The sequence below is a fragment of the Bradyrhizobium sp. NBAIM01 genome (assembly GCF_020194115.1).
GTDB classification, from domain to species: Bacteria; Pseudomonadota; Alphaproteobacteria; order Rhizobiales; family Xanthobacteraceae; genus Bradyrhizobium; species Bradyrhizobium yuanmingense.
In genome coordinates this window covers 112,210-224,654 of sequence record NZ_JADYVU010000003.1, presented here as the reverse complement: position 1 = coordinate 224,654, position 112,445 = coordinate 112,210, and the positions used below count along the sequence as shown (strand labels likewise).

Below are 112,445 nucleotides of genomic sequence, written 5' to 3'. Positions count from 1 at the left end.
GTTCATCATCGCGCCGGCGAGATCCGCCACCTCGTAAAGTCCCATCAGGTACTGGAACATGGTGGAGACGCCGATCAGCAGCAGCACCACCCCGGTCGTCTTCACCGCCTTGGCGGCGGCGCGCAGGAAGTTGCCCCAGGTCATGGTGCGATAGATGAAGAAAGTCAGCAGGATCGAGTAGGTGACGGCGATGGCCGCCGATTCGGTTGCCGTGAAGACGCCGGACAGGATGCCGGCCAGGATGATGCCGACGATCAGAAGCCCCGGCAGCGCCGCCGCCAGCGAGCGGACCACCTCAGCCCAGCCTGGGAACTTGCCGGCGGGATAACCGCGCCTCACCGCGACCGCGTAGGCGGCAACCAGCATGCAGACCATCAGCACCAGCGCCGGCAGGAGACCGGCGGCAATCAGCGCGCCGATCGAGACCTTGCCGCCGGCCGCCAGCGCATAGATGATCATGTTGTGGCTGGTCGGCATCAGGGCTCCGACCAGCGAGGCATGGGTGGTGACGTTGACGGCGTAGTCGGTGTCGTATCCCTCCTTCTTCATCATCGGGATCATCACCGCGCCCATCGCCGACACGTCGGCCACGGGTGAGCCGGAGACGCCGCCGAACAGCGTGCACGCGACCACGTTCGACATGCCGAGCCCGCCGCGGATGTGCCCGACGAGATTCTTGGCGAGTTGCACGATCTTGTCGGCCACGCCGCCATGCAGCATCAGCTCACCGCTGAAGACGAAGAACGGAATGGCGAGGAAGGAGAAGATGTTCATCCCCGACATCATCTGCTGGAAGATGACGGCGACCGGCAGGCCTTCGTAGAGGATGGTGCAGATGGCCGACAGGCCGATCGCGAAGGCGACCGGTACGCCGAGGATCAGAAAGCCGAAGAAGGTGGCGCCGAGGATGATCAGTTCCATGAGGGGACGACCTCTTCGCCGCGCAGGAGAGCAATGATGTGCTCGATGGAAAACGAAACGATCAGGACGCCGGAGGCGAACAGCGGCACGTAGCGGATCACCTCGGGCAGGCCGAGATTGGGGATCTTCACGGTGCCCACCGACGCGCCGAGGACCCAGCCATTATAGGCCATGGCGAGGCCGAACACGGCGACCAGAACGTGGATCACGATCTCGATCTTCTCCCGCGCGTGATCGGGGAGCATGACCAGCAGGCTGTCCATGCCGATATGCCCGGCATCACGTACGCCGACGGCGGCGCCGATCAGCGTGACGTAGAGGATCAGGACCAGCGCCAAGTTCTCCGTCCAGGTCGGGCTGGAGTTGAGCACGTAGCGTCCGAATACCTGGTAGAAGACGATGGCGACGATGACGAGCAGGCCCGTCACCGACAGGTACATGCCGAGGCGCGCAATGGGGGCATTGACCCGCGACAGCAAGCCGGTGGACGGGCGTGCTGCTACGGCCCCCTGTTCGTGACTTGCGACGTGTGGGTCTGTCATCCCGCGCCTCCTCACGGGATCCGGTGCCGCCTGGCGGCGACGCCGGACCCGGCTTCGAATTGTCCTACTTCGTGTCCTGGATGCGCTTGACGAGGCTCTGCAGCTTCTCGTTACCGGCGAACTTCTGGTAGACCGGCTTCATTGCATCGACGAACTCCGCCTTGTTGCCGATCGTGACCACCTGAACGCCAGCGGCCTCGACGGTCTTGCGGGCGGCCTGCTCGCGCGCGTCCCAGAGCTTGCGCATGACGGGCACCGATTCCTTGGCTGCCTTGCGGACCATCGCCTGGTCCTCCTTGCTCAGCGCGTCCCAGACCTTTTTCGAGATCACGAGAACTTCGGGCGCGAGGGAGTGCTCGGTGATGTTGTAGAACTTGGCGGCTTCGAAGTGCCGGGAGGATTCGTAGGACGGCCAGTTGTTCTCGGCAGCGTCGACGAGGCCGGTCTTGAGCGCGGTGTAGACCTCGCCATAGGGCATCGGCGTCGGGTTGGCCCCCAAGCTCTGGATCATGCCGACCCACAGGTCGGATTGCTGGACGCGGATCTTCAGGCCCTTCAGATCGGCCAGCGATTTGACCGGTCCCTTGACGGTATAGACCGAGCGCGCGCCGCTGTCGTAATAGGCAAGGCCGACCAGGCCCGCGGGCTCCATGGCTGCCAGGATCTCATCGCCGATCGGACCGTCGAGGACGGTGCGCATGTGCTGCGTGTCCCTGAAGATGAAGGGCAGACACAACGCGATAGTCTCGGGCACGAAATTGTTCAGCGGCGATGCATTAATCCGCATCATGTCGAGCGCGCCGATCTTGAGTTGCTCGATCGTGTCCTTCTCCGAGCCTAGGGCGCCGTTCGGAAACACCTTCACGCCAAGCTTGCCGCCGCTCGCCGCCGCGAGTTGCTGGCCCATGAACTTGACCGCCTCGACGGTCGGATAATCGGCGGGGTGAACGTCAGCCGAGCGGAAATCGCGTGCAGTGGCCAGGGGTGCTGAGACCGCCAGTGCAACGGCTGTGATGATACCGGTGAGCGTCTTCATGTGGGCTTCCTCCTGGGTTGATTGAGATCGATTATATCGTTGTCGGCCCGGCTGCAGGCCGCCTTGGGTCGCTCCGCTTCAGGTGTGAAGTCAAGCGCCAATGTCGTCCCTAGGGCGGGCGGCATTCTCTGTCCAAGCCAAATCCGGCATCGATCGATGCAAGACTTGCATCGATCGATTTCTGGCGCAATTCGCACTATGGTGGGTATGGCGGCCTGGCTCGACGTCGCTAGCCCGTGACTTGACGCCTCCAATCGAGGCCCCGCGCGGTCGCCAGCATCGACGGTTAGGCCGACGGCGTCACTCGCCGCCGAGGCCGCTCTCGGCGAGCTCGCGCAGCGCGTCCGTATCGAGCACGACGATGGCGCCGTGCTCGAGGCGGACCCAGTTGCGGCCGGCCCAGGCGCGCAATTGCTTGTTGATGCTCTCGCGCGTCATCCCGACCATCTCGCTGATCTCTTGCTGCGTGATGGCGAGCGTGCCGCTGCCGGAATCCAGCTTGCGCTCTTCGGTGAGACCGAGCAGTGCACTGGCAAGCCGGCCCGGTAGATTCTGCAGGATCACCTGCTCGACCTGCTGACTGGTCCAGCGCAGACGCGCGCACAGCAGCTCGATGAACTTCATCGCCAGCGCCGGCTGGCTCTTCACGAACGGCAGGAAGTCCCGGCGATCGATGACGTAGAGCTCGCAATTGGTATTGGCGGTCGCATCCGCCGACCTGGGCGCGCCGTCGAGCACGGCGATCTCGCCGAAGATTTCTCCGGGGCCGATCAGATTGAGAATGGCGTTCCGCCCATCAGGTGATGAGGAGGAAATCTTGACTGTCCCCGCGATCACCGCGAACAGACTGTTGCCGGGATCGCCCTTGGCGGCGATCGTCGCGCCACGCTTGACGGTGGTGTGCTTGGCGTAGCGGCAGAGTTGATCGAGCGCTTCCGGCTCCAGATCCGCGAAGATCGGGTGCTTGCGCAGGACCGATAGTTTGTTGCCCGCCGGTTGTCGGGGATCGCCGGTCTTGTCCTGAGGCACGCCGCGGGGCTCCTAAGACTACGAGGCACTGAGTTCCTGCGTAGTCAACGTTACCAGGCATTTCAACCGGAAAGCACGCGCGCGATTTGAGGCAAATGCCACGAAAAGGCCCGTAAAGAGGAAGTCAGCAGCCAAAAGCTGCGGCGATGCGTCCTCTTCGACGCAGAGTTGCGGATTACGCAAACCGCGATTGCGTCGAGACGCTGCCGAGGGCCAGCGCCCGCCCAGGCGAGCACCGGCCCTGGCGCGCCGGACTCGGACCTAAACCTGGACTTGGACTTGGACTTGGACCTGGACCTGCAGAAGGCTTCAGTGCCTGGAATCCGGATCAAGCCGGCCCGCCCTGGTTTGCCGGTCAGCCCAGGCCAGAACTGCGGCGAACACCACAAAGATCGCGACGACGACAACGGTCACGAGCAACGCGTCAGCAGGCATCATCCCCTCCCGGATTTGTGTCCGGCAGTATTTTGCGGAGCATGGCCGGCGTCATTGATCGGGATCAAATTCTGCCGAAGACGCCGTGGACGGGAGGTCAGGCTGCGGCCATGGCCTCGACACGGGCCGGATCGAGCAGGCTGATGCCGCCGTGAATGATCTCGATCACGCCGAGACGCTCAAGCTTGGTAAAGGTGCGGCTGACGGTTTCGATGGTCAGGCCGAGATAATCGGCGATGTCCTGACGGCTCATCGGAAGCGCGACCATGTCGGACGGACCGTTGAGCGCGACGAGCCGCTCGCGCCAGCCGAGCAGAAAGGTCGCGACCTTCTCGTCGGCCGAGCGGCGGCCGAGCAGAACCATGTGGTCGCGCGCCTGGCTCAACTCGCGAATGGCCAATTCGTTGATGCGCCTGAGCAATTGCGGCCGGTGTTCGATGAAACGGCCGAAAGGCCCTTTTGGGAATTGGCACACTTTCACCACGCCGATCGCATCGGCCGAAAAATTGTGCCGGCCGGACAGATTCATCCCGAGGAAGTCACCGGGCAAGGCAAAGCCGACGATCTGCCGCCGGCCGTCAGGCAGCAGCTTGTACAGCCGCATGACGCCTTCGAGGACGTTGTAGAACGAGGTCGTGATGTCCTCCTCGGAAAACACGGTCTCGCCCGAATCGAAATGGACGCGGCGGCCGAGATGCTCGAACTCCCGGAGTTCGGCTGCATCGAGCGACGAGCAGACCGCCGCTCCACGCACGGCACAATCGTCGCAATGATGTCCGTTCGGCTCACTCGTGACCACGGAAGGCTTCATCCATCGCTCCCCACGCCGGCCGCTCCCGACGTCAGGCCGAGTCCACCGCGCGGCTGCATTTTACTGCACCGTGCCGCAGCCGATTGACCCAGATCAAATTTGGCTGGCATCCCGCTCTTATTCTGCGTCCACGTTCGACGGGATGATTCCATGCTGCAAAGAGCACTGCGTCACGGCCTGATTGGGCTGCTTCTGATCACGCCTGCGCTCGCGGCCCCGGCCGCCGAACAACGCGGCAAGGCTTTCGCCCGAGCCAATTGCGCACGCTGTCACGCGATCGACCGCGCCTCCAAGAGCCAGCTGGAGATCGCGCCTCCGCTACGCACCCTGCATCGGCGCTATCCGATCAACAGCCTTGGCGAGGCGCTGGCCGAGGGGATCTCCACCGGACATGCCGACATGCCGGCCTTCGAACTCAGCCCGGACCAGATCCACGACCTGCTGTCCTACCTGAAGACGCTGGAATAGTCGCCCCTCACACCGCCTGCACGGTCCATCCGATCAGCTCCTTGGCGATGCGCGCGAAGGCGGCATCGAAGGCGGCGACTGAAGCGGCCGGTTCGACCTTGTCGAGCTTTTCGCTGGCCTCGATGAGGCGCGATGCGATCACCTTGCCATTCTTGTCGACGATCCGAGCCGACAGTCCGATCTCGGCCCGAGCCTCCCCATCCGTCGCGATCCGAAAGCGCCGGATGTCGAGCAGGAGCTGGTAGTCCGCCGGCCCGAGATCCGTCGTGCGCAGCGGGGCGTGGGCGATGTCGTAGTTCTCGAAACTGTCGATCAGGCGCGCCTGCACCAGTTTCGGAATGCTGTCAGCCCAGAGGAAGTCCGCAAAGCCCGGCCTGTCGCCGCTAGGCGCGAACAGCATGCGCTGGGTCTGCAGCATCGCCACCGCCGTCGGCTCGGGAATGGCCAGTGAGGCCGATAGCGTCTTGCCGGCCGGCCCGAGATTCTGCGGCGTGCGCAGGTCGTAGGTGACCTTCTGCGCGGGCGTGCCGCCGCCGGTCATCTTGTCGAGGCCTGCCAGGATGCCGTCGATCTTGCCGGTGTTGCGCGCGAGCCCGTCGGAGAAGGTCTTGAAATTGGCAATGGTGTCCTTCAGCGGGCCGGAATTGTCCTGAAGCACCGTGTCGACCCGCCGCAGCGCATCGCGCGCCGCCTGCGTCATGCTCTGGCCTGCGCCGGCCTCCGCGATCAAGGTCGGCAGCTCGCCCGACTTGGCGACGATCACGCCCCCCTCCAATGTCACCACGGGAACGCCGGTCAGGCCCTGGAATTCGAGGCCGACCTTGGTGTCGGCACGCACCGGCGTCGCGGTGGCAACCGAGATCGTCGCATTGACGAAGCGCGGGATATCAGGCGCGAGTCCGAGCTGGGTCACCTCTCCGACGCGAATGCCGTTGAACAGCACGCCGGCGCCGACCAGCAGGCCGGGCACCGGCCCCTGGAATTGCACGTGGTAGCTGGTGCGCGGCCCGATGCCGCCGGTGTTGTTCAGCCAATAGACGAAGCCGAACACCGCGACGATCGCGGCCAGCACGAAACTGCCGATCAGCACATAGGGAGCGCGGGTTTCCATCTCTCATCTCATCTCATGTTGCAGCATCTGCGAGCGCTTACCGTGGAAATAGGCGCGCACCCAGGGATGCTCGGATTGCAGCAATTCGCGCATCGGGCCGATCGCCACGATCTTGCCGTCGGCGAGCGCGGCGACGCGGTCGCAGACCGTGGTCAGGCTCGCAAGGTCATGGGTCACCATGAACACGGTGAGCTCCAGGGTCTCTTGCAGCGTCTTGATCAGCGCGTCGAACTCGCCAGCGGCGATGGGGTCGAGGCCCGAGGTCGGCTCGTCCAGGAAAAGGATCGGCGGATCGAGCGCGAGCGCGCGCGCCAGCGCCACGCGCTTGGTCATGCCGCCGGACAGCTCCGCCGGATATTTGTCGGCGTCCTCCGCACGCAGACCGACCATCTCGAGCTTGGCAATCGCGATCTCGTCCATCAGCTCCTGCGACAGGACGAGATTTTCGCGCAAGGGAAACTGGACGTTCTGGCGCACCGTCAGCGAGGAGAACAGCGCGCCCTGCTGGAACAGGATGCCCCAGGCCATCGCTGCGCCGCGGCCTTGGCCGCCGGCGGGTTGTCCCATGACCTCGATGGTCCCGCTCCGGCGCGGGATGAGGCCGATGATGGTCCGCATCAAGACCGATTTGCCGCCGCCGGAGGCACCCACCAGCCCGAGGATCTCGCCGCGGCGGACGTCGAGCGACAGATGGTCGAGCACGGTTTGACGGCCGAAGCCGACCACGAGGTCACGGACGCGGATGGCGAACTCGTCTTGTGGTCCGTCCATCGTCACATTCCGATCGAGGCAAAGAACACGGCGAACAGGCCGTCGAGCACGATCACCAGGAAGATCGATTTCACCACCGACGTCGTGGTCTGCCGCCCCAGCGACTCCGCGCTGCCCTTGACGCGCAATCCCTCGCTGCAGGCCACGATCCCGATCACCAGCGCCATGAACGGCGCCTTCAGGATGCCCACTTCGAAATGTGCCACGGAAATGGCCTCGTGCAGGCGCGCGATGTAGATCGCCGGCCCCATGTCGCCATAGAACTGCGCGACCAGCCCGCCGCCATAGAGCGCGGCGATCGATCCGATGAAGGTGAGGATGGGCAGCGCAACGACCAGGGCCGCGACGCGCGGCAGGATCAGGACGTCGACCGGATCGAGCCCCATGGTCGAGAGCGCGTCGATCTCCTCGCGCATCTTCATCGAGCCGAGCTCGGCCGTGTAGGCGCTCCCCGACCGTCCCGCGACCATGATGGCGACGATCAGCACGCCGAGCTCGCGCAGCACCAGGATGCCGACCATGTCGACCGTGTATGATTCCGCGCCGAATCTACGGAAGTGGAAGAAGCCCTGCTGCGCGATGATGGCGCCGATCAGGAAGGTGATCAGCGTGACGATGGGGATCGCCTGCCATCCGATGCGGTAGAGCTGATACACCAGAGAGGTCAGCCGCAGCGAACGCGGCCGGCGCAGCACGCCGATGACGGCCATGAACAACGCGCCGAGCATCTGGAGGAAGATCGTGATGTCCTCCCGCGCCCCGACCGTGGACTTGCCGAGATCACCCAGCCGCGCCAGAACCGGATTGGGCGCGGCCGCCGGAGCCGGCGTGCGGCGGTTGACCTGGCGCACCTCGTCCATCAGCCCGCTGAAATGATCGGCGACGCCGACGAATTCGGCTGGCCTGCCTGACGAGGCGGCCCTGCGCGACAGCTTCTCCAGGAGCCAGGCGCCGAGCGTATCGAGCGCGCTGATCCCCGACATGTCCAAGGATACGGCGCGCGAACGATCGACGTCGGCCCCGACCGAGCGGGACAAGGTCTCGAGCGTCACCACGTTCGCGGCGGTCCAGGGCCCCTCGGGGCGCAATTTCAGCACGTCGCCGGACGGCGTCGCGTGCAGCAGCGGTTCGTGGTTCACGCTTTCCACCTCATCGGGACAATCGGTCCCCATTCAGCCGGCATTTCTAGGCCAGCATGTGGCGGCCGGATTGACCTGTCTCAAGACCCCGAACGGGCTCCGCCTCTTGACGCAAATCAAGCGCGATCGCACAGGCTGGTCTTAGGCTCCTTTGAATTTAATGAGGACACCAAATCCATGTTCGACAGTGACAGGATGAGCGAGGAATTGCGCACGCTGAAGGTCGACGTCACGCACTTGTTGAGCACCGCCGGCGAGGAGATGTTCGAGAGCTCGAAAGCTCGCACTGATGCGCTCGCCGATCAGATCAGGGCCGCACCCGCCGAGCTCGGCGAGACCGTCGAACAGGAGGGGGAGACGCTCCAGGGCCTCGTTGCGGAGCGTCCGGTCACATCGCTCGCCTCTGCCTTCGCGCTGGGTGTGGTTGTTGGCTTCATGCTGAGGAGACACTAGGTGAATACCGAGAATGTCGTCAAACATCTGCGCGTGCTGTGGCGCACCGACAGGATCATCGCCGACATCAGGCTGCGCCATTTGCTGATCGGCCTCGGCCTGCGTGCCTTCGCGGCGCTGATCGCCGCGTTCGGGCTGCTGATGCTGGAGCTGTCGGCCTATTTCGCACTGGTGCAGATCTGGAGCGCAATTACCGCGGCTGCCATCCTCGGCGCCGTCAATTTCGTCATCGCGGCCGCTCTCTTCCTGATCGCCGGCCGCGCTCCGTCGGGGCGTGACATCGAACTCGCCAACGAAATTCACGACACCTCCATCGAAGCCCTCCAGCTCGAGGCCCGTGCGCTCCAGGCCCAGGTGTCGGGCGCGGTGCACCACCCGCTGAGCACGATCGTGCCGGTGCTGCTGCCGCTGATCGCGATCATCATCAAGACTCTGCGGACGACGGCCAGGTCGTCCAATGATGCCAGTTCGGCCGAGGCGCAATCGTAGCCGACACGCTCAGAGCTTGAGCCTGACGTCGCAGATCTCAGGCTCGGCCGGGTCCGGCTTGACCTCGAAGCCGAGCTGCCGGCACATGTCGAGCATCACGGTATTCTCCTGCAGCACGTCGCCCGATATGGTCTTCAATCCTTCCGACCGCGCGTAGTCGATGATCAGCTGCATGAGGGCCCAGCCGAGCCCCCTGCCCTTGAGGTCGGACCGCAGCAGGATCGCGTATTCGCCGGTCTCGTAGATCGAGTCGGAATGGAGCCGGACCACGCCGACCATTTCGCCGCTGGCCTCCTCGAATGCGATGAAGGCCATCGCGCGCGCATAGTCGAGCTGGGTCAGGCGTGCGATGAATTCGTGGGTGAACTCCTTCATCGGGGCGAAGAAGCGCAGGCGAAGGTCGTGCGCCGTGACGTGACGCAGGAATTCGTGGATGGTCGGCTCGTCCTCGGGGCGCATGGGCCGCACGAAGATGCGCCAGTCCTCCTTGAGCTTGAGGCGTCGCTCCCATTGCGACGGATAAGCGCGAACGGCGAAATTGGCCGGGCCGGAGCCGGCGAACTTCCGCTGTGGCGGTCCGACCGCGACGCGGGCGTCCACCGCGGTCACGCCGGTTTCGTCGGCCAGGAGCGGATTGATGTCGAATTCGCGGATCTCGGGAATGTCGGCCGCCATCTGCGCCAGCTTGACCAGCACCATGGCGACGGCGTCGTGCTTCACCGCCGGCACGTCCCGATAGGCCTTCAGCAGCCGCGACACGCGCGTGCGGTCGATCAGATCGCGGGCCAGTTGCAGGTCGAGCGGCGGCAGCGCCAGCGCCTTGTCGTTGATGATCTCCACCGCCGTGCCTCCGCGGCCGAAAACCACCACCGTGCCGAAGGTCGGATCGTCGGCAAGGCCGAGGATCAGCTCGCGCGCCTTTGCCTTGACGACCATGGCCTGGACGATGACGCCGCCGATGCGCGCCTCGGGCCGCAGCTTCCGCGCTCGCGCAAGAATGTCCGTCGCCGCCGCACGGACCGCCTCCGGCGACGTCAGATTGAGCACGACGCCGCCGACGTCGGATTTGTGGGTGATGTCGCGCGACATGATCTTCAGCACGACGGTGCCGCCTTGGGCGAAGATTTCCTTTGCATAGGTCACCGCCTGCTCGACATCTGCTGCCGCATAGGTCGGCACCATCGCGATATCGTAGGCTTCGAGCAGGTGCTTGATCTCGACGGGTTCGAGCCACTGGCGGCCGTCCGCGATCGCGGCTGTGACGATCTCTCTCGCCCCGCTGGCATCCGGAACGAACGTATCGGGCATCGCGGGAGGCACCTGGGTCAGCTCCTCCACCACTTCGCGGTGCCGGACCAGATGCATGAAGCCGCGCACGGCGTCGTCCTCGGTCGGATAGTTCGGCACGCCGGCGCTGGAGAGTGCCTGGATGATGTGCTGATCGGCGCCGACCCAGGCCGCCAGCACGGGCTTTGCCCATCGCCGGTGCTGCTCGCGATACTTAGCCACGAGCTCCGTCACGGTCTTGGCGATCTCGGCGGCCGATGCGATCGCGGTCTGCACATTGAGGACGAGGACTGCGTCGTTGTCGCGATCGGCCAGCAGTTCCTCCAGCGCCGCTGCGTAGCGCGCAGCATCGGCGTCGCCCACGATGTCGACGGGGTTTGCACCGGACCAAGTCGGCGGCAGCGCCGCATCGAGCTTCCTGTGCGCATCAGTCGAGATCGTCGCCGGAATACCGCCGAGCTCGACCAATCGATCGACGGCGAGGACGCCGATGCCACCACCGTTGGTCAGGATGGCGAGACGCTTTCCGGTCGGCGATTCGACGCGGCCGAGTGTCTCGGCACAGTCGAACAGCTCGCGCAGGTCGGACACCCGCAGCACGCCCGCGCGGCGGAACGCCGCGTCATAGACGGCGTCGGCACCGGCGAGCGCCCCGGTATGCGTGGCAGCGGCCTTCGCACCCTGCGCCATGCGGCCGGACTTCACCACGACGACGGGCTTCACCCGCGCGGCGGCGCGCGCCGCCGACATGAACTTGCGCGCGTCCTTGATCGCCTCGATGTAGAGCAGGATCGCGCGGGTCTTGTGATCCATCGCGAAATGGTCGAGCAAATCGGCAATGTCGACGTCGATCTGATCGCCGATCGAGACGATGCCGGAGAAGCCGACGCCGCGCTGCGCGGCCCAATCCACCATGCCGGCGGCAATGGCACCCGATTGCGAGATCAGCGCGAGGTTGCCGGCCCCCGGCATGTGCGCGGCGAAACTGGCATTCAGGCTGACGCCGGGCATCATGATGCCGAGGCAGTTCGGCCCAATCAGCCGCATGCCGTGTTTGCGGGCGGCAGCGCTGGTCGCCTCGTGCAGCGATCCCGGTCCCTGGCCGAGACCGGCCGAGACGATCAGCGCACCCGCAGATCCGCGACGGCCGGCCTGCTCGACGATGCCTGGAATCTCGCCCGCGGGCGCGGTGACGACGACGAGCTCGGGCACGAAGTCCAGCCTGTCCAGGCTCTTCACCGCGGCGAGGCCGCCGATCTCGGCGTGGCGCGGATTGACGAGGCCAAACCGCCCCTTGAATCCCGCTTTCCGAATGTTTTCCAGGACCGCGCGTCCAACGGACGCCGGACGCGCGCTCGCGCCGACGAGCGCAACCGAGCGCGGCGACAGCAGGTTGTTCAGACGATAAGTCGACATGAAAACAAATGCGCCGCGCCAGCGGCGGTTCCGATGATTGGACGATCCGGCTGGAAGAAGACGCCTAGTGCGAGATCATAACCCAGCATGGTGGCTGGCCAATGACGGTCTTTGTCACACCGCCCCACACGATCTCGTTCAGGCGAGAATGATGATAGGCGCCCATCACGATGGCATCGATGCCATGGGAATTCGCCCAGCTTCCCAATACTTTGCCGGTCGAGCGGCCGCCCCCCTTCGTGGTTTCGAACGAGGCAAAGACGCCGTGTTCCCGCAAATGGTCGACGAGTGCCGTTCCGGATCGGACGACCGCGTCCGTCTCGTCCTCCGCCACGGTCAGCACACGAACCGAACTGGCAGCCTGAAGAACAGGCAACGCATCGCCGACCGCACGCGCGGCCCGTGCAGAATGATCCCAGGCAATCACGACGTTCTCGAACTCGGGCCTGAGCTCGTCGGCGCGATGTTCGGGACAGAGCAGAAGCGGCCGGCCGGATTCGAACAACAACGCCTCCACGATGGTCTCCGTTCGACTGTCATGCGGTTTCACGGGAACCAGCGCGAGGTCGCTGAAGCGGGCGTGCTCGGCCAGGATCGCTCCGATCTGATCCGCAGGCACCTTGCCCGACCGGCCCTGGGCGCGGACGTTGGCGCAGCAAGCCGCATCGGTGAATGCATTCAGCAGCTGCTGCATGTCGCTCGCCTCGAGGCTGGCCTGCGCGAATTCGCGATCGTCAGGCAGCATCACCTTCGGTCGCTCGAAAACATCTTCCTCGACCGCGAGCGCGGTGATCCTGGCGCCGAGATCGGCGGCGACAGAAACGCATTTCTCGATCGCAACCAGGGCTGGCCCGCGCGGCTGGCCGACAAGGGGCAGAAACACATCCTTGATGGGCATCGGAATTCTCCTGAGCCACCATGATAGGCGGGCTGTCGTCGAGACCCTTGATCCGCGTCAAGACCGGGGGAAACTCCGTCCGATCAGCCCGGGAAACAGGCGTTGACTGACGTCAAGGACTGGCCACTCGGCCGTTCTATGGATACTTCAGTCGGAGCGGTTCGCCCCGGAGACAGACATGCGTGCGATGGTGTTGCCGACCCCACGAGCGCGGCTCCGGATGGAGGAGCGGCCCGACCCGATGCCGGGCGAGGGTCAGATCCGGGTGAAGATCAGCGCCTGCGGTGTATGCCGGACCGATCTTCATCTCGTCGATGCCGAGCTGCCCGGCATCCGCTATCCGATCGTGCCTGGCCACGAGATCGTCGGCCGGGTCGACCTCATCGGCGCGAATGTGACGACACATGCGCCTGGTGACCGGGTCGGCATTCCCTGGCTCGGCTTCACCTGCGGAAAATGCCGCTTCTGCCGCGAGGGTATGGAAAACCTCTGTGATGCACCGCTGTTCACCGGCTACACGTGCGACGGCGGCTACGCGACCCACACCATCGCCGACGCACGTTACGCTTTTCCGCTCGGCGAGGCCGGCAGCGACGTCGAGATTGCGCCTCTGCTCTGCGCGGGGCTGATCGGCTGGCGCTCGCTGGTCCTGGCCGGCCCCGCCGAGAGGCTCGGTCTCTATGGCTTCGGCGCGGCCGGCCACATCATTGCGCAAGTCGCGGCTTGGCAGGGACGCTCCGTCCATGCATTCACGCGGGCCGGCGATGCCGCTGCACAAGATCTTGCCCGCCGTCTCGGCGCTGTCTGGGCGGGGTCATCGGACCAGGTGCCCGACGAGCCGCTCGACGCCGCGATCATCTACGCGCCAGCCGGCGAGCTGGTCCCGGCGGCGTTGCGCGCCGTGCGCAAAGGCGGTCGCGTCGTCTGCGCCGGCATCCACATGACCGACATTCCAAGCTTTCCGTATGATTTGCTGTGGCAGGAACGGCAGCTGGTCTCGGTCGCCAATCTGACCCGGCAGGATGGCCTCGATTTTCTCAAGGTCGCGCCGCAAGCCGGCGTGCGCACCGAGACGACGGCGTTTCCGCTCGATCAGGCCAATGAGGTCCTGACCATGCTGCGGAATGGCCAGATCCTCGGCGCGGCCGTGCTGACGCCCTGATGGTGCTTGCCATGTCCGCTTCGATGAAGGATGACACGGCGGCTCAGGAGCGCATCTTTCGGATGCTGACCGACCATCCCGGCGTGATGCGCATCGACACGCATGCCGCCTCGGTGTTCCTGGACGCAAAGCGTGCGCTGAAGATCAAGCGCGCCGTCCGGTTTCCCTTCCTCGACTATTCGACGCTCGAAAAGCGCAAGGCGGCCTGCGAGGAGGAGATCCGGATCAACCGGCCCCTGGCGCCGCAGATCTACCATGGCGTTGTGGCGATCACGGAAGAGCCGGATGGATCGGTGAAGGTCGAGGGCGCCGGCCGGCCGATCGAGTATGCGGTCGACATGTCGCGCTTCGACGAAAGCAGGACGTTGGATCATCTGGCCGAGGCGGGACCGCTGGACGCGAAGCTTGCCTCGGCCGCCGCTGACGCAATCGCCGCTTCGCATGCGGCGGCGACGCGCGCCGACGGAAAGGCATGGGTCTCCTCCATTCCGGCCCTGATCGACGGCAACACGAATGGTCTGCGGGCCGGCGGCCATGTCGGCGCAGACGAAATCGAGCAACTCGGCAAGGCTTCGCATGCGGCCTATCTGCGTATTCGTCCCCTGCTCGCAGAGCGCAGCCGCCGGGGCTTCGTGCGCCGCTGCCATGGCGATCTGCATCTGGCAAACATCGTTATGATCGATGATCGACCCGTGCTGTTCGACGCGATCGAGTTTGATGCGCAGATGGCGACGGTCGACGTGCTCTACGATCTCGCATTCACGCTGATGGACCTGTTGCAGCACCACCAGCCGAGCGCGGCAAACATAGTGCTGAACCGCTATCTCGCCGCGACGCCGGCCGACAATCTCGATGCGCTCTCGACCCTGCCGCTGTTCATGTCCATCCGGGCGGCGATCCGCGCCCAGGTGGCGCTGGCGCGACTGAAACCGCCGTACTCCGACGATCCCGGCATCGTCGACCAGGCACGGCGTTATTTCGACCTCGCCGGGACGCTGATCCGTCCTCCTGCTCCGCGTCTGATTGCGGTCGGCGGACTGTCCGGCACCGGAAAGACCGCCTTGGCGCACGCGCTCGCGCCGGTCGTGGCACCGGCGCCGGGCGCCGTCGTGCTGCGCAGCGATCTCGTCCGCAAGCAGATGTTCGGGGTCGAAGACACCCACCGCTTGCCGCCTTCAGCCTATACGCCGGAGGTCACGGCCTGCGCCTATGACACGCTGGTGCAGCAGGCCCGGCGGGTGCTGGCGCAGGGCCATTCGGCGATCGTCGACGGCGTATTCGCGCGCGAGGACGAACGCGATGCGATCGCGGCGCTGGCGCGCGAATGCAACGTGACGTTGAACGGGCTGTTCCTGGTCGCAGACCTTGCAACCCGGCAAGCGCGCATCGGCAACCGCCGGGGAGACGCATCGGACGCCACGCCGGAGGTTGCCGCGCTGCAAGAGCACTATAATATCGGCCATGTCGGCTGGGCGACCATCGATGCATCCGGGACACAAGAGCAGACGCTTCAGAACTGCCGGAACGTCATCGCTGAGGGGCAAACAAGGCAATCAGACTGATGCGGGCAAGGAAGTCGCGACCCACCACGCGCTCGACGGCAAATACGCATGCCAAGCCGGCAACGCGGCGCAATGTCCTGCCCGCCCGCCTCAGCCCCGGCATGGCCTGCGACACGGCCTTCCGCATCATCGCCCGCCGACACCTCGGCGCGGTGATCGCTCAGCACGACGGCACCTGCCGCGGCGATCCGGATGCGCTGCACCAGATCCGGATCGCACTAACGCATCTGCGGACTGCCATCCGCTTCTTCTCGCCAATGGTCGACGATAACGTGCGACCGGAAGTCTGGGCCGAACTGAAATGGCTGAACAGTCAGCTCGGCATGGTGCGGGACCTCGACGTGGCCATCGAGCGGATCGTCGCAGAGAGTAGCGACGAGCTCGCGGTGGTCGCCGAGCTTCAGCGCTGGGACGAAAAACGCGCGGAGAGTCATCGGCTGCTGGCGCGTGCGCTGCAATCGGCGCGGTATCGCCGCCTGGTCGAGCAAACCTCGACGTGGATCGAAAGCGGCCCCTGGTCGACCCGCCGCAGCAAGGAAGCGATGCGGTTGCGCCGCTGCACCCTCGCCGACCATGCGACGGAGCGGCTGACCGAGTGGGAGACGACGCTGCTCAAGAAGGCCCGTAAGCTGAAGAAGCTCGATGTCGAGAAACGTCACAAGCTGCGGCTCCTCAACAAGCGGATGACCTACTCGGTCGAGTCGCTTGCGGATCTGTTCGCCGATGGGGTGGCGACGAAACAGAAGTCCATCCTCAAGCAATTGCGCAAGGCACAACGCTCGCTCGGTCAATTGAACGACGATGCGCGCGGACAGGCACTGGCGGCCTCGTTGAATGGCGCCGGAATCGATGCCAGCCGTCGCTTCCTCAACCGCAAACGCGAGAAGAAGTTGTTGCGGAAGGCGTCAACGGCCTATCGCAAATTGGACAAGGCCAAACCGTTCCGCTCCTCGGATCTCACGCCGAGATCGGAGCCGGAGGCTTAGGTGTGGACGTAGTCCCCCGGCGCATCCGGCAGGCCGAGGGCGTCGCCAAGTCCGATCTGCGGCGGATCGCAGGGCGCGCCGGAACGTGCCGCCAGCCAAGTGGTCCATTCCGGCCACCATGAGCCCTCGACGCGCGGGGCCAGCTTCAGCCATTCATCCGCACCGATATAGGGCGCATCGGCAGCCTTGGTCAGCACCTGATAAAAGTGGCCCTCCTCCTGCGGAGGCGCCACGACACCGGCATTGTGACCGCCGCTGGTCAACAGGAACGTTACGTCGGCATCGACCTGATAATGGATCTTGTAGACGGATCGCCAGGGCGCCACGTGATCGGCGAGCGTGCCGACCACGAACATCGGTGTGTGAATGTCGGACAGCGAGACGCTCCGGCATTCGACCCGATAGCGACCTTCCGCCAGATCGTCGTTCAGGAACAGCTTACGCAGATACTCCGAGTGCATGCGATAGGGTAGCCGCGTGGCGTCGGCATTCCAGGCCATCAGGTCGCTCGGTGGCGAGCCGTCGCCCATCAGATAATCACGCGAGAGCCGCGACCAGATCAGCTCGTTGGAGCGCAGGAGCTGGAACGCGCCTGCCATCTGTGTCGTGTCGAGATAACCGCGCTGCCACATCATGTCTTCGAGGAAGGCAACCTGGCTCTCGTTGATGAAGAGCGTCAGTTCGCCGGCCTCCGTGAAATCGGTTTGTGCGGCGAGAAGCGTGACGGTGCCGAGACGGCTATCGCCGTCCCGCGCCATGGCCGCCGCGGCAATCGACAGCAACGTCCCGCCAAGGCAATAGCCGAGCGCATGGATCTTCCGGCCCGGCACGATCTGCCCGATCATGTCCAGCGCGGCCATCACGCCCAGCTTGCGGTAGTCGTCGAAGGCAACATCCCGATCGTTCGCATCCGGATTGCGCCAGGAGATCGCGAAGACGGTGAAGCCCTGAGCGGTCAGGTATTTGACCAGGGAATTCTGCGGCGACAGATCGAGGATGTAGTACTTCATGATCCAGGCCGGCACGATCAGAATCGGCTCCGGCCGCACCTGCGCAGTCGTCGGATGGTACTGGATCAGCTCGATCAGGCTGTTGCGGTAGACGACCTTGCCGGGCGAAGCCGCCACCGTCTTGCCAACGACGAACTGATCCTCGCCGGCCAGCTTCGAGCCGGAGAGCAGGCGCATCAGGTCGCTGCACCAGTTCTGCCAGCCGAACACGAAGTTCTCCCCGCCGCTTTGGAACGCTTTTTCCAGCACCTGCGGATTGGTGGCGGCGAAGTTCGAGGGCGCCAGCATGTCGAGCATCTGGCGCATCGAGAACTCGACGATGCCCTCATTTGCGTGCGACACGCCGCGTATGCCGGTCGTGGCATCGTGCCACCAGCGCTCGGTGAGCAGAAACGCCTGCGCAGGCAGATTGAACGGCGCGGCTTCCCATTGCCGGTCCTTGAAGCGGCGATCCCGCGCCTGCGGCCGAATGACGGACCATGGTTCCTGCGATGTCGCGTGAGCGGCAGCTTCCAGGAAGCGGCCTGAGTCGCGGAAGATATTGCGGAAGAGCTCCATCTGGTGCTGAGGCGCCGCCGCAAGATGCGCGCCCCAGTCGAGCCAGGCGAGCGACAAGGCAACAGGCGAGATTCCGCCCGTGAACCGCGCCAGCATGGCATGAAACGCGCGATCGAGTGGATACGAATCCGTTGTTTGCGGGCAAGTGCAGTCAGCCGGCGTGCCTGCGACCCTTTCGGAAATCCCGGCAGCCGGCCTGATAGCGGGAGCTTGCAGCGGCGCTTCGGCCCGCGGGAAGATCTTCACGACGCTCATGGCTCATTGTTCCTGCGGGCTTCTGTTCTACGCCTGCGGCAGGATATGGCGACGCTTCCAGTGCGCGTTGAGCTGCATCAAATCGCGGCACGGATCAAAATCGGTCAATCAAGGCAAGCTTTCTCCGCTTGACCTGAGTCAAACCGCACCCCGATGGATTCACTAGGCTTTGTCCATTGAAATTGACATGCCAGCGGAGTTGTTCATGCGCGCCCACCAGATCATGACCCGGTCGGTCATCTCGGTTACCCCCGACACCAGCATCGTCGAGGCCGCCAATATCATGCTGAAGCGACATGTGAGCGGCCTCACGGTGGTCGACGCTACCGGCAAGCTGGTGGGCGTGGTGTCGGAAGGAGATTTCATCCGGCGCAGCGAGATCGGCACCGGGCGCAAGCGCGGGCGCTGGCTGCGGTTCATCCTCGGTCCGGGCAAATCCGCCAGCGACTTCGTTCACGAACACGGCCGCAAGGTCTCGGAAGTGATGACCGACCTGCCCGTAACCATCACCGAGGATACGGCGCTTGCGGAGATCGTCGATCTCATGGAGCGAAACAACGTCAAGCGGCTGCCGGTGGTGCGCGGCGACAAGGTCGTCGGAATCGTGTCCCGCGCCAACCTGTTACAGGCCGTGGCCGGGCTCGCCCGCGAAGTGCCGGATCCGACCGCGGACGACGACCACATTCGCAGCCGCATCATCGACACCATGGAGAAGAACGACTGGTGCCCGTTCGGGCTGAACGTCATCGTCCGCGACGGTATCGTTCATCTCAGCGGCGTCATCACCGAAGAGCGCGCTCGGCAAGCCGCGATCGTCGCCGCGGAAAACGTCGAGGGCGTGAAGAAGGTGCACGATCATCTCTGCTGGGTCGACACCATATCCGGCGTCTATCTCAACTCGCCCGAAGACGACGAGCTCGCCAAAGCGAGCTGATCGCCGCGGAGTTCAGCTCGGAATGACGGCGGTGGCTTCGATCTCGACGCGCGCCGCCTTCTCGACGAGGCGGACGACCTGTACCAGGGCCATCGCTGGATAGTGCGTTCCGAAGACGTCGCGGTAGATCCTGCCGAGCTCCTTCAGATTGGCCAGGTACTCGTCCATGTCGACGACGTACCAGGTCAGGCGCACGAGGTGCTCGGGCCGGGCACCGGCCTCGGCCAGGATCGCTGCGATGTTGTCCAGGGTCTGGCGCACCTGCGCGACGAAGCCGTCGGCGAGACGCTCCTCGGCGTCCCAGCCGATCACCCCGCCGGTGACGACGATGCGTCCTTCGGCAGCCATGCCGTTGGCATAGCCCTTCGGCAGCGGCCAGCCTGACGGCTGCAGGATCTGCGCCTTGGTGCGCGTTCCATCCTCGGCTGCGGTCGGCAGGACCGCGAGTTGCGGGCTTTTCGGCGTCGTCACAGACAATTCTCTATCCTTCTCTCATTCCGCGGCGACGCCTGAGGACGTCACTGCAGCCTGCGCCAACTGCCGCAGGGCAAAGCGCTTCAGCTTGCCGGTCTCGGTCTTCGGCAATTGCGCGACGAACTCGATGGCGCGCGGATATTTATACGGCGCGATCTCGCGTTTGACGTGCTCCTGCAACTCGGCCACGAGCTGAGCGTCAGGGGTCACGCCGGGCGCGGCAATGACATAGGCTTTGACGATCATGCCCCGCGCCTCGTCCGGCGCGCCGACCACACCGCATTCGGCGACCGCCGGATGCGTAAGCAGCGCCGCTTCGACGTCAGTTCCTGCGATGTTGTAGCCGGCCGACACGATCATGTCGTCGGAGCGCGACTGGTACCAGAAATAGCCGTCGCTATCCATCAAATAGGTGTCGCCGGTGATGTTCCAGCCGTTCTGGACGTATTTCCGCTGCCGCTCGTCGGCCAGATAGCGGCAGCCGGTCGGCCCGCGCACGGCGAGAAAGCCCATCGTTCCGGGCGGCACGTCGCGGCCCTCATCATCGACGATCTTGGCTTCATAGCCCGGCACGGGCTTGCCGGTGGCGCCGGGGCGGATCTCGTCCTCGGTCGCGCTGATGAAGATGTGCAGCATCTCGGTCGAGCCGATGCCGTCCATCAGCTTGATCCCAGTCGCCTTAAGCCAGGCATCGAATGTCGGCTTGGGAAGGGTCTCGCCCGCCGAGACGCATTTGCGGAGCGAAGAAATGTCGCGGCCTGCGAGCTTGCCAAGCATGGCGCGGTATGCGGTCGGCGCCGTGAAGCAGACCGTGGTCTTGTGCTGCTCGATCGCATTCAGAATGTCGTCCGGCGTCGTCTTCTCCAGCACAACGAAGGAGGCGCCGATATGCATCGGAAACAGCACGCCGCCGAAGCCGAAGGTGAAGGCGAGCGGCGCCGAGCCGATGAAGCGATCGTTTTGCACGGCGCGCAGAATGTTGCGCGCATAGCCGTCACAGACCGCGAGCATGTCGCGATGGAAATGCATGGTGCCCTTGGGATCGCCGGTCGTGCCCGAGGTGAAGGCGATCAGGCAGATGTCGTCGGCGGCGGTATCGACCGCCTCGAACTCCGGGCTGACATCGGCGATCAACGCTTCCAGCGAATCCGCCGCGCCATTGCCCCAATAGACGACCCGCTCGAGACCGGGCGCAGCAGCTTTCGCCTTCTCCATCTCCTCGGCGAGCTTTCCGTCGCACAGCGCCAGCGTGATCTCCGCCTTCTGGATCGGATAGGACAGCTCCTTGGCGCGCAGCAGCGGCATCGTCGCCACGCAGATTCCACCGGCCTTGATCACCGCGAGATAGGTCGCAACCATCATCGGATTGTTGGCCGAGCGCAGCAGCACACGCCCGCCGCTGACGAGACCGAGCTTGCCAACCAGCACATTGGCGATGCGGTTCACCAGCGCCTGCAGCTCGCGATAGGTGTAGCTGACGGCCGGGCTGATGACGCAAGGGGCATCGCCATGGCCCTGCTCGACCCAGCGATCGAGGAAATAGCTGACGCAGTTCAGTCGCGGCGGATAGTTCAGCTCCGGCCGCGTGAAGATGAATTCGGGCCAGAGCTCGCGCGGCGGCAGATGTTGCCGCGCGAACGTATCGACATGGGCCGTCGCGGCGCTGCCGTCAGACGAGCCCGTCCCTTGAATCTTGGCGGCGTTGGCCATCGCACGCTCCTTTCAGCATGGATTGCACCCGGCAGCACGATCTGGAAAACATTTTAGGCTTAAAACAATTCGGCGCAATAGGGGATTTTGGGCATCCCGTGCTTTTTCATGCGGCAAAGGGTGTCGGGCTGTCGCGCCCGCAGGCTACGGCCGGCGGCGGGCGGCCGATTTCTGCGCGGACGCCTTGGTCTTGGCGAGGAGGCGCATCAATTCGCGCACATCCTTCGGGGAGAGATCGGCGAACAGATCGGCGATCCAGGTCTCGTGCTCGGCGGCCATCCTGCGGAACTCGGCACGCCCGAGCTTGGTCAGCCGGATCACCTGGACGCGGCGATCGGTGTCTGAGGTCCGCCGGTCGAGATGGCCTGATTCCACCAGGCGCTCCACGAGCCCGGTCACATTGCCGTTCGAGACCATCATGCGCTTGGAGACATCTGACAGGGTCATGCCGTCAGGCGCCTTGTCGAGCTGTGCCATCAGGTCGAAACGCGGCAACGTGACGTCGAACCGCTGCCGCAGCCGGCCGCGCACCTCGCCCTCGATCAGCGTCGTGCACGTCAAGAGCCGCAGCCACAGCCGAAGCTCTTCGGCGTGGTCCTCCGGTGTTTCGACAACCTTGGTCTCGGAATCGAGCATGTCGATGCAGTCACTCACGGCCGGCCATGGCGCGGGCACGGAATCCCCAACGTTTTGAGCTTCAAATAAATCCGCGTCGGCCGCAAGTCCAAAGCTGCAACAATCGACCGCACGCCAGTTTCTTTAGGCTTCAAATAATTGGCGCGCAGCTTGCATGCATCGCTGCTCGCACGATGCGACGCCCCGCGCTCGGCTTGCCGGGACCGCCGTCATCGGCATAAGCTTTGGATTGGAGTACGTGGCTTGCAGCGCAAGCCAATCGTCACGAGGGACAGATCATGAAGACGAAAATAACCTTGGCCGCAGCTGCGATGCTACTCGGCACCGTGGTGACCCCTGCCCTCGCCCAGGAAAAAATCAAGCTGGGTGTGATCGTGACCCTATCGGGGCCCGCCGCAGCGCTGGGCCAGCAGGTTCGCGACGGCTTCGCGCTCGCCGTGAAGGATCTCGGCAGCAAGATGGGTGGCCGCGATGTCGAGGTCGTCGTCGTCGACGATGAGCTGAAGCCGGATGCTGCGGTGACCAAGGTGAAGGGCCTTCTGGAACGTGAGAAGGTCGACTTCGCGGTCGGGCCGATCTTCTCCAACATCCTGCAGGCCATCCACCGGCCCATCACGGAGTCGAAAACCTTCCTGATCAGCCCCAATGCCGGTCCCTCGACCTTCGCCGGCAAGGATTGCAACCCGTTCTTCTATGTGACCTCGTATCAGAACGATCAGGTGCACGAGATCCTCGGCAAGGTCGCGCAGGATCGCGGCTACAAGCGGATGTACCTGATGGTGCCGAACTATCAGGCGGGCAAGGATTCGGTGGCTGGCTTCAAGCTGGACTACAAGGGCGAGATCGTCGAAGAGTCCTACATGCCGTTGAACACGTTGGATTTCCAGCCGGAGCTCTCCAAGATTTCCTCGCAGAAGCCCGATGCACTGTTCACATTCATGCCGGGCGGCCTCGGCGTCAATCTCGTCAAGCAGTACCGGCAGGCCGGGCTCGCCGATACTATTCCGGTGCTCTCGGCCTTCACGGTCGATGAATCGACCCTGCCGGCACAGCAGGATGCGGCGGTGGGCATGTTCGGTGGCGCGAACTGGGCGCCCAATCTCGACAATCCCCAGAACAAGAAGTTCGTTGCCGCCTATGAGGCCGCCTACAACAGCGTTCCCGGCACCTACGCCTTCCAGGCCTATGATGCCGCGATGCTGATCGACAGCGCAGTCAAGGCCGTGAAGGGCAATCTCTCCAACAAGGAGGCCGTTGGCGCCGCGTTGAAGAAGGCCGACTTCACCTCGCTGCGCGGGGCCTTCAAGTTCAACAACAACAATTATCCGATCCAGGATTTCTACCTGACCAAGGTCGCCAAGCGTCCGGACGGCAAGTTCCAGACCGAGATCGTGCAGAAGGTCTTCGAAAATTACGGCGACCGCTATGCCAAGGACTGCAAGGCGTCGAACTGAGCATGATCCGGACCCGAAGGGCCGCACTAGCGCAAAGTGCGCAGCGGTTTTCCGATGAAGATCATGCTCTGACAATAGCCGCGCAGCGCGCTACGGGAGGACTGCAATGAAGAGCGAAATCACCGGCATCACGCGGGCCAATGAAGGAATCCAGGGCATTTCCTGGAACATCCTCGGCCAGACCTACGTGCCGAAGAGCTACGCGGAGAACAGCTTCTCCTGGCACGCGACGCTACCGCCGGGCACCTTCGTGCCGCCGCACATTCACCCCGACCAGGATGAGTATCTCTATATGCTGGAGGGCAAGCTCGATTTCATGCTGGGCAATTCGGAGGCGCAGGCCAGTGCAGGCGACCTGATCCGCCTCGGCATGGGCGTGCCGCACGGCATCTTCAACAAGTCGGAGCAGACCGCCAAGGTGCTGTTCTGGGTCTCGCCGAGCCGCAAGCTGTTCGACCTGTTCTGGGGCCTTCACAACATGAAGGAGCAGAAGCCGGAGGACGTCGTGGCGATGGCTGCCGAGTTCAACATCCACTTCCTGCCGCCGCCGCCCGGCGGCTAGCAGCCTGTCTTAAGCGCGCACCGCCGCGAGTCCCGGCACCGCGGCGAAGCCTGCCTTGGTGGCATAGCCACGCACGATGGCCTCGCGCTGGGAATAGCTCAGAACGTTGTCGACATTGTCGAAACCGTCGGGCGCGAGCTGCTCGACGGCGTCGATGACGCCCTCCGGCCCGCCGCGCCGGTTGGAGCGGACGATCTCGGCCGTCATCGGCAGACGCTTCTTCTCGTATTCGAGCAAGGCCTGACGCGGGTGTTCGGCGCGCACCAGCACATCCGCAAGACAGCGCGCGTCGAGAATAGCCTGCGAGGCGCCGTTCGACCCCACCGGATACATGGGATGCGCAGCGTCGCCGAGCAGCGTGACCCGACCCGATGACCAATAGGGCAAGGGATCGCGGTCGCAGGTCGGATATTCGTAGAATTCGGGCGTTGCCGAGATCAGGCTCTTCACGTCGATATAGGGCACCGAGAAGCGTGCCACGTGCGGCATCAGCTCCTCGCGGCGGCCCGGCCGCGACCAGTCTTCCTTCCGCGGCGGCGGCGCGTTGCCCTCGCCCACCTTCACCAGCACCGCCCAATTGGTCAGGCGGCTCGCCGGGCTCGATCCTTCCGCGATCGGATAGATCACCACCTTGGCATTGAGACCGCCGGCCACGATCATCGATTTTCCGGTGAGAAACAGCGGCCAGTCGCGCGCACCGCGCCACAGCATGAGGCCGTTCCAGCACGGCGGCCCTTCGTTCGGAAACAGCGTCTCGCGGACGCGAGAGTGAATGCCGTCGGCGCCGATCAGGATATCGCCGCGCGCGGTGTGGACATGGGTGCCGGCGCGATCGAAGAAGTAAGCAGTGACGCCGCCCTCGTCCTGCGTGAAGGCGCCGAGCCGGCAGCCGGTGTGGATCGCCTCGCGGCCCAACCGCTCCTCAACGGCGCGATGGATAACGCCCTGAAGGCGGCCGCGATGGATCGAGAATTGCGGCACGTCGTGGCCGGCGTCGATGCCGCGAGCTTCGCGCCAGACCTCCTGGCCATGGCGGTTGAGATAGTAGAGCTGATCGGTGCGGATCGCGACCTCGTCGAGCTTCTGCAACAGGCCGAGGCCGGCCAGCTCGCGCATGGCATGCGGCAGCGTGTTGATGCCGACGCCGAGCTCGCGAATGGTGTCGGCCTGCTCGAAGATCTCGCAATCCAGGCCGCGCGAGCGGAACATCAAAGCCGTCGTGAGACCACCGATACCGCCACCGACGATAATCGCCTTCATCGCCCTAACTCCACTCGAACCGCAGGCAATGGGTTAACGTCGCACGGGCGGTCACTCCGCCGCAAGCGGCTTTGTCGCCTCCGCCTTGAGCTCCGCCCTGGTCTTAGGCTTAGCCTTAATTCTCAGCTCCTGGAGATCCTGCCGGTCGCGCACGCTGTCGCGGAACCCGAATACATGCGCATCGGCGACATCATCGCGCGATTGGCGAGCTTCATCTCACGCAGGCGGCAACGAAATTATTTTAAACCTAAAATAATCCCCCGCAAGTCCCCCCTCGCTGGATTGGCTGCAGATAATTGCGACCGGCTCAGTCGCCCCTGAAGACCGGTTTGACCTTGTTGGCGAAAGCGTCGAAGGCGCGCTCGAAATCCGCCGTTGTCATGCACAGGGCTTGAGCCACGGCCTCCGCTTCGATCGCCTCCTCCACCGACATCGCCCATTCCATGGCCAGCATCCGCTTGGTCATGGTGTTGGCGAAGGTCGGGCCTTCCGCGACCTGCCTGGCCAGAACCTGCGCCTGGGGCAGCACCTGCTCTGGCGCGACGATGCGGCTGAAGAAGCCCCAGCGCTCGCCCTCTTCCGCCGTCATGAACCGGCCGGTGTAGAGCAGCTCGGAGGCGCGGGACTGCCCGATGATCCGCGGCAGGATGGCGCAAGCGCCCATGTCGCAGCCGGCCAACCCCACCTTGTTGAACAGGAACGCCACCTTGGCCCCGCTCGCCGCAAGGCGCATATCAGACGCCATCGCGATGATCGCTCCGGCCCCGGCACAGATACCTTCGACCGCGGCCACGATCGGCTGAGGACAGGCCCGCATCGCCTTGACGAGGTCGCCGGTCATGCGCGTGAAGGCGGTCAGACCCTTGGTGTCCATCTTCACCAGCGGGCCGATGATCTCGAACACGTCGCCGCCGGACGAGAAATTGCCGCCGGCACCCGTCACGACGATGGACTTGACCGCGTCGTCGAAGGCGCAGGCGCGGAAGAAGTCGGTCAGTTCCCGATAGCTCTCGAACGTCAGCGGATTCTTTCGTTCGGGACGGTTGAGTGTGACCGTCGCAACGCCGTCGACCGCGGCGAGCAGGAAATGCTGCGGTGAGTAATCCGCAAGCGGCACGGTAACGGGATTGGCTGGTCTGCTCATGGGATCTCCTTGGCTTTCTTTTTCCGCGCCTGCCAGGCAGGCTAGACTTCGCCACCGGCCACTGCGATCGCCTGTCCGGTGATCGAGCTCGCGCCCTCCCCGCACAGCCAGAGAACCGCGTCTGCGACCTCCTGAGGCGTAACCAGGCGCCCTTGCGGATTGTGCTTCGCGAGCTCGGCAATTGCCTGCTCGCGGGTCCGGCCCGTCTTCTTCACGATGTTGTCGATGCTCCCGGCGACGAGGTCGGTGTCGGTGAAGCCGGGACACACCGCGTTCACGGTGACGTTGCTTCCGGCCATCTCGAGAGCAAGGGAACGCACGAGGCCGATGACGGCGTGCTTGGCCGCTGCATATGCGCTGACATAGGCGTAGCCCTTGAGGCCTGCGGTGGACGCTACCGCGACGATGCGGCCGTAGGGACGATCCTTCATGCCCGGCAGCACGGCCTGGACGGCATGCACGACGCCCATGAAATTGACATCCATCATCCGGCTGAAGAGCGCGCTGTCCGATTTCGCGAACGGCGCCGATTCAGCGCTGCCCGCGTTGGCAATCAGGATGTCGATCGGCTTGCGCGCACTTGCCCCGGCGATCGCGGCTTTCAGAGACGCTTCGTTCGAGACATCAGCGACAGCCGCAAAGTGCGCGGCGCCTGCATTGACCGCCTCGTCGAGAACCGCCGCGTTCCGGCCAAGCACGGTCACGGTCGCACCGGCGCCGACGAGAGCGGACGCGATCGCTCGGCCGATGCCGCGCCCGCCACCGGTGACCAGCGTGTGCGGCGAATGCGGCAATCCGGACATGCGCTGGCTCCTCGGATCTCGTGACCAGTGTTCGATATATTTTAACCTTCAAGTTTTTGCAACGAAAGCGGCGCGTGGGCGGCGAATGATGCGGCACGAGCAACGGCCCGAAAATTGCTTTAAGTATAAAATTATCGCTTTCCATCTCCGAAAGGCCTGTTAGCATCGAGGGGCCCAGCAGAAGGATGTCGCGTGTCGCAGCCTGTGCCAATGACAACAAAGGACGGACGCTTCGCCTACGAAGCCGCGGGCGATCCGGGCGCGATACCGCTGATCTTCCTGCACGGCATCGGCGGCGCGGCGCGGGCTTGGCGGGGGCAGCTTGCGACATTTGGCGGCCGCTTCCGCGCGATCGCATGGGACATGCCCGGTTATGGAGGATCGGCGCCGCTTGCGAGCGTCAGTATCGCTGCCCTGGCGGAGGCGCTGCAGCAATTCATCGCGCAACTCGGCGTCAGCAGGCCTGTTCTGGTCGGCCATTCCATCGGCGGCATGATCGTTCAGAAGTGGCTGGTTCAGTCCCCCAAGCTGGCACGCGCAGTCGTGCTGGCGCAGACCAGCCCTGCGTTCGGAAAGGCGGACGGCGACTGGCAGAAATCATTCATCGCAGCGCGACTGGGACCGCTCGATCGCGGCGAGACGATGAAGTCGCTGGCCCCCTCCCTGGTGAAGGAGCTCGTCGGCGACGATCCCGATCCGAACGGGATGGAGGTTGCCCGCGAATGCATGGGGAGCGTGCCCGAAGCGAGCTATCGCGCCATGATGCTGGCTCTCATCGGCTTCGATCAACGCAGCACGCTCGGAAATATCTCCGTTCCCACGCTGTTGCTGTCCGGCTCAAAGGACAACAACGCGCCCGCGCCGATGATGGCAAAGACGGCGACCTATATCCCGGGGGCCGAATATGTCGAGCTGCCTGGCGTCGGCCATCTCGCCAATCTCGAACGCCCCGACGCCTTCGACGAAGCTCTCGGCCGGTTCCTGAACTCGCTCGCGACCAAAGCTTAAGGTAACTGCGCGATGACCATGCAAGTCAGCAAGACGATTGGCACGACCGACAAGGTCGCGCTGGATGCGCCGATCTTCGATCCGGTCGCATTCCGCTTGAACGACGAGCAGGCCGGCATCATCACCCGCGCGAGAGAGATTGGCCAGACCGTGTTTGCCGGTCGCGCCGCCACTTACGATCGCGAGGCGACTTTCCCGACTGAAAATTACCGCGATTTGCATCGCATCGGCCTGCTCGGCATCGCCGTGCCAAAGAAGCACGGCGGCCTCGGCGCGAATTACCAGACCTATGCCCTGGCGGCAGCCGAGATCGGCCGCTATTGCGGCGCTACTGCACTGACCTGGAACATGCATGTCTGCTCGACCCTGTGGTCGGGTCCCCTCGCCGACGATCTCGACATGGATGCTGAGACTCGTGCCGAGCATGAGCGGCGGCGCGCGGTGCACTACAAGCGCATCGTCGAGGACGGTGCGATCTATTCGCAACCCTTCTCCGAGGGTGGAGCTGCCGCTGCGGGCGGCGTTGCTTTCGGTACCGAAGCAAGGCCAGTCGCGGGTGGCTGGATCGTCAATGGCAAGAAGATCTTTGCCTCGCTTTCGGGCCACGCCGACTATTACGGCGTGCTTTGCACCGAGATGGAGCAAGGCGAGAAGGCGTCGCGCCGCAACACGCTTTACCTGGCGATATCAGCCAAATCAGAAGGCGTCTCGGTCGTCGGCGACTGGGACCCGCTGGGCATGCGCGGCACGGTTTCGCGGACGCTGCTGTTCAAGGATGTGTTCGTTCCGGAAGATTCGGCGCTGATGCCGCGCGGCGTGTATTTCCAGGCAGCTCAGCGCTGGCCGCACATGTTCCTGACGCTGTCGCCGACCTATATGGGCCTGGCGCAAGCCGCCTACGACTTCACCGTGCGTTACTTGCGCGGCGAGGTCCCGGGCATGCCGTCGGTCAAGCGGCGGATGTACCCGACCAAGCAGATCGCGGTGGCGCAGATGCAGATCAAGCTGGAGCAGATTAAGGCAATCTGGTTCCAGGCCGTGACCGAGGCGCGCGCCAATCCGAGCAAGGAGCAAGTGCTGCGCGCCTATGCCGCGCAATATTCCGTGATGGAGGGCGCCAATGAGCTCGCCGCGCTCGCGATCCGCACCTGCGGCGGTCAGGCCATGCTTCGCTCGCTGCCGCTGGAGCGGATCTATCGTGACAGCCGCTGCGGCTCGCTGATGCTGCCCTGGACCGCCGAGCTCTGCCTCGACCGGATCGGGCGCGAAGCGCTGTACGAGGCCGGTGAAACGGACGACTGACCGTGGACCTCTGTAGCCTGATCGACCGCAACGCGGCGTTCGCGCCAGACAAGACGGCCATTGCCTTCGAAGGGACGCGGCTGAGTTATGCGGCATTCGCCGCACGGATCGAACGGACCGCGACTGCCTTGAAGGGGGAGCTCGGCGTCGGCCGCGGCGATCGCGTCGCGATTCTAAGCCTGAACAGGCCGGATTATCTGGTTCTGCTTTACGCCTGTGCGCGGCTCGGCGCGATGCTGGTGCCGCTGAACTGGCGACTGGCCGTCGCCGAGCAGCTGTTCATTCTCGGCGATGCCGGCACCAAGGTCCTGGTGCTCGAGCAGGCGTTTTCCGGAGTGCTTGCCGAGCTGGGACAGACCGCGGCAGGAACATCCGTCGTCGGCCTCGACTTCACGCCACCTCGCGGCACGGTATTCGAAGATTTGCTGGTCCGCGGTGACGGCACGAGCCGAAATCCACACACCGACCTCTCCAGCCCGCTGCTCATCGTCTACACGTCAGGCACGACGGGACGGCCAAAGGGCGCGGTGCTGCGCCAGGAGGCGCTGTTCTGGAACGGCGTCATGAGCCAGCACATGCACAACATGACATCCGACGACCACGTGCTGACCGTGCTGCCGTTCTTTCACGTCGGTGGCCTCAACATCCAGACTACGCCGGCGTTGCAGCTGGGCGCGACCGTCACGGTCCATGCGCGCTTCACGCCGGATGCCGCGCTTGCGGCCATTGAAGGGGAACGGCCGACACTCACGGTGATGGTTCCTGCGATCCTTCAGGCGGTGAGTGAGCATCCCGCCTGGGCGACCGCTGATCTTTCCTCACTCAAGGCCGTCGCCACCGGCTCGACCATCGTACCGCCGCACCTGATCGAGCGCTTCGTCGCGCGCGACGTCCCGGTGCTTCAGGTCTATGGCTCGACCGAAACCTGCCCGATCGCCGTCTACACGCGGCTTGGCGGCGACCTTTCGCGCGCGGGATCGACCGGCCTTGCCGGCCTGTGCTGCGAGGCAAAGGTGATCGACCAGGCCGGCGAAGAACTGCCCGCGGGCTCGCCGGGCGAAATCGCGGTGCGCGGTCCCAACGTGTTCTTCGAATATTGGGGAAACGACGCCGCAACGCGCGAGGCGCTGCAGGATGGCTGGTATCGCACCGGTGATATCGGCCTGTGCGATGCCGACGGCTATTTCTGGGTCCGCGACCGAAAGAAGAACATGATCATTTCAGGCGGAGAAAACGTCTACCCGGCCGAGGTCGAGCGCGTCCTGCTCGAACACCCCGACGTCAGCGAATGCGCCGTGATCGGCCGTCCGGACCCGCGCTGGGACGAGGTGCCGGTCGCCTATGTCATTGCGAGATCCGGCTGCCGGCTCGAGGCGGACGAATTGAGGGCGCATCTTCAGGCGCAACTCGCGCGCTACAAAATTCCGCGCGAGATCGTCTTCGTCAACGACCTGCCGCGGACGGCGCTGGGCAAGGTCCAGCATTTCCTGCTGAAGCAGCTTGATGCGCAGTCACGGGCGCAAGGAGAAGCATCTTGAAGATCGCAGTTCTGGGTGGGGGAAACGGCTCTTTCGCGGCCGCGGGCGATTTTGCGCTGTCGGGGCACGAGGTGCGGCTCTGGCGCCGCGATGCCGATCAGGTCGCAGCGCATCGCGCCGCCGGCTCGCGCATCCTGGTCAAGGATCACAACGGCCGTCATGACGTGAAGCTGGCGCTGGTCACGACCGACATCGCGGACGCCGTCGAAGGCACGGAGTTGATCCTGTGCCCGGCTCCGGCCTTCGCTCAAGCAGATATCGCTCGCCTGCTCGCGCCGCATTTGCGGGACGGTCAGGTCGTGTTTCTGCCGCCAGCGACGTTCGGCTCGATGATCTTCGCCCAGGCGGCCCGAGATGCCGGCAACAATGCCAAGGCCAGCTTTGCCGAAACGGGCACGCTTCCGTGGCTGACCCGCAAGCACGGACCGTTCGAGGTCGCGATCACCATCCGCGCCAAGCGGCTCCCGGTCGGCGTGTTCCCGCTCGAGCAGGCGCCCCACGCCCTCGCAGTGATCGGGCGCGCTTTCCCAGACGCGATCGAGACATGCGGAGACGCGCTGTCGGGCGCCCTGATGAACGCAGGTCCGATCATTCACCCGCCGTTGATCGTGATGAACGCAGGGCCGATCGAACATTTCGAGCGCTGGGACATTCACAAGGAAGGTACGCAAGCCGCGATCCGCCGGGTCACTGACGCGCTCGACGCAGAACGCATCGCAGTGCGCGAGGCACTCGGCTACGGCGCGCCACATTTCCCGCTGGCTCATCACTACGCGAGGGAAGGCGAGATCTGGATGTATGGCCGCGGCTCGCACGACCGACTGACCGATTCCGGTGATTGGCGCGAGCGGATCGTGCTGACAGAGCACCGTTACATGCGCGAGGATCTGCGGCTTGGGCTGTCGCTGCTGGTGTCCGTCGCGGGTCTCGCTGGCGTGGACACACCGCTGGCCAAAGCGTTTCTGTCAATCGGCGGCGCGGTCTGCGGCGAAGATTTTGCGCGAGGTGGCCGAACGCTCCAGACGCTGGGACTCGGCGAGCTCAGCAAGGCTGAATTGCAGACGCTGCTCCGCAATGGATTCTGATCAATGACCAGTCGCATCAATATCGCCTGTCTCGGCGCTGGCCGCATGGGCCGGGGCATTGCCGTTGCCTTCGCGTATGCAGGGCACAGGGTCACGATGATCGATATCAAGGCGCGTTCCGCGGAGGACTTCACCAAGCTGGAAACGGACGCGCTTGGCGAAGTCAGGAAGACCTTCGCCAGCCTGTCAAAACTGGGGCTGCTGACCGACGCGGATGTCGATCCGCTGATCGCGCGGGTCTCGGTGGTGCCGGCGAGCCGGAGCGGCGCAGCGTTGGCCGAAGCCGGAATGATCTTCGAAGGCGTTCCTGAGGTGGTCGAGCTCAAGCGCGAGGTGCTGGGGGCGGCGGCAAAGCAGGTCGGCCCTGAAACGATCATCGCGTCGACGACCTCGACCATCCTCGTCGACGATCTCTCGGGCGCGATCGTGAACCCGCGCCGCTTTCTAAACGTGCACTGGCTCAACCCGGCCTATCTCATCCCGCTGGTCGAGGTTTCGCCCGGCAAGGCGACAGACCCGGCCGTCATCGACGAGGTCAAGACGCTGCTCGAAGGCATCGGGAAGGTGCCGGTGGTCTGCGCCGCCACACCGGGTTTCATCGTCCCGCGCATCCAGGCGCTGGCAATGAACGAGGCCGCGCGCATGGTCGAGGAAGGCGTCGCCAGCGCCGAAGAGATCGACAAGGCGATCCGTTACGGCTTCGGCTTCCGCTATGCCGTGCTCGGGCTGCTCGAATTCATCGATTGGGGCGGCGGCGATATCCTATACTACGCCAGCCGTTACCTCGAAGGCGCGCTTGGTAGCGACCGCTATCGCGCGCCGGAGGTCATTTCCCGCAACATGCATGAAGGCCGGATCGGCCTGCGCACGGGCGCCGGCTTCCTGGATTACTCCGGGATGGACGTCGATGCTTATCGCGTGAAGCGGTTGCAGGCCATGGTCGACCTGCTCCGGCACTTCGACCTCGCCCGGCCGCCCGTGCTCGATCGCGGCTACCCGAAGACGTCCTGAAGCACGCCTTCGCGGACGACCGCAACGCCGTCGAGCTCGATCGTCGTTCCCATCATCGGCAGGTCGAAATGTCCGGCCGTGTAGCGCCCTGCAAATTCATTCGCACCGGTCGAGAACAGGAAATTGCCGGAAACGGCCCGAATCTCTGTGCCGTTGGTGTCGCGCTGGTCATACATGGATAGTGCCTCATAGCGCGCACCGGGATTCATGCCGAAGCCGACATGCGACACGGCATAGGCTTCGCGATCGCCCCAGGCGGCCAGATAAGCGCGCATCATCGCGGCATCCGTGCCCTCGCCTTCGAGTTCCACGACATAGTCGTCCTTCAGAGTCATCTTCACCGGCGAGGTCAGGTAGCGCTTGAAGGTCAGGTTGATGTCGCCGGGCGCCATCACCAGGGTGCCGTTGATGGTCCCGCTCTTGGGAAAGCTGACGACGATGCCGCCGGGCCAATGCGCGAGCGTGCCGGGCTTGTCGGTCCAGCCCCACACACCGACCGTCGACGCTCCGACCATATCGACATCGAGCGCCGTGCCGGCCTTCGAGGAGACACGCATGCGCTTCGTTCCGCGCAGCATTTTGGCCGCCGCACGAACACGCTTTTCGAGCGCGGAATCCGGCACCATGCGCTCCAGCGCTTCGGGATGCTCGTTGGAGATCACCAGGATCCGCGCGCCGGCTTTGAGAATCTCCGGCGTCTCCACCGCATGCATCAGTCCTTCGATGGTGCAATCCACGACGAAGCCGGCCTGCTGAAGCGCCGTGATCACTGGACCAAGCTTTTGGATCGCCTCGCTCGCCCCGGTGGAGCGGACCGGAACGATATGCCGGTTACGTGGCGTCGGCATCACCACATGAAACGGCCGCGCGCCCATCCGCAGCAGGGCCAGCTCCGCGAGATGGACGTTCAACGCGCGTGACTGGGTCTCCGACAGGATCGCCGCGGTATCGCCGGCCTTGACGGCGCATCGCTCAAAGATCTCGCAAAACGCATCGATCCATTTTGCCTCGATACGATCAGCCAGCATGGTTCTCTCCCGGTCTTCAGGATTCTTGTTAGTTACGCTTCGGGGAAGCCCCGGAGCAAGTACGAGCGCACGGCTCCCAGCAGGCCGTTCAAGATCAAGCCCAGCAGCGAGATCGTGATCAGCGGCACGAACATGTCCACGGCCTGGAAGGTTCTGGCCGCAGTCACGAGGGCGTGCCCCAATCCGTCCGTCGACGTGATCATTTCGGCCAGAAACACCACGATGCAGGAAATGACAAGGCCAATCCGGCACCCGGTCAGGATCGACGGCATCGCTGCCGGCAGCACTACCTTGAAGAGGATTTCGTAGCGTGACGATCCCGCAGCCATAGCCGACCAGATCAGCTTCTGCTCGACGGTCGAGGCACCGTAATAGGTCGACAGCAGGATCGGGAAAAGAGCGTCGGCAGCCACTAATGTGATCTTCGATCCGTGGCCAAATCCGAGCAGCAGCAGCAAGGCCGGATAGAGCGCGACCTTGGGCAAAGGCGCCAATACGCGCACGATGGGCCGAACCACGGCGTTGATCGCCGGATTGGCGGCGGCGGCAATGCCGATGCTGACACCGAGCACGACAGCAATCGCGAAGCCGGCAAACAGCCTGATCAGGGTCGCCGCGATCTCGTGCTGGAACGTCGAGGTTACGAGTTGCTGGAGCAGCCTGCCGAAGACGAAGCCTGGCGGCGGCAGCAGAACTGCCGGCGCGAAGCCGAAAGACACCAAGCCTTGCCACAGCGCGATCACCAGTGCGATCGGAGCAATCCCAAGAACGAAATTAGGGGGGAGAAGCCGCGACATCATGAGAAGCTCAGCGGCATGTCGAACTGTGGCTCGGACCAGCGCACGAGCCTAGCACGAACCTTCTCGAAAATCGCGTCGAGGCAGATTCCCATCGCTCCAACGATGATGATCATCGCAAAGACGGTTTCGTATTGGCCCATGTCGAGCGCGTTGAACAGGATGTTTCCGGCACCGGACTGACGGGCAATCATCTCACTGGTGATCATCGTGATCAGCGCCAACACCAATCCTGTACGACACCCCGTCAGAATTTCCGGCAGCGCCGCCGGCAGCACGATACGCACCAGGCGTTGCACCGGCGAGAGCCCCATCGCAGCGCCCGACCACAGCATCTTCTCTTCGACCGCCTTGGCGCCTTCGAAGCTGTGATAAATCACGGGCAGGCTGACGCCGAGGAAGATCACGAGCGTCTTCGTGATGTCGCCGACGCCGAGCCAGAGCATGATGATCGGCATCAAGGCCGCCTTCGGCACCGGATAGATCACCATCAGCAGCGGATTGAAGAAGGCCGCAATCGCGGCGCTACGCCCCATCAACAGGCCAAGCGGAATCGACACGAGCACGGCCGCGCCAAATCCCATCGCCATGCGCCGGAGCGAGGCCAGAATATTGATCAGGGATTCCCTGTCGCCAAGGATGTCCGGAATCGCTCTCAACGCTCCAATCGCGGTCGGAAAGCTGTCATTCTTCAGCGCCAGTGACGCGACCTGCCACACCACCAGCAATCCGATGCAGGCGAGCACCGGGGCAGCGCGCTTGGTCATGCCGGCCGCCGACATCACGCGGGCGCTCCGGCTTCGTCGCTCTCGTCGAACATGCGCTCGATGTCGACGACGTACTTCTGGTAACGCGGATCGAGCAACAGCTCGTTGCGGCGGCGCGGCCGCGGCAGGTCGATGTCGATGACCTGCCGGATTCGCCCGGGCGATTTCGACATCATGACGACCTTGTCCGAGAGGAAGACGGCTTCGTCGACCGAATGGGTGACGAAAAGCACCGTCTTGCGGTCACGCTCCCAGATGTTCAGAAGATCGTTCTGCAGGCGCGTCCTCGTGTGCGCGTCGAGTGCCCCGAACGGCTCGTCCATCAGCAGCACTTCGGGATGGTAGGCAAGCGTCCGCGCCAGCGCCACGCGCTGCTTCATGCCGCCCGACAGCTCCTTGGGATAGAAGTTCTCGTAGCCCTTGAGGCCGACCATCTCGATCAGGGCCCGGCTCTGCGCTTCGGCCTCGGTGCCGCGAATTCCTTGCTGACGCGGCCCATACATCACGTTGCCGAGCACAGTCTTCCAGGGAAAGAGCGCAAATTCCTGGAATACCGGTCCGCGATCCGGACCGGGCCCCGTGATCGCCTGTCCCTTCATCTTCGCCGCGCCGCTGGTTGGACTGACGAAGCCGCCGACAATGTAGAGCAGTGTCGACTTGCCGCAGCCGGACGGACCAAGGATGGAGACGAAAGCTCCTTCCTCGATCGTCAGCGAAATGTCCGAAAGCGCAACATGATTCTTGCGTGCCGAGGTTTTAAAGACCTGCGACACGCGGTCGATCTCGATGATTGCGGAAGCCGGATCTTGTTGCGTCACCGGTCTCACCCATTCGCTCGATCTCGCAGATACTACCGTCATCCCGCCTTCCGTCCCACTCGCACGAGGATTCAGCGGCATCAGCTTAGCAAGAAGCCTGCCAGACAGGCTGTCACTTTCGCGCCCGTGCGGTGCGTCATTCGAACCACGGCCATTCTGCCGGGCCTTCATGCGTCACGGCTCCGCCCGGCGCCTGCCCAACCAGCCGCGCATATTTTGCCAGCGCACCTGCGCGGTGGCGAGGCGGGCGCGGCTTCCAATCGCGTCGCCGTGCGGCGAGCTCCTGTTCCTCGAGCAGGACATCCATCCGTCGATTTGCGGCATCAATCCGGATTCGGTCACCATTCCGGACGAGCGCCAGCGGACCGCCAACAAATGCCTCGGGGGACACGTAGCCGATGCACATCCCGCGGGTCGCGCCGGAGAACCGGCCATCGGTGATCAGCGCCACTTTTTCACCCATGCCCTGCCCGTAGATCAGTGCGGTGACGCCAAGCATCTCACGCATGCCAGGTCCGCCGACTGGCCCTTCATTGCGGATCACGAGAACCTCGCCCGCCTTGTAACTGCGGTCACGAACGGCTGCGACGCAGGCTTCTTCATCCTCGAAAACACGCGCGACGCCTTCGAAGAATTGGCTCTTCAAGCCCGCCACCTTGATCACCGCCCCATCGGGACAGAGGTTACCCGTCAGCACCGCGACACCACCGTCAGGCATGATCGGCGCGCGAGCCGTGTACACAACCTCTCCGTCGGGCGCGTTGGCCACACCGTACTCTTCGGCAAGTGTGCGGCCGGTGATCGACAAGCAGCCGCCATCGATATGACCGCTCTGGATCAGCTCGCGAATGATGACCGCAGCGCCGCCGATATCGTAGACATCCTTCGCCGTATACTTGCCTCCGGGGCGGAGATTGCCGATCAATGGCGTCCTGGCAAAGACCTCCCCCACGTCATCGATGCTGAATGCAATTCCAGCCTCATTCGCGATCGCCGGCAGGTGCAGCGCGGCGTTGGTCGAGCCGCCCGTCGCTGCCACGATCGCCGCTCCGTTCTCCAGGGATTTCCGCGTCACGATGTCGCGCGGCAGCGGCCCGCCGCGGTCCAGCATCTCCATGATCAGTCGGCCGGCGCGTCGCGAAATCTGCGCACGCTCGGAATAGACACCGGGCACCATCGAGACGTTGGGAATAGTCAGCCCCATCGCCTCCGATACCATGCCCATGGTGTTCGCGGTGAACTGGCCGGCGCACGCACCGATCGTCGGCAGGCAGGCGCGCTCGATCCGTTCGAGCGTGGCGCCGTCGATCTCGCCAGTCATGAAGCTGCCGACAGCCTCATAGGAATCGAGCACCGTCAGCGTACGTCCATCCACGCGGCCCGGCAGCGAGCTGCCGCCATAGATGAAGATGGAGGGTACGTTGCAGCGGACCATGCCCATCATCACGCCAGGAAGCGTCTTGTCGCATCCGCCGTATCCGATCAGCGCATCGTAGGCCAACCCATGGACCACGGCTTCGATCGAGTCGGCGATCAGCTCACGCGAGAACAGGGAGAACTTCATCCCCTCATGATTCATGCTGATGCCGTCGGACACCGAAACAGTCGAGAACTCACGCGGTGTACCGCCGGCCTCCTCGATCCCGGTCTTGGCTGCAGCTACCTGGAAGTCGTGGGTCATGTTGCAGGGCGTCTGCTCACCCTTCATGCTGACGATGCCCACCATCGGCTTCGCAATCGCAGCGTCGTCGAGCCCCATGGCGCGCATGAATGCACGATGCGGCGCTCGGTCGAGGCCGTCTGTGGTGACTCGGGATCGCAACTTCTTCATAGATGCATCTTCTTCGTGCAGCGTCCCGGATGATCCGGAACGCCACGATACTACGTTCGGTAATTTCGCCCCGCTTCTATTGAAGCGGCGCGACGATCGACGGATGCTTGAACTGTGCGACATCCAGCTTCGGCAGCATTCCTGTCTCTGCATAGATATCCAGCATCTTCTGGATCGCCGGGAAGTTCGGCGCAGCACCCGGATCGCGGCCGAAATCATTGTCCTTGAGCAGGTAGGTCTCAAGCACCGGGATGGGGGCTTTCAGCACTTCATTGACGACCTTGAGAGTCTCCTCGCGGTTCGCGAGTGCCTTCTTCATGCCCGAGGTAATATCGCGGACATAGGCCTTGACCAACTCGGGGTTCTTGTCGACGAAATCGGCACGGCAGGCTTCCAGAATGTGCACAATGTTCGGCATGGCCTGGGAGAGCGAGAACAGCTTCCTTGTGCCGCCCTTTGCCTCCGCGCGCGCAGCAAACGGCTGGTTCATGTTCACCGCGTCGACGCGGCCTTGGCGCAGCGCGTCCTCGGAGACGGCAAAGCCGACCTCGACCAGCTTGATGTCCTTGGCCGGATCGACGCCATTCTGCTTCAAGAGCAGATTGAACGGCCCTTGCGTGCCGCCACCGATCACGGAAATGCCGACCGTCTTGCCCTTGAGATCCGCGATTGTCTTGATGGGCGAGTCATCCTTGACGGCCCAGTAGACCGAGAAACCGCCTGGCATCTCGAAAACGTGTTGCGCGACGATATAAGCCTTGAGATTGCCGCCGACGACACCGTTGGAGAGCGAGAGCGGCGCCTGCGTCGCACAGTCCAGTGCACCGGCCGCCAGGGCCTGCGTCATCGGCGCGGTGCCCTGGAATTGGGTCCATTCGATGTTGTAGGACTTGCCGAGATTGGGAAATTCGGTCGGCCTGCGCATCATCCAGTACTTGGACTCCTCCGCAGGGATGGTCCAGCCGACGCGGATCGTCTGCTGCCCCCACGACGGGCTTGCGCCCGCGCTCACGGCGGCTGCCGCCCCCAAAGCCAGGATCCACTTCGAAACGGTTCGCATCGTGCCACTCCGCTGCTCCGGCGCCGACCGGCGCCCCAACCCGACCGTCTCAAATGTTTCATGGTTCAAACAATCAGGCAAGCCATGCGAGGCGGGCGGTTTTGCCGCCAGATGTATGCTAAAGCGGCGCTGCGACAGAAGGAGGCAACCTATGGCTGATGGCAGCAAGGAGACAAACCCGCAAGGCACTGAGAAGCTCGGCTATCTCGGCCTGGGACTCATGGGAACGCCGATGACCCGACGCCTGCTGAAGGCCGGCTATCAGGTCGCCGTCTGGAATCGCTCGGAGGGCAAGGTAGCGCCGCTGGTCGAGGCTGGCGCCGAGCGCGTGGTCACGCCCCGAGATCTCCTGGCGAGCTCGGATATCGTCTTCATGTGCGTGACGGATGCGGCCGCGGTGGAGGAGGTGATCTTCGGGCCCGAAGGTCTGGCGGCCGCTCCTGGCGCGGGCAAGCTTGTGGTCGACTTCTCGTCGATCCATCCAGACGCAGCGCGCGACCTCGCAACGCGATTGAAGAACGCGAACGGCGCGGGCTGGATCGATGCGCCGGTGTCCGGGGGCACGAAGGGCGCGGAGGAAGGCACGCTCGCAATCATGGCGGGCGGCGAAGCCGCCGACATCGAGAGGGTGCGGCCCTACGTGCTGGCCATGGCGCGCAGGTTCACGCATATGGGCCCGATCGGCACCGGCCAGACCACAAAGCTGTGCAACCAGGTGATCGTCGGATGCGCGATGGCCGTGCTTGCGGAAGCAACCCGCCTTGCCGTGAACGCCGGAATTGACGCCAACCGATTGCCCGAAGCGCTCGCAGGCGGCTTTGCGGATTCCATCCCGCTCCAGCTGTTCGTGCCGCGAATGGTCAACGGCATTCACAGCCCGCCGCTCGGCCACATCGCCACGATGCTCAAGGATCTCGATACGGTCGCCGATGTTGCACAGGCAACCTCGACGCCAGTGCCGATGGCCGCGCTTGCCGGACAGCTTTTCAGGCTGGCGAAGGCCGCGCGAGGTGCGGACGCGGACGCGCTGGAGATCTACAAGCTTTCGGCGGCAGAGCGCAAAGCGCTCTAGGGGCGCATTACCGCCCGTTCTTGCGCTCATCGTCGGCCATGAAGCGACCGAACGCTCCTCGCGCAAAGAGCAGCGGCTCTTTCGCATTGTAGGTATATGCCTCGACCGCGCCGAGAAAGATCACATGGTCACCGCCATAATAGCGATTCACGGAGCGGCATTGAAAGTTGGCGACGCTCTCGGCGAGCACTGGAGCGTTGCCAAGGCCGGGGGTCCAGTCGACGGCGGTGAACTTGTCATCCGACGATTTTGCGAATTTGTTCGCAAGCGCTTGTTGTGAAGCGCCGAGAACGTTGACGCTGAAATGGCTGGCGTTCTGGAAGATGGTCAGGCTCGAGGAATAGACGACGAGGCTCCACAGAACCAGCGGCGGATTCAGCGAGACCGAGGCGAAGGAATTGCACGTCAGTCCGTACGGCTTGCCGTCGGGCGCTGCCGCTGTGATGATCGTGACGCCCGTTGCATAAGTTCCGAGCGCGTTGCGAAAGTCGCGAGGATCAATCTGCGAGCTGTCGCTCGCGAACTCATTGGCGGGATCCGGCGCGCGAGGCTGCTTCGGCAGGTCATTCATCGGCCGACCTCACAGCGTGAGATTCTCGGAGGGCAGGCCGAGGGCCACCCGTCCGTAGTTGGTCCCGGCCGCATCGAAGTTGAACGCGAGATGTGAGTTGATCGCGTGCGCATCGCGGAACTGCCGCTGTAACACGCCGCTCGTGAACAGCCCGCGAGCGCCGCTCGCGGCAAACAGCATCGAGACCGCGTCCGTGCACAAGTTCACGGAAAAGGATCCGTCGCGGCGATATCTGGTCTTGGTTGCCATGTCAGGAATATGGCCGCGCCGTGCGGCCTCCATGGCATCGAGACAGGCCGACCGCATGATCAGGCGCGCAGCGTCGATCTTGGCCGAGGCCTCCGCGATCTTGATCTGCGTGCTTTGAAAATCGCTCAGCTTGGCGCGGTTGTACGTCGAAATACGATGACGCGCGACCTCCGTATAATCGTCGAGGCACGCCTGTGCATTCCCCAGCGCGACACCGGAGAGGACGTAAGGAAATAGCGAGAAGACAGGCAGCGTGTACAGAGGATTCGGATTGACCGCGCTTCCCGGCGTGGGGCCACCTGAGAGGTTCCCTACGGCGACCGTCATATGGTCAGCCACGAAGGCATCCCTGACCTCGACGTCGCACGACCCCGTCCCGCGCAATCCGGCGACGTTCCAAGTGTCCAGCACCTTGTAATCGCCGCTCGGCAGCAGAAAGATTCGATACTCGATGCCGTCGGCATCGTCGTCGGAATAGACCACGCTCGCAAGCATATTCCATTCGCAGGAGGCAACGCCCGAGGAGAATGGCCAACTGCCATGCAACTGGTATCCGCCCTTGACCCGCGTGGCGCGTCCGGCGGGGAAAATGAACGAGGACGCGATCAAAGTATCCGGATTGCGGCCCCAGACCAGATCCTGCGCCTTCGGCTGGAACATGCCGAGCATCCAGTGATGGCTCGCCAGATTGGCGAGATTCCAGGCAACCGACGCATCCGCCTGCCCGAGCAGCTCAGCGCAATCGACGAGGGCGACATAGTCGAGCTCAGCGCCACCAATCCGGGCCGGTTGCAGCATCCGGAACAGGCCGGCATCGTGGAGATCCTTTTCGGTTTCCGCCGGAAGATGCCGCAGCTCCTCCGTCCGTGCCGCCCGCTCACGGAGTCGCGGCAGAAGCGCCCGGGCCCTCGCGATCATTGACGCATAGATCTCACCGCCGGCTTGCAAGCCTGCGGGCTGGGTCATGCTCGGCTCCTGGCCAGGCGCCATTCGTGTCCCTCGCTTTCACACATTTATGCGGCGGGACCTTCGCCAAATCAAGCCGAGCCAGTGCCTCAAGTCGACCTTGGAGGCTTGACCGAGCCAAAGGCGCCCTTCTCGCCAAAATCCGCGATCCGACGTTCGTCGTAGCCGAGCGTATCTTGCAGGATCTGCTTGGTATGCTCGCCCAAAAGAGGTGCCGCGACGGGGTCGACCGCGGCTGTCAGGCTCATCGTAATCGGCGGCTCGATGTTGGGCACCCACTCGGCTGTCGGATGCGGAATCCGGTTCAAACGATGGCGCTCGCGAGCCTCGGGGGCGTTGAAGCCCTCCTCGACCGTCCGGAGATAGCCGACGGGGATATTTGTCAGCTTCATCTTCGCCATCCAGTTTTCGAGCGTATCACTGGCGAAGACTTCGGCGATGGCTGCCCGCAGGAGCTCCTTGTTCTCCGAGCGGGCTTTGCGCGTCGCAAACCGCGGATCGGTGATGAGATCGGGCCGATTCAGCACCTCGACCACAAGCCTGCGGTAGAGCCGGTCGTTGGCGCAGGCCATGTAGAGCGGCCCATCTGAGGCCTCGTAGACGCCGACGGTGGGAGACCCGCTCGGCGAATTGCCGAACCGGCCGGGGTTTTCGCCGTTGATGAGATAGGCCATGCCGTAGAAACCGGTCATTCCCATTGCGACGTCGAACAGGGCAACTTCGACATGCTGCCCCCGGCCGAGCCGCTCCCGCGCGAGCAGCGCCAGCAGGATGGCATTGCAGGCGGACATCCCCGTCGCCATGTCGACAATTGGCGGGCCGGTGCGAACCGCCGGGCCGTCGGCAAATCCATTAAGCGACATGAAGCCGCTTTCCGCCTGGGTGATCGGATCGAAGCCTGGCCGGGAGGCAAACGGTCCGCTGCGTCCGTAGGCGGAGATCGAGCAATAGACCAGCCGCGGGTTGAGCGGCGCGACCGATTCATAATCGAGCCCGAACTTCTTCATGACCCCGCTCGAAAAATTCTCCACGACCACATCTGCCTTGCGGATCAGATCCAGCGCGATCTCGCGCGCCTCCGGCACAGCAAGATCGAGCGCGATGCCGCGCTTGTTGCGATTCAGGCTGAGAAAGGCGGCGCTCTCGCCTCCAATCTCCGCGTGCTCATAGGCGCGCGTGTCGTCGCCGCCATCGGGATTCTCGATCTTGATGACGTGCGCACCGTAGTCGGCGAGCGTCTGGGTGCAGGCCGGGCCAGCGACCACACGCGTGAAATCAACGACCAATAGGCCATCGAGCGCGGTCGGGCCTCCCGTCCCATGCGAGGCACGTACCGGCAATTGAGGCTTGGTGGGCATCGATCGCGCTCTCCCTTACATCGGCTTATGGCCGCCGAATTTCCTGCAAGAGCAAACTTAAAGCCCGGCGCCGCCGACTTCGCAAGTCCCACGCCCGCATCGCTTCAATACGCAGAAAGGACCCGGCAGCCCCCAGGCTGCCGGGTCCTCGGACGTTCCAGGCGCATACTGGCCATTAGATAGACGCGCGTTCCGTGCGGCGGCAAGCCTGCTCAGTGCAGCCACTTCCGCCAATAGAGCGTATGCACCCAAGCCCAAGGGGTCTCGGGCTCGAACAGCCGATAGCCCGCCTGAATGAAGTTGTTCGCTGATACCGGGTTGTCCGTCGTATCGGAGACAATGCTGTCCCATCCGATACGCCGCGCCCTCGCCTCCACCGCACGCATCAATCTGCGCTGAAGGCCGCGTCCCCAATGCCGTTGCAATACGCCAACTCTGGAGAAATAGCCGCCATTTCGAACGTGGGTCGAGGGCACAATTCCGGCGAAGGCGACTGCTCCCTCGTCGTGATAAGCCATCCACCACGCGCCGAGGTCGAACGCGGGCATCGCCGCGGTATCGAAGAACGTGAGCCGATGTAGATCAGCTAAAGTTTCAGCAACGTCATCATCGGACGCATCGACGATACGAATTCTGTACATGAGCGACTCGTTGGCAGCAGATCATGATCAGGCGCGGAGCGACGTCACCGGCGCCATGAAGGCTCATTTGCCCAACACGACCTTGACACCAAGCCAGACCGCTCCCATCAGGCCAGTGGCAAGCACGGTGATCACTGCCTTGAAGGTGTAGCTCTGGGCTTGCTCCACGCTCTTTCGCCACCTCCGCAAGTGCTGAAAATCGGCTCGCAGCTCCTTTCGGTCGTCATCTTCGATGCCAAAAGAGGCCAGCACCGAGGCGACCGTCTTCAACACGATCGCATCGATGCTCTCCTGCTGGAGCCTGTGCTGCTCGGCCAGCGTCTCGGCCACAATGGCCCTGATCTCGTCGTCTTGCATCCTCATCGCTTGATGATCCTTGCAACATTCTCGAAGCCGCGCTTGGCGAAATAGAATGAGACCACAAGATTGGCGGTGACCGCCGCAAATCCCGCCAGGGCGTCCGTCGAGCCCAATCCGAGAACCTTGTCCCAGACCAGGAGCTTTGCGAAATAGAGCGCGACGCAATAGCCCATCAGCTTGTCGGGCTCGTAACGGCGAGCGATATCAGGTAGGCGGTCATCGTCTCTCCCTATAAAAGAAATGCGCGGCAGATCGCGCGAAGAGCGCGATCGTTTCGGGCGCGAACCCTATCTCCGTTGAACCCGGAGACCGCAGCGGCGCAGGCAAACGCCCGGCGCCGCGGGCCGGCACGTTCGCGCGTGCACGGCCAGCAATGGTTCGGACGACGGCGCGCCGATCGGCGCTCTCTCAACGCGTTATCAAGCGAGTGCGTGGCCGCAATGCGCCGCCGCCGTCCGATTCCAAAATCGAGAACGAAAAAACCCGCGGCGGATCGCGTTCCGCGCGGGTGAACCAAACTCGTCTCGATGATGGCATTATGCCGGTGTTTTGCCCGACGTGTCAAAACCTTCCGCTGAATTGAAAAAGCCCGCCGCGGATTGCGTCCCGCGCGGGTCAACTCAAACTCGTTTCGATGATGCCATTCTGCCAGTGTTTTGCCCGACGTGTCAAACGAACGAATTCGCACGAGCCGCGTTGGACAATCAGGAGCGACCGGCCATGACCATCAAGACGACCTCACCCGGCACATCGCAAGACGAGACGTTGCGAGATCGTCCGGGCTCGAAGCCGCGCATCGACAAGGAACGCGCCACGCAGCAGGCGATCGTCGAAGATGCCGACGTGACGGCGGACGACGGCCGCGATCTCGCGCATGGCGAGGGCGGCACCATCGATCTGCCTACACAACCCGGCGATTTGGCGAAGGACGATTAGCCCGCGGCACAAGCGGCGCGCATCTCGATGATGCCATTGTGCCGGTGTTTTGCCCGACGTGTCAACGCGCCGAACAGGCGAGAGCCTCATCTCCCACCTCGATATGTGGTGCGCAAGGGGCTTGCTTCAAGCCCCCGGTGATCGCGTAAGACCCCTCGGCCTGAACAACCAGTCGAGGGGTCACGACATGCCTTTCCCGCTTCCGACGTCACGCTCGCGCGGCCGAACCAGCGCGGAACGCGCAACTGCCGCCGGCCATCAAGTTGTCATCGCCGGCGCCGGCCCGACCGGCTTGATGCTGGCCGCCGAGCTCGCGCTGGCTCAAATCGACGTCGCAATCGTCGAGCGGCGCGCGAGCCAGGACATCGTCGAGACGCGCGCCGGCGGACTTCACGCGCGCAGCATCGAGATCCTCGATCAGCGCGGCATTGCCGAGCGCTTCCTGCGCGAAGGGCAAATCACCCAGCTCGCCGGCTTCGCCTGGACCAGGCTCGACATCGGCGATCTCCCCACGCGCCATCCTTATGGGCTCGCGCTGCGGCAGAACCAGATCGAGCGCCTGCTGGCCGAATGGGCCTCCGAGCTCGCGGTGCCGATCTATCGCAGCCGCGAGGTGACGGGCTTTGCGGAAGACGCGAGCGGCCTCGACATCACACTGTCCGGCGGGATGCGCTCGCGCGCGCTTTACCTCGTCGGCTGCGACGGCGGCCGCAGCCTGGTGCGCAAGAACGCCGGCATCGACTTCCCCGGCTCAGAACCTTCGCTCAGCAACCTCATGGCCGAGGTCGAGATGCGCGAAGAGCCCCAATTCGGCCTGCGTCACGACGCGCTCGGCTTCCACGGCCTCAGCAAGACGGGAAGCGGGCGCGTGCTGGTCGTCGTGACGGAAGCCGAGCTCGCGCGCAGCGGCGAGCCGAGCTTGCGCGATCTCAGCGCGGCGCTCGAAGCCGTCTACGGCACGGACTTCGGCGTCAACAATCCCGCCTGGATCTCCCGCTTCACCGACGCGGCGCGGCAGGCCGCATCCTATCGCAGAGGCCGCGTGCTGCTCGCCGGCGATGCCGCCCACATTCATCACTCCGTCGGCGGCCAGGGCCTCAACCTCGGTGTGCAGGATGCGGTCAATCTCGGCTGGAAGCTGGCGCAGGTGGTCAGGCGCATCTCGCCCGAGAGCCTGCTCGACACCTATCACAGCGAGCGCCATCCCGTCGCCGCGCGCGTCCTGAAGAACACCATGGCGCAGATCGTCCTGCTCCGCCGCGGCGACGACGGCCGCAAGGCCGCGCGCGAGGTGATCGCCGAGCTTCTCGCCATGGACGAGCCGCGACAGCGCCTTGGCGCGATGATGAGCGGGCTCGACATCGCTTACGATCTCGGCGAAGGCCACGCGCTGCTCGGCCGCCGCATGCCCGATCTCGATCTCGTGGCGGACGGGCAGCCGCTGAAATTGTTCACGCTGCTGCACGGCGCGCGCGGCGTGCTGATCAATTTCGGCAAGCCGGGCGGCCTCGACATCTCTCTCTCGACGGAGCGCATAGTGATCGTCGATGCCGATTACGATGGCCGGTGGCTGCTTCCGGCGATCGGCGAGGTCACCGCACCGAGCGCGGTACTGGTGCGGCCCGATGGTCATGTGGCCTGGGTGGGCGACGAGAACGGACACGGACTTGCGGAGGCGCTGACGCAGTGGTTCGGGCCGGGTGGTGCGTAGGGCGCGAACGTCTCGTGCCCCGCCAAAACAAACAAGCCCTCGGCAGATCCGCGGGCTTGTTCCGAACTTTTCGATGATGCCATTCTGCCAGTGTTTTGCCCGACGTGTCAAACGACCACTCTCGCTCCACTACACAAACGTCATTGCGGCGGAAGCAAAGGCCGTATCCAGCGCGAGAACCATTCCTCGCCATCATCGCGCGGATGGAGGGAGCCGTCCACTCCGAAGATCTGTGGAGGAATGAGATAACTCGGCTCGTCTGCAAACACGCCGATCGGCTTGCTGGGTTGCGGCTGCTGGCCGCGAGCGGCCGGGATAGTCCAATTGCCATACCGATCGTCGAATGCGGTAGACGGCAGATACGGGACTGGCGCACTGCCCGATATAAACACGTTGCCCGCGTTCGTCTCATTCACACGGGCGAGACGCCGGACATCTTCGGGCGCGACTGATGCGCTTAAGCGCGAGACTCCTGATTGAAGCGCTTGCGGCTGCTCAGTTGGTCCCTCAGAGGTCTCGTCCTGATTTCCGCGGTGCCCCATCGCCAAGGGCGTTGCGATCGTTTTGGCATCTTCGTTCGACCAAGGGCCCGCATTCAAGCCGCCAACATAGCTGCTCGTCTCGTCGCGATTGAATGGATCATATGCGGGCGCTCCGGTGGAGAACACTCCTCCGTCGCTGGTCCGAGCAGTTGCCAGCGTCGGTACGCCAGCAGCTAGCCCAGCGACCGCTGCCCGAGCCCAGACAGGCGAGAATTGCGGCGCTAACACCGCGGCCGCGGCAAGTCCTGCTCCCATGTAGAGGCCAGCGGGCGGCGTTGCATGAAACGGAGCGCCGGGGTCCAATATCGGTGAGCGTTCGGAGAATGGATTTGGCCAACCGGTCGCAGGATCAAACTTGAGCACTAAAGGATCCTCGGCCACCCCAGTAGTAGGAGGTAGTTGTCCAAAGCCTCGAGGATTGGTCGCCGGAAATCCCGGCAACCCGTACGTGATAAGCGGATTGCTAGGCGTAAATCCTTCCGGTTCGTTGATTCCCTCAAGCGACGGCGGAATAAAACCTGGCAAACGCGTATTGACGAAGGGCGGCACCAGGCCCGGAAGATCGGGGACAGGTCCGACGTTGGTAAATTGCAGCGAGATAGGAGAGCCTTTCGGCGAACGCTTCAGGATTGCGATCCTCTCTGCCATGCTGAGACCGCTGGTTGGAGAGAGAAGCGGAAAGTCCAAGGCCGCGTCCGCGCGACCGGCAGCGAGGAATTGGTCCACTGTCTCCTGCATCTCCCGGATCTGCGTCTGATGATCGGCGGCGTATGCTCTCCAGTTGTCGAACCATTGCTTGTTCACCGCATTTGCGTTTTCGGTGGTCATTCCCGTAGGAGTATTGGCAAATAGATGACCGCTCGCCAGCGCGTACTTGGCGGCCGCCACGAGTGCGTTTACGTCCGACACCAGCTCATCGAGCTCATGCGAGTCACCCGCGAGAGCCGCCGCGTACCTCGGAGATTGTTCTACCGTCTTAAGGTAGTCGCCGAACCCCTGATGATACGCCCCGAGATGGCCTCCAGTATGAGGGCTCGCACCCAGATCGCTTGCCGCCGATTGTACGGAGGGCAAACTCATACGATTTCGAGTTGCGTCAACTTCGAACCGTCCACGTAAAAAGCGGACGACCGGGTGGTCGGCGAAATGCTGAAGTAAAATGTGGTGATTTTGAAACATGAAATTGCGGCTCCTGCCGTGCGCCGGCATCCGAGCTGCTCCTGAATGCAGCCGGCGTTCTGGTTTGAATGCTGTTTGGATGGCCTGCACGGGGGAGGCCGGCCGCTGGATTTGCGGGTTGTATCGTCCGACGTGCCGGTAAACGTTGTGGCACGAAGCTGTTGCCGACGTCGGCATCTGCCGGAAGGCTTCGGGACAGCGGAGGGCTTGGCTACATCACGTAGATCGGGGGAATCCCCCGCGCCAACAACGCGCAAGCACCTTCGGACGCGGGCGGTTCACGTGCGTTGATAGATCATTGAGTCTTGGGAGACTTTCGACGGTATCTCAGTGCGCTACGTCTGGAATCAACCCCAATTGATGTAGGGATTTCCGAATCTTAGACCTTTCAGGCCTGCAGCCTTACAAGCATCCTTCATTGCTTGACTACAAACAACTTTGTTCAAAAAGCGGGCTCGGAAGATATGAGCCGAACCGATGACCTCTTCGCGAAAGACGAACGTGGAATCCATCGCCGTGCCGACATACCGCCTGAAATCAGTCCCATCTTCCAGGACTTTGAAGTTCGACTTCTCCTCATCGATGACATCGAGCTCACGGACGATGTCGCAGAGCCAATATACCGGTGCTTCTCCTCTCAACGACCGCGTTTCGCATCTCAGAAAAGCAACCCCCTCTCTGTCCACCGACTCGAGAACGTTTTTCATCCGATCGGACACGAGCCAAAAGTCGTGAAATGGCTCCCAATCGGCCGGCGGCCGCCCGAGAGATCTGGCGATCAGCAGCCGCGGCGTTTCTAGGAGCGGAGGAAAGCTTCGCTTGCCTCGTGGTGAATACAGCACGGGGCCAACGCCCAAGGCGTCGAAATTTTCCATGTTCCAACCGGGCGACGTGCTAACTCTAATATCCCGTTCGAACTTGTATAGCTTTGACGACTTTTTCTTTCGCGCTGCAATACCTGACTCGGGCATCGTTTGTCGCTCCCTTGCCTATCGCTCGGCCCACGGCGCTTCTCAGAGCTTTGAAGTTCTCAAGCCGATTTCTTTGCGCACCATGGACTTGCACGTGGAACAAGGCTTGCGCGCAACAATAAAGCCCGCGGCTTCCCGCGAGCTTGATCGGCCTTTCTCCATGATGCCATTCTGCCAGTGTTTTGCCCGACGTGTCAAAGCGATTTCGAGCAGTGCAACTACCATTCGACACGTGCAAGAAGTTTGGGAGACTAGTGCTCGAATTCATCCGTACAATAGAACACCGGCAGACCTCCAAAAACATCAGAGTTCTTGTAGCGCACTGCAATCCGCTCGCTCGCACTTGCTCCGATCGTATCACCGTCCTTCACCACGTTTCCGTGCTCGATCAGATACACGGAAAGTCCTGCCACCTTGTCGAACAACGCCGGAAGCGCGAGCTTACCGGTCACGAATTCGATCTCGCGGCCGACAAACGCGGACAAGCCCATCGTGATCGCTCCGATCTTCGCACCTGACCGGAACGGAAGAATGTCGACCCATAGTCTAAAGGGATAGTCCGGATACGGTGCGAGCGACCAGCGAGACGCATCGAGCCAAAGATCGGCCGGCTGTGCCACCCGGCCCGCCCACACCACGCCGCAACATTCCGGCACGGTGGCAATCAATGCACCGATGACTGCAGTCGTAAGGCGGGCGGCGACCAGCGGCTGCTCAGATTTTCCGAGCAGCGAGACGATGATGTGGCCTTGATGGTTCGTTGCCACAGCCTCGCTTTCGGGCCAAGTTCGCGCAGCGCGCGCCCAAAGCCCCGGATCCTGCGGGATGGGCGCCGGCATCGACATGACCGCAACAAGCTCGTTGCCACAGCGGATGAGCGGCGAATTCGCTTGAGCCGGTTGCAGCTCGTCATCGTCCGGCGCCTCTGCTGCCAATTCCGGATGGCGGGCGTGAAGAACTTTGGCGACTGCTGACATGTCAGGCGTCACCGGTCTGCTCAACAGGACAAAAGAGAGAAGCGAGCTACTCATCAACGACCCCGCAGAAATTCCAGTGTGAGTCAAACTTCGGCTGTTCGCCCAGAGGTTGAAACCCTCTTTAGAACAAATAGGGAACAATGTCAATCGGCGTTTTCCGCGCTCCGGGTGAGCGCAAGATAGAGGGGTTCACGCAACAACAAGAAATACCGCGCGCGCCGTCGCCAGAGCCACACCGGGCCGCCCTCCCATGAACAACCGGCAACACACCGCGTTGCACCGCCCATGCACGGATCAATGCCCGATCCTCTGTTGGCGCGCGCCGATGCCGCCCTCCTCTAAGCAGAACGGCTTCGCCTCGCCCTGACGTCAGCGCGCGATCGCCCGCGCCATCTGCGACAACGCCGAGCAAACTCGCACCCTGCAAGCCGGCCTCTCGCCAACCATCGCGATTGCGCTGACGGTCAACGCTGCTCGTTCGGCGTAGCGTCGGCCTCGCGCTGGAAAGGCTCGTGCGTCCTGCGTCCCAGAAACGTATCGGGTGGCGGTTGCTTCAACAGCTCGCGGCATTCGCGCACGATCCGGCGCATGTGTTCGGCCTGTTCATGGTCGACAGGCAACGGCCGATAGACTTGCATCGTAAGTGCTCCCCTTGCTTTGCAGGCGGGAGCACGCTCGGTCTCTCAGCCACCGACGCCTACGGACAAAGCCTTGGCCGGTGATGCAACATCAACTAACAGAGGTCGCCTTGGTTCAATATTGAACTTTAGGACTCGCGCGGTGCAAATTGAGTAAGCCGCTCAACATGCTCAAGCTTCTCGCGAAAATTAATCCGCGCAACATATCAAATGATGTGACTCCGCTGTGCCGGAGGCGTAAGGTAAGTCATCACCGCAAGGCCCGTGGCATCGATCGGTGATGAGAACGCCAGTTGCGCTCCCGCCCTTCTCTAACGAGGGAGCACGCCGATGCTGAAGCGGCGTCGTTTCAAACAGACCACCACCTTGCGCGAGAGACTCGCGGACGAGGCGGAGCGTTGCCGCAAGGAAGCGCGCACGTTGGCACCCGGCCGCCGCCGCGACATGCTGCTGCGCCAGGCGCGGCAGGACGAGACCGCGATGCAGATCGATTCCTGGCTGCGCTCGCCCGGCCTGAGGGCGCCGACATGATGCAATATCGCGCTTATCTCATCGGCGAGGACGGTGTCTTCCGCTCCGCCGAAGCGTTCGAAGCTCCCTCGGATTCCTCTGCGCTGACCTTTGCGAAGCGGTTCACGCGGCTCGGCAAGGTCGAGGTCTGGCAGCTCGGCCGAAAGATCGCCGTGCTGAACTCCGAGCAATTGTGCCCGCCCCTGCCCGAGCCGTCCCGCCCGACGCTGACGCGTCAATGACCGCGTGACCGCGGCCGCGACTTCAGGTCTTCGATCTGGAAGCAGAACTTCACCTGCATGACGGGACCGCTGGCATCGCGCACGTCGATGGCCAGTTCCTGCCGGTCGCCGGTGAGCGGCGCGGAGAGCAGCGCATCGCGCGCGAGGTCGGCGACCGACTTGGCGGCTTCGGCCTGAACCGCGCGCGGGCTCGACAATTCCAGCCCCTCTTCGTCCAACGCAATTCCCTTGTCGTCGCGAAGGTCAAAGTAATATCTGGGCATGTTCGCATCCCTTTGGCCTATAGGCCCAAGAGCGGACAAAGGTTTCAGGCGGGACTAAAAAAACTCTTGGAAGCCAATGGGTTCCGGGAACGCAGACCGATCTGCGACCGGCCCGCCTATTCCTCTGCAAGCTTGTGCTCGATATAGGCGTCCACCGTCTCGGCGAACGAGCGCTGCACGCCGACCGCGGCATCGTGCTGGTCGAGCGCGTCGCGTTGCAGCACGCGCAGGCCCCGCCCGCGCATGCACGCGGGGGCCGTGTTCAGGTACTGGTCGATGGCGCCCTTGGCAAGCGGGATGGCCTTAGGATCGCCCCTGGCGATCAGGAGCCGGAGCAGGCTCTGGCATTCGGCCAAACCGGGCATGGCGTCACTCACCTCTGCTGCGATTTCGGCTTCGGCCGCTGCACGGGCTGGGTATGAGTGCCGAACAGCGCCAGCAGCAGCGCAACTTCTTCCTTCGAACCGATCTGGATCATGATTGTCTCTCCGTTTCGCTTGGTTGGTCGGCCCCGGCGGGCGCCGAGTTCAGGACGATCTGGTTTCAGCACTGTTTCAGGCGTGTTTCGTCGTCGCCGTGGGCTTGGCAGAAAAGGAAAAGCCGCCCTGAGGCGGCCAGTTTCAGACTTTCCTTTTTCGGTTATTTCTTGAGGGCGTCAGAGGCGTCCCGCGCTGCGTCCTTTACATTCCCAGCGACGTTGTGGGCGGATCCCTTGGCCTTATCCATCTCGCCTTCGGCTTCGAGGTCCTTGTCCCCGGTAAGCTTGCCAGCCCCCTCTTTGATCGCGCCTTTTGCCTTGTCAGCGGCGCCCTTCACATGTTCACGGTCCATGATCGTTATCCTCCTTGTCTAGAAGACGAGCACAACGAAAACGCTGCGCTGTCGTTCCTGCGAGACGCGCACCACACGAAGAACGGTCGATTGCGATGTCCATGAGCTGTTTACGCAGCTTGTACTTGTTGCTCGCCGCGGGTGTGCAAAAGTGGACAGACAGGGCCGTTGAGGTTTGGTTTAGCTCCTGCATTGGACTTGCAATTCTTACTTGCGATCGGCCCGGACGCTCACACTCCGGGTTTTTCGCTTGGCGTCCTAATCCGCCTTGAGCGTGAAGCAGACACCGACCCGCTGACCGAGTGTTGACGAGTCCACGCCCCCAGCACGCGCTATTTGCCGCGCCTCTGCGTGACGCCGCGCAGCGCGATGCCGTGCTGCCAGGCCCGCACCCGCACCGCCGCTTCGCTCCGGTTGAGCTCTGCGGCAATTTCGTCGGGGCGGCGTCCGGCTTCAGCCAGCGCTTTCAGCCGCTCATGCTCGTCCGCCGTCCACCTCTTCAACAAGGGATAGCGTGATTGCATGGTTGGAGCGGCTCACCCGTCGTTCAAAGCGCTGGCGACAATCCACCCGGACGGACCAAGTTCCTATCTGGCCGCGCGTGGCGGACCGACACTAACAGCGGCTTGGTAAGCTGAACTTTGCAAAAATTAAGCCCGCGACGGATCGCTCCGCGCGGGCATTGTTTCGAGCGCAGGCTCGGGTGAGACCTTCGCTCAGTGCATCAGTTCGAGGTGCAGACCTTGACGGTCTTCATGCCGGCCTCGGCTTCAGACCTGGTCTTGTACACGGTGTCGCCGCTGACGACCGTCGTTTCCGTGGTCGTCGGCTTCGACTCGGTGATGGTGCACTTCTTGGTCTTGACGTCCTGCACAACGTAGAACGATTGCGCAAACGCGGGAGCCGCAACCGACGTCAGCACGGCGGCGGCAATGATTGCTTTGAAGTTCATCGTGTCCTCCTCCAGCAGCCCGGTCATCCAGGCTTGTCTTCTACAAACCCGACAAATTGCCACTTGTTCCCGATCACCGTCCCGAACCAATTCCGGCGGATTGCGTTGGTGCGCAAACAGGAGGCTTCGATGCTGGACGTGCGGCTGGTGACAACTTCCCTGGCGCTGCTGGTTGCACTGATGAGCGTGGCGCTGGGCGAGCCCGTCAAGGATCAGGCCGCACCTGTGGTTCAAAGCGCCCCCGAAGCCCGCCCCATCCGCGTGATCCTTCCGGCGCCGTGGGAGCCGACCAAGGGCCAGGCCGAGTCCGTGCAATCTTCAAAGTAGCAAAGCACGAACGACGGCCGCACCTGAAAAGAGCCGCAACGAACTCCTCAAACGAAAGCAACCATTTCGACTCTCACTTGTTGTCGCCCGCACAATCACTTGCAGGAGACAACAACATGAAACATCTGACAATTCTGGCCGCAACCTTGTTGCTGCTTGGTTCGGTGCCCGCGGGCGCTCAGTCGCAGCCGGCGCAAAGCGGGCCGGGCAACAACGCCGTGAACAGTTCCGACCAGAACAACTCCAACGCGCCGGTCGCGGGCCGCAACAGCTTCACCGAGGGACAGGCGAAATCGCGGATCGAGGGCGCGGGCTATTCCAACGTCTCCGGCCTGCAGAAGGACAACGAGGGCGTCTGGCGCGGCAAGGCCGACAAGGCCGGCACCAAGACCGACGTCAGCGTCGACTTTCAGGGCAACGTCAACCCCGCCAAGTAATTTCCGCCAAGTAATTCGCGCAAGTCATCCGCGAGCAAGGAGATCCAGACATGACGACCACCATCTCTCGCCTGTACGACAATTACGCCGATGCCGAGCGGGCCGTGACCCGGCTCGAAAGCGCCGGCGTGCCGCATTCCGACATCAGCCTCGTCGCCAACAATTCGGACAACTGGTACGGCTCACGCTCCGGCAAGGTCGATCGTGACCGCGACGGCACCGATGATCGCGCCGAAGGCGCCGGCACGGGTGCCGGCATCGGCGCTGGGCTCGGCGGCGCCGCCGGCCTGCTCGCAGGTCTTGGCCTCCTTGCCATCCCGGGCCTTGGTCCGGTGGTCGCGGCCGGATGGCTCGCCTCGACCGCGGCCGGCGCGGCTGCCGGCGCGGCCACCGGCGGAATCATCGGCGCCCTGACCGAGGCCGGCGTCTCCAGGGAAGACGCATCGCGTTATGCCGAGGGCGTCCGCCGCGGCGGCACACTGGTGTCCGCGAGGGTGCCGGACCAGGACCGCGCGCGCCTCGATGCGCTTCTGCACGAGCGATCGGTCAACCTTCAGGAGCGCAGCGCCGCATGGCAGAAGTCCGGCTGGACCGACTTCGACGCCGCAAGCCCGCCATTGTCGCCGGAGGATGTCGTCCGCGAGCGCGAACTCTACGGCGTAGGCTCGCGGCGATAGAGCGGCAGAGCTCCGACACGACAAAGGCCCCGCGATGCGGGGCCTTTTTGTCATCGCGACGCCGGCACTCGTTGATGATCTTGCCGGTGTTTTGCCCGACGGGTCAAACTTTATCTCAAATGCCGCAAAGCGGATTGGCCGAAGTGAAATCTCTTCGCCTCATGCTGGGACATGTCGCCTGGACGGGGCAAGCCGGAGAGACCTTCGATGTATTACGTCGCCGCTGCATTGCTGGTGCTGTCGGGACTGTTCTATTCCGCCAGCCGTCATGAGCTCGGCCAATTCGGCGCGGACGTGTGCAGGTATGGCGGCACGTTCTGCGACAACCCGGTGGTTCTCTTCACCGGCGCGGCGCTGGCCGCGGCCTGGGGCATGTTCGTCAGCATCAGGTAGGCCGATGATGGCAATATAGCCCTGTTTTGCCCGACGGAGCAAACTCGACTTAGCATTTTCGGAAATCAGCCGCCCGCTTCGGCAGCGGGAACTTATGGCATTCGATTCGCATTTGCTAAAGACGACGTCCGCACCCGTTCGAGCCCGTTCATGAGCGACAGCGCCCTCACCCCGACGAAATCCGCGCCGACGCTGTTGCAACGGCTGGGGCCCGGCCTCATCACCGGAGCTGCCGACGACGACCCGTCGGGTATCGCCACCTATTCGCAGGCCGGCGCGCAATTCGGCTTCGGTCTGTTGTGGACCGTGTTTCTGACCACGCCGTTCATGATCGCGATCCAACTCGTCAGCGCGCAGATCGGCCGCGTCACCGGCAAGGGGCTCGCCGCCAACGTCATGCGCGTCGCGCCGCGCTGGGCGGTGCTGGCGCTGGTGTCAATGCTGGTCGCTGCGAACACGTTCAACATCGCCGCCGACATCGCCGCGATGGCCGAGGCGCTCTCGCTCGTCATCGGCGGCCTCAACCACGAGCACGCGCTGATCTTCGCGGCCGGCTCGACCCTGCTGCAGGTGTTCGTGCCCTATCGCCGCTATTCGCCGGTGCTGAAATTCCTCACGCTGGCGCTGTTCGCCTATGTCGCGACCGCCTTCACGGTGCAGATTCCCTGGAGCACGGCGCTGCTCGCCGCGGTCTGGCCGAAGCCGAACGTCAGCGCCGACTATCTCCTGATGGTCGTGGCCGTGCTCGGCACCACCATCAGCCCCTATCTGTTCTTCTGGCAGGCCTCGCAGGAGGTCGAGGAGATGAACCAGGGCGAGCGCGACAAGCCGCTTCGCCAGCTCAAGCGCGGCGGCGATCACGAGCTCGACCGCATCAAGACGGACACCATCTCCGGCATGCTGCTCTCGAACGGCATCGCCTTCTTCATCATCCTGACCACCGCATCGGTCCTGCACGCCAACGGCATCACGAATATCGGCTCGGCGACGGAAGCGGCCGAAGCGCTGCGGCCGCTGGCCGGCGATTTCACCTTCGCCCTGTTCGCGACCGGCATCATCGGCACGGGCCTGCTCGCGATTCCCGTGCTGGCGGGCTCGGCGGCCTATGGCGTTGCCGAGATCTTCGGCTGGCGCGCCACGCTGGAGGCCAAGCCGGACGAGGCGGCCGGCTTCTACACCATCATCGCCGCGGCAACCCTGATCGGCTTCGGCCTCGGCTTCACCGGCATCGACTCGATCAACATGCTGGTGTGGAGCGCGGTGCTCAACGGCATCGTCGCCGTCCCCATCATGGCGATGATGATGCTGATCGTCTCGAACCGCACCATCATGGGCCGCTTCAGGGCCCGCTCCTGGCTGATCGCGCTGGGCTGGCTCGGCACCGCAGTCATGGCGCTCGCCGTTCTCGCTTTGCTCGGCTCGTCGGTGATCGGCTGACGCAAGGCCTGCTTCGGACGCGCTGCCGCGCCGCATCTCTGCATCTTCCCGCCGTCCCGCGCTTGGCTTAACAATGCGGTCCGGGCCCGGCTCAAGATCGGGCGACAAGAAAAGCCCGGCCGGGCGACAGGGAGCGACATGACCAAATCTTCAAAAGCAACGAGCCTCGAGATCCTCGCCTGCGATGCCGGCTGGAGAAACTATCATTTCGTCAAGCTGACGACCGAGGACGGCATCGTCGGCTGGAGCGAATTCGACGAAGGCTTCGGCTCGCCCGGCGTTGGCGCGGCGATCCAGCGCCTCTCGGCGCGGGTGATCGGGCAGAACGTCTTCCAGCACGAGCGCATCTTTGCCGAATTGTTCGCCGCGACGCGTCCTGCGGCCGGCGGCGTGGTGGCGCAAGCGTTAGGGGCGATCGAGAATGCGCTGCTCGATGCCAAGGCGAAATCGCTCGGCATTCCCTGCTATGAGCTGCTCGGCGGCAAGATCCGCGATCGTGTCAGGGTGTACTGGTCGCATTGCGCCACGTGGCGCATCAATCATCCGTCCTGGTACAAGCCGGCGATCGAAACTCTCGACGGCGTCAAGGCGATGGGCCGCGAGGTCCGCGAGAAGAAGTTCACCGCACTCAAGACCAACATCTTTTCCTATGACGAGGGCAAGCCGACCGGCTGGCGCCCCGGATTCGGCTCGCCCTTCGCGCCCGAGATCAACGTCGACCGCAAGATCCTGCGCGACCTGCACATGCATCTGGAAGCGATCCGCGACGGCGCCGGGCCCGACGTCGACATCCTGCTCGACTGCAACTTCAACGCCAAGACCGAAGGCTACTTGAAGATTCTGCGCACCATCGCTGACCTCGACATGTTCTGGGTCGAGATCGACAGCTTCAATCCGGAAGCGCTCGGCTACATTCGTAAGCAAAGCCCGCACCCGATCTCATCCTGCGAGACGCTGCTCTCCTTGCGCGAATTCCTGCCCTATTTCCACGCGCAGGCCATGGATGTCGCGATCATCGACACGCCCTGGAACGGCGTCTGGCAGTCGATGAAGATCGCTGCGGCGGCCGAAGCCTTCGAGGTCAATGTTGCCCCGCACAATTTCTACGGCCATCTCTGTTCGATGATGAACGCGCATTTCTGCGCCGCGGTGCCGAACCTGCGCATCATGGAGATCGACATCGATCGTCTGTCCTGGGATCGCGAGCTGTTCACGCACGAGCCGGAGATCGAGAACGGCCATCTCATCATCCCGAACCGGCCCGGCTGGGGCACCGAGCCGAACGAGGACGCCTTGCGGGCCCATCCGCCGAAGACGAGTGGCGGGCTCCTCAACTACGGCCGCAAGAGCTGAGAGGCTAAAGCATGATCCGGAAAAGTGTGCAGCGGTTTTCCGAAAGATCATGCTCAAACGACAACCTACAGCGCGATGACGATTCGTCGCGCTTTACGGCGTCACGGGATTGACGGTCGGAGACGTCTTCGGCCGCTGCGGCTCGATCGGTGATTTCGGATCGGTCGGGAGCACCAGGGCACCGGCGGCGCGCGCCGCTTCCCCCGTGGTCGCGTACATCGCGACATGGGCCGGCTGTGTCTTGGCCCGGCTCCACGGGCCGTGGTCGACGATCAGCATGGCCGCGATCGTCACGCCCGCCACGATCAACGCCATCACGCCGGGATGGCGCAGGGCTCTGGACATGGAGTACGCGAAGCGACCATTTGTCATCGAAGGGTCCGCAATTTTCCTATCGCACGTTAATTCGGTCGAGCACCCTCCGGTTCCCCTGACCGTGAGCAGGTTCCCGATGAAAGACGCCCCTATTAAGCGTCGAACACGACGCGCAAGACCACCACGATGGTCGCCGAGATGAGACATGAAATCGCAAGCAGGGTCCAACTCGGCCTCGTGCTCGTGCGGGCCACGCCGACAACGAGCATCTTCATGCACGTCAACATTCATCCCTGGGAAGGCGGTGCAGGTAGGCTATCCCGAAAGAGGCGAGCTCTTCGGTATCGCTTGGGTGCTCTTCCCACCTCCTCTGCAGATGGCGTTCCAGCAGACAGCGCCTTGTGTCGTGCGCGGCGACCTCGGGGTGCCGCGCCCGGTACACCGTCCAGGCGGTGTCCGCGGCGTTCTTCAAGACCATGTCGTCGTCCATGCCTGCTCTCCGGAAATCCGAACTCGTGGCGTCCCAACTTAAGGACAGGCTCCAAAGTTTCCGGTTTTTCCCGGTATTCGACCCTTTAATGATTCAGGGGCGATTTGATCGGATTCTTTCTCGGCGCGCCGCGCGCCGGCTCGGGGCAGTCCCGAACCTCTTGGAGGCATTTGGTCGAACTGATGGGAACGGCGGGCGTCGCCGTCCAGGCCCGAATTCTCGGTGACGCCGTCCCGACGCCGAGCACCCATTGGCTCTCGCCACCGGCCAGCAGCAACCATTGCTTATTCTTCCCGTTACTCCTTGGGGCAATGTGATGTGAGAGGTATGTTGATGAAGAAGATTGCAATGTCAGCCTTGATGGCCGGCGCTCTAGGCCTGAGCTCGATCGCAGCAACGTCTCCCGCCGAAGCCCATTGGCGAGGTTGGGGACCTGGCATCGCCGGCGGCCTGGTCGCAGGCGCCGTCATTGGTGGCCTTGCCTCCTCCGCCTACGGCTGGGGACCCGGCTATGGCTACTATGGCGGTCCCCGCTATTACAGTGCCGGTTACTACGGCGGCCCCTACGCCTACGACTACGGATACGACGAACCCTATCGATGGGGCGGTGGCTACACCACCACCTACTACACGGCGCCCGTTTCCTACAGCTATCGCTATCGCCGCGTCGTGCGCCCCGCCTACGCCTATTACAGCGGGTCCTATCCGGTCGTTCGGCACCACTGGCATCGGCACCACCGCCATTGGTGAGAGCAGCCGATCAGGCGCCACGAGAGCCGCGCTCGACATGGGCGCGGCCTTTCGCTTGCAGGCCAGCGGCCATCACTCGCCTGGTGCGATGGCATTGCTCGGCGTCGGCCGGTCCGTGATCTGCTGGCCGAACAGGCTGCCGATCAATTCGACCGCCGTGCGCGCGGTCCGACCGCGTTCGTCCAGGAACGGATTGAGCTCGACGATGTCGACCGATCCGACGACGCCGGAATCGTGCAGCAGCTCCATGATCAGATGCGCCTCGCGATAGGTGGCGCCACCCGGCACGGTGGTGCCGACGCCCGGCGCCACGGAAGGGTCGAGGAAATCGACGTCGAAGCTGACATGCAGCACGCCATTGCTCGCCTTGACCCGTTCGATGACGCGGCGGATCAGGACAGCGACACCGAACTCGTCGATCTGGCGCATGTCGACGATCCTGATCCGGCGCGTGCGCATCAGCTCCTTCTCGAGCTTGTCGATCGAACGCGCGCCGAACAGATCGATCTTGTCCGGGGCGATCGAGGCGCGTGGATCGTCGCCGAGCAGGCCGTCGAGCCCGGGCTCGCCGCACAGGAACGCGGCTGACATGCCGTGCATGTTCGCGGTGATCGTCGTCTCCGGCGTGTTGTAGTCGGCATGGGCGTCGAGCCAGAGCACGAACAGTTCGCGGCCGCGCTCCTGCCAATGCCGCGCCATGGCATTGACCGACCCCATCGACAGCGTGTGATCGCCGCCGAGAAAGATCGGCAGCGCACCGGTTGTCGCGATCTCATAGCCTCTGCGGCTCAGAACGCGCGTCCAGCGCTGGATCTCGCGGTAATGATTGGCCTGTTCGGGCGGCCTGTCGGTGAGGTCCCGGACTTCGGCTATGGACAGATCGCCATAATCGACGACCTCGAAATCAAGGCTTTCCAGCAATGTCGCGAGGCCGGCGGTGCGCAGCGCCGCAGGCCCCATCAAGGTGCCGCGCTGCGAAGCCCCCATGTCGATGGGAGCGCCGAGCAAGGCGATGTGCCGGGCTCGATCCGTCATGGTCCGGTCGGTCACGGCTGTCTCCTGACGTCAGCAAGGTTCACCCAGCCTAACAGAGATTCGCGCCCGTCGTTTCCCGGGGAGCGCGCAAGCCGCCGGCATATCATCCGGAACAAAATCCCCTGCGCTGAATTGCTCATCCAAGGCCGGCACCCGCCGTCAATCACGGCGCCTGTCGCGGATAGCCAAAGGTCATGAGAACCCGCTGTTCAAAACGAGCGCTCGCGCGGATAGCCAAAGGTGCCGGCTTCGATCATCACGCCAGGAGGTCGCGTCCTTGAGCACGGAGATACCGCAATCCTCGTCCCAGCCCGGCATGGCCGAGCGTGCCATCGATACGGCCGCGGACGTCTCCCGCACCATTGGTGAAGTCGCCGGAGGCCTGCACGCAGCGGTCGATCGCCTCACCTCCGCAGTCGAGGAATCGCGCAAGCCCGGCGGGGCACTCGCGACGGTTTCCGCGATCACGCGCGAAGCACCGCTTGCCAGCCTGTTCGTCGCCTTCCTGTTTGGCGTCGCGGTGGCGCGCCGGCGGTAGCTGTTCTGCGATCGCCCTCTGGGTGAAACCGTCCTGCGTCAGGCCTGGCTCGGCGCTGCGGTCCGGCCTCGGAGCCGATCTACCTCAGAGCCAAGCGGAGTGCTACTTTTACCAACGAAAGGTCAGCGCCACAGAGTGTGGCGCCAGCATCGCCTTATACGGTCGAGAACGGCTAATCTAGCTGATGCTTCACGAAAGCGGCACTTACGTGAAGCTGCTCGCCCCCGGCGAAAATCTCCTCGCTTTATAATAGGAACGTCTCCGTTCCGGATGCTTTCCGGAAAGCAACGAGCCGGAGCTCCGCCAACAGTGCCGTGCTGCTGTTCACTTGCAGGGCAAGCCCGACGGATCGGCCCGCTATGCCGAGCACGTTAATTGCTACGTCCGCAATGGCGCGGAATATCCCAGCCTTGCCGCCCTGCTCCGCGCGATCGAGGCCGAACACGCTTACAACGAGACGTGATATGTAGGTGGTCCTCAGAACAGTCCCTACGCTCTTCTTCACTGGCTCAGATCAGACCCACGATCATCAAGACTCCGATCTCAATCATGAGGAGCGTAGCCGTTGCCGCGGAGATGAGGAACAAATCACCTAATGACAGGTGCATGATTTGCCTCACAATTTGCCCTAGAAGCGGCCCTTACATCCTTGGAACGGGGCGACAGGGCGGGATGATGGGGCCGCTTCTAGGAGGTCCTTGACGCGTTCATCCGGCGCCAAGCGGCTCTCATTCTAATCCAAATTTAAATCTCGTCCAGAATTTAATTCATTTAAAATTGCGTATTATATTAATATTTAATTGCGCCAGGACTTGAACGATGCAGTCCGCTGGGGAATTAGTTTCTTTACGGCGAGCTATCTATCTGCCCGAGCATGCGAGGGACACAAGCTGTGGCTGGCGACAGCCGGCAAGCAAGCCTCCTCGGGGCCTGACTGGATCCAAGACGATGACCGAATGCATGCGTGACAACGAGCGCGTGCGGCTGCTCTCTCTCGCAATGGCACCGAGGGACCAAGCGGTACCTGGATCGATGAGGCGGCTCTGAAGAATCGCCAGACAAGGAACCAGCCCGGCGCCAGCGCAGTGCTCTGCGGGCACAAGCAGCTTTAATCTGCCCGGCGCATGAGATTGGCTTCGGCGAAAAGCGGTGGCGAGCGGGAACGTTGAGACGGAGCTGAGGTTGATCGAAAAAGAAGAGATTGGCGGCGCCAGCTGAGCACACTGATGGACAAGACCTTCGTCTATGATGCGTTGAGGCAGGTCGAGCGCGATGTAGTTGAAGGAGAACGACGCCTTGCAGAGCAAGAGAGAGCGATCCTTCAGTTGAAGCGGGAAGGAAAGGATACCGCTACCGCTGAAATAGAGTTGGACACATTGCGCAGAGCCCAGCGTGTTCTTGATCAGGACCGACAACGCCTCCTTTCGCTGTTACAGCCTTGAACGGGTGACGGCATTCGACGCCTCTGTGCGTTAGAGCATGATCCGGAAAAGTGCGTAGCGGTTTTCCGATAAGATCATACTCAAACAATAACCTAAAGCGCGATGACGATTCATCCTAATCGCATCGCGCTTTGGTGCATCGTGAAAATCGCTGCGGAGCCAAAGCTGACGCGAACCAATGTCCCTCAACGCTGTTGTCTGCGACCGCCCCCTAGTGAGACCATCCTCCGTCAGGACTGGCTCGCGCTGCGGTTCGGTCCCGGAGCCGAGTACCGAAGGCACTATTCGTCGCATTGCCGCGGTGGCACCTGCCAACGGTAGACTTCACCTTGAAGGGTCGAATGCTGAGCGCGGCTCGCGCAAGCGTCCGCCGATTGCGTTCGCGATGTCGCCGTGCTTTAGGCAGCAGCACGGCCGCTTGAGCAACTTGCCAACGCGAACAGCCTAACGTCTGCCGTGGGGTCATAAGCGCGCTTCACGCGCGAGCCGCCCCTTTCCTTGGCACGAATAGCCAGCGCAGGCAGATCATCGCCTTATGCGTAAACGCCGCGCAGTCGTTTGAGGGTGCGTTCTGTCAGAAAGCCGGAAAGCCGGGACGGGTCTGCTGGTGGATTCAGTCTTTTTGTTTCTCGCCTGCGCTTCTTCCATCAGAGCTTTTCGAGCGCTCTTCGAAACGATCAGCGCCCTTAGCTAGATCCTGCCCCATCTTGCTCTCGGTTTTTTCTTCCTCCTTGGAAGCTGCTTCGCGCAAGCCTTCAGCGGCCCGTTTCCCCGCTTTTGATGATTTTCGTTCGTCGTCCATTTTTGGCTCCCTCCTCATCAAGATGCTTACCAGCTGCTGGTCCTCAGCTGAGATGGACAACGTTCCAATTAGATCGTCTGAACATGGTTCCAAGTTCCGCGGGGCTCTCAGTCGGATCGCGTGCGACTCCGTCGAATACCGTGATAGAGTAATCACGAAAGCAGAAGCGGTTGTTCGGAGTTTCCAATGAAAGCCAAGTGGGCTCTCTTTGTGAGCTTCTTTCTCGTGATCGTCCCGGGCTATCCCGCAGCCCAACCGGTGGAAGTGCTTTGGCTTGGGCACGCAACGACCCGCATCACTAGTGTCGCCGGCAAAGTGATAGTGATTGATCCCTTCCTCACCAGAAACCCGAAGACGCCGCCTGAGTACCGGGACTTGAAGGCGATTGGAAAAGTGGACCTGATCCTAGTGACGCACGGCCACCAGGATCATATTTCCGATCTCCTCGATCTGGCACGTCTGACGGGCGCCAAGGTTCTTGCCAATTACGAGTTCGGACGAAATCTTGTCGCGCTGGGTCTCCTTGAAGAGAACAACGTCATTGCCATGAATAGGGGCGGCATGGCCGAGCCGCTCGGCCGGGGCGTCAAGATCCATATGGTGCCGGCCGATCACAGCTCGTCGCTCGACTACAATATTCTCGGCATAAGGAACCCTGACCAGTCAGCATCCATCCGGCAAGGCGGAGGGGCCGGAGTTTCCGTTGGCTACGTGATTGAGATGGAGAACGGCTTCAAGGTCTACCACACGGGCGACACCAGCGCCTTTGGCGACATGGCGCTCATTCGGGAGCTCCACAACCCGGACCTCGCGCTGGTGTGCATCGGGGGCTTTTTCACCATGGGGCCTGACGAAGCCGCTTACGCGGTTCGGGAGCTGATCAAGCCGAAAGCGGTGATACCAATACACTACGGCACCTTTCCGGTGCTGAACCGAACCCCGGCCGAATTCAAGAAGGCTTTAGGATCTACTAGTGTCCAGGTCTTGGACGTCGCCCCAGGTCAGGTAATGAGATTTTGAGGCCGCTAATCGGGCACGTTGGCGAGTCTAAGGCCCGTCGCCATGCGTTCCCAATCCGCTGAATCCTTGAAGGGATACCAGAAAGCAGTTCCTCGAATAGAGAGTGGGTCTAGTCCCTGTCGATTCTTCTCGGCCAACGAAAAGATCCGTTCAGCGTCCGCTTTCCGGCCCAAATGGCCGTAGGCGGCGAGAAGCACACGATAAGCCCATCGGTCGTCTGAATTGAGAGCGATAGCCCGCTCCAAGCTTGCCGCTGCACTTTGAAATTGCTCCAACCCGAATTGGGCCAATCCGAGTTCATAAAAGTAAGAAGGTGGGGAGAATGGATTGAGCCGCATGCCATGGAGGACGAGCTCAAGAGCCTTGGCCGGCTGACCGGCTAAGCTCAACGCTCCAGCGAGCGCGACGTAGGCGTTCGCGTCGTTGGGATCCATGCTGATTGCTCGCTCTCCCTCTTTGATCGCCTTCTCGTGCATTCCTTGCTGAGACAGAATGGCCGAAGCGACCTGATGATTGAGGGAAATCGGAGACTGTTGTGCTTTTGTGATGTACTCTTCAGCCTTCAAGCGCGCATCGTGCACCGATCTTAGCCCGAACCTCTCTTCCTGCCATTGTCTCCTTGCAATCTGCCAGTATGTGGCCGCGAGCGCAGCAAAAGCACGAGAGTAATTCGGCTCGATTTCGATCGCTCGCTCGAAGTGGCCGATCGCCTCGCGCGCGGCCTTCGGATTCTGCTGAAGGTACCTGTTCCAACCCTTCAGGAATTCGTCGTAGGCCACCGGGTTTTCGGTGCGCTTGGTGGCGATTTGCCCCTGCTCCTTGGATGTCAACTGAACCGCCAATGTTCGCGTGATCTTGCCGGCGATTTCGTCTTGCAGCCCGAAAACATCTCCCATCGCGCCCTCGTAGCGATCTGCCCAGAGCTGCCCGCCGCTCGCCGCATCGACCAGTCGAACGTTGATGCGAATCCGGTCCGCGGCTCGGCGCACGCTGCCTTCCACCACGTAGCGGACCCCGAGATCCGCAGCGGCCTTTCGCACGTCCACGGCAGTGTTCTTGAAGGTAAAGGTGGAGTTGCGGGCGACGACGAAGAGCCCGGCCACTTTGGAAAGCTCGTTGATCACATCATCGGTAATCCCATCCGAGAAGTATTCTTGGGCTTTGTCGTCGCTGAGATTGGAGAACGGCAGCACGGCAACTGAGGGTTTGTCGGACCGCACCGGGGTGCTGTCGCCCGCGTTCTGCACCCCGCCTCGCTGCTGGGCCCCCATCCACCACACGGCTCCGCCCGCGCTCGCAAGCACCAGGGAAGCGACGGCGATCGCAGCAAGGGCAATGCTTCGCGCCCGCTGCGACGCGCCATCGTGCGCGGTCGGGTCGGCGAAGCCCGTCCGCGCCGAGCCCAGGCTCTCGCTCGAAACAGCGTAGGCCTGGACCGCTCGGTCGATGTTCTTGAGTTTTTTAAGACCCAGATTCTTGAAAGAGAATGGGAGCGCCTTGTGGACCTGCTCGTAGACGGCGCCCGAGATGCACACGCCCCCTGGCTCGGCGACTTCTTGGAGCCGCGCGCCGACATTGACCCCATCTCCAAGCAGATCTCGCCCGCGCGCTACGACATCCCCCACGTGAATACCGATCCGGAACTGGACACGCCGGTCTCGAGCGATCTCTCGTCCCATTTCTAGCAGTCGACCCTGGACCGCAACGCCGCATTGAACGGCATCGACCGCGCTCGGGAACTCCGCCAGGACGCTGTCACCCGCAGTGTTGGCAATCCGGCCCCCATGCTCCTCAATGAGAGCGTCCATGACCTCACGCGCGCTGGCGAGGCTTTTCAAGGTGCCAAGTTCGTCCAGGCCTACCAATCGCGAGTAGCCCGCGACGTCCGCCGCAAAAATCGCGGCAAGGTGCCGCTCAACCCGTTGTTCCTGCCGCAGCGGCATCCATCGTCAGCCTTTGGGGTGCCTAGCAATTCTGCAGCTTGAGATGCAAGGTTTCAAGGCACAGCGGGGTACGAAGCGAGGCTTTGGTACGTGAGGGTCGGCTGTCCGGCGAGTCGACGCCCAGCGGACGCCACCGCTGACACTCGGACCGGCTTGAATCAGGACTGATGTACTCCGTCCGGACCCCAGTCGCTGACGTCCGACCGGTGATCCGTCGTCAGGCAGGAAAGCCTAGCCGGGTACGTTCGAGTAAGGCCGTGTTGGCTCGGGCAGCTCCTTGTCGTCTGCATTCATTCCATTGCGGCAGGTCGGCTTTGGGGCAAAGGCTGCCCTCGGCGGCTCCGGCGACGGTTTCCCCTCAGCCCTCGGAAGCGGACGCTGCGAGCCTAAGAGGCGAAGTCAGCGGTGGGCCAAAAGCGGTCATCGGTGCGTTGACCGCATGGCGGGTGAAGACGTGCTAGGTCGTTACCGCACGGAACAGACGCCATTTGTCGGGCACGCCTTTGAGAATGTGGCGGCCGCGCTCCTCAAACGTCAATCCAGAGCCTGCCACGAGATCGCGAACCGTCTGTGAGACCAGAACTTCACCCGGGGCAGCTAGCGCGGCCACACGTGCACCAATATGCACGGCAATGCCAACAATATCGTGAGCGACGAATTCGCACTCGCCGGTATGCAAACCGCAACGGACCTTCAGATCGAGTGGGCGCACCGCGTCGCCGATTGCGCTTGCGCAACGCACAGCGCGCGCAGGGCCATCGAACGTGGCAAGGAAACCGTCGCCGGCGGTATTGACTTCGCGGCCGCGATACTGGCCGAGCACGCCCCGAGCTTTGGCATAGAACGCATCCAGCAGCACGCGCCAGGCGCCGTCGCCGAGAGCGGCCGCGCGCTCCGTCGATCCCGCAATGTCGACAAACAGCACAGTTGCAAGCACCCTGTCCGGCTCCGCTGCTTGCCGATGCCCGGTGACGAACTCTTCGACCTCATTGATAATTGCATCCTGATCGCCAACCCAGACCATATGGTCCTGACCGCTGAGCTCAATCAGTTTGGCGCAAGGAATCTGCTGCGCCATGTAGCGCGCATGCTTCACGTCAATGACGCGCTCATCGGTGCGATGCAAAATCAAGGTCGGCACACGCGTCACGGGTAGGATGTCCCTGACATCGATCTCCCGGTTCATGCGCATGATCGCCGATGCCGCGCCTGGGCTTGCCGAGGCCCTGAAGTAGGCGGCGGTTTGCTCAAGTGCCTGCTTATTGCCAGCGAGGCTAGGCGCCCACATCAGCAAACTCATCGCATCTGCCGAACCCCAATGGTGCTCAATGTCATCGAGGAAAGCGCTCCACTGCGCATCGGTCCACGCGAATGCGTAGTCAGGGGCCCACGAGCGTCGCGCATAAGTGCCACAAAGCACCAGAGCTGACGTGCGTTCGGGATACGTAGCTGCATAGAGCAGCGACATCGGACCGCCCTCGGACACGCCAAACAAGGTGGCCCGCTGAGAACCAACCTGGTCCAGCACCGCCTGCACGTCGTGCATCCGCTGTTCAAGCGTGAAGATCTGGGAACCGCGATCGGACATTCCGGTGCCGCGCTTGTCGAACGTGATGACCCGCGCAAACGTTGCAAGCTTGCGGAAAAAGGAAGCGCGTGCCGGCGATTGCCAGAGCGCTTCGACATTGGAGACAAAACCTGGGACGAACAGCAGGTCGCGCGGACCGTCGCCCATCACCTGATAGGCAATATGGACGTCGTCACTTTTGACATAGTGAGTGGCCGGGATGTCAGCCATGGTGGCCTACTGCGTGACAAACCGCGGGCGCGAGTGTCGCACCTCATTCCGCGTCAGGCTAGCGAAATTCGGTGGAGAATTTGGCTGCCGCCCACCCGTAAGTACCGGCGCGACTGGGGAACCAGGTGCGGCCGCGATGTGCGTTTCGGGTCAAACGCGACCGGTCCGGCCGATCTTGCTCACCAATGTGACACGATGGGCCATGAACGGACTCATGCACCGCAGCAAACAACAGCTCTATTCGATCACTTCATCTGCGCGGGCAAGCATCGACGGCAGCAAAGCTAGGCCAAGGGCCTTGGCGGTCCTCAAGTTTACGACGAAGTCGAACTTGGCCGGCTGCTCCACCGGAAGATTAGCGGGTTTTGCTCCACGCAAAATCCTGTCGACGTATTCGGCAGCGCGGCGATACAAATCCGTAAAATTCGGCCCATAAGACATGAGGCCACCCGCTTCGACGTGCTCTCTGGCGTTGTAGATTGTTGGCAGTCGCGCTCCCATTGCTAAAGTCTGGATCCGATCGCGGTGGGTATTCACAAGCGGATCGGCAACTATATACAATGCCCCTGCACCACCTTTTAGCGCCTCGAAGGCAGACGGGATGTCCTCTGCTTGACGAATTGTGAGGATGTCGGTCTCAAGACCAAGCCTCGCCGCCGCCGCTTGCACTTCACTAAGCTCCAGTGCGGACAAGGAATTGCCAATGTTCCCAATAGCTGCCAAACGCCGAAGACTTGGAATGGCCTCGCGCAAAAGTTCTAGGCGCTTGCCGGCAAGATCGGTTGCTACCGTCGAGAGGCCCGTGACGTTGCCGCCAGGTTTCGCCAAACTCGCAACCAGTTTGTTTGCAACTGGGTCTCCCGCCACCGCGAACACGATCGGGATAACCGATGTTGCCTGCATCGCCGCGATAACGTTTGCGGTCCCCGAGGTTACAATGACATCGACTCTAAGCCGAACGAAATCCGTCGCAAATTTAGCGAAGCGTTCACTGTTTCCTTCGCCCCACGCATATTCAATCGCGACTGTTCGCCCCTCGATCCATCCGAGTTCACTCAGTCGCTTCAAGAATGCAGCAAGCCGTTGGCGCTCGACCGAAGGGGTGCTCTGACCCAAGAACCCGATGGTTGGCAATCGAGGGGATTGCTGCGCGCGGCCCGTTACCGGCCGCACGGCCACCAGACCAGCAAGAGCACCAAGCAAATCCCGGCGCCTCATACGTACCTCAACCGCAGACGACGGCATCATATGACTGAGGCCAGCGTTTTGGTAGGGATGAAACCGGCTTCGCCGCGGTCCGATGTCCGAGTTGGGTCAAAAGCTGCCCTGCGCACTTCAAGAGGCCTCTCCGCTCAGCTTTCGAAAGCAGACCATGCGAGGCCAATCCCCGTGGCGCATTTTTCGCGCTCAGATCGCGATGCGAACTCGCGGGAAGCAAGGAATGTGGGCACCGTCACTGGACGCTGAATACCGGATGTTGACCCGCGCGACGGTGCTCGCCAAGACAACCAGCCTCCATTCGGAGTGCTGGTGTCAACGCGCAGGCCAAAGCCGCTCGCTCAGGCGGCGCTGACAGTCTCGAGCTCAGCCGCCAGGAACTGTCTCTCGAATGCCTCGCCGGGCATCGGACGGCCGAAGAAATAGCCCTGCCCTTCCTCGCATCCCATGCTGACCAGGAAGTCGGCCGTTGCGCGGTTCTCGATGCCTTCGGCGACGACGGTGAGACCGAGCTGCTTGCTGAGGCCGATGGTCGACCCGACGATGGCGGCGTCGTCGGAATTCGACAGAAGACCGAAGACGAACGACCGGTCGATCTTGAGGCCGTCGAGCGGAAATTTCTTGAGATAGCTCAGGCTCGCATAACCGGTGCCGAAATCATCGAACAGGATCCGGACGCCGAGCTCCTGAATTCGCTTGAACATTTCAAGCACGCGGCGCTCGTCATGCAGCAGGATGTCTTCGGTGACTTCGATCTCGAGCAGCGACGGCGTCAGCCCGGTCTCTTCGAGCAGCGCTGCAACGGAATGCGCGAGGTCGCCGGACTGAAGCTGCGAGGGTGAGAGGTTGATCGCGACGCGCACATCGCTGCCGGACAATTCCCAAGCTCGCGCCTGGCGGCAGGCGGTCTCCATCACCCAGTTCGCGATCCGCTCCGACAGCGCAGAGGTGTTGACAACAGGCATGAATTCGGCCGGCGAGACGTAGCCGCGCAACGGATGCCGCCAGCGGATCAGCGCCTCGGCCCCGACCAGGCTGCCGTCGATCAGACGAACTTGCGGCTGGTAGAACAGCTCGAATTCGCTGCGGTCGGCGGCAAGCGCCAGCTCGCCCTCCAGCCTCAAGCGGTTCTCGAGCTCCTGCCGGATCGCGGCTTCGAATACGACGTGGCCGCCGCGCCTGGTCGCCTTGGCTTTCGTCAGCGCGAGATGGCCGTTGCTCAGGAGGTCATCGGCGTTGCTCCCGCCTTCAGGATAGACGGCGACGCCAACGCTGATCTTGACCCGGTGCTGGCGCGTGCCGGTTGCGAGAGGGGCTTCGAACGCGCGCGCGATTCGTTCGGTCACCGCCGCGACCGGCTCGGTGATCTCTGCGCAATCGATCGCGATGGCAAATTCGTCCCCGCTGAGCCGGGCGACGATCGCCTTGCCACCGACCTCGCTCCGGAGCCGCTCGGCGACCGCGCGCAGCACCAGATCGCCGGCGGAGTGCCCTAGCATGTTGTTGATCTCTTGGAAGCCGTCGAGCCCGAGCACGAGCAACGCGACGCTCGAAGACCGTCGCTCCGCCGCGGCGATCAGATCGGTCAGGCCCACATGCAGCATGTTCCGGTTGGCCAGCCCCGTCAGCGCGTCATGTTCGGCGAGATATCGAATGCGTTCGGCTTCACGTTTGCGCACGGAGATATCGCGCAGGATGGCACCATATTGAAAGCCGTCCGTTCCCTGCCAGCCCGAAAAGCTCGCCTCGACCGGGAAGGTTTCGCCGTTCTTGCGCCGGCCTTCGAACTCGACGACGACGGCGCCGCCCGGAACCAGGAGCGCCTGGCGCGCGGCGTCGTGCATGGACGGTCTTGCACCGGCGTGTGCCGGCAAAGCGCACAGCGTTTCGAACGGGCGGCCGATGATCTCGGCCGGCATGTAGCCGAAGATCGCGCTGGCGCCGGGATTCCAGACCGTGATGCGGTGATCCTCGTCGGTGCAGACCAGCCCGTCGCCGAGCGACATCGCGATGCGATGAAAGCGGCTCTCGGCGATGCGTCCGAGCAGGCTGCGGAAGTCGATTTCGTCGAGCGCAATCGCGGTCAGGTAAGCGACGATGGCGATGTGGAACAGCGACGTATCGATGACCAGGGGCCATCTTGCCTGCACAAGGATTGCGGCCAGCTCGACCACCGCCCCGGCTGCGATCAGGATTGCGACGCGAAGTCCTGGCGCGATACGGCGCCACGAATACAGCATCAGCAGGCAGATTGCGCCCAGTCCGACCACCATGCCGACATCGGAGGTCCAGCGCAGGGTCCGGTTCTGAAGGATCGATTCAGCGGCGAGCGCCTGGAGGACTGGCCCCGAGATGATACTGCCGTTGGGAACGCTGAAACGGTCGCCGAGCTCGAGCGCCGTGGCGCCAATGATGACCTTCTTGCCTTTCAGCTTGTCGAGCGTGGCGCGATCGCCGCGCAGCACGTCGACATAGGAGACGGCGGGAATGGAGGGTGCGCGAATGCTGAAATCGATCAGAAAGGGCGGTCGCCGATTGGCGTCCTGTCCCGCCAGCACGACGGCCATCGAAGGCATGAAAGCATCGCCGAGCTTCTCGCCGAACGGATAGCGGCGAACCAGCCCGTCGGATTCGATTGCGACATTGACGAGAGCCGGCCACGACTGGTTGCTGAACGCCTTCAGCGGCCGGTTGACGTGGGCCGGGCCGCCCCTCGGTGTCGGCTGCTTGAAGGATGGCAGGATCGTCGAACCGCCGGCGTCTCGCAATGCCTTGGCGAAGGCCGCGTCGGAGGCGGGATCCGACGGCGTGCTGAAATCGACATCGAAGGCAACCTCCTGCGCGCCTGCCGCTTCCAGCCTTTGCAGCATTTCGGCATGGAGACGCCGTGGCCAGGGCCACACCCCGATCTGGTCGATCGACGGCGCATCGATACCGACCACGACGATGTCACCGGTGGCCGCACGCGTTTGCCACTTGAATCGAAGATCGGTGAGCGCATTGCGAAGCGCAGCGTGCCAGCCCGTGGACAACACCACCGCGAGCGCGATCACGACAAGAACATGCGGCCGATAGCGTTTCACCCGAGCCTCCCCCCACACCCGCCCCGACGGACGCGTCCACCTAGAGTTCAGCGTCTGCCGTGCCCATTGCTGCCATTTCCATGGCCGTGGCCGTTGTTGCCTCTGCCATTGCCGGTGGCGCCGTTGTCGGCATGGCTGCTGTTACCGTGACCGTTGCTGCCGCCGTTACCGCTATTGTTTGGATTGCCGCCGTTGCCGCTGTTGCCGCCGTTGCCGTTGTTGTTACCCGAATTACCGTTGCCACCGTCCTTTCCGTTGTTTGCTCGCGGGGCATCGCTGGATGCGCCGGCCGTCGTTGCGGCGATCGTGGCGTTCGCGCTGGCGGCACCGCTGCTTGCCGCGCCGTTGGATGCAGCCGGGCTCGTCTTGCCATCGTTCCAGATCGTCTGACTGTCGCCCCTGGCATTCGCGTTACGTGCCTGCCCCGGCGGAACGCCGCCGTGCGCAAGGCCGCGCGTCGCCTTGTGGACGTTCAGCTTGACCTCTCCCAGCGCGGCCGAAATGCGCACGGCTCCTGCCTTGGGGGCATGCCCCCCGGCCGCCTGCCCCGAGGCCTTGGGTGCGCCGGCTGCCTTGCTTCCCTTGTCGATGGGGCCGAGCGCATGGATGGCATGGCCATTGGCCGCATGGCGCGGCGCCGACAGGCCCGACTTCGGCACTGGGACACGCTCGATCGTGGGTGCGCGGGGCTTGCCCTGCTCGATCGGATTGAGCGTCCCCGCACCGCTGAGGCTGAGACCGGGCTTGCCGTGTTCGAACACGGTGGCCGCTTGTCCGGGCATCACTTGCGCAATCTGTCCCGTCTTGAAATCGGAGACTTCGACCTGGCCGCGGAGCACGCCGACCTTGGTGCTACCGGCACCGACCGTGACGCTGAACTGCGTTCCCTTGACCACGGCGGCGAGATAGGGCGTCTCGACCTCGAAATGCTTGACGTTGCGCTTCTCGACCTCGAGCAGGATCGAACCCGCCTGCTGGATGATGGTGGTCGACAGGCCGTCCTTCTTCTCGGCCGGCAGGCCCACCACCGAATTGGGGGAGATCAGGATCGTTTCCTCGCCGCGGACGAGGAGGACGCGCCCGTTGCGACCGGTGCGAATGGTATCGCCAGGTTTCAGCGTTCCTTCTGACGTCAACGACACCTGCTGGGCGCCGCTCGTCGCAAGCCAGACCTCGCCCGAGGATTTGCTGACGGACCACACACCGTCGTCCGCCGCGAATGCGCTGGAGGCCGATCCCAGGATCAGCGCCGCCGCCAGGGCGCGCCGCATTCCAACTCTGCCGAACATGATGATCCTCAGCCCGCGTTTACAGCCAAGCCTGAGGGGTATCCGAAATCACTCAAGATAGGATTATCGGAAAGCGGCCAGCGGAGCGGCCGGATTAACCAATCGTTGACCATAAAAACCTATGAAAAATCATGCGGCTAACGAACCCTTACCGTCCCGTGGCAGATCCTCCGTTGAACTACGGAGACAAAGTCGACGCGCGCGGTGAGACGCGGCATCGCCTTACCGCATTGGTATCGGCGGCAGTAATTTTGGCGGCAACTCCAGCGGCATTTGCTCAACAGGCGAACCAGCCGGGTTTCGACCCGCGCCAGCCCGAGAAATATTTTGATAACCAGACCGAGCAGGAATCGCTCGGCCGGCCGCCGGTCCGGTTGCCGAGCGTCGGACAGCCCACGACGGGCGGCGATACCAAGCCGCAATTCGTGCTGCGCGGCGTCAGCGTCGGCGGCGCCCATGCGGTTTCCCCTGATCGCATCGCCGCTGTCTACCAGCCTTATCTCGGCCGGAAGGTCTCGCAGGCGGATCTGGCCGCGATCGCAGGCGCCATCAGCGACCTCTACCGCGAAGCCGGCTTTCATCTGAGCCGCGCCATCGTGCCACCACAAGACATCGCCGACGGCCGTGTCCGGATTCAGGTCCTGGAAGGTGCGATCGTGCAGGCCGAGTTGAAGGGCGACGGTGCAGAGCGGTTCGGCATAAGGCCGATGCTGGCGCCGGTTCTGACCGAACATCCTTCGCGACTGGCAACGCTCGAACGCCAGCTCTTCCTGATCAATGGCAGGCCGGGCGTCCGGATCACCGACACTGCGCTGGAGGAGATCGGCGGTACGACGGGCCGCTTCCGCCTGACCATCTACTTGAAAACCTGGCACGTCTTCACCTCGTTCGGCCTCGACAATCTCGGATCCTCGTCGGTCGGTCCCTGGCAGACCTACGCCACCGGCGCGTTCAACTCCTACCTCGCGCCCGGCGATGCATTGGCGGTCAACCTGTCGACCATTGCCAACGACCCCCGCCAGCTCGGCTTCGCACGGCTGTCGTACGATGCGCCCGTCGGCGTCGACGGTGTCCGCCTGGGTGCTTCCGTGCTGTACAGCGCGGTAAGGCCGGGCGATATGCGCCGGCTCGATAGCGACATCACCACGACCCACGCGTTCGAGCTGCGTGCCAGCATGGTCCCGTTGCAGTCGCAATCCTCCACGCTCACGCTGACCGCCGCCACGACCTTCAGCAATGTGTCCGAGCATGACCTTTACGGGCCCTGGTACAACGACCACATCAGGACGGCGAGCCTGACCGCCGACTACCGGCTGTTGGATCCTTTTGGCGGCACCAATTTTGCGACTCTGACCTACCGTCAGGGGCTCGACGTTTTTGGCGCCTCACATTTCGAGGACGATCTGTTGTCACGCGACGGAGCCTCCTCGAACTTCTCGGTCCTGAACCTCTGGTTCACGCGCTACCAGACACTCAACGATGTCTGGTCGCTCAAGCTCGCTGCCGCGAGCCAGACGGCGTCGCGCCCGCTGTTCACTTCGCAACAATTCTATCTCGGCGGCGCGGCCTTCGGCCGTGGCTATGGCGCAGCCGAGATCAGCGGCGACAACGGCCTTGCCGGCTCGCTCGAGCTGCGCTTCGACCAGAAGCTCAATTTCCGCTATTGGACCGGCTACCAGCTCTATGCCTTTGGCGACGCTGGCGCAGTCTGGAACCACGGTTATCGCCTGAGCGACGGGCTGTCGCTGACATCGGCCGGAGCCGGTGTGCGCTTCTTCCTGCCGGACGACCTCCAGGCCGATTTCGGCGTCGCCGTCCCCTTAAGCTACCGGGCGCCGGACAACGAGCGTCGCAGCCCACGCTTTCTTTTCACGCTGTCGAGCGCGTTCCGGCTCTGCCCCGAACGCGGCCGGGCGAGCTGTCTCTAGCCGCCCGGTCCTTCGGGCGGGATGTCGCATCCTGACAGCTTTTCCCCGCGGCCATCCTTCGAGACTCCCGCTTGAGGCGGGCTCCTCAGAATGAGGCCGGAGTGCGCGGCCGGAGTTTCCACGGGCACAGACGCTGATGAGCCTCATCGTGAGGAGACGCTCGACCGCTTCCTGCGTGACAGCGCCAGCAGCGCGCTCACGCCTGCGGATACGAAGAGCCCAATGATCATGAACCCGGGCGACTATTGGCCGGGACGCTTTGCGGCAGATCAAGGCGGCTCCGACACGGCACGGTAAGAAACCACATGCTGTCGGAGAGACACGTGTCGCACTATACCGGAAGTCTTGGTACGAAAAGCCTTGTTCCGAAGGGCCTGCCCGCGGCGAGAGTGCCGGCATTCATGCGGCATCTCTATCGTTCGACCCGCAGGCTGCTGCGCTCGATCGTCGCTCGCATCGATCTCTCGCAATTTCCAGGATCCTGCTGCGGATGAGCGCGGCAGCCGCAAGCGAATGCAGAAAGATTGCCCTATGCTCCGACATGTGAGACGGATTTTCCTGCTGCTTGGCCTCGTCTCTGGCTTCGGCTCGTCGTCCGCTCTCGGTGCTGATGCCGGTCACGGCGCCGAACTCGCCAGGCGCTGGTGCGCGAGCTGCCATGTCGTGGCGAACGGACAGGCTCAGGCGAGCGCCGACGTCCCTTCCTTTGCGTCCGTCGCGCGCAGGCCGGATTTCAGTGCGGAAAGGCTCGCATTCTTCCTGCTCGATCCGCACCCGAAGATGCCGAATTTTCCCCTGAGCCGAACCGAAGCCGGCGATATCGCGGCCTACATCGCATCGCTGCGTTAGATGCCTGATCGGCCGCCGAAGGCCGCGCTCGCGCAAACCGAGCGGCGCGCTTTTCCGAAGGTCATACTTCAGCAATAGTCTGAGCTTCATCCCGGATGGTCACGCCGGGCTGCACGAAGGCTGCAAATGCAAATCCCTGCCGGTGGACCGGCAGGGATCAGCAGAAAGGATGACAGACGGCGAATGAGATCATTCGGTGGCCCATCATGGACCTGCACCGGTATCGAAGCGCGGATCTTCACGTCATACAAGATCAATTTGTGGGCACGCTGTACACAGACCGAAAATCAGGACTTGCCCTTGCCGGGTTGCATGAGACTGCCGGTCATCTGACGCATGTGATCTCCGGCGCTGGTGAACTGACTGCGGAGGAAATCGGATTGGATTCGCATCGCCTCCTGGAGGTCGGTGGCATGCACCAGCTTGCGCGCATGCTCGAAGGCCGACTTCATGTTCTGCTCCGTGAAAGCCAACGCCTGCTTCGACACCTCTGTCCCCGCCCCCGGAACGGACGACATCGATTTGGTCGCCGCTTCAAAGAACATGCCGAAGGCCTTTTCGGCCTGGTCGATGGTCTTCTCGGCCAAATCACGCAGTTCGGCCGGAACTTCGATTTTCGGTTCGATCATGGTCTCACTCCTCCCTTTTTCCGTCTGAATACCACATTTGCCTGACCGCCATCCAGCCGCCAGCGTTCCGGCGAACGATGCCGGGGAGCCTGCTCTGGCAGGAAAATGGGCAGGATGGGCGCGCGGCCGGGCTCTAGGATAAGGGGTGCTCGGGAAGAGCTTCGTCGGTGGCGAGATCTTCGACCAGCTTGATCACCTCGAAGCGCTGTCGCGGCGCGAGCTTCAGGAAGGCCCGGAGCAGACGCAGACTTTCCACGGTGCTGCCTGCAGGCACACCGAGCTTGAGATGCAGCTCAGCCGCGAAATTGAGGTTTTTCATCTCGCACCTATGACAAGCATCGGTCGTGATCCGCTCGAGAACCGAACGCCGCAACAGAACTATGGCGACGAACGTTCGGCCGAAGGGACCCGCCGGGTTGCAGGCTGAACCGCGTCCAAACGACGGCTTCCATCTGGTTGCAACTATGCCAAGCAACAACCCATCCGGCAAGCCCAACCGTGGGTATAGCGATGCTTGGTCTGCATCGCGCCACAGCGTTTTCCGGATAACAGGAATATCGATCGCCGTCACCCACCTGCGTCAAGAAGCGTCATCAATCACGCGCACAGCCCCTCTTGCTGTCAATCAACACGGGGTTTCGTCGTGTTTCCGATGTTAAATGCACGTTAGCGCGCACGAATTGGCGATTCTTCAGCAAGATACACGCATTTGTTGAATCCGTCCCGGCGGTTGCATTAAGCGCGTGAAAGTCGATCTCGCGGCCGGTCCACCGTGAACCGCCGTCCACGCGCGAGCGACCAAGCCGTTGCGGCACGGCCACGCAGACACGGGCGCCATGGCTGAAAACTCTTCGATTTGGGCGCGCCTCAGCACCAAAAGGACGACGGCATGCTTTCTCGCTGCGATCTCATCAAGGGCGCCGCAATCGCGCTTCTCACCCTCTCGACACAAGGCGCATGGGCGCAGGAGACCAAGATGAACCTGTTCAAGATCGTCACCGTCAAGGACGAAATCGTCGTCGGACTGTCGGCGCAGGAGCTTCAGGCGCTCGGCGGCAATGATGCGAGCGCCGTCGCACACGCGCTGGCACAGAAGGGCGATCTCACCGTCTGGCAATACAACGTGCATCGTGGCCCCAACGGCGAATTACAGCAGGCACCGACAGCCAAGATCGGGCTGCTGGCCCATGCCTCGCTGCGCGTCGAGCCCTACACCACGCCTTACCAGATCGTCCCTCACCCGTAAGCAATGGGCGGGACGCCGGCGGCCGAGACCGCCGGCGCTCCGCAATCATCCACGTCGGCCCCCGCGCGCCGTTCCCGTCTCCGTCGCGAAGCCGTAGATCAGCGCCAGCCGGTCCAGGCATTCGCGGAAACGCCGCGCGAAGTAATCGTTCCAGCGTTGCGTGCGGACGGCACGACGCTGCCCAACCTGATCCATGGTCAGACCCAGCACCAGCACGTCGTGCACCAGCGCGGCGCCGTCGGTGCCGAGCTCTCGTTCGATCCTGTTGAGCCGCAGCACCGCCTGGCGCTGGCTTTCGGTGACGACCTCACGCGTGCCCGTCCCATCGACATATTCGCGCGTCGTATCCACCGCCTGCGGGCCGCGCTCCGCCCGCTCCCAATCGTTCTGGAAGGCGCGGCCGCCGCGGTACTGCGCCTCGTCGATCTGATGGTGCGCGTGCAGCCGGCCAAGCGGATCGCCGCGGACCGACCGGATCGCCAGGATCTTCTCGCCGGAACCGAGCGCGAGCGGATTGTCGACTTCCACCTCCGCGATCTCGGCGTTGAACGGCACCTCCCGCGACCGCCGGTCGTAGATCTGCGCCAATTTGTAGGACTTGTTGCGTCGGGCACGAGCCACTCGGATCTCCTTGCAAGACTGAGAGTTGAACGGAGGGCGGCACCGTCAGAGCGCCGAGACCAGCTTCAGCACGACCGGGCCTGCGGCACGGGCCGCCGACGCAGCCTCGGAACGGCGCGTCAGACGGCCATGCGGCGCGCAATAGCTCGAGCCCGGCTGGCGCGGGTGGCCGCAGAAGGTGATCTCCTCACCGTCCTTGTCGCCGCCATAGGGATAGCGGCAGTCGGCCGGCTCGAGCTCGACCAATTGGATCAGGCGCGGCTGGATGCCGACACAGCGCAACTTCACCCGCGCCGCAGGCTTCATGGCGGACTTCGGCGGCAGATTGAGGCTCGGCCACGCCACCCGGCGCGGCGAAAGCAGGCTGGGTTCACCCGGCAAGGGCGGCGCGAGCGCCGGGCTCGTCATCCATTGCGGCACGATGAGCCCGAGCCGCTTGGCGCGGCCGACCACCGCGCTGCGCGTATAAGCCGTTCCAAACCTTGCGTTTATCTGTCTTCCGATCTCCGCATAAGACATGCCTTTGTGAAAATAGTCGCGAAGCGCGTCGGAGTGCTCCGACGGCCAATGGCCCGGTTCCATGCTGCTGTCCTGTGATGCGCCTCCACCCGGGAGGCGAGACGCACATTCCGTTATTCCGAATACAGAGTCAAGCCGTATTTCTGATATTCATAATTGCATCAATTCCGAATTTCGGATTACAAGAGGCGAGACGGTGCGCAATCGAGGGAATCACCATGTTGGACGTAGCAATGATCGAGCGGGGCCTGGAGAAGACGGGCAAGAGCAAGGGCGGCCTGGCTGCGGCCATGGGCGTGCGGCCCGGCGCGGTCTCGGAGATTCTCGGCGGCGAGCGCCTGGTGAAGGCCTCGGAGATCATTCCGATCATGGAATATCTCGAGCTCAATCTCGCGCCGATCATGGGGCGCGTCGGAGCCGGCGCCGTGATCGAGCCGGACTACGAACAGGTTCCGCCGGAAGGTCTCGGCGACGTCGCGTTGCCCTTCCCGATCATGGAAGAGACGATCGCATTCGAGATCGTGGGCGATTCGATGCTGCCCAAATACGAAAGCGGCGACGTGATCGTCGTCTACAAGGACCAGCGCCACCCGCTGTCGAGCTTCTACGGCGAAGAGGCAGTGGTCCGCCTCAAGACCGGCGAGCGCTATCTGAAGACCATCGAGCGGGGCAAATCTCCCTCAGTGGTCAACCTCACGAGCTTCAATGCCAAGCCGATCGTCGGCGTCAAGCTTGACTGGGTCGGGGAGATCTGCCTGTCCATGCCCAAGGGACAGCTTGAGCGGCTGCGCGCGAAGTCGGCGCGGCCGCGCAAGAAGGGCAAATGAGGGCTGCCACTTCTGATTAAAAGAAATCACACTTGACATAGTTCCGATTTTCGGAAATAATCTGCCGCGTCCCGACCATGGGGCGCGGCAGGGTCGTTTCATGCAATACTTCGTCGTGATGATCGATTATGGACGGCGGGGCCGCGAGGCGGTCGTCGATCCCGAAATCACCCGGCGCGAGGTCATTTCCCGCCTCGCCTCGGGTGAGTATCGGAACGTCTCGTTCATCCACGAGATCGTGGAGAACTCGGTCGAAGATGTCACCGCGGCCATCCTGGCCGAGGCGGCCCTCCCACAGATCGAGCCCGAGGACGTCGATCTCCAGGCAATCCGCCTCGACCACATCCACGACCTGCGCAAGCACGAGAGGACGTGACTCAGGCCTAGAGCATGATCCAGACCTGAAGGGCCGCGTTAGCGCAAAGTGTGCAGCGGTTTTCCGAAACGATCATGATCAATCAACAGCCTAAAGCGCGATGACGTGACGATTCATCCTAATCGCATCGCGCTTTAGGGCGCGCCACCGTCCCGTTGGGCATTACACCAGGAGAACGGTCGATCCCGTGGTCTTGCGTGCCGCAAGATCGGCATGCGCCTTGGCGGCGTCCTTTAGCGGGTAGGTCTGGTGCACCTCGATCTTGACCGCGCCGGACTTGACGACGTCGAACAGCTCATTCGCCATCGCCACCAGATTTTCGCGCTTGGCGGCGTAGGTAAACAGCGTCGGACGCGTGACGTAGAGCGAGCCCTTCTGGGCGAGCAGGCCAAGATTAAGCGGCTCCACCGCGCCGGAGGACTGGCCGAACAGCGCGGCGACGCCGAGCGGGGCGAGGCAATCCAGCGATTTCAGGAACGTGTCCTTGCCGACGGAGTCGTAAACCACTGGCACTTTCTTGCCGCCGGTGATCTCGTCGACCCGCTTCACGAAATCTTCCCTTGTATAGATGATGACATGGTCGCAGCCATGCGCCTTGGCGAGCTTCGCCTTCTCGTCGTTGCTGACGGTGCCGATCACGGTCGCGCCGAGATGCTTGGCCCACTGGCTCAAGATCAGGCCGACACCGCCGGCGGCCGCATGCAGCAGGATGGTATCGCCGGCTTTCACCCGATAGGTCTGGCGGATCAGATATTGCGTGGTGAGCCCCTTGAGCATCATCGCCGCCGCCGTCTTGTCGTCGACGCCGTCGGGCAATTTCAACAGCCGGTCGGCGGGGATCAGCCGCGCCTCCGCATACGCCCCGAGCGGCGAGGCGCCATAAGCGACGCGATCGCCCGGCTTCAGATCGCTGACGCCAGGCCCGACCTCTTCGACGACGCCAGCCGCCTCGCTGCCGAGCCCGCTCGGCAGTTGCGCCGGATAGAGGCCGGAACGGTTATAGATGTCGACGAAATTGAGGCCGACCGCGGTGTGGCGGATGCGCGCCTCGCCGGGCCCAGGTTTGCCGACGCTGACCTCCTCCCAGACCAGGACTTCCGGACCGCCGGTTTTGTGAAAGCGAATGGCATGCGTCATGGGCGTGCTCCTTTATCGTTGAAATGAAAGTTCGAACACCGGATCGGCCTGTGAAATAGGCATTTGGTCCGCCCGTTACAGTATAGAAGCCGTAACAAGAATGTCACAGCGAACCACAAACAGCCGCCGTTCCGCCTCCGTTCGAAAGAGTTGATGAGGGCCCCGCGGCGACCCGCAGTAGCCTTGCGCGGGGTTTGATGGTCGCCTGCGAAGGAGAGCCGAGATGCCAGCTTACGTTCAGCATCATCAGGACGTCGAAATCGCGCCAGTGAATTGCCCTACCTGTATGGGGTTCCTGCCGATGTATGTGCGCGAGGTCGAGCCGCATTGGAGCCTAGCCAAGATCGACTTCGTCTATGAATGCGCCGATTGCGGCGCCGAGCTGAGGCAGACGATCCGCAAGCCGGAGCTGCTGCGGCACTGATCGCGCCAACAGCGAAGCGCTCAACTATTTGCGCTTAGCGGAAAAACGCCGTTCACGCGGGTCAGATGTCTCCCAAACGTGGCTTGTTCTTTGCCTGGAACGCAGGCAGAACAAGCCTCAAGCAAGACCTTTGGGAGCGCCCTTTCGTGGCTGATCAGAAGGCCTCGACCTCGATCGAGGCAGTGGAGAGCGGCCTCGCCGCGCAGGGCTACATCGCGAGCCGGCAGATCGCGACTGCCGTCTATTTGTCGCAGCAGATCGAGAAGCCGATCCTGGTCGAGGGCCCCGCGGGCGTCGGCAAGACCGAGCTCGCCAAGGCGATCGCGGCTTGGCGCGGCATGAAGATGATCCGCCTGCAATGCTATGAGGGCCTCGACGAGGCCAAGGCGCTCTACGAGTGGAAATACGCCAAGCAGCTTCTCTACACGCAGATCCTCAAGGACAAGCTCGGCGAGGTTCTCGGCGGCGCGCAGACGCTGCATGCCGCGCTCGACCAGCTCCACGATTTCGGCGACGTGTTCTTCTCCAAGGAATTCGTCGAGCCGCGGCCGCTGCTCCAGGCGCTTGAGCAGCCGGGCGGCTGCGTGCTCCTGATCGACGAGATCGACAAGTCGGACGCCGAATTCGAATCGCTGCTGCTGGAAATCCTGTCCGACTTCCAGGTCACGATCCCCGAGCTCGGAACCGTTTCGGCGATCACGCCGCCGACGGTGATCCTCACCTCCAACAGCGAGCGCGACCTCGGCGATGCCCTGAAGCGACGCTGCCTGCATCTGCATATCGGCTTTCCCGAGCAGCGGCTCGAGGAGCGCATCGTCGAAAGCCGTGTGCCCGGCATCTCGCAGACGCTGCGCCGGCAGATGGTCGGCTTCATCCACGAGATCCGCTCGCTGGATCTGAAGAAGCTGCCCTCGGTCAGCGAGACCATCGACTGGGCGCGTGTGCTGGTACTGCTCCAGGCTTCCGAACTCGATACTGAGATCGTCAAGGACACGCTCAACGTGCTCCTGAAATACGAAGCCGACATCGAGGCCGCGACGCCGCAGGTGACGACCTTCATTGCCAAGGCGGCCCGGTCCAACGTCTTCGGTTGACGCCGATGCGCGAAAATCTCCATCGCTTCTTTCGGGCGGCACGCGGGGCTGGCGTTCACGTCTCGCCGGCCGAAAGCATCGATGCGATGCGCGCCGTCGCGCAGGTCGGCATCTCCGACCGCGCCGTGCTACGCGATGCGCTGCTGCTGACGCTCGCCAAGTCGCAGGACGAGAAGCTCGCGCTCGGCGACTGCTTTGATCTGTTCTTCAGCCAGCCGGAGCCGCGACAGGAGCAGCCTGAGGCTGCCGGCGAAGACGATGCTGCGCAAGGCGAGGATCAGCCGCCCTCCGCCGGCTCGGCGAGCGAGGCGGGCGAAGGTCAGCCTTCCCAGGGCCTGGGTCCCTTGGCGCAGATGCTATTGTCGCAGGATCGCAACGCGATCGCTGCCGCGATTGCCAGCGCCTCCGGCGCGGCCTCCCTGTCCGACATCCGCTACTCCACCCAGCGCGGCATATTCTCCAGCCGCATCCTCGACGCCATGGGCCTCCAGCGCCTGCGCGACGATCTCGACCAACTGACCGCGACCAACCCGTCGCTGGCCGAGCGCCTGCGCGCCGCGCTCGATGCCTTGCGCGAAGCCGTGCGCGATACGGTCTCGCAAGGGCTCGCACTCTATGCCCGCGAGGAGGCCGAGAACCTCCGCAACGAGATCCTGCGCAACGCGCCGCTTGCCCGCATCGAGCGGCGCCAGGTCGCCGAGATGCGTGCCCTCATCCGCCAGATCGCACGCCGGCTGCGCGAGCGCTATTCCAAGCCGCGCAAGCGCCAGCGCCGCGGCCATCTCGACGTTCGCCGCACGCTCCGCCGCAACGCAGCCTGGGGCGGCGTGCCCTTCCTCACGGCATGGAAGCGCAAGCATCGCGACAGGCCGAAGATCGTCGCGCTGTGCGACGTCTCGGGCTCCGTTGCGCAAGTCTCGGACTTCTTCCTGCTGCTGATCCACTCGCTGCACGAGGTGGTCGACGACGTCCGCTCCTTCGCCTTCTCTTCGCACCTGATCGAGGTCAGCGAGATCCTGGAGACGAAGTCGCCGGAGGAGGCGATGTCCGAGATCATGTCCAAGGTCGGTTTCGGCTCGTCGGATTACGGCGCCTCGCTGGTCGATTTCGAGAAGGAGTTCATGAGCGCGCTGACGCCGCAGACCACGGTGATCGTGCTCGGCGATGCCCGCAGCAACAATCTCGACCCACGCGCCGACATTTTGCGCCGGATCTCCGAGCGTTCGAAGCGGTTGGTCTGGCTCAATCCCGAGGGGCGGCTCGCCTGGGGCTTTGGCGATTCCGAGATGCCGCGCTACGCAACCTTTTGCAGCGTCGTGCGCCAATGCGCCACCGCGCAACAGCTCGAACGCGCTGTTTCCGATATTGTGGCGACTTATCAATAAGCAATAACAGCCGCCTCCGTCAGGCGGCGTTCAGCTCGGCCTGATTGCATTCCCGAAAGTGACGCGCGATTTCGTCGAGCGCGCGCTGCTCCCATTCTTCTGCCTGCGCCAGCCAGAACGGCCGGCGCTTCGAATCGAGCGCCGCGCGCTCTCGGCAAAGGAATTCCTGCCTGCGAATTTCCACCAGCCTGTTCATGCACTCCACTCCGGCCGTGTGAAGCCATTCCCCGCAGGCCAAGGTAACAGAGTCCTCAATCTCCCGCCTCATCATTTCTGTGCATATCGCGACGCCAAATAGGACAGTGATGCTTGCCGTGCACTGCGGCAGCTCGCATCGCAACATCAAGTGCGGATCATCAATTAGTGATCGGAGAACGTGACGGTAGTCGTGCACTAACGACGTTAACTCTTGTGGCGCAACGAAGTGCCGCAATTTGTGAAGAGATGTTCTAAACAGCTGACCGAATTCCCGACTCATTGTCGTCGCATGGTCTTCATGCGGCGCCGCTAACAGGGGCACGCGAACCGGACGATCGGCTGAGGCACCATGAGCAACGATTTCGAGTTTGATCTATCGACCGACCAGTGGGAAGCGCTAAAGGCGCTTCGCAACCCGGTGTCGAACGGTCGCCTCGCGAAGGCCTATCTCGTCGAAAGCCTCGCCAAGCTCGGCCTCGTTGTCATGAATGACGGCGTGCCTGCGATAACATCCACAGGACGCAAGGTGCTGGTGCGCGGCTCATGCCGGCTGCTCGATCTCGTGGCGTGACGAGATCGCCTGCTGCCGCGTAACTGCGCCATCGCCTGAAAAATAACCTTTAGCTCTTCATCGAAATCGGATTTGCTTCTTGCGACAAGATCTGGCGCGCAACGACGCTGCGCCAGACAGGCAAGGGAGCTGATCATGAACGGGCTTGGCGGGCTGAACAAATCCCCCAACGGTGTGGTTATCGGACTTGTGCAGCTGCAGCTGCCTAGCGTGGTGAGCGCGGCCGATCTCGCCAGGCAGACCGAGCGCATCGTCTGGATGGTCGGCAAGGCCCGCCGCAATCTCTCCACCATGGATCTGGTGGTCTTCCCCGAATACTCGCTGCACGGCCTGTCGATGGACACCAATCCGGAGATCATGTGTCGGCTTGACGGACCGGAGGTTGCGGCCTTCAAGCAGGCCTGTGTCGATAACAAGATCTGGGGCTGCTTCTCCATCATGGAGTTCAACCCGCATGGCAATCCCTACAACTCGGGCCTGATCATCGACGATCACGGCGAGATCAAGCTCTACTATCGCAAACTTCATCCCTGGATTCCGGTCGAGCCGTGGGAGCCCGGCGACATCGGCATTCCCGTGATCGAGGGACCGAAGGGCGCGAAGATCGCGCTGATCATCTGCCATGACGGCATGTTCCCGGAGATGGCACGGGAATGCGCCTACAAAGGCGCGGAGATCATGATCCGCACCGCCGGCTACACCGCGCCGATCCGCGAAGCCTGGCGCTTCACCAACCAGGCCAATTCGTTTCAGAATCTGATGATCACCGCAAATGTCTGCATGTGCGGCTCGGACGGCTCGTTCGATTCCATGGGCGAAGGCATGATCATCAATTTCGACGGCACGGTCCTGGCGCATGGTACGACCGGCCGTGCCGACGAGATCATCACCGCAGAGGTCCGGCCGGATCTCGTGCGCGAAGCCCGCATCAACTGGGGCGTCGAAAACAACATCTACCAGCTCTGGCACCGCGGCTATGTCGCGGTGAAGGGCGGCGCGATGGACTGCCCCTACACCTTCATGCAGGACATGGTCGCCGGCACCTTCCGATTGCCGTGGGAAAATCAGGTCAAGGTCACCGACGGCACCTCGTGCGGCTTCCCGGCCCCGACGCGGATGTTCGGCAAGACGGCGAAGGCGGCGGAATAAGCCGGTTTCTCGGGTGAAACCGCGACAATCTGGCACCGTGGCCTGCGCGCTCGGCAACCTCGTCGGCAATTGCGTCGCAACCGTCGTGGTCGCGGCCCGGGAAGGCGATCTCGACCGGCCAAGGCGGCCAAGGTGCTGGAGGGCGGCGAGGTGGTCGACGTGACGGCGGGATAGAGGTTCGGCGATCAATCGTTCCACTGGAGGAGTGGCGTGCCGTAGGCCCTCCTCCAGACCGACAGAAAGCGCGGAAACCACGAGTGGGCCACGGCACCCTTATAGGCCCAGGTGCGATACTTCAGACCTTGCTCCGAAATCAGCTCCTGATAGCCGCCGTGGAGTTCGGTCGCGGCGCGAATGTCCTTCAGGATTCCTTGCGCGCAGGCCCGATAGGTATCGCCACCCGAGAACTCATCGTAATCCAGCATGCGGTCGGCAAATTCGACGTTGAACGTCGGCCAGGAGGAACGCCCCTGATATGCGGGAGCTGCAATCTTGTGGATCATCTTGGTCCGCGGGTTGTCCGCCGAAACCAGGAAGTGGAACGTGCTCGGAATGCGAAACCGTGGCTCGGCGATGATCACATCCGTCGTGGCCGCGAACAGCGCGCGCTCGCTCGCCTCGCTCATATCCCAGAAGCCGCGATGCACGCTGACGAAATCCAATGCGACCGACGATGCCGGTGAGCTCGCCGGGCCGTCCAGGGAATGCCTGATGTAGCCGTTCTTGCCGAAGAGGCGGAGCAGATCCCTCTTGTACTGCGCAAGGTCGCGCCCGAGCAGCCGCTTCAGCTCGTTCTCGCCGACGATCCCGAGCTGCACGCCCCACACGAAGGTCGTGCAGACGCAGGCATTGGTGACGAAACGCCGGCGCTCGGCGCGGGTATCCGTCGCCGCGGAGCGCGGGCCGTTGGCGTCGCACAGCAAATATCTGGTGCCGTCAGCGTCGAAGGACTCCAGCTCGCTCGCAAGCTTCAGGATCGCGCGCTTCAGGTCTCCGCCATATTCGGCCAGCAACAAGCGGCCGGCGTGCGCGCATTGCGACATCTCAAGGTAAGACGACGCCCTCTCCTCGGCAGAGATCATCTGCTGCAGACCGGCGAGAATGCCGAGCAGCGTATCCGAGGGTCGCGAAAAATAGTTCACGCCGAGATACCGGCCGCGCCCGGCCGGTACGATGGTCGTGGTGACCACGTCGGCGCGAACGGCCTCCAGCAGCAGGCGCACGCTCTTCTCGAGCAGACGGACCCGTCGCACGGCGTCCTGCGCATCCATGATGGTTTCAGGATCGAGAACGTCGGGATAGAACCAGGCGAAGTCGCGGGGGTAATAGGCCGAGGCGTGCGGTGCGCCGGTGACGAGGAAGGCCTCGGTCACCGAAAAGGCGCTGTCCATCGAGTGCCGATAGAGGTCCTCGATCGCCGACAACGAATGATGCGATTGTCTCAGGAATCGATCACCGAGGAAATTGACCGCCTGAAGGGCGTTGGCGACGAAGGTCGCAGCCATCCCCTGATAGAACCGGTTTTCACGATGTGATGGAAAAGAGATGTCGCTGTTCATGTCCGTCAATCGGCTGATTGTCTCGTGACCCTCGTGATGATGGCCACCATCTTAAACATGACTGATTCGTATCTCTACCCGGTGACTTGCGGGTTCGTGACGCTCGCCTACGCCTTGCGCGGCCCGAAATTCTCGATCACCCGCAGCAGCACACGCGCGCCGGCGTCGGCATCGGCGAGCTCGACATGCTCGTCCGGGTGATGGCTGATGCCGCCGCGGCAGCGGACGAAGATCATGCCGACATCGGCAATGTCGATCATCGCCATGCCGTCGTGCCCTGCCCCGCTCGGCAGCTCGAACACGGAGAAGCCTTCGGCTTCGATCGCTTGCGCGATCTGCTGCTTGAGCCAGGGCGCGCAGGGCGCGGTGCGGTTCTCGTGGGTAACGTCGAGCTGAAGCGCCAGCTGTCGCCGCTTGGCGATCGCCTCGATCTGGCGCACGACATCGGCCACCGCGCGCTTGCGATGCATGTCGGTCGGCGCGCGCATGTCGATGGTGAAGGATACCTCACCCGGAATGACGTTGGTCGCGCCGGGCCTCGCCTGGATGTAGCCCACGGTGCCGACGAGGCCGCCCTCGTCGGTGCGGCAAAATTGCTCGATCGCATTGATGCATTCGGCCGCGCCGGCGAGCGCATCTCGGCGCAGCGCCATCGGCACGGTGCCGGCATGACCGGCCATACCGGAGAGCCGGGCCGCAAGGCGCGTGGCCCCGGCAATGGCGGTGACGACGCCCACGGGCAGGTTCTGCGCTTCCAGCACCGGGCCCTGCTCGATGTGCAATTCGAGATAAGCAAGCAGCTCGCGCCGCGCGCGCGCGGCCGCACCGATATGGTCGGGGTCGAGGCCGAACTGCACGAGCGCCTCGCGCATCGACACGCCGTCGCTGTCGCGCGTATTCAGCACGCTCTCATCGAAGGTGCCGGCCACCGCACGGCTGCCGAGTAAGGTCGAAGCGAACCGCACCCCCTCCTCGTCGGCAAAGCCGATCACCTCGATCGCAAATGGCAGGCGCTTGCCGCGGCGGTTGAGATCGGCGACGCAAGAGATCGCGGTGATCACACCCAGCGGTCCATCCCATTTGCCGGCATCGCGCACGGTGTCGTAATGCGAGCCGAGCATCAGGCAGGGCATGCCCGGCCGGTCGCCTTCGTACCGTCCGCAGACATTGCCGATCGCATCGAGATGGGCGCTCATGCCGGCCTCGCGCATCCACCCCATGATGAGGTCCGCGGCCTTGCGCAGCTCCTTGCTGAGGAAGATGCGGGTGAGCTTCTCGGGCTCTTCCGAAATCGCGCCGAGCTCGTTGATCCGGCGAACGATCTCATTGCCGAGCGATGCATCGTGAACGGTACCAGCGCCCATCTCGGCGAGCTTTCCATCTTCTAAGGACACGGCGGTCCTGACGACAATCGATACAAGTTCGGTGCCAGCGAACATCCTCCGGCGCCGTCCCAGTCAGCGCGTGGTTAGCATGAATGCGCCTTGCCGGCCGACCGTCCGACGACCGTCATGCACATGCGCGAGCAGGTTCGGGCTGCTCAACTCCACTGCATACAATGCTTTTATACTGCTCATAAATTAGTCTGCCGCCTTCCTCGCCAAGTTCAGCACACTGATTATTTCATATTTATTTCAAGTACTTATCGCAAACTGCATGCTTCATAGTCTCTGGCACGAAGCTTGCGACATCTGACCCCGGCTCCGCCACGCCGGCGCAGCCGTGAGATCAAGGCGGAACATCCGCCAAGGGGAGCGAGCAATGGATTCTGGCAGGATTTCACGACGTCATGTGTTGCGGGGCGGCGCGGCCCTCACCCTCGGCGCGGCAGCGGGCCTGCGCCCGGCTTTCGCGGCCGAGACCACCATCGGCTTCATTTATGTCGGCTCGCGCGACGACTACGGCTACAATCAGGCGCACGCGCAGGGCGCGGCGGCGCTGAAGAAGATTCCCGGCCTCAAGGTGGTCGAGGAGGAGAAGGTGCCGGAGACCGATGCGGTCGAGAAGACGATCGAGTCCATGATCAATCTCGATGGCGCCACCCTGCTCTTCCCGACCTCGTTCGGGTACTACAATCCGCACATGATCAAGATGGCCAACAAGTACCCGAAGCTCCGCTTCGAGCATTGCGGCGGCCTCTGGAGCGAGAAGGACCCCAAGAACGCCGGCAGCTATTTCGGCTATATCGACGAGGCTCAGTACATCTCCGGCATCGTCGCCGGCCTGACATCGAAGAGCAGCAAGCTCGGCTTTGTCGCGGCCAAGCCGATCCCTCAAGTGCTGCGCAACATCAACGCCTTCACGCTTGGCGCCAAGTCCGTCAATCCAAAGGCCACCACGCAGGTGATCTTCACTGGCGACTGGTCGATGCCGGTCAAGGAGGCCGAAGCCACCAACAGCCTGATCGATCAGGGCGTGGACGTGCTCACCTGCCACGTCGATGGGCCCAAGACCATGGTCGAGAACGCGGCGCGGCGCGGCGCCTTCGTCTGCGGCTATCACACCAACCAGTCGGCGTTGGCACCCAAGGCCTATCTCACCGGCGCGGAGTGGAACTGGGAAGCGCTCTATCCGAAGTTCGTCAAGATGATCGCCTCCGGCGAAGGCATCCCGAATTTCTACCGCGGCGGCCTGAAGGAAGAGATCGTCAAGACCTCGCCCTATGGCGAAGCGGTCTCGGCCGAAGCGCGCAAGGCGGCCGACGCGGCCAAGGCAAAATTCCTGTCGGCAGAAGGCTTCGCCATCTTCAAGGGTGGGCTGGTCGACAACAAGGGCAAGACGGTGATCCCTGTCGGTACCGACCGCGGCCAGAAGCATCCTGAACTGGAGAAGATGGACTACCTGGTCGAGGGCGTGCTCGGAGCCACTTCGTGACGACGGAAGCGGCGGATTCCACGGACGCGGTCGGGACAGTCGCCCCGGCCGCCGATCCCGGTTTCCTCCAGCGTCACGGCGGCACGATCGAATATGTCCTGATCCCGGGCGCGGCGCTGGTCGGCGCGCTCGCGGTGTTCGGCATCTTCGTCGCGATGTTCGGCAAGAATCCGCTCGATCTCTATTTCTACATGTATTACGGCGCGTTTGGCACCTGGTTCTCCTGGCAGAACACGCTGACGCGCGCAGCGCCCCTGATCCTCACCGCACTCTGTACCGCGCTGCCGGCGCAACTCGGCATGGTCATCATCGGTGGCGAAGGCGCGCTGTTGATCGGCGCATTGTCCGCAACCAGCGCCGCACTCGCGCTTCAAGGCATGCCGCCGCTCGTGGTGCAGGTCGCCATGGTCTGCGCCGGCGTGATCGGCGGCGGGCTCTGGATCATGCTCTCGGGCGGCTTGCGGCAATATCGCGGCGTCAACGAGACCATCTCGAGCCTGCTGCTCGTCTACATCGCGCTCGCGATCCTCAACCATCTCGTCGAGGGGCTGATGCGCGATCCCGCCAGCCTCAACAAGCCGTCGACCCGCGAGATCGGCGCCGCCAACATGATCGGCTCCATTCCAGGCACCGACGTGCATTGGGGCCTCGTGTTCGGCCTGGTCGCTGCCATCGCCTCCTACATCCTGATCTATCACACTGTGTTCGGCTTCGCCGCGCGCGTGGCGGGCGGCAACATCCGTGCTGCGAAGATCGTCGGTCTCGGCGTCGACAAGCTGATCCTGACCGTCTGCTTCCTTGCCGGCGGCGCGGCTGGCCTCGCCGGCATGGTCGAGGTCGCCGCCGTGCAGGGACGCACCAACGCCAACCTCGCCGCCGGCTACGGCTTCACCGGCATTCTCGTCGCCTTTCTGGCGCGGCAGAATCCGCTCGCCATCATTCCCGTCGCGATCCTGCTCGGCGGCATCAGCGCCAGCGGCGGCCTGCTGCAACGCCGCCTGGGGCTGCCCGATGCGTCCGTGCTGGTGCTGCAGGGCATCATCTTCGTCTTCGTGCTCGCCAGCGATGCGCTCTACGGCCGCATCGGATTCCTGAAGGGAAAATCCTGAGATGGCAGACGGATCGATCGGCCTCTGGACCGTCCCGCTCGCCATCCTCGGCGGCGCCATTCGCGTCTCCACCCCATTCCTGTTCGTGAGCCTGGGCGAATGCATCACCGAGCGCGCGGGCCGCATCAATCTCGGCCTGGAAGGCACGCTGGTGATGGGCGCGATGAGCGCCTATGGCATCTCCTATCTCACCGGCTCTCCGTGGCTCGGGGTGCTTGCCGCCGGCATCACCGGCGCGCTGCTGGGTGCGCTGCATGCCGGCATTTGCTCGCTGCCGCGCGTCAACGACGTTGCCGTGGGCATCGCCTTGATGCTGTTCGGCACTGGCCTTGCGTTCTATCTCGGCAAGCCGCTGATCGAGCCGACAGCGCCGCGGCTGCCCGCCGTCGACTTCGGCTGGTGGAGCGACATCCCGCAAGTCCAGGCAGCGCTGCGCATCAACGTGCTGTTCCTGATCGGCGTGGCGCTGGCGCCAATCCTCTATTGGGCCTTCCGCACCACCCGCTGGGGCTTGCTCATCCGCACCGCCGGCGAGAGCGCGGATGCCGCACGCGCGATGGGCCATTCCGTGCTGCTGATCCGCCTGCGCGCCACCATGGCCGGTGGTTTCCTCGCGGGCATCGGCGGCTCGTTTCTGTCCCTGTTCTACCCCGGAAGCTGGAACGAGGGCCTTTCCTCGGGCCAGGGCATCACCGCCGTGGCGCTCGTGATCTTCGCGCGCTGGGATCCCCTGCTCTGCCTGTGGGCCTCGCTCGCCTTCGGCGGCGCGGCGGCGCTGGGTCCGGCGCTGCAATCGGTCGGCGTCACCTCTGGCTATCACCTCTTCAACGCCGCGCCCTACATCCTGACGCTGGCGATCATGATCATCACCTGCTCGCCGAAGCGGACGCTGACCGGCGCGCCCGCCGAACTCTCGATCACACGGTAACACGCACGAGGTCGTCCATGCCCGAGCGCTACATCAAGTCCGAGCCCTATGCCTGGCCCTACAATGGTGATCTCCGCCCCGAGAACACCGCGCTGATCATCATCGACATGCAGACCGATTTCTGCGGCGTCGGCGGCTATGTCGACAAGATGGGCTACGACCTCTCGCTGACACGGGCACCTATCGAGCCGATCAAGCGGCTGCTCGCAGTGATGCGCAAGCAAGGCTTCCATATCATCCATACCCGCGAGGGCCACCGCCCCGATCTCTCCGACCTGCCCGCCAACAAGCGCTGGCGCTCGCGCCAGATCGGCGCCGGCATCGGCGATCCCGGCCCGTGCGGACGCATCCTGGTGCGCGGCGAGCCCGGCTGGGACATCATCGAAGAACTCGCGCCGCTACCGGGCGAGCCGATCATCGACAAGCCCGGCAAGGGCTCGTTCTGCGCCACCGATCTGGAGCTGATCCTGCGCGTGCGCGGCATCGAGAACATCGTGTTGACCGGGATCACGACCGACGTCTGCGTCCACACCACGATGCGCGAGGCCAACGACCGCGGCTTCGAATGCGTCCTGCTGCACGATTGCTGCGGCGCGACCGACAAGAGCAACCACGACCACGCGCTGAAGATGATCAAGATGCAGGGCGGCGTGTTCGGCGCAGTCGCGACCTCTGATGCCTTCATCGGAGCAATTTCGTGATCATCGGCGAAACGCCGCCGCCATCGGGCGCCTTCGGCGTCGATGCCATCGCCATGACCATGCGCTTCGGCGACTTCCTGGCGCTGGACAATGTCGAGCTGAAGGTGCGGCCGGGCTCGTTCCATGCGCTGCTCGGCGAGAATGGCGCCGGCAAATCCACCCTCGTCAAATGCATCATGGGCTATTACCACGCGACCGAAGGCGACATTCTCGTCGGCGGCCGCGAGCAGGCGATCGCCAACCCGAAGGATGCCCACGCGCTCGGCCTCGGCATGGTCTATCAGCATTTTACGCTGGTGCCGGCGATGACCGTTGCCGAAAATCTCGTGCTGGCGCGCGACGACGTGCCAGCCGTGGTGAACTGGCCGAACGAGATGAAGGAGCTGGAGGCGTTCTTGGGCCGCATGCCCTTCAAGGTACCGCTCTCCGCAAAGGTCTCCGACATCTCTGCCGGCGAACGGCAGAAGTGCGAGATCCTCAAGCAGCTCTATCTGAAGCGACGCTTCCTGATCCTGGACGAGCCGACCTCGGTGCTGACCCCGGCGGAAGCCGACGAGGTGCTCGGCATGCTCCGCGACATGGTTGTGAAGGGCGAGCTGACCATCCTGATGATCACGCACAAGTTCCGCGAGGTCATGGCGTTTGCCGATGACGTCACCATCCTGCGCCGCGGCAAGCTCGCTGGAGCCGGCAAGGTTTCCGAGCTGACGCCGGACGCGATGGCCCGCACCATGATCGGTGCCGAGGAGTTGACGGTGCAGCCGCCGCGCACCGGCGAAGCCGGTCAGGCCAGGCTGGAGCTGCAAAAGCTCCGCGCCCTGGACGATGCGGGCGCCGTTGCCGTGCACGATGTCTCGCTCACCGTCCGCGCCGGCGAGATCGTCGGCATCGCCGGCGTTTCCGGGAATGGCCAGCGCCAGCTCGTCGAGGTGCTGGCCGGCCAGCGCGAGGCCGAAAGCGGGGAGGTGCGCGTCGCCAGCGATCCCTATCACGCAAGCCGCGAGGAGATGCGGCGGCACAGGATGTCGCTGCTGCCCGAGGAGCCGCTGAAGAATGCCTGCGTCGGCGGCATGAGCGTCGCCGAAAACGTCGCCTTCCGGGAATTCGACCGTGCCCCCTTCGCCCGCGGCGGCTGGTGGCTCAACCCTCGCGCCTTTCGCGACGACGCGAGGACGAAGATCGCCCGGTACAAGATCAAGACCCGCACGCCCGATACGCCGATCTCGGCGCTATCGGGCGGCAACGTGCAGCGGGCTGTGCTGGCCCGCGAGCTCGGCGGCGACGTCGAGGTGCTGATCGCCGCCAATCCCTGCTTCGGCCTCGATTTCGCGGCGGTGGCGCAGATCCATGCCGAGATCATGGCCGCGCGCAACCGCGGCGCCGCCGTCCTGCTCGTCAGCGAGGACCTCGACGAGCTGCTCGAACTGTCAGATCGGCTGGTGGTGATGTTCCACGGCGAATTCGTGTATGAAGCGCGGACCAGCGAAGCCGATCTCACGGTGGTCGGCCGCCACATGGCAGGACACTGAACGGAGGATCGATGGACGACGCATCCGGGCGCGACGAGCACTTGCTGCGTCTGTCCTTCGCGGTCGCCCGCCGTTCCCTCACCCATGGCAACCACCCCTTCGGCTGCATCGTCGTCGATGCCAGCGGCAAGGTGCTGATCGAGACTGAGAACGGCTACATGCCGGATCACGACGGCACCGCGCATGCCGAGCGGCTCGCAGCCACCCAGGCCTGCCGTACGCTCGATCGCGAGGTGCTGGCGAAGGCCACGCTCTATTCCTCAGCCGAACCCTGCGCGATGTGTGCCGGCGCGATCTACTGGGCCGGTATCGGCCGTGTCGTCTATGGCCTCAGCGAGCATCGCCTGCGCGGCATCACCGGCAACCATCCGGACAATCCGACGCTCGATCTGCCCTGCCGGGAGGTCTTTGCCCGCGGCCAGCGGCCAACGGAGGTCGTCGGACCGTTGCTGGAGGACGAAGCCGAAGCGCTGCATGAAGGTGTGTGGATCAAATAGCAGAGGCTGATCGGTGTCCGCTGCCGATGGATTAAGCAGGGAATGCGGCTTTTCGCATCTTACGCGGGGGTTCAAACTGGCCCAATATCGAGGCAGTTAACCCATGCAAGCGCATCAACGAATGTTAGATCCGACGTCCAACGGCCAGCATTCCGGCGAGTCCCCGCTCCTGAGGACCATCGGCCTCACCAAACGCTATGGCGATTTCCTCGCCAACGATTGCATCGATATCGAGATCCGGCCGAGGGAAATCCATGCCCTGCTGGGCGAGAACGGCGCCGGCAAGTCGACGCTGGTCAAGGCGATCTACGGACTGATCCAGCCCAGCGCCGGCGAGATTCACTGGCAGGGCGAGCGGATCGTGCTGTCCGGTCCCTCCGAAGCGCGCATCCGCGGCATCGGCATGGTGTTCCAGCACTTCTCGCTGTTCGACAATCTCACGGTTGCCGAGAACGTCGCGCTCGGCCTGGACGGCAAGGAATCCTTCAAGGACATGTCGGCCCGGCTGGAACAGGTGTCGAAGACTTACGGTCTGCCGCTCGATCCCAGGCGTGAGGTGTGGCAACTCTCCGTCGGCGAGCGTCAGCGCATCGAGATCGTCCGCGCCCTGATGCAGGATCCGAAATTCCTGATCCTGGACGAGCCCACCGCGGTGCTGACGCCGCAGGAGGCTGACCAGCTCTTCATCGTGCTGGATCGCCTCAAGGCCGAGGGCCGCGCCATCCTCTATATCAGCCACAAGCTGGAGGAGGTGAAGCGGCTCTGCGACACCGCGACGATCCTGCGCGGCGGCAGGAAGGTCGAGACCTGCAACCCGCGGCTCGAAACCGCCGCCTCACTTGCGCGGATGATGGTCGGCGGCGAGGTCAAGGAGGTGAAGGGCGCATCCGGCCGCAAGACCACCGTGCCGCGGCTCGTCGTCAACGATCTCTCGCTGGCTCCCGTCGAAGCGCACGGCGTACGGCTCGAGCACATCTCATTCGAGCTGAAGGGCGGCGAGATTCTCGGCATCGCCGGCGTCGCCGGTAACGGCCAGGACGAATTGTTCGCAGCGCTCTCCGGCGAGCGCCTCGCGAAGGCCCCCGGGACGGTGGTGATCGAGGGCATCGCCGCCGGTCACCTTTCGATCACCCAGCGGCGCAAGCTGGGGGCGGCCTTCGTTCCCGAGGAGCGACTCGGCCACGGCACCGCGCCGCGGATGAGACTGTCGGAGAACGCGCTGCTCACCGGCCATGCCGCCAGCGGCATGGTCCGTCGCGGATTCATCGATACGGCGGCTACGCTGAGAACGGTCGACCGCGCCACCGAAACCTTCGACGTCCGCAAGGCCAAGCGCGATCCCGAGGCCGCCAGCCTGTCCGGCGGCAATCTGCAGAAGTTCATCGTGGGACGCGAGATCCTGCGCAATCCCGCGGTACTGGTGGTGAGCCAGCCGACCTGGGGCGTCGATGCCGGCGCCGCCGCCGTCATCCGTCAGGCGCTGCTTGATCTCGCCACCGCAGGCGCCGCGGTCCTCGTGACCAGCCAGGATCTCGACGAGCTCGCCGAGATTGCCGACCGCATCGCCGTGATGTTCCACGGCAAGCTGTCGGCTCCGCTCTCGGCACGCGAAGCAAGCCGCGAGAAGCTGGGCCTTCTGATGGGCGGCAGCAGCCTGCAGCCAAAGGAGATCGCGCATGCAGCTGGTGCTTGAGAAGCGTGCCGAGCGCTCCGGCACGATCGCGCTGGTGTCCCCCCTGATCGCGATTGGCCTCACGATCGTGACCATGGTCATCCTGTTCGCGATCCTCGGCAAGAATCCACTGCTTGCCCTGCACGCCTATTTCATTGCGCCCCTCACCGACGGCTATTCGCTCCAGGAGATCGCGGTGAAGGCGACGCCGCTGGTGATGATCGCGATCGGCCTGTCGCTGTGCTATCTCGCCAACGCCTGGAACATCGGCGCCGAAGGGCAATTCCTGATCGGCGCAGTCGCGGGAAGCTGGATCGCGGTGAAGACGCAAGGTACTGACGCCGGCGCCTGGGTGCTGCCGGCTATGCTCGTCCTCGCCGCCGCTGCGGGCGCGCTCTATGCGCTGATCCCGGCGATCTGCAAGGTGAAATTCGGCGCCAGCGAGATCCTGACCAGCCTGATGCTGGTCTATGTCGCCGACCTCTTCCTCGACTATCTCGTGCGCGGCCCCTGGCGCGATCCGCACGGCTTCAATTTCCCGACCACGGCCGAGTTCGATCCGGTAGCGACCGTGCCGTTGCTGATCGAAGGCGGCCGGCTGCATCTCGGCTCGATCATCGCCCTGCTCGTCGTCGCGGCAGCCGCGATCCTGCTCGGGCGCACCATCAAGGGTTTCGAGATCCGCGTGGTCGGCGCTGCGCCGCGCGCCGCGCGGTTCGGCGGCTTCAACGCCAACCAGCTCATCATCCTGACCTTCGCCGTCTCCGGGGCGCTGGCCGGGCTTGCCGGCATCATCGAGGTGGCGGGTCCAGTCGGACATCTCCAGCCCGGCATCTCGCCAGGCTACGGCTTTACCGCGATCATCGTCGCTTTCCTCGGCCGACTGAACCCGCTTGGAATATTAGTTGCAGGCCTCTTCCTCGCGTTGACCTTTATCGGCGGCGAGCAGGCGCAGATCGCGATGAAGATTCCGCTGGACGTCACCAAGGTCTTTCAGGGCATTCTGCTGTTTTACGTGCTCGCCTGCGACTCCCTCATTCTCTACCGCTTCAAGCTGGTGTTCCCGAACCGAAAGGTGGTGGCCCGTGGAGCTGGTTGAGGCCATCATCCTGGCGGTACTCGCCGCGTCGACGCCGCTGTTGCTGGCCGCGACAGGCGAACTCGTGGCCGAGCGTTCCGGCGTGCTCAATCTCGGCGTCGAGGGCATGATGATCGTCGGCGCGGCCTGTGGCTTTGCCGGCGCTTGGCTGACCGGATCGATCTTGATCGGCGCGCTGTTCGGCATCGCCGCCGGCACGCTGATGTCGCTGGTCTTCGCGCTGATGGCGCTCGGGCTCGCCGTCAACCAGGTCGCCACCGGCCTCGCGCTGACCATCCTCGGCGTCGGGCTCTCGGGCCTGATCGGCGCCGGCTTCGTCGGCGAGCGCATCACGCCGGCCGTGCACCTCTCTATTCCCGTCCTGACGGATATCCCGCTGATCGGCCGCGTGCTGTTCGGCGAGAATGGCTTCGTCTATTTCTCGATCGCGCTGATCGTCGCTGTGTGGTGGTTCCTGTACCGCACACGGGCGGGATTGATCCTGCGAGCCTGCGGCGACAATCACGCTTCCGCGCATGCGCTCGGCTATCCCGTCCTGCGCATCCGCACCTTGGCCGTGATGTTCGGCGGCGCCTGCGCGGGTCTTGCGGGGGCCTATCTGCCGCTCGCCTATACGCCGTTCTTCATTCCGGGCATGACCGCCGGACGCGGCTGGATCGCGCTGGCGCTGGTGGTGTTCTCGTCCTGGCGGCCGGGCCGGCTCGTCGTCGGCGCCTATCTGTTCGGCGCGGTGACGATCCTGCAACTGCATGCGCAAGGATGGGGCGTCGGCATTCCCTCGCAATTCATGTCGGCGCTGCCTTATCTCGCGACCGTCATCGTGCTGGTCCTGCTCTCCCGCGCGCGCACGGGCGGCTCGACCGCACCGGCCGCGCTCGGCACGGTGTTCGTGCCCGACCGCTAGATTTCGTTTCCGCAGTGTGCACGATGGGGCGCGCATGCTGCGGATCGTGGCTTCCCCCGAAGTTTGGAGATCGATGATGAGGAAATCACTTCTTGCACTGGCTGCCGGGCTCTTGCTCGCTGGGAGCGTCAGTGCGGCCTCCGCCGCCGACAAGCTGAAAGTCGGCTTCGTTTATCTCGGTCCGATCGGAGACCTCGGCTGGACCTATCAGCACGACCTCGGTCGCCAGGCGCTGGTGAAAGAACTGGGCGACAAGATCGAGACCACTTATCTCGAGAACGTGCCCGAAGGCCCGGACTCCGAGCGCGCGATCGAGCAGCTCGTCCGCGCCGGCAACAAACTGATCTTCACCACATCGTTCGGCTACATGGATCCGACGCTGAAGGTCGCCAAGAAATATCCGAACGTGCATTTCGAGCACGCCACCGGCTACAAGCGCAACCCGAACATGTCGACCTACTCGGCGAAATGGTATCAGGGCCGTTACATTCAAGGCCTGATTGCGGCCAAGATGTCGAAGTCGGGCGTGCTCGGCTATATCGGCTCGTTCCCGATTCCGGAGGTCGTCTCCGGCATCAACGCGACGATACTGGCGGCGCAGACCATCAATCCGAACATCAAGGTCAAGATCATCTGGGCCAACACCTGGTTCGACCCAGGCAAGGAGGCCGACGCCGCCAAGGCGCTGATCGACCAGGGTGCCGACGTCATCATGCAGCACACGGATTCGCCGGCCGCCATGCAGATCGCCAGCGAACGCGGCAAGCTGGCCTTCGGCCAGGATTCCGAAATGATCCAGTTCGGGCCAAAGGCCCAGCTGACCTCGATCATCAACAACTGGGGCCCCTACTACATCGAGCGGGTCAAGGCCGAGCTCGCCGGCACCTGGAAGTCCGAGGACACTTGGGGTGGCCTCGACAGCCGCATGTTCACGATGGCGCCCTACACCAACATGCCTGACGATGTGAAAAAAATGGCCGAGGATGCCCAGGCCGCAATCACCGCGGGCAAGCTGCATCCGTTCAAATGCCCGATCGTTGGGCAGGACGGCAAGCCGGTCGAGTGCAAGGGCGGCGCTCACCTGGATGACGGCCAGATCCTCGGCATGAATTTCTACGTCAAAGGCATCGACGACAAGCTGCCGGGCAAGTAGCACGCTTCTTGCATTGACTAAATCACCTGCTCCTCCCGGAGGAGGTTCGGAGGGGGTGGCCAGAAGCACCCGGCACTTGTGGCTGCCCCCTCTTTCTCTATTTCGCCCGGCTATCCAGCCTGCATGGCCCGCGCCGCGGAACTGTGGCGGCGGATGAGGTCTGCCACATCGAGACCCGGGATCGCACCGTCGATCACCGCCCATTTTCCAGCCACCATCACCCGGTCGGCGCGATGCGCCCCGCACAGTACGAGCGCAGCCAGCGGATCGCCGTGGCCGGAGAAGCGCAGCTCGTCGAGCCGGAACAGCGCAAGATCGGCGGCCTTGCCGACGGCGATGTCGCCGAGTTCCGGCCGGCCCACACATGCCGCCGAGCCCTTGGTGGCCCAGCGCAACGCATCCTTGTGGCTGACCTTCGTGACGCCATAACGCGCGCGTTGCAGCAGGAACGCGGCCCGCACCTCCTGCATGAGGTTGGATCCGTCGTTGGAGGCCGAGCCGTCGACACCAATGCCGATCCCGACGCCGGCCTCTTCCATGTCGCACACCGGGCAACAGCCCGACGCGAGCAGCTGGTTGCTGCACGCACAATGGCTTACGGTCGTGCCGGCCTTGCCGAGCCGTCTCATCTCGTCCGGATTGAAGAAGATTCCATGGGCGAGCCAGGTGCGCGCATTGAGCCAACCGCATTGCTCGAGATAGTCGAGCGGACGGCAGCCATACATCTGCTGGCAGAAGCTGTTCTCGTCCTCGGTTTCGGCGAGATGGGTGTGCAGGCGCACGTCGAGCTTGTCGGCGAGATCGGCCGTGGCGCGCATCAGCGACGTCGTCACCGAGAACGGCGAGCATGGCGCGAGCGCAATCTGCACCATCGCATCCGCGCCGCGCTGGTGATGCTTGGCGACCACGCGGGCGCTATCGGCGAGAATGGTGTCCTCGTCCTGCACGACACTGTCGGGCGGCAAGCCGCCGTCGCGCTGTGACAGGTTCATCGAGCCGCGCGTGAGCAGCACGCGCACGCCGAGGCGCTTCGCCACCGCCACCTCGATATCGACGGCGTCTTCGAGTCCGGGCGGGAAGACGTAGTGGTGATCCGTCGTGGTGGTGCAGCCGGAGAGCAACAGCTCGGACATCGCCACGGTGACGCCGAGCTCGAGCGCTTCCGGCGTCAGCTTCGCCCACACCGGATAGAGCGCCTGGAGCCAGGGGAACAGCTCGCGGTCCATTGCGGCCGGCAGCGCCCGCGTCAGCGTCTGGTAGAAGTGATGATGGGTATTGATCAGGCCCGGCAGCACGACGTGTTCGCCCGCATCGAACACTGCGACATCGGCGGTTGCGGGCACACCGCCCGCCGGCACGAGCTCGACGATCCGGCCGTCCTTCACGACAATGCCGCGCTCGGCCCCGTCGGCGAGGATGGCCAGGGGATCCCTGATCCAGGTCGAACTTGCCTCAGTCATGATCCTTCTTCTCCTCGCCCACCCTGACGGCGGACCTGCAAGGCCGAGGACGATTGCGTCCTTGCTCCGACTTGTTGTTGCCACTTGGCTCCCGTCTTGCAACACTTCGCTCGGACCATTCAACCGTCGGAAGCGTTGGCGCAGCCATGGACTTGAATACCATCACAGCCGTCGCCCATCCGCAAACGCGCGCGCAGCTGCCCGTTTGGACGGCAGGTGATGCTTGGCTCGCGGGCGGCACCTGGCTGTTCTCGGAGCCGCAAACGCATCTGACGCGACTGATCGATCTCACCGATCTGAAATGGCCGGCACTTGCGATCACAGAGAGCCACCTCTCGATCGCCGCCACTTGCACCATCGCAGAGCTCGATGGACTCGCCTGCCCCTCTGATTGGCTCGCAGCGCCGCTGATCAACCAGTGCTGCCGGGCCTTCCTTGCCTCATTCAAGATCTGGAAGACCGCGACCGTCGGCGGCAATCTCTGCATGTCGCTGCCGGCGGGACCGATGATCTCGCTGACGTCGGCACTCGACGGCGTCTGCACCATCTGGAAGGCCGGCGGCGGTGAACAGAGGCTTCCGGTCACCGGATTCGTCACCGGCAACCAGCGCAATCGCCTGACGCCAGGCGACCTGCTCCGGCAGATCGACATCCCGCTTCCCGCGCTGAAGCGCCGCACGGCCTTCCGCCAGATCTCGCTGGCGCCCGTCGGCCGCTCCGCGGCGCTGCTGATCGGCAGTCTCGAAGCCGATGATACGCTGACACTCACGGTCACCGCGTCGACGGTGCGGCCGATCCAGCTGCGCTTCCGCAAAGCCCCGGACGCAGGCGCGCTGCGCGCCGCGCTCATGCAGGAGATTACCGATGATCTGTACCACACGGACATCCATGGCGCGCCACTCTGGCGCAAGCACATGACGATGCGCCTGGCCGAGGAGATTCGCGGCGAGCTGCTGGGAGCGCCCCCCGCATGAGCCTGGAGGTCAACGGCAAGGCGTTCTCCCAGGAGCCGCGCGCCGGCCAGTGCCTGCGCACGTTCCTGCGCGAGCTCGGCCATTTCGGCGTGAAAAAGGGCTGCGATGCCGGCGACTGCGGCGCCTGCACAGTGCTGCTCGACGGTGAGCCCGTGCACAGCTGCCTGATCCCGGCGTTCCGGGCCGAGGGCCGCAGCGTGACCACGATCGAAGGCCTTGGCGGCGATCACGGCACGCATCCGATGCAGCAGGCCTTTCTCGATGCACATGGCTTTCAATGCGGGTTCTGCACCGCCGGCATGATCCTGACCTGCGCCTCGCTGAACCAGGCGCAGCGCACCGATCTCGGCACGGCGCTGAAAGGCAATATCTGCCGCTGCACCGGCTATCGGTCGATCGAGGACGCGATCCTCGGCAAGACCAACGTCGAGACGAGCGTCGAGGCCGGCGCCGCCTTCGGCCGCAGCCTGCCCGCCCCCGCAGGCCCCAATGTGGTCCGCGGCACGGCACGCTACACCTTCGACACCGCAATCGATGGCTTGCTGCACATCAAGCTGCTGCGCTCGCCGCATGCGCACGCGAGGATCGTCGCGATCGACAAGTCGGACGCGCTGAGCATCCCCGGAGTGCACGCCGTGCTGACGCACGAGGATGCGCCCTCCGTCCTGATCTCGACGGCGCGGCATGAGAAAGACTGGATGGACCCGGAGGATACCCGCGTCCTCGACGAGGTCGTCCGTTTCATCGGCCAGAAGGTTGCCGCCGTCGTCGCCGAGACCGAAGCCGCCGCCGAGGCGGCGTGCCGCAAGCTGAAAGTAAGTTACGAGGTCCTGCCGGCGTTGATCGATCCCGAGCTGGCGATGGCCCCGGGTGCGCCGCTCATTCATCCCGACCGCACCACTGCGAACCGCGTTGCCGATGCCCAGCGCAACCTGGTCGCGGAGACGCATGGCGAGTTCGGCGATGTCGCATCGGCCCTCGCCACATCTGCCGCCACCTATGAGGCCACCTTTCACAGTCACCGCGTGCAGCACGCGGCGCTCGAGACCCATGGCGGCCTCGCCTGGCTCGATGATTCCGGCGTTCTCACCGTCCGCACCTCGACGCAGGTGCCGTTCCTGACCCGGCGTGCGCTGTCGGACATCTTCCAGCTTCCCATGGACAAGGTCCGCGTGTTCTGCGAACGCGTCGGCGGCGGTTTTGGCGGCAAGCAGGAGATGTTCGTCGAGGACATCCTGGCGCTTGCCGCGCTGAAGACCGGGCGGCCGGTCAAGCTGGAGCTGACACGCGAGGAGCAGTTCATCGCGACCTCGACGCGGCATCCGATGCGGATCCACGTCAAGGCCGGCGCCGATGCGGGCGGCAAGCTTACCGCGCTTCAGCTCGACGTGCTCTCCAACACCGGCGCCTACGGCAATCATGCCGGCCCGGTGATGTTCCACGCGCTGGCGGAGTCCATCGCCGTCTACAATTGCCCGAACAAGCGGGTCGACGGCGTCGCCGTCTACACCAACACCGTGCCGGCGGGCGCGTTTCGCGGCTATGGCCTGCCGCAGGCGCTGATCGCGGTGGAAGCGGCGATCGACGAACTGGCGGGGCAGCTCGGAATCAGCCCCTACGAGATGCGCCGGCGCAATATCGTGAGGCCCGGCGATCCCATGCTGTCGCCGCCGCCCTCCGAATATCACGACGTGCTCTACGGCTCCTACGGGCTCGACCAGTGCCTCGATCTCGTCGAGCGCGCGATGCAGGCCGATTCCCCGCAGCCGGAGTTGTCGCCGGATTGGCTGATCGGCGACGGCATCGCGCTGACCATGATCGACACCGTGCCGCCGGCCGGCCACTTCGCCGATGCGACGATCGCACTCAACGACGACGGAGGCTTCGACCTCACCGTAGGCACGGCCGAGTTCGGCAACGGCACCAGCACCGTGCATCGCCAGATCGCGGCGACCACGCTGGCGACCACCGTCGACAAGATTCGTCTGCGCCAGTCCGACACCGCCCATGGCGGCCACGACACCGGCGCGTATGGCAGCGCCGGCACCTTCGTTGCGGGCAAGGCGACGCATGCGGCCTCCATGCAGCTTGCGAGCGAGCTGAAGGCGGCAGCCGCCGACGCCTGGCTGTGCGATGTGGAGACTTGTGCGCTCGATGCGGACTCCGTCGTCAGCGGCGTCCGCCGCATGCCTTTTGCGGAGCTGGCGAAGCTCGCCCGCGAGCGCGGCTGGCCGTTCGCAGGCAGCGGCACGTCCGGCGGCACGCCGCGATCGGTGGGGTTCAACGTGCAGGGCTTTCGCGTCGCGGTGAACAAGGCGACCGGCGAGCTCCGGATTCTCAGGAGCGTGCACGCCGCCGACGCCGGCGTCGTCGCCAATCCCATGCAGTGCCGCGGTCAGGTCGAAGGCGGCGTGGCGCAGGCGCTCGGCGCTGCGCTCTACGAGGAGATGGTGATCGACGCGAGCGGGCGCGTCACCAATCCGAAATTCCGCGACTACCACCTGCCCTCTTTCGCCGACGTGCCGCGCACGGAGGTCCTCTTCGCCGAGACGTCCGACACGATCGGCCCGCTCGGCGCGAAGTCCATGAGCGAGAGCCCTTACAATCCGGTCGCCGCCGCGCTCGGCAACGCGATCGCAGACGCCACCGGCATTCGCTTTACTGCGCCGCCCTTCAAGCCGGACCGGCTGTTTCCGGCGCTCCATGACAAATTCGGCTAGATAGATGTTTCGGGGGATACATCCATGAGCAACGACGTCCATCCCGTCGACGAGGTCCTGCCGGTCCCGCGCCTGCTCGCGCTCGGGCTCCAGCACGTGCTGGTGATGTATGCCGGCGCGGTCGCGGTCCCCCTCATCATCGGCCGCGCGCTGAAGCTGCCGCCGGAGGACGTCGCCTTCCTGATCAGCGCCGACCTGTTCGCCTGCGGACTTGTGACGCTGGTCCAGTGCCTCGGCTTCCCCGGCGTCGGCATCCGCCTGCCCGTGATGATGGGCGTGACCTTTGCTTCGGTCGGCCCGATGCTGTCGATGGCGGCTTCACCGGAAATCGGCCTGCTCGGCATCTACGGCTCCGTGATCGCCGCCGGCCTGTTCGGCATCGTCGTTGCGCCGTTCGTCAGCCGGCTGCTGCCGCTGTTTCCTCCCGTCGTCACCGGCACCATCATTCTCATCATCGGCATCTCCCTGATGCGCGTCGGTATCAACTGGGCCGGCGGCGGCCTGCCGACGCTGACGAAGGTGGTCGACGGCGTTTCCGGCAGCTTTCCCAATCCAGCCTATGGGCAATTGCAGGGGCTCGGCATCTCGCTGTTCGTGCTGCTCTTCATCCTCGGCCTGATCAAATGGGGCAGCGGGTTTCTCGCCAACGTCGCCGTGCTGCTCGGCATCATCGCCGGCGCGGTGCTCGCGAGCATTCTGGGCGTGATGCATTTCGACAAGGTCGCCGCCGCCTCCTGGGGCGCACTCGTGCTTCCCTTCCGCTTCGGCATGCCGCAATTCCACCTGGTGCCTGTCATCACCATGTGCATCGTCATGATCGTGGTGATGATCGAATCGCTCGGTATGTTCCTGGCGCTCGGCGAGATCACCGGCAAGGCCGTCGACCGCGAAGCCCTGAGCCGCGGCTTGCGCGCCGACGGGCTCGGCACGCTGCTCGGCGGCATCTTCAACACGTTTCCCTATACCTCGTTTTCGCAGAACGTCGGCCTCGTCTCGGTCACGGCCGTGCGCTCGCGCTGGGTGACGGTGACGGGCGGCTGCATCCTGCTCGTGCTCGGGCTCTTGCCGAAGCTCGCTGCGCTGGTGGAGGCGGTGCCGCTGGTCGTGCTCGGCGGCGCCGGCCTCGTGATGTTCGGCATGGTGGCGGCCACCGGCGCACGCATCCTGGCCTCGGTCGATTTCCGCAACAACCGCTACAATCTGTTCATTGTCGCGATCTCGATCGGCTTTGGATTGATCCCGCTCGTTGCTCCCGGTTTTTTCCGCAATCTGCCGCACAATCTGCATCCGCTGCTGGAGTCCGGCATCCTGCTCTGCGCGGTCGTGTCGGTGCTGCTCAATGCCTTCTTCAACGGGTTGAGCGGTGGCGCTGCCGCGGAGGCCGACGCGGCGTCAGCCGCCGCATCGGCACAGCATGTCTAAAGCGCGATGCGACTAGGATGAATCGTCATCGCGCTTTGGATTATTGTTTAAGCATGATCTTGTCGGAAAACCGCTACGCACTTTTCCGGATCATGCTCTAGCTGCCGCGATAGGTCGAGTAACTCCAGGGCGTGACCAGCAGCGGCACGTGGTAATGGCTTTCCGGCTCGCTGATCGCAAAGCGCAGCGGGATCTCGTCGAGAAACGGCGGATCGGACAGCGGCACGTTGCGCGCGGCGTAATATTTGGCGACGCTGAAGCGCAGCTCGTAGCGGCCGATCGGCAGCGGACGGCCGCCGATCAGCGGCTGGTCGGTGCGGCCGTCGGCATTAGTCACCGTGCGCGCGATGACGCGATGCTCGCCAAGGCTCGCGAGCTCCACGAGCTCGATCGGGATGCTAGGTGCGGGCTTGCCGATCTGGTTGTCCAGCACATGGGTCGAGAGCCGGCCGTGCACCTTCAGCCTGTCGTCGGCGGCGACCAGCTGGTCGAGCCGCAGCGCCGAGATGCGGCCGATCTCCTCGATCGCACGCCTTATCTCGGTCTTGGCGATGTTGAGCAGCCGCGCCTCGAAGTCGCGCAGCACGGAATCCTTGGTGTGACGGCGCACACAGACGATGTAGGGGAAGCCGAACTTGTCGCGGTAAGCGTTGTTGGCCCGCTCGAACGCGGAATATTCGGCATCCGACAGCCGGTCGAGCCCGGCGCTGTTCTGCTCGTCGGTCGATTCCGCGGTGAGGCCTGCGGCGCGCTGCGTCTTGTTGGCGAGATCGGGATGCGCCCGGATAAGCGCCAGCTGCACGTCGGGCTCGGCACTCTGGATCGCGGCCATCAGCGCGGCGTGCAGCTCGTTGATACCGGCGAACGGCCGCTTTGCCGCGAGCTGCTCGGCGATCCACGGCGAATATTCGACGACGTTGGCGAGCGCCGCGACGAAGTCGGCCGTGCTTGCAGCGTTGAGATCGGCGAGTGAAATCTGCGACATCATCTCACCCGATCTCGAATGCGTCGGCGGCAAGATGGGCGTGCTTCTCGTGCCAGTGCTGCGCGATCTGAAGCCGCGTCGGCACCCAGACGCGCTCGTGCTTGCCGATATAGTCGAGGAAGCGGATCAAGCCCGCTGCGCGGCCGGGCCGGCCGGCGAGGCGGCAATGCAGACCGACCGACATCATTTTTGGCGCGGTTTCGCCTTCCGCATAGAGGACGTCGAAGGCGTCCTTCAGATAGGTGTAGAACTGCTCGCCCTCGGCAAACCCTTGCGGGTTGATGAACCGCATGTCGTTGGCATCGAGCGTATAGGGAATGATGAGCTGCTTGCCGCTGGCGCCCTTGACCCAATAGGGCAGATCGTCGGCATAGGAGTCGCAGAGATAGAGGAAGCCGCCCTCCTCGATCAAGAGACGGTTGGTGTTGATCGAGGAGCGCCCGGTGTACCAGCCGAGCGGACGTGCGCCGGTCGCCTCGGTATGCACGCGGATGGCCTCGGCGATCTCGGCGCGCTCCTGCGCCTCGGTCATGTCCTTGTGCTCGATCCATTTCAGGCTGTGGCTCGCGATATCCCAGCCCGCCTCCTTCATCGCAGCGACAATCTCGGGATTGCGCTTGAGAGCGGTGGCGACGCCGAACACCGTGGTCGGCCAGTTCCGCTCCTTGAACATCCGCCACAGCCGCCAGAAGCCGGCGCGCGAGCCATATTCGAACATGGATTCGATGTTGGCGTGGCGCTGGCCGGGCCAGGGCTGCGCGCCGAGCACGTCGGACAGAAAGGCTTCCGAGGCGCGGTCGCCGTGCAGGATGTTGTTCTCGCCGCCCTCCTCGAAATTGACGACGAACTGCACCGCGACCCGCGCGTCACCAGGCCATTGCGGATGCGGCGGGTTGCGGCCGTAGCCGCGGAGATCGCGCGGGTAGCGGGGCTCGGTCACTCAGACTTCCTCGAAGCGGATCGGCAGCGCGCCCTTCCACAGCACGCTCTTGCCCAGCGTTGCGAGGTTCTCCAGGCCCGAGGTCAGCGTGATGAAATGGTTGCCGGCGAGCTGACCCATCTTGCTCGCGAAATGCACGCCGCCATAGGCCAGCAGGATCTCGGTTTCGCTGATGCCGCCGGGATAGAGGATGATCTGGCCGGGGGCGGGATAGCTGGTGTGGTTCTCGTAGCCGACGCCGAAGTCGAGGTCGCCGAGCGGCATCCACACGCCCTCGCCACTCCAGCGCACATGGATGATGTGGCTTTCGAACGGCAGCGCCTTGCGGAAGGCGGCGACGGTTTTGGGCGCCGCCTGCTCCTCGAAACGGGCATCGAAGGTGAAGTCGCCGGCGCGGATAACGAGTTTGCTCATCTCATCTCTCTGGATCGGGGGCGATGCGCCCACGGGGAACTTTCAGCAAAAAGCACTCCCGACCGTTTCGCGCAAGTGGCGCGGGAGGCTCTCGTATAAGTTGGGGCACGCCACCCGGCGTGCCCGATCGCCTGAAAGCTCGGTGCCATTGAACCGGATTGCAGGAGGTGAGTCCACCGGCAGAATTGCCGGGCAAAGGGGCGCCGGCGCGGATGCGCTGCGTCCGGGCCACGAGAGCTGAGCGTGGTGCTGCGTTCGGAACGACGAAGATGAGGCGATGGTGCGTTCTCCAAGTAACACTGTCATTCCCCGCCTTGTACGCAATCGCGCACTGGAGCGGGGAATCCAGTACGCCGCGGCCTCTCGATTCAATCACTGGCGTCTCGGAGTACTGGATCGCCCGGTCAAGCCGGGCGATGACACCGAATGTGTGGACGCAGACGTGCGTACTCGGCCTCGCGGCTGCTTCGCCCGAGCTTTGCTTCGTCTCGCCGCCCTCATAGCCAAGAGGGCGCAGGGAAGGCCGGGTGCCGGCGGCACCCGCGGTCCGCTGCGCTAGAGCACACGCAGGAAGAACCGCACAGCAGCATACAGGTGAAGCCCAACACACGGCCTTCCCTGCGCGATGGTCGGACGGCTTATGCCGCGCTCTCCCGGGAGCCGAGTTCCCTCTGGCCTCCCTCACTCCCGCGAAAGTCGCCGGCACCGCGCCGGTTGACGCGAGGGCCGCATTCGCCAGAGCTTGGCCGTAGCAACGACGGCCAGGACCACACGGTTTTGCCGTACGCGCGGTTCGTTGGCGCCGCAGGGTTCGACGGCGTTGTGCACGTTGCCATCGAAATGCCGGCGCGACGAACCTGACGGCGCCGCTCGTCCGTACGAAGCCTCGGGCTCACGGAGAGCAATCCGCCCTGCCCTCAGCTCTCGTACACGACGCTGCCGCGTCCACCGCAAGCCCGGCTCGCGACAATGACGACCTCATGATCGCCCCTCGAGATTGAGCCGGGACGGGCGATACATACGCCATTTCCGAATTTCGGTAAAGTGGAATATTTTCGCGCGAGCGGGTTGACAGCGCCGCGACACACCTCGGTCCCGTAGCCTGGATGGAGCGCCAGCGTAATCCGGGACAGCGCAAGATGCCGAGCGCGCAGCCCCGGATTACGCTTTCGCTCCATCCGGGCTACGAGAGACGGGATTGAGCTCGTCGAGACCTGGAGCGCTCAGTACGGTGCGTAACGATAGCCCGGATCGTAGTAGTAGCCGGAACCGCCGTAGTAACCAGGGCCGCCGTAGTAACGCGGGCCATAGCCATAATAATAGCGGTTTTCATAATATTCGCGGCGGCGGCTCTCGGCGATCGCGCCTCCGATCAGACCTGCGGCCATGCCCATGAAGGCGAGACCCGCGGCATTCGGCCCGCGTCGATAGTAACGACGCCGGTGTGCGCTGAAATCGGTGACGTCGGAGGCAGCCTGGCCGGCAACGGCCGCCTTGACAGCCGGGCTCCCGGCCGACGCCGCTGCGGACGGGGATGCGGAAGCCGCAATCAGGGCGAGGCCAGCGAGCGCGACCACGATCGTGTTGCGGCCGGCTCCGGAAATCACGGGTCCAATACTCATGTTCGAATTTCCTCTGTTCTCGCCCAAAGAAACATAAGCAAACGATCTATAAT

112 protein-coding genes and 2 pseudogenes (1 of these 114 running past the window's edge) are annotated in these 112,445 nt (G+C 63.6%); 53 read left to right on the top strand and 61 right to left on the bottom strand.

Translation table 11 applies throughout. The features are described 5' to 3' along the window. From I6F31_RS11880 to I6F31_RS11860, 6 genes are all read right to left on the bottom strand, one after another. Positions 1-921, bottom strand: the 5' portion of a protein-coding gene (locus I6F31_RS11880; RefSeq protein WP_036043893.1) for a TRAP transporter large permease. Its footprint begins 372 nt before the window's first position; the window shows 921 of its 1,293 coding nt (coding positions 1-921); its start codon is at positions 919-921; its stop codon lies beyond the left edge, outside the window. After that, the gene (locus I6F31_RS11875; RefSeq protein WP_225148167.1) at positions 912-1,463 is read right to left on the bottom strand and encodes a TRAP transporter small permease; all 552 of its coding nucleotides are present in this window, start codon (positions 1,461-1,463) and stop codon (positions 912-914) included. The genes I6F31_RS11880 and I6F31_RS11875 overlap by 10 nt, the downstream gene beginning before the upstream one ends. A 64-nt stretch (positions 1,464-1,527) precedes the next feature. Next, positions 1,528-2,499 (bottom strand): TRAP transporter substrate-binding protein, encoded by a 972-nt coding sequence (locus I6F31_RS11870; protein ID WP_225148166.1) that lies wholly within the window; start codon positions 2,497-2,499, stop codon positions 1,528-1,530. A 300-nt stretch (positions 2,500-2,799) separates the two neighbouring features. Further along, entirely contained in the window at positions 2,800-3,528 is a 729-nt protein-coding gene (locus I6F31_RS11865) for a Crp/Fnr family transcriptional regulator (protein WP_036007486.1), read from the bottom strand. A gap of 309 nt (positions 3,529-3,837) precedes the next feature. Beyond that, a complete protein-coding gene (locus I6F31_RS36505; protein WP_275970700.1) occupies positions 3,838-3,966 on the bottom strand; it encodes a hypothetical protein in 129 nt (42 codons plus the stop codon). Positions 3,967-4,060: 94 nt separating this feature from the next. Beyond that, entirely contained in the window at positions 4,061-4,774 is a 714-nt protein-coding gene (locus I6F31_RS11860) for a helix-turn-helix domain-containing protein (protein WP_225185437.1), read from the bottom strand. A 150-nt stretch (positions 4,775-4,924) separates the two neighbouring features. Between I6F31_RS11860 and I6F31_RS11855 the strand changes: the two genes are divergently transcribed. Then, positions 4,925-5,242 (top strand): cytochrome c, encoded by a 318-nt coding sequence (locus I6F31_RS11855; RefSeq protein ID WP_225133147.1) that lies wholly within the window; start codon positions 4,925-4,927, stop codon positions 5,240-5,242. Between the two features lie 7 nt (positions 5,243-5,249). On the opposite strand, the gene I6F31_RS11850 is transcribed toward I6F31_RS11855, so the two are convergent. Genes I6F31_RS11850 through I6F31_RS11840 form a run of 3 tightly spaced genes read right to left on the bottom strand, consistent with a single transcriptional unit; the run spans position 5,250 to position 8,263 of the window. Continuing rightward, the gene (locus I6F31_RS11850; RefSeq protein ID WP_225185436.1) at positions 5,250-6,353 is read right to left on the bottom strand and encodes an ABC-type transport auxiliary lipoprotein family protein; all 1,104 of its coding nucleotides are present in this window, start codon (positions 6,351-6,353) and stop codon (positions 5,250-5,252) included. A 3-nt stretch (positions 6,354-6,356) separates the two neighbouring features. Then, the gene (locus I6F31_RS11845) at positions 6,357-7,124 is read right to left on the bottom strand and encodes an ABC transporter ATP-binding protein (protein WP_225185435.1); all 768 of its coding nucleotides are present in this window, start codon (positions 7,122-7,124) and stop codon (positions 6,357-6,359) included. Between the two features lie 2 nt (positions 7,125-7,126). After that, a complete protein-coding gene (locus I6F31_RS11840; RefSeq protein ID WP_225185434.1) occupies positions 7,127-8,263 on the bottom strand; it encodes an ABC transporter permease in 1,137 nt (378 codons plus the stop codon). A gap of 177 nt (positions 8,264-8,440) precedes the next feature. On the opposite strand from I6F31_RS11840, the gene I6F31_RS11835 reads away from it, so the two are divergent. Continuing rightward, the gene (locus tag I6F31_RS11835; protein ID WP_225148162.1) at positions 8,441-8,716 is read left to right on the top strand and encodes a hypothetical protein; all 276 of its coding nucleotides are present in this window, start codon (positions 8,441-8,443) and stop codon (positions 8,714-8,716) included. Continuing rightward, positions 8,717-9,205, top strand: a complete 489-nt coding sequence (locus I6F31_RS11830) for a phage holin family protein (protein WP_036007507.1) — start codon at positions 8,717-8,719, stop codon at positions 9,203-9,205. Positions 9,206-9,214: 9 nt separating this feature from the next. Here the strand turns inward: I6F31_RS11830 and I6F31_RS11825 are convergent, their stop codons facing one another. Together I6F31_RS11825 and I6F31_RS11820 are read right to left on the bottom strand one after the other, a co-directional pair. Then, positions 9,215-11,908: a bifunctional acetate--CoA ligase family protein/GNAT family N-acetyltransferase gene (locus I6F31_RS11825; RefSeq protein ID WP_225148161.1), complete on the bottom strand. Its 2,694-nt coding sequence runs from the start codon at positions 11,906-11,908 to the stop codon at positions 9,215-9,217. A gap of 64 nt (positions 11,909-11,972) precedes the next feature. After that, positions 11,973-12,806, bottom strand: coding sequence for a universal stress protein (locus I6F31_RS11820; protein WP_225148160.1), 834 nt, complete (start codon positions 12,804-12,806; stop codon positions 11,973-11,975). A gap of 178 nt (positions 12,807-12,984) precedes the next feature. Here I6F31_RS11820 and I6F31_RS11815 point away from each other — a divergent pair, with 178 nt between their 5' ends. Genes I6F31_RS11815 through I6F31_RS11805 form a run of 3 tightly spaced genes read left to right on the top strand, consistent with a single transcriptional unit; the run spans position 12,985 to position 16,516 of the window. Then, on the top strand, positions 12,985-13,968 hold the full coding sequence (locus I6F31_RS11815) for a zinc-dependent alcohol dehydrogenase family protein (RefSeq protein ID WP_225148159.1): 984 nt from the start codon (positions 12,985-12,987) through the stop codon (positions 13,966-13,968). A gap of 23 nt (positions 13,969-13,991) precedes the next feature. Next, on the top strand, positions 13,992-15,530 hold the full coding sequence (locus tag I6F31_RS11810; protein WP_225148187.1) for a bifunctional aminoglycoside phosphotransferase/ATP-binding protein: 1,539 nt from the start codon (positions 13,992-13,994) through the stop codon (positions 15,528-15,530). Beyond that, the gene (locus I6F31_RS11805) at positions 15,530-16,516 is read left to right on the top strand and encodes a CHAD domain-containing protein (protein WP_225148158.1); all 987 of its coding nucleotides are present in this window, start codon (positions 15,530-15,532) and stop codon (positions 16,514-16,516) included. The genes I6F31_RS11810 and I6F31_RS11805 overlap by 1 nt, the downstream gene beginning before the upstream one ends. On the opposite strand, the gene I6F31_RS11800 is transcribed toward I6F31_RS11805, so the two are convergent. Beyond that, positions 16,513-18,339: an alpha/beta fold hydrolase gene (locus I6F31_RS11800; protein ID WP_225185433.1), complete on the bottom strand. Its 1,827-nt coding sequence runs from the start codon at positions 18,337-18,339 to the stop codon at positions 16,513-16,515. The two genes, I6F31_RS11805 and I6F31_RS11800, sit on opposite strands and share 4 nt — an antisense overlap. A gap of 205 nt (positions 18,340-18,544) precedes the next feature. Between I6F31_RS11800 and I6F31_RS11795 the strand changes: the two genes are divergently transcribed. Further along, positions 18,545-19,273: a CBS domain-containing protein gene (locus tag I6F31_RS11795; RefSeq protein WP_225125662.1), complete on the top strand. Its 729-nt coding sequence runs from the start codon at positions 18,545-18,547 to the stop codon at positions 19,271-19,273. Positions 19,274-19,285: 12 nt separating this feature from the next. Here the strand turns inward: I6F31_RS11795 and I6F31_RS11790 are convergent, their stop codons facing one another. The 3 genes from I6F31_RS11790 to I6F31_RS11780 all read right to left on the bottom strand — a co-directional run bounded on the left by I6F31_RS11790 (position 19,286) and on the right by I6F31_RS11780 (position 22,093). Next, positions 19,286-19,750: a RidA family protein gene (locus I6F31_RS11790; RefSeq protein WP_192893131.1), complete on the bottom strand. Its 465-nt coding sequence runs from the start codon at positions 19,748-19,750 to the stop codon at positions 19,286-19,288. Positions 19,751-19,765: 15 nt separating this feature from the next. Beyond that, positions 19,766-21,457 carry a benzoate-CoA ligase family protein gene (locus tag I6F31_RS11785; protein WP_225148156.1) on the bottom strand — a complete coding sequence of 564 codons (1,692 nt, stop codon included), beginning with the start codon at positions 21,455-21,457 and terminating at the stop codon, positions 19,766-19,768. A gap of 144 nt (positions 21,458-21,601) precedes the next feature. Then, positions 21,602-22,093, bottom strand: a complete 492-nt coding sequence (locus tag I6F31_RS11780) for a MarR family transcriptional regulator (RefSeq protein WP_036007554.1) — start codon at positions 22,091-22,093, stop codon at positions 21,602-21,604. Between the two features lie 278 nt (positions 22,094-22,371). On the opposite strand from I6F31_RS11780, the gene I6F31_RS11775 reads away from it, so the two are divergent. Together I6F31_RS11775 and I6F31_RS11770 are read left to right on the top strand one after the other, a co-directional pair. Then, complete coding sequence (locus I6F31_RS11775; RefSeq protein ID WP_225185432.1) at positions 22,372-23,547, top strand: ABC transporter substrate-binding protein; 1,176 nt, start codon at positions 22,372-22,374, stop codon at positions 23,545-23,547. A gap of 106 nt (positions 23,548-23,653) precedes the next feature. After that, on the top strand, positions 23,654-24,109 hold the full coding sequence (locus tag I6F31_RS11770; RefSeq protein WP_036007559.1) for a cupin domain-containing protein: 456 nt from the start codon (positions 23,654-23,656) through the stop codon (positions 24,107-24,109). Positions 24,110-24,118: 9 nt separating this feature from the next. On the opposite strand, the gene I6F31_RS11765 is transcribed toward I6F31_RS11770, so the two are convergent. The 3 genes from I6F31_RS11765 to I6F31_RS11755 form a co-directional block, all read right to left on the bottom strand. Next, positions 24,119-25,369, bottom strand: a complete 1,251-nt coding sequence (locus I6F31_RS11765; protein WP_036007562.1) for a flavin-dependent oxidoreductase — start codon at positions 25,367-25,369, stop codon at positions 24,119-24,121. A 307-nt stretch (positions 25,370-25,676) separates the two neighbouring features. After that, on the bottom strand, positions 25,677-26,513 hold the full coding sequence (locus I6F31_RS11760) for an enoyl-CoA hydratase family protein (RefSeq protein WP_225148155.1): 837 nt from the start codon (positions 26,511-26,513) through the stop codon (positions 25,677-25,679). A gap of 41 nt (positions 26,514-26,554) precedes the next feature. Next, positions 26,555-27,316 (bottom strand): SDR family oxidoreductase, encoded by a 762-nt coding sequence (locus tag I6F31_RS11755; protein ID WP_225148154.1) that lies wholly within the window; start codon positions 27,314-27,316, stop codon positions 26,555-26,557. A gap of 210 nt (positions 27,317-27,526) precedes the next feature. Here I6F31_RS11755 and I6F31_RS11750 point away from each other — a divergent pair, with 210 nt between their 5' ends. Genes I6F31_RS11750 through I6F31_RS11730 form a run of 5 tightly spaced genes read left to right on the top strand, consistent with a single transcriptional unit; the run spans position 27,527 to position 33,260 of the window. Beyond that, positions 27,527-28,324, top strand: coding sequence for an alpha/beta fold hydrolase (locus I6F31_RS11750; protein WP_225148153.1), 798 nt, complete (start codon positions 27,527-27,529; stop codon positions 28,322-28,324). 12 nt (positions 28,325-28,336) lie between these two features. Then, positions 28,337-29,626, top strand: coding sequence for an acyl-CoA dehydrogenase family protein (locus I6F31_RS11745; RefSeq protein WP_225148152.1), 1,290 nt, complete (start codon positions 28,337-28,339; stop codon positions 29,624-29,626). Between the two features lie 2 nt (positions 29,627-29,628). Continuing rightward, positions 29,629-31,164: a long-chain fatty acid--CoA ligase gene (locus tag I6F31_RS11740; protein ID WP_225185431.1), complete on the top strand. Its 1,536-nt coding sequence runs from the start codon at positions 29,629-29,631 to the stop codon at positions 31,162-31,164. Further along, positions 31,161-32,249 (top strand): NAD/NADP-dependent octopine/nopaline dehydrogenase family protein, encoded by a 1,089-nt coding sequence (locus I6F31_RS11735; RefSeq protein ID WP_225148150.1) that lies wholly within the window; start codon positions 31,161-31,163, stop codon positions 32,247-32,249. Before I6F31_RS11740 ends, I6F31_RS11735 begins: the two co-directional genes overlap by 4 nt. Positions 32,250-32,252: 3 nt before the next feature. After that, positions 32,253-33,260, top strand: coding sequence for a 3-hydroxybutyryl-CoA dehydrogenase (locus I6F31_RS11730; RefSeq protein WP_036007580.1), 1,008 nt, complete (start codon positions 32,253-32,255; stop codon positions 33,258-33,260). Here I6F31_RS11730 and I6F31_RS11725 read toward each other — a convergent pair. From I6F31_RS11725 to I6F31_RS11700, 6 genes are all read right to left on the bottom strand, one after another. Then, on the bottom strand, positions 33,242-34,288 hold the full coding sequence (locus tag I6F31_RS11725) for a peptidase M29 (protein WP_036028939.1): 1,047 nt from the start codon (positions 34,286-34,288) through the stop codon (positions 33,242-33,244). The genes I6F31_RS11730 and I6F31_RS11725 overlap by 19 nt on opposite strands. Positions 34,289-34,320: 32 nt before the next feature. Next, a complete protein-coding gene (locus tag I6F31_RS11720; protein WP_225185430.1) occupies positions 34,321-35,088 on the bottom strand; it encodes an ABC transporter permease subunit in 768 nt (255 codons plus the stop codon). Further along, positions 35,085-35,870, bottom strand: coding sequence for an ABC transporter permease (locus I6F31_RS11715; protein ID WP_225185429.1), 786 nt, complete (start codon positions 35,868-35,870; stop codon positions 35,085-35,087). The genes I6F31_RS11720 and I6F31_RS11715 overlap by 4 nt, the downstream gene beginning before the upstream one ends. Beyond that, positions 35,867-36,712, bottom strand: coding sequence for an ABC transporter ATP-binding protein (locus I6F31_RS11710; protein WP_050996053.1), 846 nt, complete (start codon positions 36,710-36,712; stop codon positions 35,867-35,869). Before I6F31_RS11710 ends, I6F31_RS11715 begins: the two co-directional genes overlap by 4 nt. Positions 36,713-36,806: 94 nt before the next feature. Continuing rightward, entirely contained in the window at positions 36,807-38,501 is a 1,695-nt protein-coding gene (ilvD, locus tag I6F31_RS11705) for a dihydroxy-acid dehydratase (protein WP_225185428.1), read from the bottom strand. Between the two features lie 76 nt (positions 38,502-38,577). Beyond that, the gene (locus I6F31_RS11700) at positions 38,578-39,561 is read right to left on the bottom strand and encodes an ABC transporter substrate-binding protein (protein WP_225148148.1); all 984 of its coding nucleotides are present in this window, start codon (positions 39,559-39,561) and stop codon (positions 38,578-38,580) included. A 151-nt stretch (positions 39,562-39,712) separates the two neighbouring features. On the opposite strand from I6F31_RS11700, the gene I6F31_RS11695 reads away from it, so the two are divergent. Continuing rightward, on the top strand, positions 39,713-40,633 hold the full coding sequence (locus tag I6F31_RS11695) for an NAD(P)-dependent oxidoreductase (protein WP_225185427.1): 921 nt from the start codon (positions 39,713-39,715) through the stop codon (positions 40,631-40,633). 7 nt (positions 40,634-40,640) lie between these two features. On the opposite strand, the gene I6F31_RS11690 is transcribed toward I6F31_RS11695, so the two are convergent. The 6 genes and pseudogenes from I6F31_RS11690 to I6F31_RS11665 all read right to left on the bottom strand — a co-directional run. Further along, the gene (locus I6F31_RS11690) at positions 40,641-41,204 is read right to left on the bottom strand and encodes a flavin reductase family protein (protein WP_225185426.1); all 564 of its coding nucleotides are present in this window, start codon (positions 41,202-41,204) and stop codon (positions 40,641-40,643) included. Between the two features lie 9 nt (positions 41,205-41,213). Continuing rightward, a complete protein-coding gene (locus tag I6F31_RS11685) occupies positions 41,214-42,419 on the bottom strand; it encodes an acyl-CoA dehydrogenase family protein (protein ID WP_192893130.1) in 1,206 nt (401 codons plus the stop codon). Positions 42,420-42,508: 89 nt separating this feature from the next. Beyond that, on the bottom strand, positions 42,509-43,777 hold the full coding sequence (locus tag I6F31_RS11680; RefSeq protein WP_225185425.1) for a CoA transferase: 1,269 nt from the start codon (positions 43,775-43,777) through the stop codon (positions 42,509-42,511). A 212-nt stretch (positions 43,778-43,989) separates the two neighbouring features. Then, a complete protein-coding gene (locus I6F31_RS11675; RefSeq protein WP_225185424.1) occupies positions 43,990-44,418 on the bottom strand; it encodes a GNAT family N-acetyltransferase in 429 nt (142 codons plus the stop codon). Positions 44,419-44,481: 63 nt separating this feature from the next. Further along, positions 44,482-44,781 (bottom strand): hypothetical protein, encoded by a 300-nt coding sequence (locus tag I6F31_RS11670; protein ID WP_225185423.1) that lies wholly within the window; start codon positions 44,779-44,781, stop codon positions 44,482-44,484. Continuing rightward, positions 44,778-44,969 (bottom strand): annotated as a pseudogene (locus I6F31_RS11665) (hypothetical protein); the annotation flags it as partial. The gene I6F31_RS11670 and the pseudogene I6F31_RS11665, both read right to left, overlap by 4 nt. 529 nt (positions 44,970-45,498) lie before the next feature. On the opposite strand from I6F31_RS11665, the gene I6F31_RS11660 reads away from it, so the two are divergent. Together I6F31_RS11660 and I6F31_RS11655 are read left to right on the top strand one after the other, a co-directional pair. Beyond that, the gene (locus I6F31_RS11660) at positions 45,499-45,714 is read left to right on the top strand and encodes a hypothetical protein (protein ID WP_225158306.1); all 216 of its coding nucleotides are present in this window, start codon (positions 45,499-45,501) and stop codon (positions 45,712-45,714) included. Between the two features lie 187 nt (positions 45,715-45,901). Beyond that, positions 45,902-47,425 carry an FAD-dependent monooxygenase gene (locus I6F31_RS11655; RefSeq protein WP_225175196.1) on the top strand — a complete coding sequence of 508 codons (1,524 nt, stop codon included), beginning with the start codon at positions 45,902-45,904 and terminating at the stop codon, positions 47,423-47,425. 140 nt (positions 47,426-47,565) lie between these two features. On the opposite strand, the gene I6F31_RS11650 is transcribed toward I6F31_RS11655, so the two are convergent. The 4 genes from I6F31_RS11650 to I6F31_RS11635 all read right to left on the bottom strand — a co-directional run bounded on the left by I6F31_RS11650 (position 47,566) and on the right by I6F31_RS11635 (position 51,732). Continuing rightward, on the bottom strand, positions 47,566-49,176 hold the full coding sequence (locus I6F31_RS11650) for a hypothetical protein (RefSeq protein ID WP_225175195.1): 1,611 nt from the start codon (positions 49,174-49,176) through the stop codon (positions 47,566-47,568). A gap of 317 nt (positions 49,177-49,493) precedes the next feature. Next, positions 49,494-50,117: a DUF1629 domain-containing protein gene (locus I6F31_RS11645; protein WP_057028650.1), complete on the bottom strand. Its 624-nt coding sequence runs from the start codon at positions 50,115-50,117 to the stop codon at positions 49,494-49,496. A 251-nt stretch (positions 50,118-50,368) separates the two neighbouring features. Beyond that, positions 50,369-51,094 (bottom strand): DUF4261 domain-containing protein, encoded by a 726-nt coding sequence (locus tag I6F31_RS11640; RefSeq protein ID WP_225185422.1) that lies wholly within the window; start codon positions 51,092-51,094, stop codon positions 50,369-50,371. Between the two features lie 464 nt (positions 51,095-51,558). Next, complete coding sequence (locus tag I6F31_RS11635; RefSeq protein WP_225185421.1) at positions 51,559-51,732, bottom strand: hypothetical protein; 174 nt, start codon at positions 51,730-51,732, stop codon at positions 51,559-51,561. Between the two features lie 330 nt (positions 51,733-52,062). Between I6F31_RS11635 and I6F31_RS11630 the strand changes: the two genes are divergently transcribed. Both I6F31_RS11630 and I6F31_RS11625 read left to right on the top strand, forming a co-directional pair. Continuing rightward, a complete protein-coding gene (locus tag I6F31_RS11630; protein WP_225185420.1) occupies positions 52,063-52,263 on the top strand; it encodes a hypothetical protein in 201 nt (66 codons plus the stop codon). Next, positions 52,260-52,484: a hypothetical protein gene (locus I6F31_RS11625; RefSeq protein ID WP_225185419.1), complete on the top strand. Its 225-nt coding sequence runs from the start codon at positions 52,260-52,262 to the stop codon at positions 52,482-52,484. The genes I6F31_RS11630 and I6F31_RS11625 overlap by 4 nt, the downstream gene beginning before the upstream one ends. Here the strand turns inward: I6F31_RS11625 and I6F31_RS11620 are convergent. The 5 genes from I6F31_RS11620 to I6F31_RS11600 all read right to left on the bottom strand — a co-directional run bounded on the left by I6F31_RS11620 (position 52,478) and on the right by I6F31_RS11600 (position 54,530). Further along, positions 52,478-52,747 carry a hypothetical protein gene (locus I6F31_RS11620; RefSeq protein WP_225185418.1) on the bottom strand — a complete coding sequence of 90 codons (270 nt, stop codon included), beginning with the start codon at positions 52,745-52,747 and terminating at the stop codon, positions 52,478-52,480. The two genes, I6F31_RS11625 and I6F31_RS11620, sit on opposite strands and share 7 nt — an antisense overlap. Positions 52,748-52,863: 116 nt before the next feature. Then, positions 52,864-53,112: a hypothetical protein gene (locus tag I6F31_RS11615; protein ID WP_225185417.1), complete on the bottom strand. Its 249-nt coding sequence runs from the start codon at positions 53,110-53,112 to the stop codon at positions 52,864-52,866. Between the two features lie 274 nt (positions 53,113-53,386). Then, positions 53,387-53,578, bottom strand: coding sequence for a CsbD family protein (locus I6F31_RS11610; RefSeq protein WP_057028646.1), 192 nt, complete (start codon positions 53,576-53,578; stop codon positions 53,387-53,389). 332 nt (positions 53,579-53,910) lie between these two features. Beyond that, entirely contained in the window at positions 53,911-54,102 is a 192-nt protein-coding gene (locus I6F31_RS11605; protein ID WP_036007637.1) for a Myb-like DNA-binding domain-containing protein, read from the bottom strand. Positions 54,103-54,302: 200 nt separating this feature from the next. Next, complete coding sequence (locus I6F31_RS11600) at positions 54,303-54,530, bottom strand: hypothetical protein (RefSeq protein WP_225185416.1); 228 nt, start codon at positions 54,528-54,530, stop codon at positions 54,303-54,305. 63 nt (positions 54,531-54,593) lie between these two features. On the opposite strand from I6F31_RS11600, the gene I6F31_RS11595 reads away from it, so the two are divergent. The 6 genes from I6F31_RS11595 to I6F31_RS11570 all read left to right on the top strand — a co-directional run bounded on the left by I6F31_RS11595 (position 54,594) and on the right by I6F31_RS11570 (position 59,154). Next, complete coding sequence (locus I6F31_RS11595; protein ID WP_225172388.1) at positions 54,594-54,857, top strand: hypothetical protein; 264 nt, start codon at positions 54,594-54,596, stop codon at positions 54,855-54,857. 116 nt (positions 54,858-54,973) lie between these two features. Further along, on the top strand, positions 54,974-55,294 hold the full coding sequence (locus I6F31_RS11590) for a hypothetical protein (RefSeq protein WP_225172387.1): 321 nt from the start codon (positions 54,974-54,976) through the stop codon (positions 55,292-55,294). 50 nt (positions 55,295-55,344) lie between these two features. Then, the gene (locus tag I6F31_RS11585) at positions 55,345-55,971 is read left to right on the top strand and encodes a hypothetical protein (protein WP_036028865.1); all 627 of its coding nucleotides are present in this window, start codon (positions 55,345-55,347) and stop codon (positions 55,969-55,971) included. 207 nt (positions 55,972-56,178) lie between these two features. After that, complete coding sequence (locus tag I6F31_RS11580) at positions 56,179-56,364, top strand: hypothetical protein (RefSeq protein ID WP_036007759.1); 186 nt, start codon at positions 56,179-56,181, stop codon at positions 56,362-56,364. 150 nt (positions 56,365-56,514) lie between these two features. Further along, positions 56,515-57,801, top strand: a complete 1,287-nt coding sequence (locus I6F31_RS11575; RefSeq protein WP_036007761.1) for a divalent metal cation transporter — start codon at positions 56,515-56,517, stop codon at positions 57,799-57,801. Positions 57,802-57,939: 138 nt separating this feature from the next. Then, a complete protein-coding gene (locus I6F31_RS11570; RefSeq protein ID WP_225185415.1) occupies positions 57,940-59,154 on the top strand; it encodes a mandelate racemase/muconate lactonizing enzyme family protein in 1,215 nt (404 codons plus the stop codon). Between the two features lie 93 nt (positions 59,155-59,247). Here I6F31_RS11570 and I6F31_RS11565 read toward each other — a convergent pair whose 3' ends face one another. After that, on the bottom strand, positions 59,248-59,526 hold the full coding sequence (locus tag I6F31_RS11565) for a hypothetical protein (protein WP_225185414.1): 279 nt from the start codon (positions 59,524-59,526) through the stop codon (positions 59,248-59,250). A 223-nt stretch (positions 59,527-59,749) separates the two neighbouring features. Then, complete coding sequence (locus I6F31_RS11560) at positions 59,750-59,959, bottom strand: hypothetical protein (RefSeq protein ID WP_036007651.1); 210 nt, start codon at positions 59,957-59,959, stop codon at positions 59,750-59,752. 333 nt (positions 59,960-60,292) lie between these two features. Between I6F31_RS11560 and I6F31_RS11555 the strand changes: the two genes are divergently transcribed. Further along, a complete protein-coding gene (locus tag I6F31_RS11555) occupies positions 60,293-60,709 on the top strand; it encodes a hypothetical protein (RefSeq protein ID WP_225185413.1) in 417 nt (138 codons plus the stop codon). A 72-nt stretch (positions 60,710-60,781) separates the two neighbouring features. On the opposite strand, the gene rocF is transcribed toward I6F31_RS11555, so the two are convergent. Continuing rightward, a complete protein-coding gene (gene rocF / locus I6F31_RS11550) occupies positions 60,782-61,759 on the bottom strand; it encodes an arginase (protein ID WP_225185412.1) in 978 nt (325 codons plus the stop codon). Between the two features lie 262 nt (positions 61,760-62,021). Here rocF and I6F31_RS11545 point away from each other — a divergent pair, with 262 nt between their 5' ends. Beyond that, positions 62,022-62,282 (top strand): hypothetical protein, encoded by a 261-nt coding sequence (locus I6F31_RS11545; protein ID WP_036007657.1) that lies wholly within the window; start codon positions 62,022-62,024, stop codon positions 62,280-62,282. Between the two features lie 1,226 nt (positions 62,283-63,508). After that, positions 63,509-63,724 carry a hypothetical protein gene (locus I6F31_RS11540; RefSeq protein WP_036028847.1) on the top strand — a complete coding sequence of 72 codons (216 nt, stop codon included), beginning with the start codon at positions 63,509-63,511 and terminating at the stop codon, positions 63,722-63,724. Positions 63,725-64,337: 613 nt separating this feature from the next. Here I6F31_RS11540 and I6F31_RS11535 read toward each other — a convergent pair. Then, positions 64,338-64,526, bottom strand: coding sequence for a hypothetical protein (locus I6F31_RS11535; RefSeq protein ID WP_225130304.1), 189 nt, complete (start codon positions 64,524-64,526; stop codon positions 64,338-64,340). Between the two features lie 186 nt (positions 64,527-64,712). Between I6F31_RS11535 and I6F31_RS11530 the strand changes: the two genes are divergently transcribed. Further along, positions 64,713-65,546, top strand: a complete 834-nt coding sequence (locus tag I6F31_RS11530) for a metal-dependent hydrolase (RefSeq protein WP_050992072.1) — start codon at positions 64,713-64,715, stop codon at positions 65,544-65,546. Positions 65,547-65,551: 5 nt separating this feature from the next. Here the strand turns inward: I6F31_RS11530 and I6F31_RS11525 are convergent, their stop codons facing one another. From I6F31_RS11525 to I6F31_RS11505, 5 genes are all read right to left on the bottom strand, one after another. After that, on the bottom strand, positions 65,552-67,489 hold the full coding sequence (locus I6F31_RS11525; protein ID WP_225152376.1) for an adenylate/guanylate cyclase domain-containing protein: 1,938 nt from the start codon (positions 67,487-67,489) through the stop codon (positions 65,552-65,554). 457 nt (positions 67,490-67,946) lie between these two features. Further along, positions 67,947-69,287, bottom strand: a complete 1,341-nt coding sequence (locus I6F31_RS11520; RefSeq protein WP_036046399.1) for an adenylate/guanylate cyclase domain-containing protein — start codon at positions 69,285-69,287, stop codon at positions 67,947-67,949. A 237-nt stretch (positions 69,288-69,524) separates the two neighbouring features. After that, entirely contained in the window at positions 69,525-70,505 is a 981-nt protein-coding gene (locus I6F31_RS11515) for an ABC transporter substrate-binding protein (RefSeq protein WP_225150506.1), read from the bottom strand. 341 nt (positions 70,506-70,846) lie between these two features. Next, positions 70,847-73,588, bottom strand: coding sequence for an EAL domain-containing protein (locus I6F31_RS11510; RefSeq protein WP_225152374.1), 2,742 nt, complete (start codon positions 73,586-73,588; stop codon positions 70,847-70,849). A 47-nt stretch (positions 73,589-73,635) separates the two neighbouring features. After that, positions 73,636-74,877, bottom strand: a complete 1,242-nt coding sequence (locus tag I6F31_RS11505; RefSeq protein WP_225142906.1) for a FecR domain-containing protein — start codon at positions 74,875-74,877, stop codon at positions 73,636-73,638. Positions 74,878-75,008: 131 nt separating this feature from the next. Between I6F31_RS11505 and I6F31_RS11500 the strand changes: the two genes are divergently transcribed. Both I6F31_RS11500 and I6F31_RS11495 read left to right on the top strand, forming a co-directional pair. Next, positions 75,009-76,805, top strand: a complete 1,797-nt coding sequence (locus I6F31_RS11500) for a POTRA domain-containing protein (protein ID WP_225152372.1) — start codon at positions 75,009-75,011, stop codon at positions 76,803-76,805. Positions 76,806-77,336: 531 nt separating this feature from the next. Continuing rightward, positions 77,337-77,654 carry a cytochrome c gene (locus I6F31_RS11495; RefSeq protein ID WP_036007678.1) on the top strand — a complete coding sequence of 106 codons (318 nt, stop codon included), beginning with the start codon at positions 77,337-77,339 and terminating at the stop codon, positions 77,652-77,654. Between the two features lie 287 nt (positions 77,655-77,941). Here the strand turns inward: I6F31_RS11495 and I6F31_RS11490 are convergent, their stop codons facing one another. Both I6F31_RS11490 and I6F31_RS11485 read right to left on the bottom strand, forming a co-directional pair. Further along, positions 77,942-78,283, bottom strand: a complete 342-nt coding sequence (locus tag I6F31_RS11490; protein WP_036007681.1) for a phasin — start codon at positions 78,281-78,283, stop codon at positions 77,942-77,944. A gap of 133 nt (positions 78,284-78,416) precedes the next feature. After that, positions 78,417-78,602, bottom strand: a complete 186-nt coding sequence (locus I6F31_RS11485) for a hypothetical protein (RefSeq protein WP_036007684.1) — start codon at positions 78,600-78,602, stop codon at positions 78,417-78,419. Positions 78,603-79,172: 570 nt separating this feature from the next. On the opposite strand from I6F31_RS11485, the gene I6F31_RS11480 reads away from it, so the two are divergent. After that, positions 79,173-79,529: a hypothetical protein gene (locus I6F31_RS11480; protein ID WP_036007687.1), complete on the top strand. Its 357-nt coding sequence runs from the start codon at positions 79,173-79,175 to the stop codon at positions 79,527-79,529. Positions 79,530-79,574: 45 nt separating this feature from the next. Here the strand turns inward: I6F31_RS11480 and I6F31_RS11475 are convergent, their stop codons facing one another. Both I6F31_RS11475 and I6F31_RS11470 read right to left on the bottom strand, forming a co-directional pair. After that, positions 79,575-80,150: a hypothetical protein gene (locus I6F31_RS11475; protein WP_225142695.1), complete on the bottom strand. Its 576-nt coding sequence runs from the start codon at positions 80,148-80,150 to the stop codon at positions 79,575-79,577. A 45-nt stretch (positions 80,151-80,195) separates the two neighbouring features. After that, positions 80,196-80,732: a GcrA family cell cycle regulator gene (locus I6F31_RS11470; RefSeq protein ID WP_157283862.1), complete on the bottom strand. Its 537-nt coding sequence runs from the start codon at positions 80,730-80,732 to the stop codon at positions 80,196-80,198. Between the two features lie 155 nt (positions 80,733-80,887). Between I6F31_RS11470 and I6F31_RS11465 the strand changes: the two genes are divergently transcribed. Both I6F31_RS11465 and I6F31_RS11460 read left to right on the top strand, forming a co-directional pair. After that, a complete protein-coding gene (locus I6F31_RS11465) occupies positions 80,888-81,496 on the top strand; it encodes a S24 family peptidase (RefSeq protein WP_036045323.1) in 609 nt (202 codons plus the stop codon). A gap of 100 nt (positions 81,497-81,596) precedes the next feature. Continuing rightward, entirely contained in the window at positions 81,597-81,872 is a 276-nt protein-coding gene (locus I6F31_RS11460) for a hypothetical protein (protein ID WP_036007697.1), read from the top strand. Between the two features lie 162 nt (positions 81,873-82,034). Here the strand turns inward: I6F31_RS11460 and I6F31_RS11455 are convergent, their stop codons facing one another. After that, positions 82,035-83,009, bottom strand: coding sequence for a quinone oxidoreductase (locus tag I6F31_RS11455; protein WP_036007700.1), 975 nt, complete (start codon positions 83,007-83,009; stop codon positions 82,035-82,037). A gap of 223 nt (positions 83,010-83,232) precedes the next feature. Here I6F31_RS11455 and I6F31_RS11450 point away from each other — a divergent pair, with 223 nt between their 5' ends. The 3 genes from I6F31_RS11450 to I6F31_RS11440 all read left to right on the top strand — a co-directional run bounded on the left by I6F31_RS11450 (position 83,233) and on the right by I6F31_RS11440 (position 85,912). Beyond that, positions 83,233-83,433 (top strand): hypothetical protein, encoded by a 201-nt coding sequence (locus I6F31_RS11450; RefSeq protein ID WP_036007702.1) that lies wholly within the window; start codon positions 83,233-83,235, stop codon positions 83,431-83,433. A 146-nt stretch (positions 83,434-83,579) separates the two neighbouring features. Continuing rightward, complete coding sequence (locus I6F31_RS11445) at positions 83,580-84,527, top strand: MoxR family ATPase (RefSeq protein ID WP_036007771.1); 948 nt, start codon at positions 83,580-83,582, stop codon at positions 84,525-84,527. A 5-nt stretch (positions 84,528-84,532) separates the two neighbouring features. After that, positions 84,533-85,912 carry a VWA domain-containing protein gene (locus I6F31_RS11440; protein WP_036007773.1) on the top strand — a complete coding sequence of 460 codons (1,380 nt, stop codon included), beginning with the start codon at positions 84,533-84,535 and terminating at the stop codon, positions 85,910-85,912. 19 nt (positions 85,913-85,931) lie between these two features. Here the strand turns inward: I6F31_RS11440 and I6F31_RS11435 are convergent, their stop codons facing one another. Continuing rightward, entirely contained in the window at positions 85,932-86,108 is a 177-nt protein-coding gene (locus tag I6F31_RS11435) for a hypothetical protein (RefSeq protein WP_167361687.1), read from the bottom strand. Positions 86,109-86,459: 351 nt separating this feature from the next. Here I6F31_RS11435 and I6F31_RS11430 point away from each other — a divergent pair, with 351 nt between their 5' ends. The 3 genes and pseudogenes from I6F31_RS11430 to I6F31_RS36690 all read left to right on the top strand — a co-directional run. Next, positions 86,460-86,681: a hypothetical protein gene (locus I6F31_RS11430; RefSeq protein ID WP_036007707.1), complete on the top strand. Its 222-nt coding sequence runs from the start codon at positions 86,460-86,462 to the stop codon at positions 86,679-86,681. 135 nt (positions 86,682-86,816) lie between these two features. Further along, on the top strand, positions 86,817-87,830 hold the full coding sequence (locus I6F31_RS11425; RefSeq protein ID WP_225142692.1) for a formamidase: 1,014 nt from the start codon (positions 86,817-86,819) through the stop codon (positions 87,828-87,830). A 37-nt stretch (positions 87,831-87,867) separates the two neighbouring features. Then, positions 87,868-88,004, top strand: a pseudogene (locus tag I6F31_RS36690) (C4-dicarboxylate transporter DctA); the annotation flags it as partial. Between the two features lie 11 nt (positions 88,005-88,015). On the opposite strand, the gene I6F31_RS11420 reads toward I6F31_RS36690, so the two are convergent. Together I6F31_RS11420 and I6F31_RS11415 are read right to left on the bottom strand one after the other, a co-directional pair. Then, positions 88,016-89,389 carry a hypothetical protein gene (locus I6F31_RS11420; protein WP_225142690.1) on the bottom strand — a complete coding sequence of 458 codons (1,374 nt, stop codon included), beginning with the start codon at positions 89,387-89,389 and terminating at the stop codon, positions 88,016-88,018. 107 nt (positions 89,390-89,496) lie between these two features. Beyond that, a complete protein-coding gene (locus I6F31_RS11415; protein ID WP_225143214.1) occupies positions 89,497-90,753 on the bottom strand; it encodes an allantoate amidohydrolase in 1,257 nt (418 codons plus the stop codon). Positions 90,754-91,150: 397 nt separating this feature from the next. Here I6F31_RS11415 and I6F31_RS11410 point away from each other — a divergent pair, with 397 nt between their 5' ends. The 10 genes from I6F31_RS11410 (at position 91,151) to I6F31_RS11365 (ending at position 101,855) form a co-directional block, all read left to right on the top strand. Continuing rightward, on the top strand, positions 91,151-92,263 hold the full coding sequence (locus tag I6F31_RS11410; protein WP_225185411.1) for a BMP family ABC transporter substrate-binding protein: 1,113 nt from the start codon (positions 91,151-91,153) through the stop codon (positions 92,261-92,263). Beyond that, a complete protein-coding gene (locus I6F31_RS11405; protein ID WP_225142921.1) occupies positions 92,260-93,372 on the top strand; it encodes an ABC transporter permease in 1,113 nt (370 codons plus the stop codon). The genes I6F31_RS11410 and I6F31_RS11405 overlap by 4 nt, the downstream gene beginning before the upstream one ends. Before the next feature lies 1 nt (position 93,373). Then, positions 93,374-94,300 carry an ABC transporter permease gene (locus I6F31_RS11400; protein ID WP_225142923.1) on the top strand — a complete coding sequence of 309 codons (927 nt, stop codon included), beginning with the start codon at positions 93,374-93,376 and terminating at the stop codon, positions 94,298-94,300. Between the two features lie 17 nt (positions 94,301-94,317). Next, a complete protein-coding gene (locus I6F31_RS11395) occupies positions 94,318-95,001 on the top strand; it encodes an isochorismatase family cysteine hydrolase (RefSeq protein ID WP_225185410.1) in 684 nt (227 codons plus the stop codon). Further along, the gene (locus I6F31_RS11390) at positions 94,998-96,530 is read left to right on the top strand and encodes an ABC transporter ATP-binding protein (protein WP_225185409.1); all 1,533 of its coding nucleotides are present in this window, start codon (positions 94,998-95,000) and stop codon (positions 96,528-96,530) included. The genes I6F31_RS11395 and I6F31_RS11390 overlap by 4 nt, the downstream gene beginning before the upstream one ends. An 11-nt stretch (positions 96,531-96,541) precedes the next feature. Then, positions 96,542-97,027 carry a nucleoside deaminase gene (locus tag I6F31_RS11385; protein WP_225185408.1) on the top strand — a complete coding sequence of 162 codons (486 nt, stop codon included), beginning with the start codon at positions 96,542-96,544 and terminating at the stop codon, positions 97,025-97,027. Between the two features lie 121 nt (positions 97,028-97,148). Then, positions 97,149-98,720: an ABC transporter ATP-binding protein gene (locus I6F31_RS11380; protein ID WP_225111996.1), complete on the top strand. Its 1,572-nt coding sequence runs from the start codon at positions 97,149-97,151 to the stop codon at positions 98,718-98,720. Continuing rightward, on the top strand, positions 98,704-99,798 hold the full coding sequence (locus I6F31_RS11375) for an ABC transporter permease (RefSeq protein WP_036045285.1): 1,095 nt from the start codon (positions 98,704-98,706) through the stop codon (positions 99,796-99,798). Before I6F31_RS11380 ends, I6F31_RS11375 begins: the two co-directional genes overlap by 17 nt. Then, positions 99,785-100,702, top strand: coding sequence for an ABC transporter permease (locus I6F31_RS11370; protein ID WP_225142677.1), 918 nt, complete (start codon positions 99,785-99,787; stop codon positions 100,700-100,702). Before I6F31_RS11375 ends, I6F31_RS11370 begins: the two co-directional genes overlap by 14 nt. A 76-nt stretch (positions 100,703-100,778) precedes the next feature. Next, positions 100,779-101,855, top strand: coding sequence for a BMP family ABC transporter substrate-binding protein (locus tag I6F31_RS11365; RefSeq protein WP_036007807.1), 1,077 nt, complete (start codon positions 100,779-100,781; stop codon positions 101,853-101,855). Positions 101,856-101,965: 110 nt separating this feature from the next. Here the strand turns inward: I6F31_RS11365 and I6F31_RS11360 are convergent, their stop codons facing one another. Next, positions 101,966-103,315 (bottom strand): 8-oxoguanine deaminase, encoded by a 1,350-nt coding sequence (locus I6F31_RS11360; RefSeq protein WP_225127633.1) that lies wholly within the window; start codon positions 103,313-103,315, stop codon positions 101,966-101,968. 146 nt (positions 103,316-103,461) lie between these two features. Between I6F31_RS11360 and I6F31_RS11355 the strand changes: the two genes are divergently transcribed. The 3 genes from I6F31_RS11355 to I6F31_RS11345 are packed head-to-tail and all read left to right on the top strand — an operon-like array spanning position 103,462 to position 108,431. Then, the gene (locus tag I6F31_RS11355; RefSeq protein ID WP_225185407.1) at positions 103,462-104,289 is read left to right on the top strand and encodes an FAD binding domain-containing protein; all 828 of its coding nucleotides are present in this window, start codon (positions 103,462-103,464) and stop codon (positions 104,287-104,289) included. After that, a complete protein-coding gene (locus tag I6F31_RS11350; RefSeq protein WP_225185406.1) occupies positions 104,286-107,009 on the top strand; it encodes a molybdopterin cofactor-binding domain-containing protein in 2,724 nt (907 codons plus the stop codon). The genes I6F31_RS11355 and I6F31_RS11350 overlap by 4 nt, the downstream gene beginning before the upstream one ends. Before the next feature lie 24 nt (positions 107,010-107,033). Continuing rightward, entirely contained in the window at positions 107,034-108,431 is a 1,398-nt protein-coding gene (locus tag I6F31_RS11345) for a nucleobase:cation symporter-2 family protein (RefSeq protein WP_225185405.1), read from the top strand. Between the two features lie 97 nt (positions 108,432-108,528). Here I6F31_RS11345 and uraD read toward each other — a convergent pair whose 3' ends face one another. The 4 genes from uraD to I6F31_RS11325 form a co-directional block, all read right to left on the bottom strand. Beyond that, on the bottom strand, positions 108,529-109,416 hold the full coding sequence (gene uraD, locus I6F31_RS11340; protein WP_225185646.1) for a 2-oxo-4-hydroxy-4-carboxy-5-ureidoimidazoline decarboxylase: 888 nt from the start codon (positions 109,414-109,416) through the stop codon (positions 108,529-108,531). Positions 109,417-109,420: 4 nt separating this feature from the next. Continuing rightward, positions 109,421-110,356: an allantoinase PuuE gene (gene puuE / locus I6F31_RS11335; RefSeq protein ID WP_225185404.1), complete on the bottom strand. Its 936-nt coding sequence runs from the start codon at positions 110,354-110,356 to the stop codon at positions 109,421-109,423. Continuing rightward, positions 110,357-110,770 carry a DUF3830 family protein gene (locus tag I6F31_RS11330; RefSeq protein ID WP_036045261.1) on the bottom strand — a complete coding sequence of 138 codons (414 nt, stop codon included), beginning with the start codon at positions 110,768-110,770 and terminating at the stop codon, positions 110,357-110,359. Between the two features lie 1,223 nt (positions 110,771-111,993). Next, on the bottom strand, positions 111,994-112,392 hold the full coding sequence (locus I6F31_RS11325; RefSeq protein WP_225142709.1) for a hypothetical protein: 399 nt from the start codon (positions 112,390-112,392) through the stop codon (positions 111,994-111,996). Positions 112,393-112,445: the final 53 nt, after the last annotated feature.

Bases quoted from the DNA above. Each gene is read 5' to 3' on its own strand.
- I6F31_RS11875 (WP_225148167.1), bottom strand. From the start codon at position 1,463: ATGACAGACCCACACGTCGCAAGTCACGAACAGGGGGCCGTAGCAGCA.
- I6F31_RS11870 (WP_225148166.1), bottom strand. From the start codon at position 2,499: ATGAAGACGCTCACCGGTATCATCACAGCCGTTGCACTGGCGGTCTCA.
- I6F31_RS36505 (WP_275970700.1), bottom strand. From the start codon at position 3,966: ATGATGCCTGCTGACGCGTTGCTCGTGACCGTTGTCGTCGTCGCGATC.
- I6F31_RS11860 (WP_225185437.1), bottom strand. From the start codon at position 4,774: ATGAAGCCTTCCGTGGTCACGAGTGAGCCGAACGGACATCATTGCGAC.
- I6F31_RS11855 (WP_225133147.1), top strand. From the start codon at position 4,925: ATGCTGCAAAGAGCACTGCGTCACGGCCTGATTGGGCTGCTTCTGATC.
- I6F31_RS11850 (WP_225185436.1), bottom strand. From the start codon at position 6,353: ATGGAAACCCGCGCTCCCTATGTGCTGATCGGCAGTTTCGTGCTGGCC.
- I6F31_RS11845 (WP_225185435.1), bottom strand. From the start codon at position 7,124: ATGGACGGACCACAAGACGAGTTCGCCATCCGCGTCCGTGACCTCGTG.
- I6F31_RS11835 (WP_225148162.1), top strand. From the start codon at position 8,441: ATGTTCGACAGTGACAGGATGAGCGAGGAATTGCGCACGCTGAAGGTC.
- I6F31_RS11825 (WP_225148161.1), bottom strand. From the start codon at position 11,908: ATGTCGACTTATCGTCTGAACAACCTGCTGTCGCCGCGCTCGGTTGCG.
- I6F31_RS11820 (WP_225148160.1), bottom strand. From the start codon at position 12,806: ATGCCCATCAAGGATGTGTTTCTGCCCCTTGTCGGCCAGCCGCGCGGG.
- I6F31_RS11815 (WP_225148159.1), top strand. From the start codon at position 12,985: ATGCGTGCGATGGTGTTGCCGACCCCACGAGCGCGGCTCCGGATGGAG.
- I6F31_RS11810 (WP_225148187.1), top strand. From the start codon at position 13,992: ATGAAGGATGACACGGCGGCTCAGGAGCGCATCTTTCGGATGCTGACC.
- I6F31_RS11805 (WP_225148158.1), top strand. From the start codon at position 15,530: ATGCGGGCAAGGAAGTCGCGACCCACCACGCGCTCGACGGCAAATACG.
- I6F31_RS11800 (WP_225185433.1), bottom strand. From the start codon at position 18,339: ATGAGCGTCGTGAAGATCTTCCCGCGGGCCGAAGCGCCGCTGCAAGCT.
- I6F31_RS11795 (WP_225125662.1), top strand. From the start codon at position 18,545: ATGCGCGCCCACCAGATCATGACCCGGTCGGTCATCTCGGTTACCCCC.
- I6F31_RS11785 (WP_225148156.1), bottom strand. From the start codon at position 21,457: ATGGCCAACGCCGCCAAGATTCAAGGGACGGGCTCGTCTGACGGCAGC.
- I6F31_RS11780 (WP_036007554.1), bottom strand. From the start codon at position 22,093: ATGCTCGATTCCGAGACCAAGGTTGTCGAAACACCGGAGGACCACGCC.
- I6F31_RS11775 (WP_225185432.1), top strand. From the start codon at position 22,372: ATGAAGACGAAAATAACCTTGGCCGCAGCTGCGATGCTACTCGGCACC.
- I6F31_RS11770 (WP_036007559.1), top strand. From the start codon at position 23,654: ATGAAGAGCGAAATCACCGGCATCACGCGGGCCAATGAAGGAATCCAG.
- I6F31_RS11765 (WP_036007562.1), bottom strand. From the start codon at position 25,369: ATGAAGGCGATTATCGTCGGTGGCGGTATCGGTGGTCTCACGACGGCT.
- I6F31_RS11760 (WP_225148155.1), bottom strand. From the start codon at position 26,513: ATGAGCAGACCAGCCAATCCCGTTACCGTGCCGCTTGCGGATTACTCA.
- I6F31_RS11755 (WP_225148154.1), bottom strand. From the start codon at position 27,316: ATGTCCGGATTGCCGCATTCGCCGCACACGCTGGTCACCGGTGGCGGG.
- I6F31_RS11750 (WP_225148153.1), top strand. From the start codon at position 27,527: ATGACAACAAAGGACGGACGCTTCGCCTACGAAGCCGCGGGCGATCCG.
- I6F31_RS11745 (WP_225148152.1), top strand. From the start codon at position 28,337: ATGACCATGCAAGTCAGCAAGACGATTGGCACGACCGACAAGGTCGCG.
- I6F31_RS11730 (WP_036007580.1), top strand. From the start codon at position 32,253: ATGACCAGTCGCATCAATATCGCCTGTCTCGGCGCTGGCCGCATGGGC.
- I6F31_RS11725 (WP_036028939.1), bottom strand. From the start codon at position 34,288: ATGCTGGCTGATCGTATCGAGGCAAAATGGATCGATGCGTTTTGCGAG.
- I6F31_RS11720 (WP_225185430.1), bottom strand. From the start codon at position 35,088: ATGATGTCGCGGCTTCTCCCCCCTAATTTCGTTCTTGGGATTGCTCCG.
- I6F31_RS11710 (WP_050996053.1), bottom strand. From the start codon at position 36,712: ATGACGGTAGTATCTGCGAGATCGAGCGAATGGGTGAGACCGGTGACG.
- ilvD (WP_225185428.1), bottom strand. From the start codon at position 38,501: ATGAAGAAGTTGCGATCCCGAGTCACCACAGACGGCCTCGACCGAGCG.
- I6F31_RS11700 (WP_225148148.1), bottom strand. From the start codon at position 39,561: ATGCGAACCGTTTCGAAGTGGATCCTGGCTTTGGGGGCGGCAGCCGCC.
- I6F31_RS11695 (WP_225185427.1), top strand. From the start codon at position 39,713: ATGGCTGATGGCAGCAAGGAGACAAACCCGCAAGGCACTGAGAAGCTC.
- I6F31_RS11690 (WP_225185426.1), bottom strand. From the start codon at position 41,204: ATGAATGACCTGCCGAAGCAGCCTCGCGCGCCGGATCCCGCCAATGAG.
- I6F31_RS11685 (WP_192893130.1), bottom strand. From the start codon at position 42,419: ATGACCCAGCCCGCAGGCTTGCAAGCCGGCGGTGAGATCTATGCGTCA.
- I6F31_RS11680 (WP_225185425.1), bottom strand. From the start codon at position 43,777: ATGCCCACCAAGCCTCAATTGCCGGTACGTGCCTCGCATGGGACGGGA.
- I6F31_RS11675 (WP_225185424.1), bottom strand. From the start codon at position 44,418: ATGTACAGAATTCGTATCGTCGATGCGTCCGATGATGACGTTGCTGAA.
- I6F31_RS11670 (WP_225185423.1), bottom strand. From the start codon at position 44,781: ATGAGGATGCAAGACGACGAGATCAGGGCCATTGTGGCCGAGACGCTG.
- I6F31_RS11660 (WP_225158306.1), top strand. From the start codon at position 45,499: ATGACCATCAAGACGACCTCACCCGGCACATCGCAAGACGAGACGTTG.
- I6F31_RS11655 (WP_225175196.1), top strand. From the start codon at position 45,902: ATGCCTTTCCCGCTTCCGACGTCACGCTCGCGCGGCCGAACCAGCGCG.
- I6F31_RS11650 (WP_225175195.1), bottom strand. From the start codon at position 49,176: ATGCCGGCGCACGGCAGGAGCCGCAATTTCATGTTTCAAAATCACCAC.
- I6F31_RS11645 (WP_057028650.1), bottom strand. From the start codon at position 50,117: ATGCCCGAGTCAGGTATTGCAGCGCGAAAGAAAAAGTCGTCAAAGCTA.
- I6F31_RS11640 (WP_225185422.1), bottom strand. From the start codon at position 51,094: ATGTCAGCAGTCGCCAAAGTTCTTCACGCCCGCCATCCGGAATTGGCA.
- I6F31_RS11635 (WP_225185421.1), bottom strand. From the start codon at position 51,732: ATGCAAGTCTATCGGCCGTTGCCTGTCGACCATGAACAGGCCGAACAC.
- I6F31_RS11630 (WP_225185420.1), top strand. From the start codon at position 52,063: ATGCTGAAGCGGCGTCGTTTCAAACAGACCACCACCTTGCGCGAGAGA.
- I6F31_RS11625 (WP_225185419.1), top strand. From the start codon at position 52,260: ATGATGCAATATCGCGCTTATCTCATCGGCGAGGACGGTGTCTTCCGC.
- I6F31_RS11620 (WP_225185418.1), bottom strand. From the start codon at position 52,747: ATGCCCAGATATTACTTTGACCTTCGCGACGACAAGGGAATTGCGTTG.
- I6F31_RS11615 (WP_225185417.1), bottom strand. From the start codon at position 53,112: ATGCCCGGTTTGGCCGAATGCCAGAGCCTGCTCCGGCTCCTGATCGCC.
- I6F31_RS11610 (WP_057028646.1), bottom strand. From the start codon at position 53,578: ATGGACCGTGAACATGTGAAGGGCGCCGCTGACAAGGCAAAAGGCGCG.
- I6F31_RS11605 (WP_036007637.1), bottom strand. From the start codon at position 54,102: ATGCAATCACGCTATCCCTTGTTGAAGAGGTGGACGGCGGACGAGCAT.
- I6F31_RS11600 (WP_225185416.1), bottom strand. From the start codon at position 54,530: ATGAACTTCAAAGCAATCATTGCCGCCGCCGTGCTGACGTCGGTTGCG.
- I6F31_RS11590 (WP_225172387.1), top strand. From the start codon at position 54,974: ATGAAACATCTGACAATTCTGGCCGCAACCTTGTTGCTGCTTGGTTCG.
- I6F31_RS11585 (WP_036028865.1), top strand. From the start codon at position 55,345: ATGACGACCACCATCTCTCGCCTGTACGACAATTACGCCGATGCCGAG.
- I6F31_RS11580 (WP_036007759.1), top strand. From the start codon at position 56,179: ATGTATTACGTCGCCGCTGCATTGCTGGTGCTGTCGGGACTGTTCTAT.
- I6F31_RS11575 (WP_036007761.1), top strand. From the start codon at position 56,515: ATGAGCGACAGCGCCCTCACCCCGACGAAATCCGCGCCGACGCTGTTG.
- I6F31_RS11570 (WP_225185415.1), top strand. From the start codon at position 57,940: ATGACCAAATCTTCAAAAGCAACGAGCCTCGAGATCCTCGCCTGCGAT.
- I6F31_RS11565 (WP_225185414.1), bottom strand. From the start codon at position 59,526: ATGACAAATGGTCGCTTCGCGTACTCCATGTCCAGAGCCCTGCGCCAT.
- I6F31_RS11560 (WP_036007651.1), bottom strand. From the start codon at position 59,959: ATGGACGACGACATGGTCTTGAAGAACGCCGCGGACACCGCCTGGACG.
- I6F31_RS11555 (WP_225185413.1), top strand. From the start codon at position 60,293: ATGAAGAAGATTGCAATGTCAGCCTTGATGGCCGGCGCTCTAGGCCTG.
- I6F31_RS11540 (WP_036028847.1), top strand. From the start codon at position 63,509: ATGGACAAGACCTTCGTCTATGATGCGTTGAGGCAGGTCGAGCGCGAT.
- I6F31_RS11535 (WP_225130304.1), bottom strand. From the start codon at position 64,526: ATGGACGACGAACGAAAATCATCAAAAGCGGGGAAACGGGCCGCTGAA.
- I6F31_RS11530 (WP_050992072.1), top strand. From the start codon at position 64,713: ATGAAAGCCAAGTGGGCTCTCTTTGTGAGCTTCTTTCTCGTGATCGTC.
- I6F31_RS11525 (WP_225152376.1), bottom strand. From the start codon at position 67,489: ATGCCGCTGCGGCAGGAACAACGGGTTGAGCGGCACCTTGCCGCGATT.
- I6F31_RS11520 (WP_036046399.1), bottom strand. From the start codon at position 69,287: ATGGCTGACATCCCGGCCACTCACTATGTCAAAAGTGACGACGTCCAT.
- I6F31_RS11515 (WP_225150506.1), bottom strand. From the start codon at position 70,505: ATGAGGCGCCGGGATTTGCTTGGTGCTCTTGCTGGTCTGGTGGCCGTG.
- I6F31_RS11505 (WP_225142906.1), bottom strand. From the start codon at position 74,877: ATGTTCGGCAGAGTTGGAATGCGGCGCGCCCTGGCGGCGGCGCTGATC.
- I6F31_RS11500 (WP_225152372.1), top strand. From the start codon at position 75,009: ATGCGGCTAACGAACCCTTACCGTCCCGTGGCAGATCCTCCGTTGAAC.
- I6F31_RS11495 (WP_036007678.1), top strand. From the start codon at position 77,337: ATGCTCCGACATGTGAGACGGATTTTCCTGCTGCTTGGCCTCGTCTCT.
- I6F31_RS11490 (WP_036007681.1), bottom strand. From the start codon at position 78,283: ATGATCGAACCGAAAATCGAAGTTCCGGCCGAACTGCGTGATTTGGCC.
- I6F31_RS11485 (WP_036007684.1), bottom strand. From the start codon at position 78,602: ATGAAAAACCTCAATTTCGCGGCTGAGCTGCATCTCAAGCTCGGTGTG.
- I6F31_RS11480 (WP_036007687.1), top strand. From the start codon at position 79,173: ATGCTTTCTCGCTGCGATCTCATCAAGGGCGCCGCAATCGCGCTTCTC.
- I6F31_RS11470 (WP_157283862.1), bottom strand. From the start codon at position 80,732: ATGGAACCGGGCCATTGGCCGTCGGAGCACTCCGACGCGCTTCGCGAC.
- I6F31_RS11465 (WP_036045323.1), top strand. From the start codon at position 80,888: ATGTTGGACGTAGCAATGATCGAGCGGGGCCTGGAGAAGACGGGCAAG.
- I6F31_RS11460 (WP_036007697.1), top strand. From the start codon at position 81,597: ATGCAATACTTCGTCGTGATGATCGATTATGGACGGCGGGGCCGCGAG.
- I6F31_RS11455 (WP_036007700.1), bottom strand. From the start codon at position 83,009: ATGACGCATGCCATTCGCTTTCACAAAACCGGCGGTCCGGAAGTCCTG.
- I6F31_RS11450 (WP_036007702.1), top strand. From the start codon at position 83,233: ATGCCAGCTTACGTTCAGCATCATCAGGACGTCGAAATCGCGCCAGTG.
- I6F31_RS11440 (WP_036007773.1), top strand. From the start codon at position 84,533: ATGCGCGAAAATCTCCATCGCTTCTTTCGGGCGGCACGCGGGGCTGGC.
- I6F31_RS11435 (WP_167361687.1), bottom strand. From the start codon at position 86,108: ATGAACAGGCTGGTGGAAATTCGCAGGCAGGAATTCCTTTGCCGAGAG.
- I6F31_RS11430 (WP_036007707.1), top strand. From the start codon at position 86,460: ATGAGCAACGATTTCGAGTTTGATCTATCGACCGACCAGTGGGAAGCG.
- I6F31_RS11425 (WP_225142692.1), top strand. From the start codon at position 86,817: ATGAACGGGCTTGGCGGGCTGAACAAATCCCCCAACGGTGTGGTTATC.
- I6F31_RS11420 (WP_225142690.1), bottom strand. From the start codon at position 89,389: ATGAACAGCGACATCTCTTTTCCATCACATCGTGAAAACCGGTTCTAT.
- I6F31_RS11415 (WP_225143214.1), bottom strand. From the start codon at position 90,753: ATGGGCGCTGGTACCGTTCACGATGCATCGCTCGGCAATGAGATCGTT.
- I6F31_RS11410 (WP_225185411.1), top strand. From the start codon at position 91,151: ATGGATTCTGGCAGGATTTCACGACGTCATGTGTTGCGGGGCGGCGCG.
- I6F31_RS11400 (WP_225142923.1), top strand. From the start codon at position 93,374: ATGGCAGACGGATCGATCGGCCTCTGGACCGTCCCGCTCGCCATCCTC.
- I6F31_RS11395 (WP_225185410.1), top strand. From the start codon at position 94,318: ATGCCCGAGCGCTACATCAAGTCCGAGCCCTATGCCTGGCCCTACAAT.
- I6F31_RS11385 (WP_225185408.1), top strand. From the start codon at position 96,542: ATGGACGACGCATCCGGGCGCGACGAGCACTTGCTGCGTCTGTCCTTC.
- I6F31_RS11380 (WP_225111996.1), top strand. From the start codon at position 97,149: ATGTTAGATCCGACGTCCAACGGCCAGCATTCCGGCGAGTCCCCGCTC.
- I6F31_RS11375 (WP_036045285.1), top strand. From the start codon at position 98,704: ATGCAGCTGGTGCTTGAGAAGCGTGCCGAGCGCTCCGGCACGATCGCG.
- I6F31_RS11365 (WP_036007807.1), top strand. From the start codon at position 100,779: ATGAGGAAATCACTTCTTGCACTGGCTGCCGGGCTCTTGCTCGCTGGG.
- I6F31_RS11360 (WP_225127633.1), bottom strand. From the start codon at position 103,315: ATGACTGAGGCAAGTTCGACCTGGATCAGGGATCCCCTGGCCATCCTC.
- I6F31_RS11355 (WP_225185407.1), top strand. From the start codon at position 103,462: ATGGACTTGAATACCATCACAGCCGTCGCCCATCCGCAAACGCGCGCG.
- I6F31_RS11350 (WP_225185406.1), top strand. From the start codon at position 104,286: ATGAGCCTGGAGGTCAACGGCAAGGCGTTCTCCCAGGAGCCGCGCGCC.
- I6F31_RS11345 (WP_225185405.1), top strand. From the start codon at position 107,034: ATGAGCAACGACGTCCATCCCGTCGACGAGGTCCTGCCGGTCCCGCGC.
- uraD (WP_225185646.1), bottom strand. From the start codon at position 109,416: ATGTCGCAGATTTCACTCGCCGATCTCAACGCTGCAAGCACGGCCGAC.
- I6F31_RS11330 (WP_036045261.1), bottom strand. From the start codon at position 110,770: ATGAGCAAACTCGTTATCCGCGCCGGCGACTTCACCTTCGATGCCCGT.
- I6F31_RS11325 (WP_225142709.1), bottom strand. From the start codon at position 112,392: ATGAGTATTGGACCCGTGATTTCCGGAGCCGGCCGCAACACGATCGTG.